The organism is Streptomyces dryopteridis, assembly GCF_049606955.1.
Classification (GTDB): domain Bacteria; phylum Actinomycetota; class Actinomycetes; order Streptomycetales; family Streptomycetaceae; genus Streptomyces.
Map to the genome: position 1 here is coordinate 4249837 of NZ_CP187113.1, position 113988 is coordinate 4363824.

Here is a 113988-nt window from a genome sequence, read left to right on the forward strand (position 1 = left end):
CGAGGGGAGAACGAACGTGGACACACCACCGGAATCGACGCCGGCCCCGCCGCCCGACGCCCCGCGCCCGCACCACGTGGTGGTCCTCGCCCTGCGCGGCGCCCTCCCGCTGGAGCTGGGCATCGCCCACCGCGTCTTCGGCCGGGCCCGCGACGCCGCCGGCCGACCGCTCTACACCGTCGAGACCTGCGGACTCGCGGCCGGCGAGGTCGAGACCGACGCGGACTTCACCATCGGCGTGCCCAGCGGCCCCGAGGCCCTGGCCCGCGCCGACACCGTGATCGTCCCGGCCTCCCGGGAGTCCGACCACCTCGCCCCCGACGGCACGCCCAGCGCGGAGCTCGCCGCCGCCCTCGCCCGCGTGCGCCCCGGCACCCGGTACGCCTCCATCTGCACCGGCGCCGCCGTCCTCGCCGCCGTCGGCCTCCTCGACGGCCGCCGCGCCACCACCCACTGGGCGCACGCCGAGGCATTCCGCGCCCGGTTCCCGGCCGTCCGGCTCGACGCCGACGTGCTCTACGTGGACGAGGGCGACGTGCTCACCTCGGCCGGGGTCGCCGCCGGCCTGGACCTGTGCCTGCACATGGTGCGCCGCGACCACGGGGCGGCCGTCGCCAACGACGTGGCCCGGCGCACCGTCGTGCCCCCGCACCGCGAGGGCGGGCAGGCCCAGTTCGCGCTCCGGCCGGTGGCGGGGGAGGGCCGGGTCGCCGGCACCGCCGCCGCCCGGGCCTGGGCCATGGACCGGATCGACCGGCCGCTGAGCCTGGCCGAGCTGGCCCGTCGCGAGGGGGTCTCGGTGCGGACCCTGACCCGCCGGTTCCGCGAGGAGGCCGGCACCAGCCCCGGGCAGTGGCTCACCGGACAGCGCGTGGACCGGGCCCGGCACCTGTTGGAGACCACCGACTGGCCCATGGAGCGGGTGGCCCGCGAAGCGGGCTTCGGCACGGCGCAGAGCCTGCGCAAGCACCTGACGGCGGTGCTCGGCGTGCCCCCGACCGCCTACCGGCGCACCTTCCGCGCGGGCGCCCCCACCCCGTCGACCCCTTGAACCGGCCCGCGTCGGCCCCGCTGCCGCCCCGCCCGGCGGCGGTCTGGTCGGCGGGCGGGGCGGCATCGGGGAGAATGGCCCACATGAGCGACCGTTCCCCCGAGCCCACCGCCGCGCACCGCGCGGGTTTCGCCTGCTTCGTCGGCCGACCCAACGCGGGCAAGTCGACCCTGACCAACGCACTCGTGGGCACGAAGGTCGCGATCACCTCGAACCGCCCGCAGACCACCCGGCACACCGTGCGCGGCATCGTGCACCGCGCGGACGCCCAGCTCGTCCTCGTGGACACGCCCGGTCTGCACAAGCCGCGCACCCTGCTCGGCGAGCGGCTCAACGACGTGGTCCGCACCACGTGGGCCGAGGTCGACGTGATCGGCTTCTGCCTGCCCGCCGACCAGAAGCTCGGCCCCGGTGACCGGTTCATCGCCAAGGAACTGGCGGAGATCAAGAAGACCCCGAAGATCGCGATCGTCACCAAGACGGACCTGGTCGACCCGACCACCCTCGCCGAGCAGCTCGTGGCCGTGCAGCAGCTCGGCGCGGAGCTGGGCATCGAGTGGGCGCAGATCGTGCCCGTCTCGGCCGTCGGCGACCAGCAGGTGTCGCTGCTGGCCGATCTGATCGCGCCGCTGCTGCCCGAGAGCCCGCCGCTCTACCCGGAGGGCGACCTCACGGACGAGCCGGAGATGGTGATGGTCGCCGAGCTGATCCGCGAGGCGGCGCTGGAGGGCGTGCGCGACGAGCTGCCGCACTCGATCGCGGTGGTCGTCGAGGAGATGCTGCCGCGCGAGAACCGGCCGGCGGACAAGCCGCTGCTGGACATCCACGCCAACGTGTACATCGAGCGGCCGAGCCAGAAGGGCATCATCATCGGCCCCAAGGGCTCCCGGCTGAAGGAGGTCGGGATGAAGTCGCGCAAGCAGATCGAGGCGCTGCTCGGCACCCCGGTCTTCCTGGACCTGCACGTGAAGGTGGCCAAGGACTGGCAGCGCGACCCCAAGCAGTTGCGCAAGCTCGGCTTCTGAGCCGCGCGTCCGCACGAGGACGACGGGCGGGACCGGCCACGTGGCCGATCCCGCCCGTTCTCGTGTTCCGGGCCGGTTCAGGCGGGCAGGCGGCGGACCCGGACCACGTTGTCGGTGCGGTGCGCGTGCTCGCCCTCGGGGGTGAGCTGCTCGCGGTCGGTCTCGGTGGCGGTCACGACCTCCCAGGCGCCCTCGGGCAGCTCCAGGGAGGCGACGACCTCCTCCGGGGTGGGGAAGAGGACCGTGTGGTCGGGGTCCGGGGTCCACGGGGCCCAGCCGGCGTGCCCGGCGATCAGCAGGGTGCCGCCGGGGGCCACGGCGCGGGCGGCGGCGCGCAGGATCTCCTCGCGCGGGAACTCGCCGCGGTTGTGCAGGAAGCACGCCGAGATCAGGTCCCACTCGCCGGCCGGGAAGCCGGTGGTCAGGTCGTGGGCCAGCCACCGGGTGCGGTCGGCGGTGCCGGTCTCCTCGGCGTGCCGGGCGGCCCGCTCCAGGGCGACGGCGGACACGTCGAGGCCGGTGACCCGCCAGCCGGCGCGGGCCAGCCAGACGGCGTCGGCGCCCTCGCCGCAGCCCAGGTCGAGGGCGGTGCCGGGGGTCAGGCCGGTGATCTCGCGGACCAGGACGGCGTTGGGCTCGCCGCTCCAGAAGCGCTCGTTCTCGCCGTAGCGGGCGTCCCAGTAGGCGGCGCCGTTGCCGGCCGGGCGGGCGGCCTCGGCGGCGGCGTGGGCCTCGGCGTCGTGGCCGTGGCCGTGGTCGTGCGCCTCGTGCGCGGGGGTCCGGGCGTCGGGAGTGGTGGTCATGGCGGGCCTCTCGTACGGGCGCGGGGCGCGGTGGCGGTACCCCTCGATGCTCCGCCCGGCCCCGGGCGGTCGGCAAAGATCCTTGCCGGAACGGCAAGAAGGCTTTCGGCCGGCCGGGTGGGCGCGCCCCCGGGGCCCCGGGCCCCCGGCCCGTGTCCCGCGCCCGGGGTCAGGCGCCTTCCTTGAGGGCCCTGGTGATGAGCAGCCGCTCGTGTTCGGTCAGGCCCGGTTCGCGGCGCACGAGGGTGCGGCCGTCGAGGACCAGCCGGTAGGCGAAGCCGTCGCGCACCGGGCCGGGGTCCGGGTCGGCGTCCTCGCCGCCGGCCTCCGTGAGCACCACGCGGGCCAGTTCCTCCCAGGCGGCGGCCTCGGCGGGTCCCAGTTCCCCGGTGTCCACCTCGGCCCGCCGCTCGATCCCGGCGAAGCCGCCGGTCCGTACCACCTCGATCCGCATGGCCCTGCCCCTACCCCGGGCGCCGGCCGCTACGCGTACGGGACGCCGACGTGCGTCCACGCCTTCTCCAGCGCCCGGTGCTCCACGTTGCCCTCGCCGTAGCGGGCCGCGGCGGCGGCCGTGGTGAGGCGGGCGAACTCGGCGAAGTCGGCGTCGGGGGTCAGCTCGCCGCCGGTGAGGGTGTCGTACCAGATCCGGCCGGCGCGCTCCCAGGCCGGGCCGCCGAGTTCGGTGGCGACGATGTGGAAGGCGTGGTTGGGGATGCCGGAGTTGATGTGCACGCCGCCGTTGTCGCGGGAGGTGCGCACGTAGTCGGCCATCCGGGCGGGCTGCGGGTCCTTGCCGAGGAGGTCGTCGTCGTAGGCGGTGCCGGGGGCCTTCATCGAGCGCAGGGCGACGCCGGTGACGTTCGGGCCGAGGAGTCCGGCGCCGATCAGCCAGTCGGCCTCGTCGGCGGTCTGGCCGAGGGAGTACTGCTTGATCAGGGAGCCGAACACGTCGGAGACGGATTCGTTGAGGGCCCCGGACTGGCCGTGGTACTCCAGGTTCGCGCTGTACTGGGTGACGCCGTGGGTGAGTTCGTGGCCGATCACGTCCACGGCGACGGTGAAGTCGAGGAAGAGGTCCCCGTCCCCGTCGCCGAAGACCATCCGCTCGCCGTCCCAGAACGCGTTGTCGTAGTCGCGGCCGTAGTGGACGGTGGCGTCGAGGGGCAGCCCGGCGTCGTCGATGGAGCGGCGCCCGTAGGCGGTGAGGAAGAGCTCGTGGGTGGCGCCCAGTCCCGCGTAGGCGCGGTTGACGGAGGCGTCGGCGGTGGGTTCGGCGCCCTCGCGGCGGACCACGCGGCCGGGCAGGGAGGTGGTGTGGCCGGCGTCGTGGAGGGTGCGGCGGGGGCGGTCCAGGGGGTGCTCGGGGTCGGCGTCCACCGGGGTCGGCGCCGCCAGGCTCAGGGCGCGCAGGGCGCCGAGGCGGCGGCGGGTGCGGTGCGCGGAGTCGTGTTCGAGGGTGCGCAGGGCGCTGTCGGCGTGGCCGGAGTGGTCACCCCGGGCCACCTTGTCGAGGAGGTGGGGCGGGACGATGGTGCAGAAGACGGGGTGCGGGCGCGTGTCCATGCCCGGCAATGTGGCACCGTGCGCCCGCGCTGTCACGGGCTGCGACGATGATTCATTCGGCCGTCTGAACGACGTCGTCCCTCGTTGACGAATCGTCCTGACCTGCCGGTACGGAATGCGGCATGGGTCACATCCCGGGCATTTCGGGCCGAGGGGTCTTGCATACTGAAACGGGTCCTCGCGCACGGCGCGGCTCGGCTAGGCTGCGGCATCATGCGTTTCGGGCTGCTTCGACTTGGCTGCCGCGGCGAGGGCCTGTAGTCGTAGGCCGACCCCCTCCCCGCGGTGTCCGGTGTTGCGATCAAGACCCGTCGGCCGTCCCACGAGTGACTCGCGGACACTGAGGAGCCCAACGCCATGACCCAGCACACCTTCGCCGGCAGCCCCACGCCGATCACCAGCGCCACCCACACCCAGGCCCCGTCCGGGATGCCGATCCACAAGTACGGCGTGTACGAGCAGGTGGACCTGCCCGACCGCACCTGGCCGAACGCCCGGATCACCAAGGCCCCGCGCTGGCTGTCCACCGACCTGCGCGACGGCAACCAGGCCCTGATCGACCCGATGAGCCCGGCCCGCAAGCGCGAGATGTTCGATCTGCTGGTACGCCTGGGCTACAAGGAGATCGAGGTCGGCTTCCCCTCCTCCGGCGAGACCGACTTCGCGTTCGTCCGCTCGATCATCGAAGAGGGCGCGATCCCGGACGACGTGACCATCTCCGTGCTGACCCAGGCCCGCGAGGACCTGATCGAGCGCACGGTGGAGTCCCTGGTCGGCGCCAAGCGCGCCACCGTCCACCTGTACAACGCCACCGCGCCCACCTTCCGCCGCGTGGTCTTCCGCGGCTCGAAGGAGCAGATCAAGCAGATCGCCGTCGACGGCACCCGCCTGGTCATGGAGTACGCGGACAAGCTGCTGGGCCCGGAGACCACCTTCGGCTACCAGTACAGCCCGGAGATCTTCACCGACACCGAGCTGGACTTCGCCCTGGAGGTCTGCGAGGCGGTCTGCGACGTGTGGCAGCCCGGCCCCGGCCGCGAGATCATCCTGAACCTGCCGGCCACCGTGGAGCGCTCCACCCCCTCCACCCACGCCGACCGCTTCGAGTGGATGGCCCGCAACCTGACCCGTCGCGAGCACGTCTGCCTGTCCGTGCACCCGCACAACGACCGCGGCACCGCCGTCGCCGCCGCCGAGCTGGCCCTGATGGCCGGCGCCGACCGGGTCGAGGGCTGCCTGTTCGGCCAGGGCGAGCGCACCGGCAACGTGGACCTGGTCACCCTGGGCATGAACCTGTTCTCCCAGGGCGTGGACCCGCAGATCGACTTCTCCCAGATCGACGAGATCCGCCGCACCAGCGAGTACTGCAACCAGATGGAGGTCCACCCGCGCCACCCCTACGCGGGCGACCTGGTCTACACCGCCTTCTCCGGCTCCCACCAGGACGCCATCAAGAAGGGCTTCGACGCCATGGAGGCCGACGCGGCCGCCCGGGGCAAGACCGTCGACGAGATCGAGTGGGCCGTGCCGTACCTGCCCATCGACCCCAAGGACGTGGGCCGCTCCTACGAGGCCGTGATCCGCGTCAACTCGCAGTCCGGCAAGGGCGGCATCGCCTACGTGCTGAAGAACGACCACAAGCTGGACCTGCCGCGCCGGATGCAGATCGAGTTCTCCCGCCTGATCCAGGCCAAGACCGACGCCGAGGGCGGCGAGGTCACCCCGGCGCAGATCTGGAACGTCTTCCGCGACGAGTACCTGCCCAACCCCGAGAACCCGTGGGGCCGGATCCAGCTGCGCTCGGGCTCGACCGCCACCGACAAGGACGGCACCGACACCCTGACCGTCGAGGCCGTGGTCGACGGTGCCGAGACGGCCCTCAACGGCACCGGCAACGGCCCGATCTCCGCGTTCTTCGACGCGCTGTCCGGGATCGGGGTCGACGCCCGCCTGCTGGACTACACCGAGCACACCATGAGCGAGGGCGCCTCCGCCCAGGCCGCCTCCTACATCGAGTGCGCCATCGACGGCCGGGTCCTGTGGGGCATCGGCATCGACGCCAACACCACCCGCGCCTCCCTGAAGGCCGTCATCTCGGCCGTCAACCGCGCGGCCCGCTGAGCCCGTTCGGTCCGTTCGGTTCCTTCGCGCCACAGCCCCGCGGCCCGCCGCCCCCGAGTGATCGGGAGGCCGGCGGGCCGCGGGGTTTTTCCGTGACCCCCCACCCGGGACGCCGGGGCCGGTTCCGGGCCGGCGCGGGCCGGATCCGGGCAGGTCGGGGGTGGTCCGGGGCGTTCGCGGGGCCGGGGCGGGTCTCGGCCGGCCGGGGACGGGCATCGGACGAATGCCGGCCGGTGGGCTGACGCGGCATCACGGATGTGGCTAACATCACGCCCAACCCCCGGCGATGTTGCCGGAACGTTACGGAGGTGGGACGTGCTGCCAGTGCGGGGCGGGAACGGCCGGAGACTGACGGCCTGGGGCGTCCGGACCACCTGGACCACCGTGGGGGACGGGGAGTTCTTCTGCCCCGACTGCGGCGGGGACCGCAACTACCGCCGGCGCACCGGCCGTCGCAGGTTCACCCTGCTCGGCGTGCCGGTGCTCGGACGCGGCGAGGTCGACCCCGTGGTCGAGTGCGCGGAGTGCCGCGCCCACCACGAGCCCGAGGTGCTGGAGCAGCCCACCACCACCCGCTTCTCCGCCCTGCTGCGCGAGGCCGCCCACACCGTCGCCCTCGCCGTGCTCGCCGTCGGCGGCGCCGGCTCCCCGGCGGCCCTGCGGGTGGCCGGGGAGGGCCTGCGGGCCGCCGGCCTGCCGGAGGCCGGCCCCGACGAACTCGCCGAACTGGCCGCGAACCTGGGCCGCGACCCGGGCACCGGGGACCCCCGGGCCGCCCTGCGCGTCGCCCTGCACGAGACCCTGGGCCCGCTCGCCCCGCACCTGGCCCCCGTCGGCCGCGAGGCCCTCTTCCTCCAGGGCGCCCGCACCGCGCTCGCCGACGGCCCGTACACGGCGCCCGAACGCGAGGTGCTGCGCACGATCGGCGAGGCGCTGGACCTGGACGCGGGCCGGGTCGCCGGACTCCTCACCGCCGGCCGTCGGGAGGCCGGCGCCTGAGGGCGCCGGCGGGAACGACGGCGCCGCGGGGCCCCGTTGGGGAACCCGCGGCGGGAGAGCGACGTTGAACGGTCGAGGGCCGGGCGGCGGAGCGAGGTCGGGGGTGGGCGGTGGGGGAGTGCTCGGGAGCGGTCAGGACGCCCTGACCTCGGCCTCGAACTCCACCCGGTCGTCGTACTCGGCGCGGGCCGCCTCGATCTCGTCCTGGTGCTCGTCGCTCCAGTCCACCAGGAACCGGAGCGTGTCGCGCAGGCTCTCGCCGAGCGGCGTCAGCTCGTAGTCCACCCGCGGCGGGACCACCGGATGGACCGTGCGGCGGACCAGACCGTCGCGTTCGAGTTGGCGGAGGGTGACGGTCAGCATCCGCTGGCTGATGCCCTCGATGCGTCGTCGCAGCTCGGAGAAGCGCATCGAGCCGCCCTCCAGGTACGAGATGACCAGGAGTGACCATTTGTCGGCGACCCGGTCGAGGACTTGACGGACGCCGCACCCCTCCCGGGTGTCCCATTGCAGAATGTTGTAATCCGCGGTGGTATCGCCGCAGTGCGTCGGTGACTTCAAAGTGCCTTCTTCCATGGGTCGTGAGCCTGCCGCAAGATGGCGGTGGTTACAAGCGGAAACCGCCGCTCTCACCCCCCTCCAAGGCGCTGGCTCCAGTCTCTCGACGATTCCTCCAGCTTTTCTCAAGGACATGGGTACAAAGTGGTTTCCACTCGATTTATTCCTCGTGTTCAAGGGAGTTTTCTGTGTCCACAGCACAAACGTCACCGGACAGCGGCACCGGCCGCATGAGCGGGCGCGCGTGGGGCGTGCTGTTCGTGCTGTGCGGCGCGATCTTCCTGGAGGGCATCGACGTCGCGATGTTCAACGTGGCGCTGCCGGCCATCCGCGAAGACCTCGGCCTCTCCACCAGCACGCTCCAGTGGGTGATGAGCTCGTACGTCCTCGGCTACGGCGGCTTCATGCTCTTCGGCGGCCGCGCCGCCGACCTCTTCGGACGCCGGCAGGTGTTCGTCCTCTGGCTCGCGATCTTCCTGCTCTTCTCCGGTCTCGGCGGTTTCGCGACCGAGGGCTGGATGCTCCTCGTGGCCCGCTTCGTCACCGGCATCGCCGCCGCGTTCATGACCCCCGCGGGTCTGTCGATCATCAACACCAGCTTCGAGGAGGGCGCCCAGCGCAACAAGGCCCTCCTGGTCTACTCGGGCACCGCGGCCGGCGGCTTCTCCATCGGTCTCGTCATCGGCGGTCTGCTGACCACCATCAGCTGGCGCATGGTCTTCTTCGCCCCGGTCGTGCTCTCCGCGATCATCCTGGTCCTGGCCCTGGCCCTGATCCCCAAGTCCGAGAAGCCGCAGCGCAACGGTGAGCCCCTCGACGTGGGCGGCGCCCTCAGCGTCACCGCCGGCATCCTGCTCCTGGTCTTCGCCGTGGAGCGCGCCCCGCACGTCAGCATCGCCTGGACCGTCGGCAGCGTCGCCGTGGCCCTCCTGCTCTTCGCGATCTTCGTCGGCATCGAGCGCAAGTCCCGCTCCCCGCTGGTCAGCATGAGCCTCTTCCGCGAGGGCTCGCTGGTCCGCTCCAACCTGACGGCGCTGCTCTTCTCCGGCGGCTTCTTCGGCTTCCAGTTCCTCGTCGTGCTCTACCTCCAGGACCTGCGCGACTGGTCCACGATGCAGACCAGCCTCGCGATGGTGGTCATCGGCATCGACGCGATCCTGTCGCCGACCCTGACCCCGAAGCTCGTCGAGAAGTTCGGCAACGGCAAGATCGTCTTCGGTGGTCTGGTGCTGGCCGCGATCTCCTACGCGATCTTCCTGAACGTGGGCGCCGACTGGAGCTACGCGCTCATGCTGCCCAGCCTGATCCTGCTCGGCCTGGCCTTCTCCATGGCCTACGGCCCGCTGACCATCGCGGGCACCGAGGGTGTCGCCGAGGAGGACCAGGGTGTCGCCGGCGGTCTCCTCTACACCTCCCTGCAGTTCGGCGCGGCCCTCGGCCTCTCCGCCGCGACCGGTGTCCTGGTCGCCACCACCGACGGCGCGTCCTCGACCCTGTCGGACTACCGGACGGCGTTCATCGTGCCGGTGGTCTTCGCCGCCGCCGGCGCCGTGATCAGCCTCTTCGGGGTCCGCAACAAGCCGACCGCCGAGGCCGCCCCGGTCGAGCCCGCCGCCACCACCAACGAGCCGGAGGCCGCCCTTCGCTGACCCCCGCGCCGCGCCCGCGGCCTTCTTCCTCAGATTCCCGCCCCCCGGCCGTCCTTCGGCCGGGGGGCGGGTTCTTTGCGTTTTCCGTCCGGAATCCGGGACACCGGTCCGGACGAAATCCATCGGGTTCGCACGGGAAATCGATCGGCGGGTGAGTTTGCGATTACCGGCCCATGAGGGAGCGGTCCGAGAATGAATGCAGGAAGTCGGCGCACCGAAGAATTCGGCAGTGATTTCCCGTGTGCGATCCTCCCCGCACTTTCGGTGGATCGTTCGTGACATGCGCCGAACTGTCCGATGCGACGACATCACCCATTTCGAGGAGACGGCAAACGATGAGCACCACTGACAACGCGATCGCGGCGGTCCTGGCGAAGGTCGACGAGCTGGCCCCGACCCTGCGCGAGAGCGGCGTGGCCAACGAGGAGCGCCGCTGGATCTCCGAGGACGACGTCAAGCGCCTCGACGAGGCCGGCGTCTTCCGCCTCTCCGTCCCCGCCCGATTCGGCGGCCTGGAGGCCCCGATCGCGAGCAAGACCGAGATCCTCAAGCGCATCGCCCGCGCCGAGACGGCCACCGGCTGGGTCTCGATGATCTGGGTGTCCAGCGCCTGGGCCCTCACCTTCTTCCCCGACCGCGCGCAGGAGGAGTTCTACGCCAACGGGTCGGTCCGGGTCTCCACCGGCTTCACCCCCTCCGGCACCCTCGCCCCGCAGGGCGAGGACTTCGTCCTGAACGGCTCCTGGAAGTGGATGACCGGCGTGCGCGGCGCCGACTGGGTCATCCTCGCGGCCATCCTCCCCGGCGCCGACGGCACCCCGGCCCCGTTCGCCGCCGTGGTCCCGGCCGCCGAGCTGTCCATCGCCGACGACTGGCACGCCAGCTCCGCCGCCGCCACCGGTTCCTCCACCGTCACCGTCGAGAACGTCACGGTCCCCGCCCACCGCGTGGTCAGCCTCATCGAGATCCTCGGCGGCAGCACCGGCGACCGGTCCAACACCGGCGCCAACGGCCGCAACTACGCCTTCATCCCCACCTTCACCTCGTTCGCCGTCGCCACCTACACGGGCATCGCCCAGGGCGCCCTGGGGCTGTTCCTCGACCGTCTGCCGGGCCGCGGCATCACCTACACCGCGTGGACCGACCAGAGCGCCTCCCCGGTCACCCAGATCCAGGTCGCCACCGCCGCGAACAAGATCGCCGCCGCCGAGGGCCTGGCCGCCGGGCAGCTCGCCGCCCTCCAGGCGCACGCCGACGCCGGCACCCTGCCCGAGTACCCCGAGCGCGCCGCCGCGCGCGGTCAGGGCGCCTACGCGATCCAGCTCGCGAAGGAGGCCGTGGACGTGCTCTTCGAGGCCAGCGGTGCCTCCGCGATCCAGCGCGACGTCCCGATCCAGCGCTACCACCGCGACATCACCGGCCTGTCCCTGCACGCCCTGTTCGCGTTCAACGCCAACCAGGAGGTGCACGGTCGCGCCCTGCTCGGCCTGACCCCCGACACCCCGTTCCTGTAAGCCGCACCGGCTTCTCGGACGCCCCCTCGTCGACCCGTCCCGCTCGGGCGGGTCGGCGAGGGGTCACGGAACGGGCCGGGTCGACGCCGCACCGCACGGCGGCGGCCGATCCGGCCCGTTCCCTTGTCCCGCTTCGCCCCGCTCCACCCTCGTCCCGCCCCGTTCCCCCCTCGCCCCACCCCCCGATTCGAGGAAGAGTGTCATGAGCCTGACAGAAGAATCCGTCGCCGTCCCCACCGTGCTCGTGCTCGGCGGCACCGGCAAGACCGGGCGCCGGGTCGCCGCCGCCCTCACCGAGCGCGGTGCCGAGGTCCGGGTCGCCGGCCGCACCGGCCCGGTCCGCTTCGACTGGGAGGACGCCGAGACCTGGGGACCGGCCCTCGCCGGCGCCGACGCCGCCTACATCGTCGACCTCCAGGACAAGCCCGGGGTCTGGGACGTCGACGCCCACATCAGAGCCCTGGCGGCCGCGGCCGCCGAGAACGGCGTCCGCCGCCTGGTGCTCCTCCAGGCCCGGGTCACCGACCTCGTCGGCGGAAAGTCCCTGGTCGCGGGCGAGCAGGCGCTCAAGGACTCCGGCCTCGAATGGACCGTGCTGCGCCCCAACTGGTTCCACCAGAACTTCGACGAGGGCGTCCTCCTCGACGCCGTCCTCGAAGGCCGCGTCGCCCTGCCCGCCGGTGACGGCCGCGAGCCCTTCGTGGACGCAGCGGACGTGGCCGCCGTCGCCGCCGCCGCACTCCTGGAGGACGGCCACTCCGGCCGCACCTACGAGCTGAGCGGTCCCCGCGCCCTCAGCCTCGCCGAGGCCGTCGCCGAGATCGCCGAGGTCACCGGCCGCGAGATCGTCTACGAGGCGGTCGAGCACGCCGACTACGTCGCCGAACTCGTCGGCTACGAGGTCCCCGAGGACTACGCGCTCTTCGTCGCCGACCTCGTCGCGCAGATCCGCGACAACCGCAACTCGGTGCCCACCGACACCGTCCGCGAGGTCCTGGGCCGCGAGCCCCGCGACTTCTCCGAGTTCGTCAAGGCCGCCGCGGCCGCCGGCGCCTGGGACTGACCGCACGCGCCGCGAAGCCGCGCGAGCGGCGGGGCCGGCCCCTCCTCCCGGCCCCGCCACACTCCTCCCGCCAGGGCTCAGGCCGCCCGGTAGGAGGCCCCCGAGCCCGCCCGGCGCGCCCCCGCCGGCGCGGGCAGGGTGATGGTCGAGGAACGCCGCAGCCCGCCGCCCCACCCGGCCGGGCGCTCCACGAGCTCCGGAAGGGCCGTGAGCACCACGAGCAGCGGCCCCGCGCCCGCCGCGTCCGCGAGCGCCCCCAGCCGGTCCAGGACCAGCGGATGGGCCCGGTGCACGTCGTCCACGATCAACAGCAGGGGCGCCGCGTCCGTCAGGGCGACCAGGAACTCCGCCCACAAGGAGACGAGTTCGCCGGCCTCCCGCCCCCGAAGCGCCCCCGGCCGGCCCAGCAGCGGCGCCAGGCCCTCGCGCAGACGCTCCCGCCGGGACCCCGCCGTGGGCAACGAGCCCACCAGCGCGGCCAGCCGTTCCAGGACCGGAGCCGGGGCCCCGCCCGGCTCCGCCCCGCACAACCGGGTCAGCACCTCGGCGGGCAGCGCCAGCGGACCGGCGTCCCGCCCGGCCCGCACCAGCACCGTGCGCACCGGCTCCGACAGCGCCGCGACCCGCTGCGCGAACTCCTCGACCAGGTGGGAACGCCCGGCGCCCGGTTCGCCGAGCACCGTCGCCACGTGCGCCACGGACCGCCGCCGCGACCACTCCAACAGGCCCATCAGCACATCGAGTTCGGGCGCGCTGTCGAGGGCCTCGGGGTCGGTGTCGGCGGCTGTGCGCAGGCCCGAGACCCGCCACGAGCCCGGGCCGTCGGGTGCGGGCCGGCAGGCCACGGCGTGCGCGGTCGCGGCCCGCGTCGCGTCGTCGATCCACACCTCGTCGTCCGGCACGTTGGCCAAGCGCACCCGCCCCTCGTCCAGCAGGGTGCCCGACACGGTCGACGGGGCGTCGGGGAGGTCCGTCCGGCGGCGGACCAGGGCCGTGCCGGTGGTCACCGCCGCCCGGACCAGCACCCCGGGTTCCCCCGCGAGCCGGTCGCGGACGGCCAGCGCGGCCCGTACCGCGCGCTCCGGATCGGCCTCGCAGGGCCCCTCCACCCCGAACAGGGCCAGGGTGACCGAGCCGATCGTGGCCGGCACGTGCCCGCCCCGCGACTCGACCTCGGCCCGGATCTCCGTGCACAACCGGTCCAGCACGTCGTCCGGGTCCACCCGCGCGGGATCGTCCGCCCCCGACACCGACCGGCCGCGGACGCCGATCAGCAGGGTGCTGACGATCGCCCGATGGGTGGTCGTGCCGACCGGGGGCGCGGGGGGCGCGACGGTCGCCGGGCGCGGCGCGGCCGGGGGCGCCGGCGGGGCGGGCGGGGCCGGTGGGGCGGGGGTCAGGCCGAACAGGGCCGGTTCGCCGTGCGGGGTCAGGGCCGGGTCGTGGGTGAGGATGGCGCGCTGGAGGCGCTGGAGGTCCCGGCCGGGTTCGAGGCCGAGGTGTTCCACGAGCTGGGAGCGGATCCGGTCGTAGACGGTCAGGGCGTCGGCCTGTCGGCCGCAGCGGTACAGGGCCAGCATGAGCTGCCGGCCGGTGCGGGCGCGGGAGGGGTCGGCCTCGAAGGCGAACTCGATCTCGCCGAGGATCGTGTGGTGGTTGCCCGCGGCGAGTTCGGCCTCGAACAGGTCCTCGGTGACGTCCGGGCGCAGCCGGTCGACGGCCCTCGCCTCGGACCAGGAGATGCCGGTCTCGGCCAGGTCGGAGAGGGCGGGGCCCCGCCACAGGGCCAGCCCGGCGCGGAGTGAGGCGGCGGCCTCGTGCGGGCGGTCCGCGGCGAGTTCGGCGCGGCCCTGCGAGACGAGCCGGCGGAACACGGAGAGGTCCACCGTCTCGGGGTCCACGCGCAGGACGTATCCGGGTGCCTGGGTGAGGAGTTCGGGCACCGACCGGCCGTCCGGCGGGGCGTTGGAGAGGACGCCGCGCAGTCCCCACACGGCGTTCTGGAGTATCTTCCGGGCGGTGGCCGGTGGTCTGTCCTCGGCGTCCCACAGCGCGCCCAGGAGTTGGCTGGTGGCCACGACGCGATTGGCGCGCAGCAGCAGGAATCCGAGCGTGGCGCGTTGTTTGGCGCCGCCCAGTGGTACGGGGTTCTCGTCGGACAGGGCCTCCAGTGGGCCCAGCAGTCGGAAGTGCACGATCCCTCCAGGGTGTCGGCGATGAGATCCGAGGGCGAATTCCGGACGCCATCCCACCATGAAAGTCTTGGGGGATTCTTGAAGTCGGCACCAGGCAGGGTCACGGCTGTGCGAGGATCCGTGCCGATTGCCCAACTGCCTTGGCAGGTATCCGGTTTGAGCAGGTGGGACATGGTATGCAAAAGGTTACTCGGGCACTTTGAAGTGCCTTCTGGCGGGAAACTCCGGATTCGCGCATCCTGGTTCTCGCGCGGGCAGCCCAGATTCACGTCCGCAGGCAGTCAAAAGTGGAGTGGAGGCACCCGTGGCGGCTCGTGTGGAGAAGTTCTCCGAAATCGAGGACAAGTTCTACGAATACATTCAGGACATCGTGTACTGCTCGATGATCACGGTGGACAAGAAGGGCCGTCCGCGCGCCCGGGTCCTGCTGCCGATCTGGGAGACGGTGGACGACCGGCCGGTCGGCTGGCTCGCGGCGTACAAGACCCCGGTCAAGGCGGCGCACCTGGCGAACAACCCGGCGACCACGTACTCGTACTGGAACCCGCGCCAGAACTCGGTGTTCGTGGACGCGAACTCCTTCTGGGTCGACGACCCGGAGACCAAGGAGTACGCCTGGAACCTGTACCGCAAGGGCAGCCCGGCGGGCGTGGGCTACAACCCGCGCAACTTCTGGCGCGACCCCACCGACCCCAAGTACGGCCTGATCAAGATCGACTCGTGGCGGGTGCAGGTGCTGCGCGGTTCGGACCTGAGCAGCCGGATCTGGACGGACGCGACCCAGCTCTGAGGACGCGTCGTCCGACATGAACCCCGGGCGCGGGCGGTGTGGGTGACACCGTTCGCGCCCGGTTCCCCGTGCCCGGGTCAGGACCCGTGCGCGGGCTGCGGCGGGGGAGTGCGGACGCCGCCGCGCGGCACGACGAACGGGCGGGGTCCCCGGCGGGGTCCCGTCATCGCGGTCACGGTCGCGCGCGGGGCGGACAGGGCCTCGCCGGACCGGCCCCGGGCGGGCAGCGGGCCGTTCCGCTGGGCGGGTACGGCCTCGGTGAGCCGCCCGGTCGCCGGGGTGGGCCCCGGGGCGGTGACGCGGCCCCCGGAGGCCAGGACCCGTTCGTGGGCGCGCTGGACCAGGGCGGAGGGTTCCAGGCCCAACTCCGCGCGGAGCACCCCGCGGGCGTGCCGGTATGCCTCCAGGGCCTCGGCCCGTCGACCGCTGAGGTGCAGGGCGGTGATCAGGTGGCCGTGGAAACCCTCGTGCAGCGGGTAGTCGTGCACCAGCACCCGCAGTTCCGGGACGGTGTCGCGGTGCTGCCCGAGCGCGGCGCGCGCCTCCAGGCTCATCTCCAGGACCTGGATGCGCCGGTCCTCCAGGTGGGCGACCCGGCTCTTGAGCACGGGCCCGGTGGTGGTGTTGGAGAGCGGGTGCCCGCGCCACAGTGTCCCGGCCGCGCCCAGGTGGGCGGCGGCGGCCTCGTGCTCCCCGGCCCGCAGGGCGGCGGCGCCGCGCAGCCGGTGGGCCTCGAAGACCTTGTGGTCCACGACCTCCTCGGACACGTGCAGCAGGTAGCCGCCGGGCCGGGTCGCGAGCGACGGGGCGCCGGCGCCCGGGACCCCGGGCTCGGAGGCCAGGAAGCGGCGCGCGTGGTGGATGTAGGTCTGGACGGTGTTGAGGGCCGAGCGGGGCGGGGCGGATCCCCACAGTTCCCGGATGAGGGTCTCGGAGGAGACGAACTCGTTGGCGTGGGTGAGGAGCAGGGCCAGGGTCTGGGCGACCTTGGGAGAGCCGACCGGTCGGATCGTGCCGTCGTCGGCCGTCACCTGGAAGTCGCCCAACAACTGGAATCGCAACATGTGGTTCCCCCTTCGCGTCCCTTCGAGACTAGGCCGCGCGGGCCCCGGGCCCCGGTGACGCCCCGGATTCCGGACGACACCGTCCGCTGTTCGGGTCGGTGCGCCGAACCGGTCCGGAACCGGCGGGACCGCCCCGGAACTGCGGAGACCAACGGCGTGTTACAGCAAGAGGATCGGCGCCCCTCACGGGCGGCTGGGGTTCCGCTCAAAGGGCTCGGAGGGGTCCCACAAGACCCGCGCGGGAACCTTGTCGGGTTCCCACGGCCCGGTCGGGAGGGTCAATCGGCCCGCGAGGCGAAGGCGCGAACGGCCAGGGCCAGCGCCTTCGGGTTGTCCCACGGCACCAGCGTGCGCGCTCCCGGCACCGTGACGAACTCCCCGCGCGGGCACAGGGCGGCCAACCGCCGGCCGGTGTCCGGGGGCATCATCCGATCCAGCGCCCCCCACGCGACCAGCACGGGGCGGGGGAAGGAACGCAGGCGCTCGCCCGCCTCGCGGTAGGTGTGGGCCTCGGTGGCGCGCAGGAACGCCCGCAGATCGGCCCGGACCGCCGGGTCCGTGAGCACCGGCCGGTACCAGCGCCGGATCAACCCGTCCGGCAGCGGGCGGCGGGTCATCCCGCCCAAGGCGAACGGCAGGCGGGCCAGGGCGGGCAGGCGGAAGCCCTGCAACAGGGCGAACAGCCCGCCCGGCATCCGCGCCGCCTCCACCAGGAGCCGGCCCTGGAGGCCGGGCGGGTGGTTGTCCAGGGCCTCGCACGAGGTGAGCACCAGCCGGCCGATCCGCTCCTCGTACGCGGTCCCCACCAGGAGTTGGGCGATCCCCACGTCGTTCTGCACGAGCGTGACGTCGTCGAGGTTCAACCGCTCCAGGAACTCGCCGAGCAGTCCCGCGACGGTGTGGGCCGAGAGGGGACGCCCCGGGACCGGCCGTACCGGGCGCCGGTGCGCGCCCAGCGGCAGGACGGGCACGAGCACCCGGAAGTCCTCCCGCAGGAGCGCCACGACCTCCGTCCACACCGCCTCGTCGAACAGCAGGCCGTGCACGAGCACCACCACCGGGCCGGGGCCGCCGGTGTCCACGTACTCCAAGGCGCCCGCCGACAGTTCGACGGTCCGCGTCGCGTTCTCCGCCATCCCGACCCCCCCGGTCCCCGCGACGTCCCCCGCGTGCTTCGGACGCGGCGGACGGTGCGGCGTGCGTGTCGGTCGATCGTACGCAGCGGCCGGCGGACCGTAACGATCCGGCCGCGTTCGCGTGTCGGGCCCCCGCCGGCACCCGCGGCGGGCGGGGGCCGGCCGGTCGAGCGGTCCGCGGAGCGGATCCCCGGACCGTTCCGCGCCGCTTTGCGCCCGTGCACCCCCGTGCTCGTCCCACACCCCTGTCGTGCCGCGATCCGATGCCCCGGCCCGCCGCCCCTGTTCGCGTTCGCGGGCACGGATCGGCCGATTCCGGAACCCTTCCGCCGTAACGGCACGGAATCGCCCGCGCCAGCGACGGTTCCTCCGAAATTCGTTCAGATACGCGACCACAGTTCGTGGATGTGACCGATATCTGTGGGCTCGCTCACAGGCGTTCAATTCCGGTCACACGACGAGCGATCGCACGTCACACACTTCGGCTTCACTGCCGACTCCCCGGACGAACCAACGGGTTCGCGACCCACTTCGTTCCGGAGCACCCCCGCCGGCCCCACCCGGTCCCGAACTCCGCACCACCACGCAGTCCTTCCCACTCCACCACCGCGAAGGGCAAGGCAGAAATGGCACGTGTCGCCGCCCGGCTCCCCGAGAACGGGGAGCGGAGCCAGCACCCGGTCGACGAGGTGCTCCCCCTCCCGAAACTGGCCCTCTACGGATTCCAGCACGTCCTCGCGTTCTACGCGGGGGCGGTGATCGTCCCGATCCTGGTCGGCAGCGCCCTGAAGCTCAGTCCCCAGGAGCTCGTCTACCTGATCAACGCCGACCTGTTCACCTGCGGCATTGCCTCCATCCTCCAGGCGTGGGGCATCGGGAAGGTCGGCGCGCGACTGCCGATCATCCAGGGCGTCACCTTCACCGCCGTCTCCCCGATGATCGCCATCGGCCTCGGCGCGGGCGGCGGCACGGCGGCCCTGCTGGTGATCTACGGCGCCACCATCACCGCCGGCCTCGCCACCTTCGCCTTCGCCTGGCTGCCCGCCAGGGTCTTCCGGGGCGTGATGCGCCTGTTCCCGCCGGTGGTCACCGGCACCGTCATCACCATCCTCGGCATCGCCCTGCTGCCGGTGGCCCTCAAGGACGCGTTCGGCGGCGCCGCCATCACCGACAAGGGTGGCGACCCCAGGCAACTCGCCTACGCCGTCGGCACGATGATCTTCGTCCTGGTGCTGATGCGACTCAAGCACGCCTTCCTGTCCACCATCGCCGTGCTGCTCGGCCTGGTCGGCGGCACCCTCGTGGCGATCCTCCTCGGCGACGTGGGCCTGAAGAACGTCGGCAGCTCCGAATGGATCGGGGTCACCACCCCCTTCCACTTCGGCGCCCCCAGCTTCCAGTGGTTCCCGATCCTCCTCATGCTCATCGTCATGGTCATCACCATGGTGGAGACCACCGGCGACACCTACGCCATCGGGGAGATCGTCGAGAAGGACATCGACAGCGAGACCGTGGCCCGCGCCCTGCGCGCCGACGGCGCCGCCACCGCCCTGGGCGGCCTGCTCAACTCCTTCCCCTACGTGGCCTTCGCCGAGAACGTGGGCCTGGTCCGGGTCACCAAGGTCAAGAGCCGATTCGTGGTCGTCGCCGCCGGCGTGTTCATGATCATCCTCGGGTTGCTGCCCAAGGCCGCCGCCGTCGTCGCCGCCATCCCGCCCGGGGTCCTCGGCGGCGCCGCCACCGTGATGTTCGGCATGGTCGCCATGGCCGGCATCCAGACCCTCTCCCGCGTCAACCTGAAGGACGAGAGGAACGCGCTGGTCATCGGCGTCTCCCTGGCCTTCGCCCTGGTCCCCGCGACCGTGCCCGCCTTCTTCTCCACCCACCTCAGCGTGGACGCCGCCTCGCTCCTCAACAGCGGCGTCACCCTCGGCGCCACCGCCGCCATCGTCCTCAACCTGATCTTCAACGGTCCGGCCAAGGGCGATCCGCACGCCGAGGCCAAGGCCGCGGCCGAGATCCCCGCGCCCACCGTGCCCGCCCAGGCCGCCCCCCTCGCGAACCCCGTGCCCGAGTCCGAGAGCCCCGCCCCGCACCCGCGCGACTGACCGCGCGATCCGATCGGGACCCCGGCCGGCCCGTCCGCCGCCGGGGTTCTCCCGCGGGTGCGGGAGAATGGACGAATGAGTCTGTTCCGCGACGACGGCATCGTGCTGCGCACCCAGAAGCTCGGTGAGGCGGACCGCATCATCACGATCCTCACCAGGGGGCACGGCCGGGTCCGGGCGGTGGCCCGCGGAGTGCGGCGCACGAAGTCCAAATTCGGCGCCGGCCTCGAACCCTTCTCCCACGCCGACGTGCAGTTCTTCGCCCGCGGCAACGAGCTGATCGGCCGCGGCCTGCCGCTGTGCACGCAGACCGAGATCATCGCCCCGTACGGCAACGGCATCGTCACCGACTACGCCCGCTATACCGCCGGCACGGTCATGCTGGAGACCGCCGAACGCTTCACCGAGAACGAGGGCGAGCCCGCCGTCCAGCAGTACCTGCTGCTCATCGGCGCCCTGCGCACCCTCTCGCGCGGCGAACACGCCCCGAACCTGATCCTCGACGCGTTCCTGCTGCGCTCCCTCGCCGTCAACGGCTACGCGCCCAGCTTCTCCGACTGCGCCCGCTGCGGCATCGACGGCCCCAACCGGCACTTCTCGGTGGCCGCCGGCGGAGTGGTCTGCGGGGACTGCCGGGTCGCCGGCAGCGTGGTCCCCTCGCGGGAGGCCGTCACCCTGCTCGGGGCACTGCTCAGCGGGGACTGGGCGTACGCCGACGCGTGCGAGGCCCGGTACGTGCGCGAGGGGGCCGGGCTGGTCTCCGCCTATGTGCACTGGCACCTCGAACGCGGGCTACGCTCCCTGAGATACGTCGAGAAATAGGAGCTTGGCACATGGCACGACGAGGGATTCTGGGGCGTTCCCGCCGCGAGTACAAGGTCCCCGAGCCGCACCCGTCGGGCGCGCGCCCGCCGAAGATCCCCGGCGAGCTGGTCCCCGAGCACGTCGCGATCGTGATGGACGGGAACGGGCGCTGGGCCAAGGAGCGGGGCCTGCCGCGCACCGAGGGCCACAAGGTCGGCGAGGGCGTCGTCCTCGACGTGCTCAAGGGCTGCCTGGAGATGGGCGTCAAGAACCTCTCGCTGTACGCCTTCTCGACGGAGAACTGGAAGCGCTCGCCCGACGAGGTGCGCTTCCTGATGAACTTCAACCGGGACGTGATCCGCCGCCGCCGCGACGAGATGAACGAGCTGGGCATCCGGATTCGCTGGGTGGGGCGGATGCCGAAGATGTGGAAGTCGGTGGTGCAGGAACTCCAGATCGCGCAGGAGCAGACCGTCGACAACGACGCGATGACCCTGTACTTCTGCGTGAACTACGGCGGCCGGGCCGAGATCGCGGACGCCGCGCAGGCCATCGCCCGGGACGTGGCGGCCGGCCGGCTGGACCCGTCGAAGGTGTCGGAGAAGACCTTCGCGAAGTACATGTACTACCCGGACATGCCGGACGTGGACCTGTTCGTGCGGCCCAGCGGCGAGCAGCGCACCTCGAACTACCTGATCTGGCAGAGCGCCTACGCGGAGATGGTCTTCCAGGACGTGCTGTGGCCCGATTTCGACCGCCGTGACCTGTGGCGGGCCTGCCTGGAGTACGCCCGGCGCGACCGGCGCTTCGGCGGGGCGGTCCCCAACCAGTCGGAGCCCCCGACGGCCGGCTGAGGCCGGGTACGGACAACGCGCGAACCCCGCGCGCGGCGCGGGGTTCGGGTGCCCGGCGTCCGGGCGGGGCGGGTGCGGGGGATCAGGCGGCGGCGCAGTCCGCGCAGGTGCCGAAGATCTCCACGGTGTGCGCGACGTTCACGAAGCCGTGCTCGGCGGCGATGGCCTCGGCCCACTTCTCCACCGCCGGGCCCTCCACCTCGACGGCCTTGCCGCAGGAGCGGCACACCAGGTGGTGGTGGTGATCGCCGGTGGAGCAGCGCCGGTAGACGGACTCGCCGTCGCTGGTGCGCAGCACGTCGACCTCGCCGGCGTCCGCGAGGGACTGGAGGGTGCGGTAGACGGTGGTCAGGCCCACGGAGTCGCCGCGGTGCTTGAGCATGTCGTGCAGTTCCTGGGCGCTGCGGAACTCGTCCACCTCGTCCAGTGCCGCCGCGACGGCGGCCCGCTGCCGGGTCGAGCGGCCTCGCACCGGCGCGGTGTTCATCTCGCCAGGGGCTGTCGCCACCGGGTCCTCCTCAGTTCGGGCCGTCGGGTCATTGTGCCGGCCCCCATCGGCCCCCCGCCCGATCCCGGGCGGGTTCGTCCCCCTCGCGGGCGTCCCCTCCCCTACACCTTCACATCCTGCGGCGCGGGGCGCTCGCATGCCTGCTCGGCGGCCCGGGCGGCGGCGGCCCGGCGCCGGGCCAGCGGGGTGGAGACGGCGGTGGTGACGACGAACACGGCGATGGCCAGCAGCACGATCGCGCCGCCCGAGGGGGCGTCCACGTAGTAGGTGGTGATCGTGCCGCTCAGCGAGACCACCACGCCGATGGTCATGGCGATGGCGAGGGTGGCGGTGAACCCGCGGGTCAGGCGCTGGGCGGCGGCGACCGGGATCACCATCATGGCGCTGACCAGCAGCAGGCCCACGATCCGCATGGCCACGGTGACGGTGATCGCGGCGGTGACCGCGATCAGCAGGTTCAGGGCCCGCACGGGCAGCCCGGTGACCTTCGCGAACTCCTCGTCCTGGCAGACGGCGAACAGCTGCCGGCGCAGGCCCAGGGTGGCGGCGAGGACCAGCGCGGCCAGGATCACGACGGCGGTCACGTCGGAGGCGGAGACCGTGGTGATCGAGCCGAAGAGGAAGCTGGTGAGGTTCGCGGTGGACCCGCCCGGCGCCAGGTTGATGATCATGACGCCGCCGGCGAGGCCGCCGTAGAAGAGCATGGCCAGCGCGATGTCACCGCTGGTGCGACCCCGGGAGCGGATCAGCTCCATGCCGACCGCGCCGGCCACGGCCACCAGGGTGGCCATCCAGACCGGGCTGGTGTTGAAGAGGAACCCGAGGGCCACACCGGTCATCGCCACGTGCCCGATGCCGTCGCCCATCACGGCCTGGCGGCGCTGCACCAGGTAGGTGCCGATGGCGGGGGCGGTCAGACCGACCAGCGCGGCGGCGATGAGCGCGCGCTGCATGAAAGCGTCCTGAAGGAAGTCCATCAGCTCAACAGTCCCGTCCGGAGCGGCTCGGCGTCGTGCGCCGCGTGGGGGTGTACGTGGTCGTGGCCGGGCAGCGCGTGCTGGCCCACGGCCTTGGGCGGCGGCCCGTCGTGGGTGACGCAGCCGTCGCGCAGCACGACGGCCCGGTCGATCAGCGGCTCCAGCGGGCCCAGCTCGTGCAGGACGAGCAGCACCGTCGTGCCGCGCTCCACCTGGGTGCGCAGCGCGGAGGCCAGCACCTCCTGGTTGGCGAGGTCCACGCCGGCCATCGGCTCGTCCATGATCAGCAGCTCGGGTTCCACGGCGAGCGCGCGGGCGATCAGCACCCGCTGGTGCTGGCCGCCGGAGAGGGCGTTGACGGAGGCGTCCGCGTACCCGTCCATGTCCACCAGGGCCAGGGCCCGGGTCACGGCCTCCTTGTCGGCCTTGCGCAGGAACCCGAAGCGGGACCGGGCCAGCCGGCCCGAGGTGACGACCTCGCGGACGGTGGCGGGGACACCGGCGGCGGCGGTGGTGCGCTGGGGCACGTAGCCGATGCGGTGCCAGGCGCGGAAGCGGCCCAGCTCGGTGCCGAACAGGGACAGCTCCCCGGAGGACAGCGGGACCTGGCCGACCACGCTGCGCACGGCCGTGGACTTGCCGGAGCCGTTGGCGCCGAGCAGGGCGACGACCTCGCCGCGTCGGACGGTGAGGTCGACGCCGCGCAGCACGGGGCGGGAGCCCAGCGAGGCGGTGGCGCCGCGCAGGGCGACCACGGGGGTCCCGCCGGGGTCGGCGGGGGCGCGTTCGTCCGTGTCCGGGCCTGGGCCCGGCCTGTTCTCCGTGGTGCTCCGCATGGTTCCCGCCTCCGTTGCCGCCGGTGTCGTCACGGTCACCGCGCTCCGAGCGCGGTCCGCAGGTTCTTGAGGTTGGACCGCATGACCTCGAAGTAGTCAGCGCCCTGGGACTTGTCGGAGATTCCCTCCAGCGGGTCCAGGACGTCCGTCTTCAGGCCGGTGTCGGCGGCCAGGGTCTTGGCGGTCTTGTCGCTGGCGAGGGTCTCGAAGAAGACGGTGGTGACGTGGTCCTGCTTGGCGATCTTCTGGAGCTCGCGCATCCGGGCCGGGCTGGGCTCGGACTCGGGGTCGACGCCGGAGATGCCCTCCTGGTCGAGGCCGTAGCGCTCGGCGAGGTAGCCGAAGGCGGAGTGCGTGGTGACGAAGGTCTTGGACGTGGTGTTCTTCAGGCCGTCCTTGAACTCGGTGTCCAGCGCGTTCAGCTTGGTCACGAGGCCGTCGACGTTCTTGCGGTAGTCGGTGGCGTGGTCGGGGTCGGCCTTCTCGAAGGCGGCGGCGACGCCCTTGGCGATCTCGGCGTACTTGGTGGGGTCGAGCCAGACGTGCGGGTCCTCGCCGGCCTCGCCGTGGGAGTGGTCGTGGCCCGCTTCCTCGCCGGCGTGGTCGTGGCCCTCCTCGGCGTGGTCGTGGTCCTCGTGCCCGGAGGTGCCGTGCACCTCCAGCTTGGTGAGGGTCGCGGCGTCCACGACGTTCTTCACGCCGGACTGGGCTATCGCCTTGTCGACGGCGGGCTGGAGGGACTTCAGGTAGAGGACGACGTCGGAGTCGTTCAGCTTCCCGGTCTGGCGCGGGGTGATCTCCAGGTCGTGCGGCTCGACGCCGGGCTTGGTCAGGGTGGTGACGGCGACGTGGTCCCCGCCGATCTGCTCGGCGAGGTACTGGAGGGGGTAGAACGACGCCGTGACGTCGAGCTTGCCGCCGCCCTTGCCGTCCGTGTCGCTCGCGTCGGCCGAGCCACCGCAGGCGGTGGCGCCGAGGGCGACGGTGGCGGTCAGGGCGGCGATGGGTATGAGGCGTCGTACGTTCATGACATCCATTTTCATCAAAGATGGAAACGATTGTCAAAAACCCAGGTGAGGGGGCCGGGGCGGGGGCCGGGGGAGGGGGAACCGATTTGAAGGAAGGGGAGGGGGCGCCGGTAACCTGAGGCATTCGCGTTCGTCCTCGTAATGAAGAGAGCATCGTGGCCGCCGACAAGATCGACACCATCGTCAGCCTGAGCAAGCGCCGTGGCTTCGTCTACCCGTGCAGCGAGATCTACGGCGGTCAGCGTGCCGCCTGGGACTACGGACCGCTCGGTGTCGAGCTGAAGGAGAACATCAAGCGTCAGTGGTGGCGCGCGATGGTGACCTCCCGTGAGGACATCGTGGGCCTCGACTCCTCCGTGATCCTCGCCCCCGAGGTGTGGGTCGCCTCCGGCCACGTGGCCACCTTCTCCGACCCGTTGACCGAGTGCACCGCCTGTCACAAGCGGCACCGCGCCGACCACTTGGAAGAGGCGTACGAGGCCAAGCACGGCCGCGTGCCCGCCAACGGCCTGGCCGACGTCAACTGCCCCAACTGCGGCACCAAGGGCCAGTTCACCGAGCCCAAGCAGTTCTCCGGCATGCTGGAGACCCACCTCGGCCCGACCCAGGACACCGGCTCCCGCGCCTACCTGCGGCCCGAGACCGCCCAGGGCATCTTCACCAACTACGCCCAGGTGCAGCTCACCTCGCGCAAGAAGCCCCCGTTCGGCATCGCGCAGATGGGCAAGTCCTTCCGCAACGAGATCACGCCCGGCAACTTCATCTTCCGCACCCGCGAGTTCGAGCAGATGGAGATGGAGTTCTTCGTCAAGCCGGGCGAGGACGAGCAGTGGCAGGAATACTGGATGAACGAGCGGTGGAACTGGTACCGCGACCTCGGCATCCGCGAGGAGAACATCCGCTGGTACGAGCACCCGAAGGAGAAGCTCTCCCACTACTCGAAGCGCACCGCCGACATCGAGTACCGCTTCAACTTCGGCGGCAACGAGTTCTCCGAGCTGGAGGGCGTGGCCAACCGCACCGACTACGACCTCAAGGCCCACTCGGCCGCCTCCGGCACCGACCTCAGCTTCTTCGACCAGGAGAACAACGAGCGCTGGACCCCGTACGTGATCGAGCCGGCGGCCGGCGTCAACCGCGCCATGCTCGCCTTCATGCTCGACGCGTACATCGAGGACGAGGCCCCCAACGCCAAGGGCGTCATGGAGAAGCGCACCGTCATGCGCCTCGACCCGCGCCTCGCGCCCGTCAAGGTCGCCGTGCTCCCGCTCTCGCGCAACGCCCAGCTCACCCCGAAGGCCAAGGGCCTCGCGGCGGACCTGCGCAAGAACTGGAACATCGAGTTCGACGACGCGGGCGCCATCGGCCGCCGCTACCGTCGCCAGGACGAGATCGGCACCCCGTTCTGCGTCACCGTCGACTTCGACACCCTCGACGACAACGCGGTGACCGTCCGCGAGCGCGACACCATGAAGCAGGAGCGCGTCTCCCTGGACCAGATCCAGGGCTACCTCGCCTCCCGCCTGCTCGGCTGCTGATCACCCGAGCCACCGGCACCACGCCCGAGGGCCGGGCGGAACGCGAACCCGCGTCCCGCCCGGCCCTCGGGCACATCGGGGCCGGCTCAGCCCGAGACCGGACCCGAGGCCGGGTTCGAGGTCGACGGGTCGCCGGCCCCGGCCCGGGACCGCGCCGCCTCCGCCGCCGCCTCCGCCGAACGACGCTCGCCCGCCGCCTGGGCCCGCTTGCTGTACAGCGCGGTCCACACCGCGAGCAGCCCCAGGGTCCCGTAGATCAGCACCGGGCTCAGCCACACCATCGTCGAGGTGTCCAGCACGAAGGCCAGGGCCACCCGCACCGCCGCCTCCAGTAGGTACCCCAGGCCCCACACCAGCGTGATCAGCGTCATCGTGCGCCGAAAGCCCTCGTAGCGCCACATCCCGTTCCACCACCGGGTGCTCTCTGGGGTGCCGTCGGTCGCGAACTTCCGGCCGAAGTAGAACATCAGCGGACGCGGCGCGAGCAGCGTGCCCAGGCAGAGCAGCCCGAACAGGCCCGTCACGCACGAGTCCTTGATCAGCAGCGCCCGGGCCGAGGGCGTGCCCACCAACGACACCACCGCGGTGATCACCAGGAACACCAGGGTGATCACGGCGAACTCGTCCGCCTTGCGGCGCCAGGCCACGACGATCGCCGTGTCCAGCACCGGCCACACCCCGCTGACCAGCAGGGCCGCGAACTCCGACCAGCCCCGCTCGGTCAGCGCGTTGTAGGTGAGGATCGGCGCCACCACGTTCAGCCCGATGGTCATGGCCCAGCCGAGCGCGGTGGCGAGCCCGGACCGCGCGGGTGGCGCCGGCCGATCGGTCGCGGTGAGGTTCTCGGTCATCCTGTTCCCCCTGTGAAGTGACTCAGGGGGAAGGTACGACCGCGCACCGTCGAGGACCGTCTCGCGGACGATCAAAACTCGGTCAAGTGTCCTGAACGAGCCCTCAGCTCCGCAGGCCCCGGATCACCAGCGAGGTCACGGCCTCGAACTCCGCCTCGATCGACGGGGACCGCCACTCGGGGGCGTACTGCGGATCGTGGAACCGGGAGGTCGCGTCGAACACCGCGCGCGCCGCCGCCGGCGCGTCCGGGGCGCTCAGCTCCCCGGTCGCCACCCCCGCCGAGACGATCCCCGTCAACTGGGCGATCAGATCCGCGAGATGCGTCTCCACCACCCCGCTGTTCTCGGCCAGCAGCACCGTGTACGTCGCGAACAACTCCGGGTCGTCCCCGGCCTTGTGCCGCTTCGCCTCGAACAGGGCCGACAACCAGGACTCCAACTTCCCCGGGGCCGTCCCCGTCGGCGCCTCCGCGATCTCCGCGAGCCGCAGCTCCGTCCGCTCCAGCCAGCGCGCCGTCACGGCCTCGCGCAACGCGGCCTTCGACGCGAAGTGCCGGTACACGCTCCCGTGGCTCACGCCCAGGGCGCGGGCCACGTCCACCACGGTGGCCTTGGTCGGCCCGAAGCGGCGCAGCACCTCCTCGGTGACTTCGAGGATGCGCTCGGGGGTCAGGGGCTCGGCGGCAGCGGGTGACATGCCTACGACCGTACCGTCGAATCAGTGCTCACTGTCGAGGTGGGCCATCTGGGCGGCCGGGTAGCGCTCGCCCGCCGCCGCGCCCTCCGGGACGGCCGCGGCGATCGCCGCCAGGTCCGCGTCCGTCAGCGTCACCTCCAGCGCCCCCAGGGCCTCCGCCAGCCGATCCCGACGCCGCGCGCCGATCAGTGGCACGATGTCCTCACCGCGCGAGAGCACCCACGCGATCGCCGTCTGCGCCACCGTGATCCCCCGCTCCTCGGCCACCGCCCGCAGCGCCTCCACCAGCGAGAGGTTCCGGGTCAGGTTCTCGCCCTGGAATCTGGGGCTCATGCCCCGGAAGTCACCGGCCGGCAGGCTGCGGTCGGCGCTGAAGTGCCCGCTGATCAGCCCCCGCGACAGCACCCCGTACGCCGTCACGCCGATGCCCAGCTCCCGGGCCGTCGGCAGGATCTCCGCCTCGATGCCCCGCGAGATCAGCGAGTACTCGATCTGGAGGTCGGCGATCGGGGCCACGGCGGCGGCCCGCCGCAGGGTGTCCGCGCCCACCTCGGACAGGCCGATGTACCGCACGTGCCCGGCCGTCACGGCCTCGGCGATGGCCCCCACGGTCTCCTCGATCGGCACGTTCTCGTCGACCCGCGCGATCCGGTACACGTCGATGTGGTCCCGCCCCAGGCGCTGGAGCGAATAGGCGAGGAAGTTGCGCACCGCGTCGGGGCGCCCGTCGTACCCCGCGAAACCGCCCTCCACGGTCCGCAGCGCGCCGAACTTCACGCTGGTCAGCGCCCGGTCCCGCAACGCGGCCGGCGCGGTGCGCAGGGCCTTGTTGATCAGCAGCTCGTTGTGCCCCATCCCGTAGAAATCGCCGGTGTCCAGCAGGGTCACCCCCGCGTCGAGGGCCGCGTGGATGGTGGCCAGCGACTCGGCGCGGTCGGCCTCGCCGTAGAGGGCCGACATGCCCATGCAGCCCAGCCCGAGGGGGAAGACCTCCGGCCCGTTCTTGCCCAGGGTGCGGGTCGGGTGGGTCGGGGGGACGGTGGTGTTCTGGTTCGTGTCCATGAGAAGACCATGGCATGACCGATGACAGATTTCAATATCTGTCACCCTTGCGCGTGCGAGAACCGCGGATCCCGTACGGGAGAAGGGGGTCGGCTCAGCGGGTCGGCGGGGGCGTCGGGCTCGTCGCGCCCGCCTTCGACGCGGCCCCCGCCGCCGGTTCGGGCGCTGGCTCCGCGAGCAGCCGCGCCGTGCGCTCCGCCGTGCCGCGCGCCCAGGCCCCGCTGGTCAGCAGCCCCAGCCCGAGCACCGCGAGCCCGCAGGCCGTCATGATCCACCAGGCGGGTCGGGCCGCGTCCGTGAACTCCTGCCCGTGCGCCAGCCCCGCCGCCAGCACCGCGCCGATCACGGCCACGCCCAGGGTGCCGCCGGTCTGCCGGCTGGTCGAGGCCACCGCCGCCGCGACCCCGGCCTGCGACCGGGGCATCCCCGACACGGCCGTGTTCGTGATCGGCGCGTTCACCATGCCGAAGCCCAGGCCGAAGAGCACGTACCCGGTGAACAGCAGGGGCGTGGACCGCTCGGCAGTGAAGGCCGCGAACAGCAGCCCGCTCGCGCTCATCGCCGTGCCCGCCACCACCAGCGGCAGACGGGGTCCCCGGGTGCCGACCAGCCGCCCCGAGAGGGGGGCCACGGCGAAGGTCAGGAAGGCCATCGGCAGCATGTGCACCCCGGCGGCCAGCGCGTCCAGGCCCAGCTGCTCCTGGAGGTAGAGGGTGTTCAGGAACAGGAACCCGGACAGGGCCGCGAACGCGCTCACCGCTATCCCGGTGGCCCCCGCGAAGGGCGCGCTGCGGAAGAACCGGGGGTCGATCAGGGGCTCCCGCCGACGCCGCTCGTACCCCACGAGCACCACCAGGCTCAGCACCGCCAGGGCCGCGCAGCCCAGGATCAGCGGGGAGAGGAGACCGGCCGCCGGGGCCTCGATGATCCCGTAGGTCAGCGAACCCAGCAGCAACACCACCAACACCTGCCCCACGGGGTCGGGGCGGCGCGGGTGCTCGGCCCGGGACTCGGGCACCTTCCGCAGGGTCAGCACCAGGGCCGCCAGGCCCACCGGCAGGTTGACCCAGAAGATCGAGCGCCAGCCCACCGAGTCCACCAGCAGCCCGCCCACCAGCGGCCCGGCCGCCATCGACACCCCGACCACCGCGCCCCAGACCCCGATGGCCCGGGCCCGTTCGCGCGGTTCGGTGAAGGTGTTCGTGATGATCGACATGGCCACGGGATTGAGCATCGACCCGCCCACCGCCTGCACCATCCGGAAGGCGATCAGCCACTCCAGGTCGGGGGCGAGGGAGCACAGCAGGGAACCGAGGGTGAAGAGCACCAGCCCGGTCGCGAACACCTTGCGCCGTCCGATCCGGTCGGCGGTGGAGCCGGCCAGCATCAGCAGCGAGGCCAGGGTGAGGGTGTACGCGTCGATCGTCCACTGCATCCCGGACACGGAGGCGCCGAGTTCGGCGCGCATCGAGGGCAGGGCGACGTTGAGGACGGTGTTGTCGAGGCTGACGATCAGCAGGCTGGTGCAGCAGATCGCCAGGATGACCAGACGCCGTCGGCGACTCGACTCGGGCATGCGTCGATAGTACGCCTAACTAACCTATCCGGGGACGGGGCCCGTGCGAACCTCCGTCCGGCCCGCCCGCGCGCCCAGGAACCTTCGCCCCGAGGGGGCTTCCGCGCGGGTGGGCGACAATGGGGGGATGACCACGCTCCCTTCCGCCCGCGCCGGCGAGGCCCTCGCGATCGGCCCGCACACCGTGCGCCCCCCGGTGGTGCTCGCGCCGATGGCCGGCATCACCAACGCCCCCTTCCGCACGCTCTGCCGCGAGTTCTCCGCGGGCAAGGGTCTGTACGTGAGCGAGATGATCACGACCCGCGCCCTGGTCGAGCGCAACGACAAGACCATGCAGCTGATCCGCTTCGACGCGTCGGAGACCCCGCGCTCGATCCAGCTGTACGGGGTGGATCCGGCCACCGTGGGCAAGGCGGTCCGGATGATCGTCGAGGAGGATCTCGCCGACCACATCGACCTGAACTTCGGCTGCCCGGTGCCCAAGGTGACCCGCAAGGGCGGCGGCTCGGCCCTGCCCTACAAGCGGAACCTGCTGCGCGCGATCCTGCGCGAGGCCGTCGCCGGGGCCGGGGACCTGCCGGTGACGATGAAGATGCGCAAGGGCATCGACGAGGACCACATCACCTACCTCGACGCGGGCCGGATCGCGGTCGAGGAGGGGGTCACGGCGATCGCGCTGCACGGCAGGACCACCGCCCAGCACTACGGCGGCACCGCCGACTGGGACGCGATCGCGCGGCTCAAGGAGCACGTGCCCGAGATCCCGGTGCTGGGCAACGGCGACATCTGGTGCGCGGACGACGCCCTGCGGATGGTGCGCGAGACCGGTTGTGACGGCGTGGTCGTGGGCCGGGGCTGCCTGGGCCGCCCGTGGCTCTTCAACGACCTGGTCGCGGCCTTCGAGGGCCGGCCGGAGGACTACTACGCGCCCTCCCTGCGCGAGGTCGCCCGGGTGATGGTGCGGCACGCGACCCTGCTGGGGGAGTGGCTGGGCGACGAGTCCCGGGGTGTCATCGACTTCCGCAAGCACGTGGCCTGGTACCTCAAGGGCTTCTCGGTGGGTTCCGAGATGCGCCGGAAGCTGGCCGTGACCTCCGGCCTGGCCGACCTGGACGCTCATCTGAGCGAGCTGGACCTGGACCAGCCCTGGCCCTCGGACGCGGACGGCCCGCGCGGCCGGACGTCCGGAAACAACCGTGTTGTCCTGCCCGAGGGGTGGTTGAAGGACCCGTACGACTGCGCCGGGGTGAGCGAGGAAGCCGAGTCGGATACGTCCGGCGGCTGAGGAAACCCTCCTGCGCGGGGCGTGAGATACGCCACGCATGGGAGGGGTTGCGCTCAGATGAGCGTCGAACAGGCGATTGTGATTCATGAAGGGTGGCACTGGGTGCCACCCTTCTTTCGTTCAAGTCTTGAAACCAAATGTATCGATGATCGCTCATCCGAGCGGGATCCGGCCCGTCGTCGCCGATGCGGCTTCGAGGGGTGAAGGCTCTCGGGAGGATTCGGTTACCGCGCGGTCACTTTGGATCCGGTGGCACACGGGTGGTTACGACCACGTGTCGGCCAAGTGGACGTACCGGAATGCCTTCGATCTGGGTATGTTCCTGGCCGTCAGGGAAGCCACCGGATCGTCGAGGGGTCGAGACCCGTGTCGGAAATCAAAGCTCAGAAGCTCGTCTACGACTTCACCGAGGGCAATCGCGAGCTCAAGGACCTGCTCGGCGGCAAGGGCGCGAACCTCGCCGAGATGACCCGACTGGGGCTGCCCGTGCCGCCCGGGTTCACGATCACCACCGACGCGTGCCGGGTCTACCTGGAGAGCGGCTCCGCCCCCGCCGCCCTGGACGCCGAGGTCGGCGACCACCTCGCGGCGCTGGAGGAGCGGATGGGCAAGAAGCTCGGCCAGGCGGACGACCCGCTGCTGGTCTCGGTCCGCTCCGGCGCCAAGTTCTCCATGCCCGGCATGATGGACACGGTCCTGAACATCGGCCTCTCCGACACCTCCGTGGTGGGCCTCGCCGCCCAGTCCGGCAACGAGCGCTTCGCCTGGGACTCCTACCGCCGGCTCATTCAGATGTTCGGCAAGACCGTCCTCGGCGTGGACGGCGAGCTGTTCGAAGAGGCACTGGATGCCGCGAAGGCCGCCAAGCAGGTCACCGTCGACACCGACCTCGACGCCGCCGACCTCAAGGCCCTTGTGGGGGAGTTCAAGGAGATCGTCGAGCGGCAGGCCGGCCGCGAGTTCCCGCAGGACCCGCGCGAGCAGATGGACCTCGCCGTGCACGCGGTCTTCGACTCGTGGAACGGCGACCGGGCCAAGCTCTACCGCCGCCAGGAGCGCATCCCGCACGACCTCGGCACCGCCGTCAACGTCTGCTCCATGGTCTTCGGCAACCTCGGCCCGGACTCGGGCACCGGCGTCGCCTTCACCCGCGACCCCGCGAGCGGCCAGCCCGGCGTCTACGGCGACTACCTCCAGAACGCCCAGGGCGAGGACGTGGTGGCGGGCATCCGCAACACCGTCCCCCTCGCCGAGCTGGAGGGCATCGACAAGGCGTCCTACGACGAGCTGATGCGCACGATGGAGACCCTGGAGACCCACTACAAGGACCTCTGCGACATCGAGTTCACCATCGAGCGCGGCAAGCTGTGGATGCTCCAGACCCGCGTCGGCAAGCGCACCGCCGGCGCAGCCTTCCGCATCGCCACCCAGCTCGTGGACCAGGGCCTGATCGACGAGGCCGAGGCCCTGCGCCGGGTCAACGGCGCCCAGCTCGCCCAGCTGATGTTCCCCCGTTTCGACGAGGGCGCCAAGAGCACCCTGCTCGGGCGCGGCATCGCCGCCTCCCCCGGCGCGGCCGTCGGCAAGGCCGTCTTCGACTCCTACACCGCGATCAAGTGGTCCCGCTCCGGCGAGAAGGTCATCCTGATCCGCCGCGAGACCAACCCCGACGACCTCGACGGCATGATCGCCGCCGAGGGCATCCTCACCTCGCGCGGCGGCAAGACCTCGCACGCGGCGGTCGTGGCCCGGGGCATGGGCAAGACCTGCGTGTGCGGGGCGGAGGAGCTGGAGGTGGACACCAAGCGCCGCCGGCTGACCACCGCCTCCGGGCAGGTCGTCGAGGAGGGCGACGTGGTCTCGGTCGACGGCTCCACCGGCAAGGTCTACCTCGGCGAGGTGCCCGTGGTGCCCTCCCCGGTCGTGGAGTTCTTCGAGGGCCGCACCCACGCGGGCGCCGACGACGCCGACGAACTGGTCCAGTCGGTGCACCGGATGATGGCCTACGCCGACCGCCGCCGCCGGCTGCGGGTGCGGGCCAACGCCGACAACGCCGAGGACGCGCTGCGCGCCCGCCGCTTCGGCGCCCAGGGCATCGGCCTGTGCCGCACCGAGCACATGTTCCTCGGCGAGCGCCGCGAGATGGTCGAGCGCCTGATCCTCGCCGACCACGAGGACGAGCGCGACGCCGCCCTCGCCGAGCTGCTGCCGCTCCAGAAGTCCGACTTCATCGAGCTGTTCGAGGCCATGGACGGGCTGCCCGTCACCGTGCGCCTGCTCGACCCGCCGCTGCACGAGTTCCTGCCCGACATCACCGAGCTGTCGGTGCGCGTGGCGCTGGCCGAGGCCCGCAAGGACTCCAACGAGAACGACCTGCGCCTGCTCCAGGCCGTGCACCGGCTGCACGAGCAGAACCCGATGCTGGGCCTGCGCGGGGTGCGCCTGGGCCTGGTGATCCCGGGCCTGTTCACCATGCAGGTACGGGCCATCGCCGAGGCCGCGGCCACCCGCAAGGACGCCAAGGGCGACCCGCGCGTGGAGATCATGATCCCGCTCGTGGGCACCGTGCAGGAGCTGGAGATCGTCCGCGAGGAGGCCGAGCAGGTCATCGCCGAGGTCGAGGCCGCCACCGGCGTCGAACTGAAGCTGGCGCTGGGCACGATGATCGAACTGCCCCGGGCCGCGCTCACCGCCGACCAGATCGCCGAGGCCGCCGAGTTCTTCTCCTTCGGCACCAACGACCTGACCCAGACGGTGTGGGGCTTCTCCCGCGACGACGTCGAGGCCAGCTTCTTCACCGCCTACCTGGAGAAGGGGATCTTCGGGGTCTCGCCCTTCGAGACCATCGACCGCGACGGCGTGGGCCGACTGGTCCGCGACGCCGCGATCGCCGGCCGCGCCACCCGCCCCGACCTCAAGCTCGGGGTCTGCGGCGAGCACGGCGGCGACCCGGAGTCCGTGCACTTCTTCCACGAGGTCGGCCTCGACTACGTCTCCTGCTCGCCGTTCCGGATCCCGGTGGCGCGCCTGGAGGCCGGTCGGGCCGCGGTGATGGCCGGGGCGGAGGGCTCCGACAGCCGCTGAGGCGGCCCTCGAACCCGTCGGGACCGGTTCGGGGTCACCCTCCACGCGGACGGCGCGCGAACGCCACCCCCGTGCGACCCCGAACGGACCTTCCCTGCCGCCGTCCGCCCCCGGGCTGTCCTCCCGGGCCGGACGCCGGTCCCGACACGCGCCCGTCGCCGAGTTCCCTGACCCCTCGGCGGCGGGCGCCTTCGCGCGTGCGCGCGGTAAAAGCGGAAGCGGAACGGGAGGGGTCCGGACACGCGTCGGCGGGCGGCGAACGGATCCCCACCCGTCCACCGCCCGCCGACATTGCGCCGGACACGTCGGCGCTTCCCGAGGCGACCGACCGCCAGGCCCCGCAAAGCCCCCCACGGCCTTCGCGGAGCGTTTCGGTCGCATCGGAGTGTGCCCGGCGGACCCCAGCATTTCGGTTGTGACCCGCCGGCGAAAGGGGGTTTCAACTGTGGCCGAAAGGGCGTGGTGACGTCGTGTGACGACGTGCATACTCATGGGGCGGGGATTGCGGTTGCACAGGTGGGGGTTGAGTGCTGCGTATCCATTTCACGGGAGTGGACCTGGCACGCGTGCGGATGGCCGGTCGTCCCGATGCGTTGTGGGAAACGATTCTCAGCTTTCATCGGCTAAGGGAACGGAGGGATGTCCGACTCTTCGGTGAATGGCGTACCGAAACGCGCGGCCGGTTGAATAGTGAAATACGGCTGCTGGGCGCGCTCATACCCTCCCGCGGATATTTCCCCGATTTCCTGACCCCGGCCGAGGGCCAGTACGGCTGGGAGGTGGGCCTCGACGCGCTCCGAGCCCTCGACGAGGACCGGTTGCGCCGCGAGGCCGCCCTCGTCGGCTCCCCGGCCGCCGGCCCGCCCCCCGCCCGCCTGCGCGACCTGCTCCAGGCCGGGACGGAGCGGCTGCCGCGGCTCCTCGGCGAGCTGCGCGGCTGGCACCGGGCGGCCGTGGAGCCGTACTGGACGCACATCCGCGCCCAGATCGAGGCCGAACGCGCGGCCCGGGGCCGGGCCCTGCTCGACGGGGGAGCCGACGAACTACTGGCCTCGCTGCCGCCCGCGCTGCGCTGGCGGGCCCCGGTGCTGGAGTGCGACTACCCCGTGGACCGGGACCTGCGCCTGGGCGGGCGCGGGCTGCTGCTCCAGCCCTCGTTCTTCTGCCGGCGCACCGCCGTCACCCTCCGGGACCCCGGGCTGCCGCCGGTGCTGGTCTACCCGGCCGCCTCCGGGCTCGGGGCCGCGCCCGCCGACCGGGAGACGCAGCCCGAGGAACAGCGCCGGCGCACCCTGGGCAAGCTCGTCGGGCACACCCGCTCGGTGGTGCTGCGGGCCATCGGCGACGGCGCCACCACCAGCGAGCTGGCCCGCCGGGCCGGGGTCTCGCTGGCCTCGGCCAGCCAGCACGCCGGGGTGATGCGGGAGGCGGGGCTGGTGACGACGCTGCGGCGCGGGAACGCCGTGCTGCACACCGTGACCCCGCTCGGCGAGGCCCTGCTCAAGGGCGCGCCCGCCGGCGGCTGACCGGGCGGCACCGGGGCCCGGACGCGCGAGGGGGCCGGCCGCGTGGGGGAGCGTCCCCGTGCGACCGGCCCCGGATCGGCCGGCGGTCAGGACCGGAACGGGCCCGTCACCTCGTAGGTGATGCCGCCCGAGGAGCTGCCGCTGGTGCCGCGCTGGCTGGAGAAGTACAGCCGCTTGCCGTCGGGGGAGAAGGCCGGGCCGGTGATCTCGGAGCCGGACTGGCCGGTGATCCGCAGGAAGGGCGCGACCACGTCGGTCGGGGTGATCACGCAGATGTCCATGGAGCCGCCGTCCTCGGCCACGTACAGGTCGCCCGAGGAGCTGCCGGTCACGTTGTCCACGCCGGTCAGCGGCGCGGCCCCGCCGGGGACGAGGGAGTCGTCGTAGGCCAGCTCGTAGGTCCCGGCGAGCAGGTTCAGGCGCCAGACGCGGTTGTCGCCCTTGGTGGTGAACCAGACGGTGTCGTTCGCGTAGTGGCAGCCCTCGCCGCCGTTGAAGCGCTTGGCGCCCGAGACCTGGTCGCGGGTGACGGTGGGGGAGCCGTCGGGGTCGGGGACGGTGACCCAGGTGAAGGAGCCGGAGGTGGCCGTGCCGGCCTTCAGCACCTGGAGCGTGCCCGAGGAAAGGTTTCCCCAGGTGGTCGGCAGGAAGCGGTAGAAACAGCCGTTGGTCTCGTCCTCGGTCAGGTAGACCGCCTTGCGGACCGGGTCCGCGGCCGCCGCCTCGTGCTTGAACCGGCCCAGCGCCGGCCGCTGCACCGCCGCGTTCACCCCGTACGGGTCGGCCTCGTAGACGAACCCGCGGGTGACCTCCTCGCACGAGAGCCAGGTGTTCCACGGGGTCTTGCCGCCCGCGCAGTTCTGCCGGGTGCCCGAGAGGATCCGGTAGGCGCCCGTGACGGCACCGCCGGCCGCGAAGCGCACCGCGCTCGCCCCGCCGCTCGGGTCGATCTCGGAGTTCGACACGTAGATCCAGCCCGTGCCGTCGGCGTAGCAGGCCCCGCCGTCGGGGGCGTTGTGCCAGGTGTACGAGGTGCCCGCGACCGTCTGGCCGGAGCGGGCGATCACCCGGCTGGTGAACCCGGCCGGGAGCTGGATGCCGTTGGCGTCGGCGGCCCCGAGGGCCCCGTAGGGTCCGGCGCCGGGCTGGGCGGGGGCCGCGTGGGCCGCGCCGCGGATCATGGTGCCGCCGAAGGCGGCCGCCGAGGAACCGATCACGGCGCCGCGCAGGAAGGTACGACGGTGCAACGGTCTCTCCTGTCGAGGAGTGGGCCCCGGATCCCGGTCGGGAAACGAGGTCGCGCGCCTGGGAACGTAGAACCGGTGCGTTGACGGGAAGTCAATTCCTCATGACGCCGGCGCGACCGGGGGGAGGTCAATCCCCGCGCCCGCCCCGGGCCCCGGACCGGACCACCCCGATTCGGGACTTTCTGCCCTGGGTGCTCCCCGCGCGCGGGAGGATGGTGGAGTGATGGACCGAGTGACCGCCGCCCCCGCCCCCGCCGCCCGTGACATCCGCGACCGCGCCGACCTCGACCTCCTGCTGCGCCGCTTCTACACGGCCGCCTTCGCCGACCCGCTGATCGGCCCCTTCTTCACCGAGATCGCCGGCACCAGCCTCGACACCCACATGCCGCGCATCACCGACTTCTGGGAGCGGGCCCTGTTCCGCACCGCCGAGTACCACCGCAACGCCTTCGCCCCGCACGCCGCCCTCCACCTCAGCCGCCCCATGACGGCCGAGGACTTCGGACGCTGGGTGCAGCTGTGGCGGGCCGCGATCGACGGCCTGCACGCCGGACCGAACGCCGAACGCGCCAAGGACACCGGCGAACGGATCGCGCTCACCCTGCACAAGCGGCTCGCGGGCGCCGACCCCGAACTGCTGCGCGGCGAGGGCCCCGGCTTCGTGCCGCTGTCCGCCCTGGGTCTGCGCTCCGCAGCCGCCTGACCTGCGGTTTCGCCTCACCGAAAAAAGATCCGGGAAAAATCCGGCGGGACCGATGAGTTCCGCCGGGACGCGTCGTCTACCCCTCGAAGCGACCGACACACGGCCGGCCGCCGCGCACCGAGGAGCCCCGCATGACCGCCGACGCCACCCCCACCATGATCTTCGTCAACCTGCCCGTGAAGGACCTGGAGGCCACCAAGACCTTCTGGGGCAAGCTCGGCTACTCCTTCAACGCCCAGTTCAGCGACGAGAACTGCGCCTCGATGCCGATCACCGACACCATCGTCGCGATGTTCCTCACCCACGGGCGCTTCAAGGACTTCACCACCAAGGAGATCGCCGACACCACCCGCACCGCCGCCGCCCTGCTCTGCCTCAGCTCCCCGAGCCGCGAGGCCGTGGACGCGACGGTGGACACCGCCCTCGCCGCCGGCGCCACCGAACCCCGCCCGGCCCAGGACTACGGCCAGATGTACGGCCGGGCCTTCGAGGACCTCGACGGGCAGACCTGGGAGATCATGTGGATGGACCCGGCCATGGTCCAGGGCTGAGACCGTACGCGAAACAGCAGGTCGGCGGGGTTGCTCAACGGGCCCTGAAGGCTTCCTCAAGGCGGCCTTAAGAGCCCCCGACCCGCCTCGGCCCGCCCCTACGGTGATCCCATGCGCGATGGGGTGGGCGGCCTGGGCGGCCGGGCGAGACGGGGCGGCGGCCGGGTGGACACGGGGTGGGGCGCGGACCCCGGGGACCGGCTGCGGGCCGCGATCCTCGGCGGCGGCGTCCTCGTGACGGCCCTGTGGGCCGTGCAGGTGCGGCCCTCGGCCCGGCTCGACGCGCTCTTCGCCACCGGCGCCCACCTGACCGGGCTGCTCGGGGGCTACGGGATCCTCGTCATGCTCTTCCTGATGGCCCGGGTCCCGGCCGTGGAGCACGGGGTGGGGGCCGACAGGTTGGCCCGGATGCACGCCCTCGGCGGCCGGCACGTGCTCACCCTCTGCCTCGCCCACGGCCTCCTCGCCCTGTGCGGATACGCCGTCCACGAACGACTCGACGTGCTCTCCGCCCTGCGCGGGCTGCTCGGCTACCCGGCCCTGGCCGCCGCGGCCCTGGCCGGCCTGCTCCTGCTGGCGGTCGGGGTGAGCTCCGCCCGCGCCGCCCGGCGCCGGCTGCCGCACGAGACCTGGCGCCGGATCCACCTGCTGGTGTACCTCGCCGCCGCCCTCGGGTTCGTGCACCAGCTCGCGGGGCCCGACCTCGGGCCCGTGGTGTGGTTCTGGGCCCTCGCGCACACCGTCGTCGCCGCGCTGCTGGTCTGGTACCGGGCCGTGGTCCCCGTCCGGCAGGCCCTGCGGCACGTCCTGCGGGTCACCGAGGTCCGGGCCGAGGGCCCCGGCGTGGTCTCGGTGCTGATGACCGGCGAACACCTCGCCGAACTGCGCGCCGAACCCGGCCAGTTCCTGCGCTGGCGGTTCCTGACCCGGCGGCTGTGGGGCACCGCCCTGCCCTTCTCCCTGTCCGCGCCCGTCGGCCCCGCCGGCCTGCGCATCACCGTCAAGGCCGTCGGCGGACACAGCCGCCGGATCCGCCGGCTGCGCCCCGGCACCCGGGTCGTGGCCACCGGCCCCTTCGGCGCGCTCACCGCCGCCCGCCGCACCCGCCCCAAGGTGCTGCTGCTCGCGGGCGGGGTCGGCATCACCCCCATGCGGGCCCTGTTCGAGACCCTGCCGGGCGGGCCCGGCGACCTCACCCTGCTCTACCGGGCCCGGTCCGAGGACGAACTCGTGCTGCGCGGCGAGCTGGAGGAGATCGCGGCCCGGCGCGGCGCCGCCCTGCACTACCTGCTCGGCTCCTCCGGCGCGGCCTGGGACCCGCTGGCCCCCGAGGCGCTGCGGGCCCTCGTGCCCGACCTCGCCGACCACGACGTGTACCTGTGCGGACCGCCCGGGATGACCGAGGCGGCCGAACGGGCCCTGGCCCGCGCCGGGGTGCCGGCCGGCCGGGTGCACTCGGAGTGCTTCACCTTCTGACCACCGCGCCACGCCGCGCCGCCGCCCGCCGCCCCCGTCCGACCCCCTCCCGTGAGGTCCCCGCCCGTGCGCCATCCCCTGCACGTCACCGTCGACGTCCCCGCCCTCGACCCCGCCGAACCGGGCCCCGACGAGCCCCGGGCCCGGCACCGCCGGCCCCGGGTCCGCACCGCCCGCGCCGCCTGGGCGGCGGTGCCCGCCGCCGGCCGGCTGGTCCTGGGCCTGGGCGCGGCCGGGATCTGCGCGGCCACCGCCCTCACCGCCCTCGTGGACCCGGCCGCGCCGGCCGCCCCGGACCGGGTCCCGACGGGCCGAAGCTCAAACCTCGCGCAAGTTTCCGGACTCTGACCCTCCGATCGGCGATCTCGTTCGTAGGGTCGGGGAGTGCCCGAGATATCCCTGACCACGCTCATCGTGCTCTGTGCGGCCGCCGCCGCGGCCGGTTGGATCGACGCCGTCGTGGGCGGCGGCGGCCTGCTGCTGTTGCCCGCCCTCCTCACCGGCCTGCCGCAGGCCCATCCCGCGACCGTCCTCGGCACGAACAAGGCCGTCGCGATCGTCGGGACCACCGGAGCCGCCGTCTCCTTCGCCCGCAAGGCACCCGTCAACGTCCGGCACGCCACCCGGATCGGCGGGGCGGCGATGCTCGGCGCGGCCGGCGGCGCCCTCCTCGCCGCCGGCATCGACAAGGACGCCCTGCGCCCGCTGATCATGGCCGTGCTCGTGCTGGTCGCCGGGTTCGTGGTCTTCCGACCCGGCTTCGGCGCGGTCGGGGCGGGCGGGCCGGTGACCCGGGCCCGGGTGCTGACCGCGATCGGCCTCGCCGGTCTCGGCATCGGCTTCTACGACGGCCTGATCGGGCCCGGCACCGGCACCTTCCTCGTCCTGGCCCTCACCGCCCTGCTCCACCTCGACCTGCTGACCGCCTCCGCCACCGCGAAGATCGTCAACGTGGGCACCAACCTCGGCGCCCTCGCGGTCTTCTCCGCACAGGGCCGGGTGCTGTGGCAACTCGCCGCCGTCCTGGCCGTCTTCAACCTCGCCGGCGGCATGATCGGGGCCCGGACGGCCGTCAAACAGGGCACGGGCTTCGTGCGCGGGGTGCTGCTGACCGTGGTCTGCGCCCTCGTGGTCAAACTCGGCCTCGACCAGTGGGCCTGAGCCCGGTCACGCCCCGCCCCGTCAACCCCCGTCCGGCGCGCGGCGCGGGGCGGGCAGCAGGCGGCCCACCGGGCCGCGCGTCCACCAGCCGCCCGGCCCGCCCCGGCGCACCGTCAACGACTCCACCTCCCACGAGATCTCCGAGACCCCCGGCTCCGGCACCGGATGCCAACGGCCCGCCGACACCGACAGGTTCACGATCAGGTACGCGTGCCAGTCCCTGCCCACCCCCGCCCGGTCCGCGAACACCCGGCGGCCGTTGACCCACCACACCACCGACCGGGCCCCGAACCGCACCTCCAGGTCCACCACCGCGCCCGGGCCCACCCCCGCCGTCCGCAGATACCGCGAACCACCGCCCGAGCGCACGTGGTTGGACAGCTCCAGGGTGTCCGGGTTGTCCGGGTGGTACTCGAAGACGTCCACCTCCCGGCCGCCGTCCCGCCAGGTCCAGATCGCGGGCCACGCCCCCCGTTCCCGGGGCAGCCGCACCCGCGCCGTCAGCACGTCCTCCGCCCGCAGCTCGAAGGCGTCGGAGCTGCCCTCCGTGGTCAACAGCCCGGTGTCCCAGTTCCCGTCCGAACGGCGGCGGGCCCGGAACACCCCGCCGCGCGAGAACTCCGGATCGGCCGTCAGATGGTCCAGTTTGTCGTCCCCCGGATTGACCGGGCCCCCGTTCGGATACGCCCACGATCTCCCCGCGACCCACTGGTCGGCGGAGGCGAAGTCGGCGTCGAGGACGAGGGGGCCGAGCCGGGATCGGCGGTACGCGGCGATGATCTCCGTGAGCACACCGCACCCCTTCCCGCCCGTCGGCCGCCGACGCCGGCGCGCGGGGGCTCCGGGCCCCGGCGGGCGCGCCCCGGCGCGCGAACGCCCGCACGCGGCCCTCAGTACGTGCCCGTCAAATGGGCGAACACCACCACGTTGCCCTGGTAGCCCACCCCCGGCGCGAAACTGCCGCCGCACGTGATCACCCGCAGCTCGGCCCGCTCCGAGGGCCCGTACACCCGGGCGTCCGGGAAGGACCGCGCGTCGAAGAACTCCACCGCGTGCACCGTGAACACCGCCGTCCGCCCGTCCCGCCGCCGCACCTCCACCGAGGCCCCGCGCCGCACCGCGCCCAGCCGGTGGAAGACCGCCGGCCCGCTCGCGTGGTCCACGTGCCCGGCCACCACCGCCGTGCCCGCGGACCCCGGCGGCGTGCCGTCCCGGTACCAGCCCGCGGGCGAGGTGCGGCCCGGCGGGGGACTGTCCACCCGCCCGTCCGGCGCCAACCCGAGCCCGATCAACGGGGTGTCCACGCCCACGGACGGGATCCGCACCCGCGTGGGCACCGCCCCCGGCAGCGGGGCGACCGTGTCGCTCCACACCCCCGGCCCGGCCGGGGCGCGTTCGGCGGCGGCCGGCAACGGCGGCCCGGCCGGCACCCCGTCGGAGGAGGGCGCGAGCAGCCACACCCCGACGCAGGCCAGCGCGGCCAGCACCCCCAGCCGGGTCCGCAGCAGGTGCGCGGCGCCGGGGTCCGCGGGCTCGGGACGAGAGGACATCGGCGGTCTCCCTTCCGCACGCGCCGAGGGGGAGGGAACGAGGGATTCGGGCGTCGCCCGGTCCGCGAACGGGGGGACCTCGCGGGCCGGGCGACGCCGGGACGGTACCGGTCGGACCGCGACCGTCACGGGTCGCGGGGGCGCCCGATCAGGGCTGCCGCACGCCGCTCGCCCGGCGACGCAGCAGCCAGGTACCGCCCACGACGGCCGCGGTCAACGTGACCGCCCCCGCCGCGACTCGGGCCGGACCCGGAGAGGCGGCGCCCATGGCGGCGGCCCCTCCGACCCCGGTGCGCACGTGCCCCTGGGGGCCGTGCGAGGTGACGACCAGGTCCCCGGTCGCGTACTTGCCGTCCGCGCAGGTCACGCCGATCGCGTGGGTACCCGGCCGGGCCTCGTGCCCCACCCGGAACTGTCCGACCAGGACCTCCTTGTGGGTGCCCGCGGTCAACCGGAACCGGCCCCCGCCCACGGCGGTCGCGTCCCCGTCCGCGCCGCCGCCCTTCTTCCCGCACGCGCTGGTGTTCACCGTCACCGTCGTGCCCGCCGTGGCCGTCGACGGCCACACCTCCAGGCGCGCGAAATCCCCCGGCGCCGCCATCGCCCCGGCGACCGGGACGGCGAACGCGGCGGAGGCCAACGCGCAGGCGGTGACGAGGTGGGCGGTGCGGCGGCGCATGAGGACTCCAGGGGACGGGCGCGGGCGGGCCGTTGACCCGAGCCAACACCGACCCCGCCGACCCCGCCCCCCGAACCCGGCCCGCCCACCCCCGCCCGCCCCTCGGGCCGCCCCGGAAAACAGCAGCTCAGAGGGGGTGCGGCAGGCCGAACGGGGGGTGTGGCCCCGATCCCCTCGTCCGGGTGAGCGGCCCCCTCAGCGCTCCGCCGGCGTCGGCAGCAGCACCTCCGCCAGGGCCCCGCCGGCCACCGAGTTCGCGAACGTCACCCGCGCCCCGATGACCTGCGCCTGCCCCAGCGCTATCGTCAGCCCCAGGCCCGTGCCCTGGCCCCGCGCCGCCGTGCCCGTCCAGAACCGGCGCGGGCCGTGCTCCAGCAGGTCGGCGGGGAAACCCGGACCCGCGTCCAGGACCGAGACCCGCCGCCCCGAGACCGACACCGTGATCGGCGCGCCCCCGTGCCGGACCGCGTTGGCCAGCAGGTTCGCCAGGATCCGGTCGAAGCGGCGGACGTCGGTGACCACCGCCGAGTCCTCCGCCCCGCCGAGCACCTCCGCCTCGACCCCCGACCGGGCCACGGCCGCCGTGACCAGGGGCCCGATCCGGTGCTCGGCGAGCACCGGCTCCTCCCGGTCCGAGTCCAGCCGCGCCACCTCCAACAGGTCCTCCGTCAACGTCCGCAGCGCCGCCACCCGGTCCCGCACCAACTCCGTGGGGCGGCCCGCGGGCAACAGCTCGGCCGCCGTCTGCAGACCCGTCAACGGGGTCCGCAACTCGTGCGCCACGTCCGCCGTGAACCGCTGCTCGGCCTGGATCCGACGCTGGAGGGTGCCCGCCATCGAGTCCACGGCCGCCGACAGCTCGGCCACCTCGTCCCGGGCCCGCGCCGGACCGGCCGCGTCCTCGTCCCCGCCCTCGGCCTCCGCCGGCTCCGTCCGGGACCCGATCCGCGCGTCGAGGTCACCCGCGCTGATCCGTCGCGCGATCTCGGCGGCCGTCCGCAGCTCCCGGCTCAAGCGGTTCGCCAGCAGCGCCCCGCCGATCGCCGCCAAGGCCACCACCACGGCGCCGTAGGCCACCAACTGCCGGTCCAGATCGGCCAGTTCACGGGCCTCCGCGTTCAGGGGCCGGCGCACCGAGAGCACCCGGTCCGAGCCCACCGGACGCGCCGCCCACACCGCCGGACTCGGGCCCGTCAGATCCAGGAAGGTGGTCCGGTACCCGGCCAGGGCCGCGTTCCGCAGGGACTTCGGCAGCTCCGGCGCGTCGAGCCGGGCATCGGTCTCCCCGACCTTCTCCGGGTCCAGCCGACCCGTCAGCTCGTACACCTGCCGCACCCGCGTCAACTGGTCCAGCGCGCCGGAACGGGCCGAGCGCGCGACCTGCTCGCCCCGCGCCTCGTGGATCAACAACCCGATGGTCACGGCGACCAGCGAACAGCCCACCGCCAACAGCACCGCGATCTTCGTCCGCAGCCCCAGGGCCCGCGAGGCCAGCCGCGCACGGCGCAGTGTCCCGGCCCACCGACAGCCGCTCACCACTCCTCCCCGTCGGGCACGTCCGACGCGTCGGGCACGGAGAGGGCCTCCGGGGCCGGGTCGAGGGGATCCGTCGGCGCCGGCAGCTCCGTCGCGTAGCGCTTGTCGTCCCGGACCGCCGTCATCCGCTCGCCGTCCCAGCGGTAGCGCACGACCTGCTCCGCCCCCGCGTCCGCCTCGGTCCGGATCAACAGGTCCTCTCCCATCGCCTCGACCTCCATGCGCCGCCCGAGGAAGAACAGGATCGGCACCACCTTGTGGTCGATCTCCGTGTACACGCTCAGCGCCGACCGCCCGGTCTCGGTGTCGGCCGCCAACAACAGCTCCTGCCGCCCGTCACCCGTCAGGTCCGCGTAGACCGGCGGACGCAGCCCCGGCAGCCCCGGCCTGGTGATCCACACCGGTCGCGCCGGCTTCTCCCCGGCCGTCGCCCCCTTGCCCTTGCCGGGCTCCTTGGGGGCCTTGGGGTTCTTGGGCGGGAACCCGTACCGGCGCAACTGCCAGTCCGCGATCACCACGTCGTCCGGATCCACCCCGCGCAGCCCCGTCGAGGGGACCGTCGGCCCGTCCTTGAGCGGGCGGGGCGGCGGCTGCCGGGTGCCCACCTCGGCGCCCGGCGCGTCCGGCCCCTCCTCCGTCCAGCGCGGCCACAACGAGGACGGGTGCGGCTGCGGGGACACCGGGTCCACCTTCTCGCCGGCCGCCAGGCCGCCCGGCCGCGAACACCCGGTCACCACGCCCGTGCCGAGCAGACCGGCGGCGAGCAGACAACCGGCGGCCACGAGGCAGCGGCGGGCACGGCGGAGCACAGGGCGCATGACAGAAAGGGAATCGACTCGCGGGAGGAGAGGGGAGGGGGAGGAGCCGACCGTAACCGACGCGGGTCACGACCTTCGGGCGGTTGTGTAACAGCGAGGCCCACATCCCCGCCGCCGGCCCCGAACCGGGACCTCGGGCCGGGACCTCGGGCCCGGACCTCGGCCCCGGGGTGCGGGCCCGGACCTCCGACCGCGCCCGGGGCGGGGCCGGCTCACAGCGCGGCGGCGCCCTGGGCCATCAACCGCTGCCGGTACTGCTGGAGCACCCACAGCTCCTCCTCCACGGCCGCCGCCCGCACCGGATCGCCCTGCCCGGCCAGCCGCCGCAGCGCGCCCTGGACCTCCTCCATCCGCCGGTCCACCGCCCGCAGCCGCACCTGCACCAGGTGCACGCCGGCGTACACCTCGTCCACCGTCCGCTTGTGCAGCGGCTCCACGGCCAGCTCCGTCACCATCGCCCGCACCGTGTCGTCGGGCGCCGCGTCCCGCACCCGGGCCACCAGCGACTCGCCGCCCGCCGCCGCGCCGCCCGCCTCCGCGATCGCCTGCCGCACCGCCGCGTACGGCGGCGCCGTGAACTCGTCCACCCCGTACGCGTCGAAGGTCGGCGAGACCAGCTCCGGCCGTTGCAGGGCCAGCTTCAACAACTCCCGCTCCGTGCGGTGCGCCGGACTGCGCAGGTTCAACGCCGGACCCGAGAACCCCGGACCGCCGCCGGCCGCGCCGCCGCCCGCCCGCTCCTCGGGGCCGCCGCCCTGCCCCGGCCCCTCGCCGGGACCCCGACGCGGGCCGCCGGGCCGCTCCGGACCGCCGCGCCCGGGCTGCTGCGGCCGGCCGCCGCGCTCCCGGGCCCAGCGCGCCACCTGCGCGACCCGCTTGACCACGAACTGCTCGTCGAGCACCCCGAGCATCCCGGCCAGCTGCACCGCCGACTCGTGCTGGATCGCGATGTTCTTGATGTTGGCGACCACCGGCGCCGCCTCGTCCAGCGCCGCCGCCCGGCCCGCCGGGTTCTCCAGGTTGTGCCGGGACACGATGTGCCGCAGCGCGAACTCGAACAGCGGGGTGCGGCTGGAGACCAGCTTGACCACCGCCTCGTCCCCGTCCGCGAGCCGCAGCTCGCACGGGTCCATGCCGCCCGGGGTGATCGCGATGGAGGTCTCGGCCGCGAACTTCTGGTCGTCCTCGAAGGCCCGCAGCGCGGCCTTCTGCCCGGCCGCGTCCCCGTCGAAGGTGAAGATCACCTCGGCGGTCGCGTTGTCCATCAGCAGACGCCGCAGGATCTTGATGTGCTCCCCGCCGAACGCGGTGCCACAGGTCGCGATCGCGGTGGTCACCCCGGCCTGGTGGCAGGCCATCACGTCGGTGTACCCCTCGACGACCACCGCCTGCGAGGTCTTCGCGATCTCCCGCTTGGCCAGGTCGATCCCGTACAGGACCTGCGACTTCTTGTAGATCGGGGTCTCGGGGGTGTTCAGGTACTTCGGCCCGTTGTCGTCCTCGCGGAGCTTGCGCGCGCCGAAGCCCACCACCTCGCCCGAGATGTCCTTGATCGGCCACATCAACCGGCCCCGGAACCGGTCGATGGGCTTGCCGCCCCGGCTCTCCTGGGCCAGCCCCGAGCTGATCAGCTCCCGGTCGGTGAAGCCCTTGCCGCGCAGGAAACGGGTCAGGTGGTCCCAGCCGGCCGGGCTGTAGCCCACCCGGAAGTGCGCCGCCGCCTCCTGGTCGAAACCGCGCTCGGCGAGGAACCGGCGGGCGATCTCCGCCTCCGGGCTCTCCAGCCGCTCGATGTAGAACAGCTCGGCCGCCTTGTGCGCCTCGACCAGCCGGATCCGCTCGCCGCGCCCGCTGGTGCCCGCCGTGTAGCCGCCCTGCTCGTAGCGCAGGGTGATGCCGGCCTGACCCGCGAGCCGCTCCACCGCCTCCGAGAACGACAGGTGGTCGATCTTCATCACGAAGTCGAGGGTGTCCCCACCGGCCTGGCAGCCGAAGCAGTGGTAGAGCCCCTTGGCCGGGCTGACCTGGAACGACGGCGACTTCTCGTCGTGGAACGGGCACAGCCCTTTGAGGTTCCCGCCCCCAGCGTTGCGCAACTGGAGGTAGTCACCCACCACGGCGTCGATCGGGACCGCGTCCCGCACCGCCTTCACGTCGTCGTCGTTGATCCGCCCAGCCACGCATGAATTCTACGGCGCCCGTCATACGAATCCCCCGGGCCCTCGCGGGTGAACCGTCGAGGACCCGGGGGAGCCGCCCGCGCGAAGGGCTCAGTCCCGGGCCGCGTCCGGCACCAGAGAGGCCAGGTCCACGCCCGGATCGGCCAGCGCGGCCTGGTCCACCGGGGCCGCCGAGCGGATCAGCGCCTGGATCGGCTCCGTGACGTCCCACACGTTGACGTTCATCCCGGCCAGCACCCTGCCCTCCGACAGCCAGAACGCCACGAACTCCCGCTTCGCCGCGTCCCCGCGGATCACCACCTGGTCGTAGGACCCGGGCGGGGCGTAGCCGGAGTACTCCAGGCCCACGTCGTACTGGTCCGAGAAGAAGTACGGCACCCGGTCGTAGGACACCTTCCGGCCCAGCATCGCGCGGGCCGCCGCCGGCCCGCCGTTCAACGCGTTCGCCCAGTGCTCCACCCGCAGCCGGGTGCCCAGCACGGGGTGGTGCGCGGCGGCCACGTCGCCGGCGGCGAACACGTCCGGGTCGGAGGTGCGCAGGCTCGCGTCCACCGCGATCCCGCCCCCGTGCTCCCGGTCCACCAGCGCCAGGCCCGCGCTCTCGGCCAGCGCCGTCCGCGGTACCGCCCCGATCGCGGCGAGCACCGCGTGCGCCGGGTGCTCCTCGCCGTCCTCCGTGCGCACCGCCAGCACCATGCCGTCCTGGCCGAGGATCTCCGTCGGCCGGGATCCGAAGTGGAAGCGGACCCCGTGCTCGGCGTGCAGGTCCGTGAACAGCCGGCCCAGCTCGGGGCCGAGCACCCCGTGCAGCGGGGTCGGGTCGGGTTCGACGACGGTGACCTCCGCCCCGTGCGCGCGGGCCGCCGCCGCGACCTCTAGACCGATCCAGCCGCCGCCCGCGATCACCAGGTGCCCGTTGTCGCGGCCCAGGGTGCGCAGCACCCCGCGCAGCCGCTCCGCGTGCGCGAGCCGGCGCAGGTGGTGCACCCCGGCCAGGCCGGTGCCCGGGATCTCCAGCCGGCGCGGCTCGGCGCCGGTGGCCAGCAGCAGCTTGTCGTAGCGCAGCAGCGCCCCGTCGCCCAGCCGGATCGTGTGCGCCTCCCGGTCCAGGTGCACGGCGGGCTGCCCGAGGTGCAGTTCCACGTCGCTGTGCGCGTACCAGCCCGGTTCGTGGACGAAGACGCTGGAGCGTTCCGCGGTGCCCGCCAGGTACGCCTTCGACAACGGCGGGCGCTCGTAGGGATGGTCCCGTTCGTCGCAGACCAGGATCACCCGGCCGGTGAAGCCCTCCTCCCGCAGCGTCTGCGCGGCTTTCGCGCCGGCCAGACCACCGCCGACGATCACGAACGTCCGGTCTGCGTCGACCACCTGATGCCTCCTCATGACCTGTGGGTCGCATGTGAGCACATGCGAGCGTCCCGCACCGAGCCTGCCGCGTGAAGAGGGGCCGGCCCGATCACCTCAGCTTCCGGCGCGTCGCGCGCGACGCGTGAGCCGCGCGTGCAGGGAGCGCGCGGAAGAGTCGGTCAGGCACGCGATCTGGTCGACCACGGCCCGTTTGCGCGCCCGGTCGTCCCCGGCCGCGTCGAACACGGCCCGGAACTGCGGATCCAGTCCCTCCGGCGCGCGGGCCAGCAGGGCCTCGGCCAATTCGGCCAGAACCACGCGCTGATCGGCGCGCACCCGGCCCTGCTCCGCGCGCTGCATCGTGTACAGGTCGGCGACCGCCTTGAGCACCGCGCACTCGTGTCGGGTCGCGCGCGGCACCACCAGCTCGGCCGCGTACCGGGTCAGCCGCCCGGTCCCGTACGCGGCGCGGGTCGCGGCCTCGGCGGCCAGGCAGAACCGGCCCACGAGCTGGGAGGTGGCGTCCTTCAACCGGGCCTGCGCGATGGCCGAACCGTCGTAGCCGTGCGGCCACCACGGGGCCTCCAGCAGCCGGTCCAGGGCCGCGTCCAGCTCGGCCGGATCGGTGTCGGCCGGCACGTACCGGCCGATCGCGACCTCGGCGACGGCCCGCCGCTCGGGGTCGGCGAGCAGCAGGTTCGGGTCCAGGTGCCCGGCGTGCAGCGCGTCCTCCACGTCGTGCACCGAGTAGGCCACGTCGTCGGCCCAGTCCATCACCTGCGCCTCGAAGCACTTGCGGTCCCCCGGCGCCCCGGCCCGCAGCCACGCGAACACCGGCAGGTCGTCCTCGTACGCGCCGAACTTCACCGACCCCGGGTCGGTGGGGTGTCCGCCGCGCGGCCACGGGTACTTCGTGGCCGCGTCCAGCGCCGCCCGGGTCAGGTTCAGGCCCACGGCCTGCGGCTCCCCGGTCTCCGGATCGGGCACGAACCGCTTCGGCTCCAGCCGCGTCAGCAGCCGCAGCGACTGGGCGTTGCCCTCGAACCCGCCGCAGTCCGAGGCGAACTCGTCCAGGACCTCCTCGCCGTTGTGCCCGAACGGCGGGTGCCCCATGTCGTGCGCCAGGCACGCCGTCTCCACGAGGTCCGGGTCACAGCCCAGCGCGGCGCCGAGCTCACGGCCGATCTGCGCGCACTCCAGCGAGTGCGTCAACCGGGTCCGCGGGCTCGCGTCCCACTCCCAGGACCGGCTGCCGGGCGTGACCACCTGGGTCTTGCCGGCCAGCCGGCGCAGCGCCGCCGAGTGCAGCACCCGCGCCCGGTCCCGTTGGAACGCGGTCCGCCCGGGCCGTTTGTCGGGCTCGGCGGCCCACCGCTCGGTGTCCGAGGGGTCGTACGGGGGGCGCGGATCGTGGCCCGCGATGTCACCTGTGCCGTGTGCGCTGCCTGCCATGCCCACGACGGTAACCGGAACCCGCCCCGAACCGGACGTCCCGTGCGCCGGCCCCCCGATTCACGAGCCCCCCGCGACGGCCCGGACCCGGGGCAGCAGCAGGCCGGTGACGAAGGTCGCGGCGATCCAGAGCCCGGCGGCCCAGCCGAGGGCGATCCAGACCCCGGTCCCGTTCCACGCGAGCAGCCCGGCGAGCAGCGCGGCGTTGAGCGCGCCGATCTGCATGGCCAGCTCCCCCTGCCAGGTGCCGCGCCCGGCGACCCGGCCGAGCGAGGCGACCGGAATGGCGAGGACCACGAGCACGAACAGCAGCCCCACGGCCGTGATCGGCACCGTCCACCACGGTGCCGGCGGCCAGAACCCGAGGAACACGGCGGTCGCCAGGGTGACGGCGAACATCATCCCGACCGTGGGCCCCTCCGGCGCCTTCGCGGGCGGCCGGAACCGGGGCGCGTCCTCCCGGGCGGTCAGCGACACCAGCCCGAAGGCGAGCGCGGCCGCCAGCCCGGCCCCGACGGCCGACCACCCCGCCACCAGCGTGGACTGCGCGAACACCCCGCCCGCGCCGAGCAGCGCGCCCCACGCGACGACCCCGCCCGCGCCCGGGGCCAGCGGACCGGCGGGCGCGGGGTCCCGGGGCCGGGCCGGGTCCGCCGCGGGGGCGGGCCGGGGTTCGGGGCGGGGTTCGGGGCGGGCCGGCGCGGAGCCGTCGTGCGGGTTGGTCGGACGGGTCGGGGCGGGGCGCTCGGCGGTCCCCGGGGCGAGGACGCGGCGCAGCCGTTCGGCGGTGGCCGCCGCGTCGGCCGGCCGACGCGCCGGTTCCTTCGCGAGCAGCTCCATGACCAGCGCCGACAGTTCGCGGGGCAGTTCCGGGCGCAGTTCGCGCAGCGGCCGGGGCGCGGTGTTGACGTGCTGGTGCACCACCGACCACGCCGCACCGGTGAACGGGGGAGTCCCGGCCAGCAGTTCGTAGAGCACGCAGCCCAGGGAGTACAGGTCGCTGCGCCCGTCGATGCCGCGCTCGCCCCGGACCTGCTCGGGGGACATGTACGCGGGGGTGCCGATGCCCATGCCGGTGGCGGTGAGCCCCGTGCCGGTCTCCTCGGCCAGCCGGGCGATGCCGAAGTCGCAGATCTTGACCTCGGTCTCGCCGGGCCCGTGGACCATGATGTTCGCGGGTTTCACGTCGCGGTGCACGACGCCGGCGGCGTGCGCGGCGGCCAGCGCCTGGCAGATCCGCACCGCCCAGTCGACCACGTCCGGCACGCTCTGCGGCCCCTTGGCCAGGACCGCGGCCAGCGACCGCCCCCGGACCAGCTCCATCACGAGGTACAGGGTCCGGCGGCCCCCGACGGTGCCCTCCCCGTGGTCGTGGACGGTCACGATGTGCGGGTGGGCGAGCCCGGCGGCGGTCCGGGCCTCCTTGCGGAACCGGGCCTCCAGCCGCGGGTCCTCGGCGACCTGCGTGGAGATGGTCTTGACGGCGACCTCGCGGCCGAGCCGGGTGTCGGTGGCCCGCCAGACCTCCCCCATGCCCCCGGCCCCCAGCCGCCGGTCCAGGCGGTACCGACCGTCCAGCAACGTCCCGTGCACCGAGCGCTCCCCTCGCCTGCCCGTCCGGTCGGGTGCGACCGGCCCCGGGGAGGAAGCCTACGGACCCCGGCGGCCGGTGTACCGCCCGCCCGCCGAAACCGTCGGGCGGAGCGGGGTCAGGGGGCGGGCGGCGCGGGCTCGGGTTCGCGGGGGTCGGGCGGGCGCAAAGCGCGGAGCTGGACGTCGAGTTGGCGGGTGACGCGGGCCAGGATCTCGGCCGCGCCCTCGAAGAGGGAGGTGTCCGGAAGCGGGGGTGCCGCGGGAGGGTGCGCTGCCTGCTCCGTCATGGGGCGATCCTCGCGCGGTCCGGTTGCCGGCCTGTTGCGGGCGGGTGACGGGCGGGCCATCTCCGGGGGACGGGTCCGGGCCCGCGCAACCGGCGGCGGTGTCGCCCGCGTCGTTTCCCATGATCCACCTGTTCGGGGGACGCGGTACGGCGAGCGACGAGGGCGGCACATGGGCGGGGGCGGGACGGGAGCGACGGGGCGGCGTCGGCGGCGGGCGCGGTGGGCGGTGTGGGCGGTGATGGTGGTGTGCGTGCTGGGGCTGGCGCCCTCGGCGTGGACGCACACGGTCGCGGGGGACCGGCTGCGCACGGTGGCGGACGTGGACCCGGCGCCGGTGGCGGTGGTCTTCGGCGCGGGGCTGCTCGGCGACCGGCCCACCCCGTACCTGGCCCGTCGGCTGGACGCGGCGGCCGAGCTGTACCGCGCCGGGCGGGTGAGGGTGGTGCTGGTGACGGGGGACAACGGGCGGGCCTCGTACGACGAGCCCTCCGCGATGCACCGCTACCTGACCGCGCGCGGGGTGCCGGCGGAGCGGATCGTGAGCGATTACGCGGGCTTCGACACCTGGGACAGCTGCTCCCGGGCCCGGCGGATCTTCGGGGTGGATCGGGCGGTGCTGATCAGCCAGGGCTTCCACGTCCGGCGGGCGGTGGCCCTGTGCGGGGCGGCCGGGATCGAGGCGCAGGGGGTCGGGGTGAGCGACGTGCACGACGCGACCTGGTACTGGGGCGAGGTGCGGGAGATCGCGGCGGCCGGGAAGGCGGCCCTGGACGCGACCTTCCGGCCCGATCCCCGGTTCCTGGGGCCGAGGGAGGAGGGGGTGTCGCGGGCGCTGGGGGCTCTGGCAGACTGACGAGGTCGCGCACATATGCCGAATAGGCATATGGCGGATTGAAGGGTTCCGTTCTTGTCCGGACCCGTACGGCCCGGGACGTCGAGACGCATGAGGTGTGCACCGTGATCGCAGTGGATCTGACCGACAAGGTGGTCGTCGTGACCGGCGGGGCCCGGGGCATGGGCGCCGCCATGGCCGAGGCGATCGTCGCCGGCGGGGGCAGGGTCGTCATCACCGACGTGCTCGCCGACGAGGGCGCCGAGACCGCCGCCAAGCTCGGCGAGAACGCCCGCTTCCGCCGCCACGACGTGACCAGCGAGGAGGACTGGCGCGAGGCCCTCGACTTCGCCGTCGCCGAGTTCGGCCGCCTCGACGGACTCGTCAACAACGCGGGCGTCGCCACCGGGCAGACCCTGGAGCACGAGAGCGTCGACTGGTTCCGCAAGGTCCTCGAGATCAACCTGGTCGGCGTGTTCATCGGCGTCAAGACCGCGATCCCGCTGCTGCGCGCCAACGGCGGCGGCTCCATCGTCAACATCTCCTCCGCCGCCGGCCTCACCGGCCTCGCCCTGACCGCCGGCTACGGCGCCTCCAAGTGGGGCGTGCGCGGCCTGTCGAAGATCGGCGCCGTCGAACTCGCCGAGGCCCGGATCCGGATGAACTCCGTCCACCCCGGCATGGTCCTCACCCCCATGACCGCCCCGGTCGGCATCCAGGCCGGCGAGGGCGGCTACCCGGGCGTCCCGATGGGCCGCGTCGGCCTGCCCGAGGAGGTCGCCGCCGCCGTCGCGTTCCTGCTGTCCGACGCCGCGAGCTACACCACCGGCGCCGAGATCGCCGTGGACGGCGGCTGGACCGCCGGCCCGACCCTCGCCCACCTCACCGGCCACTGAGCCCGCCGTGCCCGGCCCGCCGTACGCGGCCGGCCGGGCACCGCGCGCCCGCGCCCTCAGCCCGCGAGCATCGCCCCCAGCGCCGCCGCCAACCGCCGCCGACACTCCTGCTCCGGGCACGCCGCCGCCGGCCCCGGGTACTCCGCCTCGAAGTTCTCCCAGTCCAGGTAGCCCGCCAACTGGGCCTCCAGCCACGGCAGCACCTCCTCCCGCCGCAGCCGCCGGGTCTCCTCCCCGGCCGCCAACACCCGTGACAGCAGGGCCCAGTCCACCCGGAACCGCTCCGCCAGGAGCACCGCGTCGTACAGGTCCTTGCCCTGCGGGCAGGAGTCGTTGGTCAGCCACAGCACCTTCCACGCCAGCGACAGCGAGGGCGGAGCCGCCCACAGCACCCCCGCCCCGCCCGGCGCCCGCACCGGCTCCGGCGGACAGGCCAACTCCTCCCCGAACGCGAAGTCCAACTGCACCCGCCCGCCCGGCAGCCCCGGCACCCGCCACGGCACCGTCATCCGCCGCCCCGGCACCCGGTCGTAGGTCCAGATCTCGTCGTGCGCCACCCCCGCGGCCGTCAGCCCCGCCCGGCCCTCGGCCGCCGCCGCCAGCCCCGCCAGCATCCGCTCGGTCTCCGGCGCGTCCACCGCGTGCGGCCCGACCCGCACGATGAAGTCCAGGTCCCCCGGATGCCGGGCCCGCTCCCCGAACCACCGGGCCATCAGCGCACTGCCGCGCAGCACCAGCGACCCCGCCCACTCCGAGCCGGCCACCGCGTCCAACACCCCGTCCATCGCCGCCCGCCGGGCCGTCAGCCAGGCCGGGGAGCGCTCCGGCTCCGTCGCCCCGGCCGCCCACCGCCCGCCGGGCGCGAGCCCCCGACCCCGGGGCACCTCGAAGCCGTCACCCGACGGCGCCCGCCCCGCCTCGGGGCCGCCCGCTGCCTCGTACGTCTCGCTCATGTGGTCCTCCCCGCGGCCGCCGGCGCCGTCGCCGTCAGCACAAACGATCCCCCGTCCGGGCCCGCCGCGTGGTCGAACGCCACGAAATCACGCCCGACCCGTGACCGGACCCGGCACCCGGCCCCACCTCGTCGGACGTACGTGCGAGCCGCTTCGGGCACGCGGGCGTTGGGTAACCATGCGGTCACGCAGCGGACCAGAAAGTGCGCGCACGCCCCTCGTTTCGGCCGTGTGTCGTACCCCACACTGAGTCCCGGTGCCTCACGCCCTCTCCAGCCCTGGAGGTCGCCCCCGTGCAGACCCGGATCCCGACCGTGACCACCGACCACGCGGTGACCCGCGCCCCTCACGACCCCGAGGGCGAGGCCGAGGTCGAGGACGACCCCGGGACCGGGGCCGAGGCCGCGGCCGACGGCGAGCCCGACGAGCCGGACGAGGGCGCCGAGGACGCGCCCCGCGTACCCGTCCCGCGCCGCGCCGGCGAGGGCACCGCGAGCGGCCCCTCCGCCGACCTGTTCCGCCAGTACCTGCGCGAGATAGGCCGCATACCGCTGCTCACCGCGGCGGAAGAGGTCGAACTGGCCCGGCGCGTCGAGGCCGGCCTGTTCGCCGAGGAGAAACTCGCCTCCGCCCCCGACCTCGACACCCGCCTCGCCGGCGACCTCGACGCCCTCGTCGTCCTGGGTCGGCTCGCCAAACGCCGCCTCATCGAGGCCAACCTGCGGCTCGTGGTCTCCGTCGCCAAACGCTACGTCGGACGCGGCCTGACCATGCTCGACCTGGTGCAGGAGGGCAATCTGGGCCTGATCCGCGCCGTCGAGAAATTCGACTACGCCCGCGGCTACAAGTTCTCCACCTACGCCACGTGGTGGATCCGCCAGGCCATGTCCCGCGCCCTCGCCGACCAGGCCCGCACCATCCGGGTCCCCGTGCACGTGGTCGAACTCATCAACCGGGTGGTCCGGGTCCAGCGCCGGATGCTCCAGGAACGCGGCTACGAACCCACCCCCGAAGAGGTCGCCGCCACCCTCGACCTCACCCCCGAACGTGTCGGCGAGGTCCTCCGCCTGGCCCAGGAACCCGTCTCCCTGCACGCCCCCGTGGGCGAGGAGGACGACGTGGCCCTCGGCGACCTCATCGAGGACGGCGACGCCGCCTCGCCCGTCGAGTCCGCCGCCTTCTTCCTGCTCCGCGAACACCTCGAAGCGGTCCTCTCCACGCTCGGCGAACGCGAACGCAAGGTGGTCCAGCTCCGCTACGGGCTGATGGACGGCCGGCCGCGCACCCTGGAGGAGATCGGCCGGATCTTCGGCGTGACCCGCGAACGGATCCGCCAGATCGAGTCCAAGACCCTCAACAAGCTCCGCGACCACGCCTTCGCCGACCAGCTCCGCGGCTACCTCGACTGAGCCGGACGCACCACCGCACGCCGAACGGGGCGCCCCCCCAGGGGACGCCCCGTCCGTCGTGCCGTCGTGCCGTCGTCCGGCGCCGGCCGCCGCGTCAGTCGACCTCGGCCACGGCCTGCGCGAACTGCGCCGCGTACAGCCGGGCGTACGCGCCGCCCGCCGCCAGCAGCTCCCCGTGCGTACCCTGCTCCACGATCGCGCCGTTCTCCATCACCAGGATCACGTCCGCGTCCCGGATCGTGGAGAGCCGGTGCGCGATCACGAACGAGGTCCGCCCGGCCGCCAGCCGCGCCATCGCCTTCTGGATCAGCACCTCGGTCCGGGTGTCCACCGAACTCGTCGCCTCGTCCAGCACCAGGATCGTCGGGTCCGACAGGAAGGCCCGGGCGATCGTGATCAGCTGCTTCTCGCCCGCGCTGACCCCGCTGCCCTCGTCGTCCAGCACCGTGTCGTAGCCCTCCGGCAGGGTCCGCACGAACCGGTCGGCGTGCGCGGCCCGCGCCGCCTCCTCGATCTCCTCCCGGGTCACCTCGCGCGAGGCCCCGTAGGCGATGTTCTCCGCGATCGTGCCCCCGAACAGCCAGGTGTCCTGGAGCACCATCCCGATCGAGCCGCGCAGCTCCTCGCGGGTCATCTTCGCCACGTCCACGCCGTCCAGCGCGATCCGCCCGCCGGTCACCTCGTAGAACCGCATCAGCAGGTTGACCAGGGTGGTCTTGCCCGCCCCGGTCGGGCCCACGATCGCCACCGTGTGCCCCGGCTCCACCGTCAGCGACAGGTCCTCGATCAGCGGCTTGTCCCGCTCGTAGCGGAACGCGACCTTCTCCAGCGTGACCCGCCCGCGCAGCTCCTCGGGACGCTCCGGCACCTCCGGGTTCGGCTCCTGCTCCTCGGCGTCGAGCAGCTCGTACACCCGCTCCGCCGAGGCCACCCCGGACTGCACCAGGTTCGCCATCGAGGCCACCTGCGTCAGCGGCATCGAGAACTGCCGCGAATACTGTATGAACGCCTGCACGTCACCGATCGACAGCGTGCCCGAGGCCACCTTCAGCCCGCCGACCACCGCCACCAGCACGTAGTTCACGTTCGACACGAAGAACATCACCGGCTGCATCAGACCGCTGACGAACTGCGCCTTGAACGAGGCCCGGTACAGCGCCTCGTTCTGCTCCGCGAACAGCTCCGCCGACTCCTTCTGCCGACCGAAGACCTTCACCAGGGTGTGCCCCGAGTACATCTCCTCGATGTGCCCGTTCAGCGCCCCGGTGCTCTTCCACTGCGCCACGAACTGCGGCTGCGACCTCTTGCCGATCCGCGCCGCGATCACCACCGACAGCGGCACCGTCACCAGCGCCACCAGCGCCAGCACCCACGAGATCCAGAACATCATCGCCAGCACGCCCACGATGGTCAGCAGCGAGTTCAGCAACTGCCCCATCGTCTGCTGGAGGGTCTGCCCTATGTTGTCGATGTCGTTGGTGGCCCGGCTCAGCACCTCGCCGCGCTTCTGCCGGTCGTAGTACGACAGCGGCAGCCGCGACAGCTTCGCCTGCAACTCCTCGCGCAGCCGGAACACGGTCCCGTTCATCACGTGGTTCGACAGCCGGGTCGCCACCAGCATCAGCAGGCCCGCGCCCACGAACACCGTCAGCGCCAGCAGACACACCATGCCCACCGCGCCGAAGTCGATCCCCTGGCCCGGGGTGAACGCGGTGCCCGAGAGCATGTCGGCCATGCCGCCCTGCCCCTTGGCCCGCAGCCCCTCCAGCGCCTGCTCCTTGCTGATCCCCGCCGGCATCCGCCGGCCCACGATCCCCGCGAAGACCAGGTCCGTGGCCCGACCCAGGATCTTCGGGCCGACCACGCTGAGCGCCACGCTGCCGACCACGGCCGCGACCATGCCCCACACCCGGGCCCGGTCCGCCACGATCAGCCGCAGCAGCCGCTTGCCCGAGTTCTTGAAGTCCATGGACCGCTGGGCCGGCCCCATCATCATCCGTCCGCCGGGCCCGCTCACGCCGCCTCCGCCTCGGTCAGCTGGGAGAGCACGATCTCCCGGTAGGTCTCGTTCTCGGCCATCAGCTCGTGGTGCAGGCCCACGCCGACCACCCGACCCTCGTCCAGGACCACGATGCGGTCCGCGTCGCGAATGGTCGAGACCCGCTGGGCCACGATCACCACCGTCGCGTCCTGCGTCTCCCGCGACAAGGCCGCGCGCAGGGCCGCGTCCGTCGCGTAGTCCAGGGCCGAGAACGAGTCGTCGAACAGGTAGATCTCCGGCCGCTGCACCAGGGTCCGCGCGATCGCGAGCCGCTGGCGCTGACCGCCCGAGACGTTCGTGCCGCCCTGGGCGATCGGCGCGTTCAGGCCGCCCTCCAACGCGGACACGAACTCCTTGGCCTGCGCCACCTCCAGCGCGTGCCACAACTCCTCGTCGCTCGCGTCCGGCCGGCCGTACCGCAGGTTCGTGGCCACCGTCCCCGAGAACAGGTACGGCTTCTGCGGCACCATCCCCACCGTCCGCGCCAACAGCGCCGGATCCAGCCGGCGCACGTCCTCGCCGTCCACCAGCACCTCGCCGCCGGTCACGTCGAACAACCGGGGCACGAGCCCCAGCAGCGTGGACTTGCCCGCGCCCGTGGACCCGATCACCGCCGTGGTCTGCCCCGGCCGGGCCATCAGGTCCACCCCGCGGAGCACCGGAACCTCGGCCCCCGGGTACCGGAAATCGGCCCCGCGCAGCTCCAGCTCGCCCTTGCGCAGCAGCTTGCGCACCGGATCCGCCGGCGGCGCCACCGAGGACTCGGTGTCCAGCACCTCCTGGATCCGCTCCGCGCACACCTCCGCGCGCGGCACCATCATGAACATGAAGGTGGCCATCATCACGGACATCACGATCTGCATCAGATAGGCCAGGAAGGCCGTCAGCTGCCCGATCTCCATGCCGCCCGAGTCGATGCGGTGCGCACCGAACCAGATCACCGCCACGCTCGACAGGTTCACCGTGAGGATCACCGTCGGGAACATCAGCGCCAGCAGCTTGCCCGAGGCCAGGGACACCTCGGTCAGCTCCGTGTTGGCCCGCCGGAACCGGCCGCTCTCGTACTCGTCGCGCACGAAGGCCCGGATCACCCGGTTGCCGGTGATCTGCTCGCGCAGCACCCGGTTGACCGTGTCCAGCCGCGTCTGCATCAACCGGAACAACGGCCGGGTCCGCCACACGATGGCACCGACCGCGACGCCGAGCACCGGCACCACCGCCAGCAGCACCCCGGACAGCTTCACGTCCAGGGACAGCGCCATCGCGATGCCGCCCACGCACATGATCGGCGCGGACACCATCAGGGTGAACGTCATCAGGACCAGCATCTGGACCTGCTGCACGTCATTGGTGGTCCGGGTGATCAGCGAGGGCGCGCCGAAGTGCCCCAGCTCGCGGGCGGAGAAGCCCTGCACCCGGTCGAAGACGGCCGCCCGGACGTCCCGCCCGAGGGCCGCGGCCGTCCGCGCGCCGAAGTACACGGCGCCGATGTTGCACACGAGCTGGACCAGCGAGACCCCCAGCATCAGGGCGCCGAAGGTCAGGATGTAGCCGGTGTCCCCGTTGACGACACCGTTGTCGATGATGTCGGCGTTCAGGGTCGGCAGATAGAGGCTCGCACTGGTCTGGAGGAGCTGGAGCAGCACCAACAGGGCGATGGGTTTGCGATAGGGCCCGAGATGGGTCCGCAACAGTCGTATGAGCACGCGCAGGCTCCGGTGGACATGATCGGATCGACGGATTCACTCCATCTTCGGCCGGCCGCGTGGCCGGCCCCCACCGGTTTTGGCAAAGCCGGGTCCAAATGGGCGACGCGCCGCACGCCGCGCGCCCCTCGGCCGGCCGCGCCCCCACGGCCCGCGCCCCGTCTCGCACGGGAGTGCGGGCCGTCGCCCGAAAGGGGTCAGTGGGTGCGCGGGTCGCGGAACGCGCCGGGGTGGATCTCCTCGCGCGTGGCCACGTACTGCTGCCGCGCCGCCTGCCAGGCCGGGAACTCCTCGTCCGGCTCGAAGACCCGGGCGTGCGCCGCCGGCCACACCGGCGGGGTGTGCGCGGCCAGCGTGCCCCGCGCCACCCCCAGGGCCCACGCGGCCTGCCGGGCCGCGCCCAGCGCCGCGTAGTCGGCCGCCTCGGGCACGATCACCTGGGTGCCGAACAGTCCCGGCGCGGCCTGCTGCACGGCCGGCAGTTCGGCGGCGGCGCCGAGCAGGAACACCCGGCGGATGTTCACGCCCCGGGCGCGCAGCACGTCGAGGGCGTCGGCCAGGGAGCACAGCATCCCCTCGACGGCGGCGCGGGCCACGTGCTCGGGCTTCATGGAGTCCCGGCGCAGGCCGGTCAGGGTGCCGGCGCTGTGCGGGAGGTTGGGGGTCCGCTCGCCCTCCAGGTAGGGCAGCAGGACCAGGCCGTGGGCGCCGGGGGTGGACTTCAGGGCCAGCTCGCTCAGGCCGTCGAGGTCGGTGCCCAGCATCTCGGCGGTGCCGCGCAGGGCCCGCACGGCGTTGGAGACGTTCACCACCGGCAGGTGCAGGCCCGCGCCGTCGGCCAGGGCGGTGACCAGCCCGTCGGGCTCGATCACGGCCTCGTGGTGGACGGCCATGACGGAGCCGGAGGCGCCCAGGGAGACCACCGCGTCGCCGTGCCCCACGCCGAGCCCGAGGGCGGCGGCCATGGTCTCGCCGGTGCCGGCGGAGATCAGCAGCCCCTCGGGGGTGGTGCCGGCGGTGTCGGCGGGCCCCAGCACCTCGGGCAGCATCGCGCGGTGCCCGAGGGCGAGTTCCACGAGGTCGGGGCGCCAGGAGGCGGTGGCGGCCGACCAGTAGCCGGTGGCGGAGGCCCCGCCCCGGTCGGTGGTGCGCCGGGCGGGTCGGCCCAGCAGCTGCCACACCAGCCAGTCGTGCGGCTGCATCAGCATCGCGATCCGGCGGGCGGCCTCGGGCTCGTTGCGCGCGAGCCAGGCCAGCTTGGCCACCGGCTGGGAGGGCCGCGGCACGGAGCCGACGGCGGCGGCCCAGGCGTGCCGGCCGCCGAGGGCCTCGGTGAGCTGGGCCGCGGCGAGCTGGGGCCGCTTGTCGTTGCCGACCATCGCGGGGCGCACCGGCACCCCGTGGGTGTCGAGCGGCAGCAGGGCCTGGCCCTGCGCGGCCACGCCGATCGCCTCCACGCCCTCCAGCAGTCCGCCGCCGGCGGCCTCGCCGAGCGAGAGCAGCCAGCCCTGCGGGTCGGCGTCGTACGGATCGGCGTCGGGGGCCGGCTGCGGGTGCGCGGCATGGCCCTGCCGCAGCACGGCGCCCGTGTCCGTGTCGCAGACGACGATGCGAGTGAAGGCGGAAGAGCTGTCCAGCCCGGCGACTATCCCCATGGGGAGAATTCTGCCGCACCCCCCACCGGCCCCGGAGGGCCCATGGGCCCTGTCCGTTCGTGGTGTGGCCTGCCTCACGGCGGGCCGGTGGGCGGACCGGTGGGTCAGGTGTTGCTGGTGCCCCATTCGTCCTCGAAGCGTTCGCCGCCCCGGTCCCGCAGTCGGCGCACCTTCGCCGCGAGCCCGTCGGGCACCACGTCCTGGACCTTGGACCCGACCAGCGAGACGGCCCTGCCGGCCACCTGGCGTCCCGTCTGCCCGGCCGTCTCGGCCGCGTTGCGGACGGCGGGGTTGGCCGCGAAGTCCCGCGCGGACTTCCGCAGCCGCTCGTACCGCTCGCGCCCGGCCCGGGTCCCGAGCACGTACCCGAGGGCCAGTCCCGCCAGGAACGTGACCTTGTAACGCATCACTGCCACCCTTCGTCGCGCCTGCGTCGTGCCGTCGACCGGCCGGTGTCCGGGGGGCCCTCGGCCGCTCGTGGGAACCGATTGGCGGAGCACCCCCCAGCTTGCGCTAATCTATGTCTCGCAACGAACGACCGCCCCCCGGCCGAGCCGGAGGAGGGTCTGTTCGGTGCAACGCAGCAATCCCCTGTAGCTCAATTGGCAGAGCAGCCGGCTGTTAACCGGCAGGTTACTGGTTCGAGTCCAGTCGGGGGAGCGCGATCCCCTGTAGCTCAATTGGCAGAGCAGCCGGCTGTTAACCGGCAGGTTACTGGTTCGAGTCCAGTCGGGGGAGCTGTGAGACGACGAGGACCCCGTGTGGGTCCTCTTCTCTTTTCCGACCCTTCTCCGGGTCGTCTGCCCCGTCGGCCGCGTGAAATTCCCCGCCCCCGACGGGAACCGGACAGCCCTCGCAGCGGTCTCACCGGGCAGCGGCAGCCGATCATGCGGGGCAACCGAGGCAGGAGATCGTATGAGCGGCTATGCTGCGGCAGACGGCGCGCACATCTGTACGCGCCACGCCGCGAGGGGCGGTAGCTCAGCCGGTTAGAGCAGCGGACTCATAATCCGTCGGCCGTGGGTTCGAGTCCCACCCGCCCCACAGGCACAAGCCGCAGGTGAAGAAACGATCACACCTGCGGCTTCGGCGTTTTCCGGGGTTTTCCGGGTTTTCAGGCCGTCGGGGTGAAGTGGAGCGGGGTGCGGGTGGTGGCGGGGCCGTGGGCCCGGCTGCCGAAGGCGACCAGTTCGCAGGCCCGGGGCAGCCGGCAGTCGACCGCGCGGCCGTCGATGGCCGTGAAGGTCGCCGAGACCGTCAGGGTCTCGTCGATCCGGCCGGCGTCCGTGGTGGCCGGCGGGCGGCTGCGGGGGCGGCAGCCCGAGGTGTCGGCGGAACCGGTCGCGCAGAGCATCACCGACGGGTGGTAGCGGACCTCGTAGCCGCGGCCCGTCGCGTGCACGGACTGCCCGTCCGTCAGGTTCCGGTGCGGGCTCGCCTTGAGGGTCGGGGCCGGCTCCAGCGGGGCGTTCGGGCGGAAGCGCAGGGGGAGCCCGGTCAGCGGGGCGTCCGCGTTGTCCGTGAGGAGCAGGCGGCACGCGGCCGGGCCGGTGCGGCCCCGGCAGTCGTAGGGGCCGGCGCCGGTCTCCAGCACCGCGTACAGCTTCTTGGGGGAGGACGGCCAGGTGCCGTCGGGCAGGACCCGGAACTGCCGGCCGGTGGCGTCGTCGCAGGCGCCCGCGACCGAGGCCGGGGCGCACTGCACCACCCACACGTAGTCCTTCGGCGGTCCGCCCGCGATCGTGAAGTCCACGATGTCCCCGTCGGCGAGGCCGCTCGCGCGGTTCACGGTCAGCCGGGGGCCGCCCGGGTCGGTGGTCGGGGTCGCGGCGGATGCGGGCGCCGCGCCCGTCCACAGGGAGAGTGCCGCGAGCGCGCCCGCGAAGAGGGCGGCGGCGCGGCCGGTGCGTGGGCCAGGGCGAAGGAGTGACATCGCGTCCCCGTGTGTTCGGTGTGCCCGGTCTTCGGTCGGGAGCATCCTCGCGGGGGCGCGGGTTCTCGGTCCAGCATGCGTTCTCGGTCAGGGTTTCCGGCGGTTTTCGGCCGGCGGTGTGGGGGGTTGGCCCGCGGGGGTCAGCCGGCCTCGGTCCGGTCCGCGAGGTGGTGCAGGACGTCCAGGAGGTTCTCCCGGCGGGCGTGGGCGCGGCGTTGTTGGTGGGCGCCGGAGCCCTCGCGCAGGAGCCGGGCCACGGTCGTGGCCGCGTGTTCCAGGTCGTCGGCGTCGGCCAGGGCGGGGGCCACGTGGTCCAGCAGGGTCTCGGCCAGGCTCGCCGCCGGGGTCTCGGCGCCGGTGAACGGGTCGAGCCCGAAGCCCTCCAGTCCGTCGTGGGCGGCCCGCCAGCGTGCCAGCCGCAGCACGTCCTCGCGCACGACGGGTTCGGGCAGGCCCTGGGCGATCTCGACCAGGGCGGTGGCCACCAGGGCGCGGCTCAGCGCGGCCTGGAGCAGGGCGGTGTCCAGCGCCGGGGACATGTCCGGGGCTCGCACCTCCAACGTGGGCCAGTGGCCCGAGGGCCGCAGGTCCCAATAGACCATCTTGGTGTCCAGCGCGGCCCCCGAGCCGAGCAGGGTCTGGACCGAGGAGCGGTAGTGGGCGGTGCTCGGGAAGTTGGGCGGCAGCCCGGCCGAGGGCCACGAGGACCAGGCCATCGCCCGCCAGCTCGCGTGACCGGTGTCCCGCCCGTTCCAGAACGGGGAGTTCGCGGCGAGCGCGATCAGGGTGGGCAGCCAGGGCCGGAGGCGGTTGGAGACGGCGACGGCGGTGTCCACGTCGAGGGTGCCCACGTGGATGTGCCGGCCGCAGCCCACCAGGGTGTCGGTGAGCGCGCCGAAGCGCCGGTGCTGTTCGCGCTGGCGCGGTTCGTCGTCGGTCAGGTGCAGCGGCCCGGTCGGGGCCAGCACGGGGGAGGGGCTGGCCAGCAGCCGGCAGCCGTGCGCCCGGGCCGCCTCGGACAGGGACTGGCGCAGGGCGCTCAGTTCGGCCCGCAGCACGGGCGCGGAGTGGGCGACGGGGGTGGAGATCTCCACCTGGTACCGGGTGCCCTCCTGGTGCATCCGGTGCGGGTCCACGCCCGCCTCCGCCAGGACCAGGGGGGCCATCGGGGAGACCCGCAGGGTGCGGGCGTCCACGAGGAGGAACTCCTCCTCCACGCCGAGGGTCAGGGTGCCGGGCCGGGGCTGGGGGCGGACCGTGAGGGCCCCGACCCCGGCGGCGAGGGGTTGGGCGGGCATGGCGGGCAGGCCGCCGAAGGGGGCGAAGGGCGGGCCCTCGCCGAGGGCCGCCGCGTGCGCGAGGTGGTCGTGGGCGTCGTCGACGCGGGCCGTGCCGAAAGCGTCGTGGGTGGGCCGGTCCGGGATCCTCCCGGGGTCGTGGCCGGTGCTCGTCGTGCTGGTGCCAGGTTCGATCACTGCGCCTCCCTGGACATACGAGTCGTTTCATCATGAGCCGAACACCCGCGACCGGTGCACGTCGATTCGGTCAAATCTCCCGACGGCATGGCGGGTTCACGGTCGCGGACGACCGGATTCCGACAGCGTTGTGCCAGGTGGGGCGGGGAGCGTCCGACGGGGAGGGTGGGAACGCGGCCGGGGGCGGCCGAAACCGGCCGGTTATCATCCGCTGTGACATCGACCGCCAAGACCGGGACGCCCGGGAACTCCCCGGACAGCGTCCCCACCGAGCCCGCGGAGACCGCCAAGCGCCGGATATTCGCCGACCTGACGCCCCTGCGCACCTCCCCCGACTACCGTCGCCTGTGGATCGGCAACACCGTCTCCTGGGTCGGCCAGGCGATGACGGCGCTGACCGTCTCGCTCCAGGTCTACGACATCACCCGGTCCAGTTTCTCCGTGGGCCTCGTCGGCCTGTTCTCCTTCGTGCCGCTGGTCCTCTTCGGCCTGTACGGGGGCGCGATCGCCGACCGCGTGGACCGTCGCAAGCTCGGCCTGTACAGCGCGGTCGGCTCGATGCTGCTCTCCGTGGCCCTCGCGGCCGGGGCCCTGGCCGGGTACCACCACGTGTGGTTCCTGTACGCCGTGGTCGCCCTGCAGTCCCTGTGCGGCGCCCTCAACGGCCCGGCCCGCTCCTCGATGATCCCCCGTCTGCTGCCGCCCGAGCAGTTGCCCGCGGCCAACGCCCTGGGCTCCGTCACGATGACCTTCGGGGTGATGGTCGGCCCGATGCTCGGCGGGGTCATCGTCGGCCACTGGGGCTACCAGACCGCGTACCTGATCGACGTGGTCGCCTTCACCGCCGCGCTGTACGCGATGTGGCGCCTGCCCTCCATGCTGCCCGGCGCGGCCGAGGACGGGGCGCGGACCGAGGGCGACGGGGAGCGCAAGCGGGCCTCCGTGCTCGACGGCCTGCGCTTCCTGGCCACCCGCCCCAACGTCCGCATGACCTTCTTCACCGACCTCGCCGCCATGGTCCTGGCCCAACCCAAGGCCCTGTTCCCCGCCGTGGCCGGGCTCTGGTACGGCGGCGACGCCAAGACCGTCGGCCTGCTCGTCGCCGCCCCCGCCATCGGCGCCCTGCTCGGCGGCCTCTTCTCCGGCTGGACCGGCCGGATCCGCCGGCACGGCCTGGCCGTGCTGCTGTCGGTGGCCGGCTGGGGCCTGGCCATCGCCGTCTTCGGCCTCACCCGCGACCTGTGGCTCGGCCTGTTCTTCCTGGCCCTCGCCGGGTTCTCCGACACCGTCTCCATGGTGTTCCGCACGACGATCCTCCAGGCCGCCACCCCCGACGACATGCGCGGCCGGCTCCAGGGCGTGTTCATCGTCGTGGTCGCCGGCGGGCCCCGCCTGGGCGACTTCCTCGCCGGCTCCACCGCCGACCTCTTCTCGCCCACCGCCGCCGTCACCGGCGGCGGCCTGGCCTGCGTGCTCGTCCTCGTGCTGCTCGCCCTGCGGCGGCGCGGCTTCGCCCGCTACGACGCCCGCGACCCGCGCCCCTGACCGAAGGCCGGCACCGGCTCCCGGGTCCGGGAGCCGCCGGCCGAACCGGTGTTGACCGTCCCGGCCGCCTCGAACATCAGCAGCTCCACCTCCTCCTCGGCCACCGGGCAGTGCTCCACCCCGCGCGGCACGACGTACATCTGCCCCGGGCCCAGGGTCACCTCCCCGTCCGGCAGCCGGATGACGAGGGTGCCGGAGCGCACGAGGAACATCTCGTCCGTCTCGTGGTGGTGCCACACGAACTCCCCGAGCAGCTTGGCGGCCTTGACCTCGTGGTCGTCGACGCGGGCCACGAGCCGGGGCGCCCAGTGCTCGGTGAAACCGGCGAAGAGCCCGGCCAGGTCGACGCGTTCGAGGGTCGGGCGGGAATCGGTGTGCGTGCTGGTGTCCGTCATGTGGGAAAGCCTCTCGGACCGGCCCCCGGTGTTCTTGTACGTTCCTGACATGGGGGCGACAGGGGACGCGCGGGGGCCCGTCACGGCCTGGCGGCCGGCGGTGCCCGGGATCGCCGAGGTGCTGCACGCGCGCCTGCGCGACCACGCCTACCCCGCGCACGTCCACGACACCTGGACCGTGCTCCTCGTGGACGGCGGACGGGTGGACTTCGGCCTCGACCGCGCCCGGCACGGCGCCGACCCGACCGCCGGCGTCGTCCTGCTGCCGCCCGGGGTCGTGCACGACGGCCGCACCGTCACCCCCGCCGGCTTCCGCAAACGCGTGCTCTACCTCGACGCCCCCGCCCTGCCCACCGAACTCACCGGAAGCAGCGCCCGCACCCCGCTCATCCCCGACCTCCCCCTGCGCACCCGGCTCGCCGCCCTGCACACCCTCCTCGACCCCCCGAACAGCCCCGACTCCCCGGGCAGCCCCGACTCCCCGGGCGCCGTCGCCGTGCCGGAGGCCCTGGAGGCCGAGTCCCGCCTCGCGTTCCTCGTCGAACGGATCCGCGAGCGGTACGCCGCCCTGCCCGCCGACCGCCCCGATCCGCGCCGGCTCGACCCCCTCGCCGACCGGCTGCGCGAACTCCTCGACGCCCGCCTCGCCGACGGGCTGCCGCTGGCCGAGGCCGCCACCCTGCTCGCCGGGGACACCGGCCGTCCCCTCCACCCCACCCACCTCATCCGCGCCTTCCGACGGATTCACGGCATGCCCCCGCACCAATGGCTCACCGGCCGCCGGATCGAAGCCGCCCGTCGCCTGCTGCTCGCCGGCCGACCCCCGGCGCAGGTCGCGGCCGAGGTCGGCTTCCACGACCAGGCCCACCTCACCCGCCACTTCCGGATCCGCGTCGGCACCACCCCCGCCCGCTACGCCCGCTCCCACGCGCGCGCCCGAGGGTGAACGTTTCGTTTCCGTTCGCCCCCGCGCCCTTCCGTCTTCCTACGAACCGGCATATGACTGTTCGAAGGCCGCCGCCCCCGCCCCGCCCACCCCACGCGAGGCGCGCCGGACGCGGAGCCGCCCCCCCATGAACCGTTCGGAAGGACCCCCGTGCGCCCTCGCGCCCGTCTCGCCCTGCTCGCCGCCCTCGCCGGCGCCGCCCTCCTGGCCCCGCCCGCCCAGGCCGCCCCCGGCCCGCGGCCGAGCCCCGACCCCGGCCGCTGCTCCGCCTCCGCCCGCGTCGCCGGGTACTCCGACAGCCTCGACAAGACCCTCCTCGACGGCTCCCTCGTCGGCGGCCTCTCCGGCCTCGCCGCCGACCGCGGCCACACCTGGACGGCCGTCTCCGACCGCTCCGCCCTCTACCGCCTCGCCGTCGCCCCCGGCCCCGTCCCCACCGCCCGCGCCGCCGCCCGGATCCCCCTCGCCGACGAGAACGGCCGCCCCGTGGACGCCGAGGGCGTGACCGTGGACCGCGACGGCAGCTACCTGGTCACCGACGAGTACGCCCCCGTGATCCGCCGGTACTCCCGCACCGGCGCGATCCTCGAACGTCTCCCCGTGCCCGCCGAGTTCCGGCTCCGGGCCGACGGCGGCCGGGCCACCCCCAACCAGACCTTCGAGTCCCTCACCCTGCTGCCCGACGGCCGCACCCTCGTGGCCGCCCTCGAAGGCCCCCTCGACGGAGACGGCGCCGACGCCGCCGGCCGCCCCCTGCACCGCGTGCAGACCTGGGAACGCCGCGCCGGCCACTGGGTCCTGGGCCGCCAGTTCGCCCACCCCGTCGACCCCGGCCACGGCCTGGTCGAACTCGCCCCCACCGACGACGGCCGGCTCCTCGTCCTCGAACGCGGCTTCACCCCGCAGTTCGCGATCACCGTCCGGATCTCCGTCACCGACCCCCGGGCCGCCACCGACACCCGACGCGTCCCCCGGCTCGCCGCCGACACCCCCCGACTGCGGCCCGCCGTCAAGACCGCCCTCGTGGACCTGAACGACTGCCCCACCCTCGGCGCCCCCTCCAAGCTCCCGCAGAACCACCCCCTCGTCGACAACGTCGAGGGCATGGCCGTCGAGCACCTCACCCCGGGACGCCGGGGCGCCGGGCCCACCGCGCGGCTGCTCCTGGTCAGCGACGACAACGAACTCCCGCAGCAGATCACCCGCCTGTACCGGCTCGACCTCACCCTGCCCCCGGCCCGCGGCCGCTCCTAGGCCGTCTCTTCCGGATCTTGCCTGACCCGCGCCGCCTGGCACCGCACCTCGCCGCGTTGTCGGGAACACCCACGTACCCCAGTACGAGGGCGCCCCTCCGCCTTGCGATGCACGGCACCAGACGACGCGGGCTTAACCGGCAAGATCCAAAAGAGACGACCTAGCCGCCCAACACCCCCCGGGCCAGCCCCAGGTCCACCAGATCGCAGGGACGCAGCCCCAGTTGATCGGCCGTGCACGGCACGTCCGAGGGCTCCCGCTTGAGGATCGCGGCGGCCAACTCCGGCGCGATCACCGAGAAGTACGAGTCCGCCGCCATCCACGTCCGCCCCGGCGCGGCCAACGCCAGCGCCCCGCCCGAACCGCCCTCGCCGACCACCACCGTGGTCACCGGGACCCGGGCCGAGGCCACCGCCCCGAAGGTCTCCGCGATCGCCGGCCCGGCCCCGGCCCGTTCGGCCGCCGCGTCGTTGGCCGCGCCCGGGGTGTCCACCAGGGTCAGCACGGGCACCCCGAGCCGGTCGGCCAGCCGGATCAGCCGGGTCACGGTCCGGAAGCCCGCCGGTCGGGTCGCCGTGCCGAGCTGCGCGGCGTACGCCACCGGCCGGCCCTCGCGCAGCCCGAAACCGCAGGCCACCCCCGGGTCCCGGCCGCCGGTCCGGTCGCCGTTCAGCTCCACCCGGTCCGTCAGGTTCGCCGCCAGCCAAGCCTCCGCCCGGGCCCGCTCCGGGCGCCGCGTGCGCAGCACCACGCCCCAGCCGGAGGCGTCCGGGTCGGCCGGGACCGCCCGCCCCGCCGGGGGAGTCAGCGGGGGCTCCGGCTCCGGCACGCTGTCGGGGCCGGTGCCCGGGCGGGGGCTCAGGACGCGCACCCAGGCGGCGAGCGTTTCCGGCAGCCGGTCTGCCGGCAGCACGACGTCCACGTGCCCTGCCTCCCACTGCCCCTCGGCGGTGTAGGCGTACGGATCGGCGTCCGCCGGGCGCACCCGGGAGCCCGCGAACCCGACCTGCGCGCCGGGCAGCGCCAGCACCACGTCGGCGCCGGCGCCCAGGGTGGCCCAGCCGCCGCCGGTGGTGGGGTCGCGGACCACGGCGAGCTGCGGCAGCCCGGCCGCCCGGGTCAGCGCCGACTGCCGTGCCACCCGCTGGAGTTGGGTCAGGGCGATCATGCCCTCCTGCATCCGCGAGCCGCCCGTGGCGATCAGGGACACCAGTGGCAGGCGGTGTTCGCGCGCGTGCGCGTACCCGGCCTCGATCAGGTCGCCCGCCGCCGCGCTCAACGAGCCGCCCAGGAAGCCGAACTCGAAGGCCAGCAGGACCGCCGGCAGGCCGCCGACCCGGCCGGTGCCGACCACCACCGACTCGCTCTCGCCGGTCCGCTCCCGGGCCCGCTCGCGGGAGGCGTCGTAGCCCTCCCAGCCCAGCGGGCCGTCGGCCTTGCCGGCCGCGGCGGGGCCGGTGGGGGAGGGGAGTTCGGTGAACTCGGCGGGGTCGTCGAGGACGAGGGCGAGGGCGGCGCGGGCGGGAAGTCGGGTCACGGGGCCCAGGGTAGGGCGGGCCACTCGCGCGGGGGTCGAACGCGTGGTGATCGTCCGTCAGAACGGCAGCGGGTGCGCGAGGACCAGGGCGTAGCCCGCGACCAGCCCGTGGCCGAGGCGGAAGCTCCACGTCCGCACGCGCGCGGAGAGCCGGCCGCCCGCGAGGGAGCCCGCCGCGACCAGGGTCTGCTGCCACAGTCCGGAGGCCAGGGCCACCCCGCACACGAAGGCCAGACCGGCCGCCCCGGCGCGCAACCGGTCGCCCTGGGCGGTGGTGAGGGCCGCGAAGTAGAGGGCCGTGGTGGGGTTCACGGCGGTCAGGGCCGCGTAGCGGGCGAAGACGGCGAGGGGGCGGGCGGGGCGCGGGGCCCCGGCGGCGGGGTCGGCGGCGGCCGAGGGGCGGGAGGCGTACAGGCCGTGCGCGGCGATCAGCAGCAGCACCAGGGCCGCGCCGAGTCGGACCCAGCCCTCGATCGGGCCGACCCGGGCCGCGACCCAGGGGCCGAGGAGCACGGCGAGGGCCGCGTAGCCGACGTCGGTGGTGGCGACCCCGGCCGCCGCCGCGACCGCCGATCGGCGTGAGGTCAGGGCCTCCCGCAGCAGCAGCACGCTCATCGCGCCCATGGGCATGGCCACCCCGATGCCGGCGGCGGCGCCGGCCAGGGCCGGACTCGTCAGTTCGTTCATGGGGGGAGGGTGTGGGGCGGGTCGGGCGGAGCGGCGGCGGATTACGGGGCCGACTGCGAGAATCGCGGCATGGACGCACTGGACCGCGAGATCCTCGGTGAACTGCGGCGGGACGCGCGGATCTCCTACCGGGACCTGGGGACGCGGGTCGGCCTGAGCGCGAACGCCGCCGCCGACCGGGTGCGGCGGATGGTGCGCGAGGGCGTGATCCTCGGGTTCACCACCCTCGTGGACCCGGCGGCGGAGGCCCGGGGCGGGCTGGTGGTGTTCGTGGACATCACCCTGCGCCCCGGGGTGACGAACGAGGAGTTCGAACGGGTCGTGCTCGACCTGCCGGGGATCACCGAGGTCGTGCACGTCACCGGGGCACACGACTACCTGGTGCGGGCCCGGGTCGCCGATCCGGCGACGCTGGACGGGCTGCTGCGCCGGTTGAAGACGGAGGCCGGGGTGGCCCAGTCGAACACGCGGATCGCGCTGCGGGCGGCCCGGCGGCCCGGCGGCCGGCCGCCGGGCCCTGCCGGCGGGGTCAGGGCAGCGGGGCCCGCCACGTGAACACGGTCCGGCCGGCCGGGTCGAGCGGTCCGGGGCCGGGGGCGCCGTCGTCGGTGACGGAGAGCCGGGCCAGGCCGGCGGCCGGGTCGACGGAGACCTCCACGACCACCTCCGTGACCCCGCCGCGCCGGTGGGCGGCGGCCAGTGCCCCGCGCAGGGCGCCGAGCAGGGCCGGGCCGGGCGGGCCCTCGCCGAGCAGGGCGTCCACGGGGCCGGAGAAGCGGACCGAGGGGCGGCAGTCGAGGAGGACCCCGGCGCCGTCGGTCTCGCGCAGCACCCGGCCGCGGAAGGTGGTGGGCGCGTCGGAGGGGGGTTGTTGCAGGGCGAAGATCGCGGTGCGGACCTCCTGGATGGTGGAGTCGAGTTCGTCGACGGCCCGGCCGAGGTCGGCCTCGACGGCCGGGTCGTCCGGGGCGCCGCCGGTCTTCGCGGCGGCCAGGGAGCGCCGGCGGGCGCTCTCCAGCATCATCTCGGTGGCGAAGAGGCGTTGGACGACGAGGTCGTGGAGGTCGCGGGCGATGCGGTCGCGGTCCTCGTAGAGGTTGAGCAGCTCGCGGTCGTGTCGGGCGTCGGCGAGGACCAGGGCGAGGGCCGCCTGAGAGGCGAACTGGGAGGCCAGGAGCCGGTCGACGGCGTCGTACGGGCGTCCGCCGGGGGCCCGGGGCAGGGCCAGGGTGCCGATCAGCCGGCCGCCGCTCTGGAGCGGCAGGAGCATGCTGGGGCCGAAGCGCGCGCGGACCAGGGTGGTCATGCGCGGGTCGGTGGCCGAGTCGTCGACGAACACGGGCTCGCCGCCGAGCAGCTGGTCGAGCACGTCGGAGCCGGGGGCGATGGTGGTGCCCACGAGCCCCTCGGCGTCGGCGGCGGAGGCGGAGACGATCTCCATGCCGCCCTCGGGGGTGGGCTGGAGGATCACGCCGGCGGCGGCGTCGGCGAGGAGGCGGGCCTGTTCGGCGACGGTCAGCAGGGCGTCGGCTGGGGGCCGGTCGGTGAGCAGGGTGGTGGTGACGGCGGCGGCGCCCTCGATCCAGCGTTCCCGGCGGCGGGCGGACTCGTACAGCCGGGCGTTGGCGACGGCGATGCCGGCCTGGGCGGCCAGGACCCGCAGCAGCGCGAGGTCGTCGGCGCCGAAGCCGTCGGGGCCGGGCGGGCCGATCAGGTGCAGCCGGCCCGGGGGGCCGCCGCGCAGCGGCACGGGCAGCACCAGCGGCGGGGCGTCGGCGCCGGTCAGCTCGGCGAGGGCGGCGTCGAGCCGGTCCGGGGGGAGGGCGGCGAGCCGGTCGCGTTCGGCCTCGGGCAGCCCGCCGGCGAGGAGGGGGCCGAGGCCGTCGAGGACGGCGCAGCGGGCCCCGCACAGTTCGCGCGCCGCGTCGAGGAGGTGCCGCAGGGTGGCGTGTTGGTCGAGGTCGGAGCCCACGCTGAGGACGGCCTCCAGCAGCATGGGCAGGCGGGGACGCCCCTGATCGGGGGTCCCCGCCGGCTGTTCGGTGGGCTCTTCGTCGGTCATTCGGCCAAGGGGTTGAGGACCATCGGGGCGATTTTCCCTTCGAGCATCGCGCCGAGACCCATCACGGCGCACACGTCGGGTCGTTCCGCGATGTGTACGGGCATGCCGGTGGCCACCCGCAACATCTGGTCCAACCCGGGCAGCAGGGCACTGCCGCCCACCATCATGATCCCCCGATCGGTGAGGTCGGCGACGAGGTCGGGCGGGCATTCGCGCAGGACCTTGCCGATTCCGTCGAGGACGGCGGTCAGCGGGGTGTGGATGGCGTCGCGGACGGCGGCGGTGTCGACCTGCACGGAGCGGGCCAGGCCGGTGGCCACGTCCCGGCCGTGGATGGTGGTGGAGCTGGGGCCCTCGCCGGTCAGGCCGGTGCCGTGCAGGGCGAGCTGGAGGGGGCGGACGGCCTGGCTGGGGAGCATGAGCTCGTGGGCGTGGCGCAGGTGCTGGACCACGGCGTGGTCGACGGCGTCGCCGCCGACGGGGACGCGTTCGGCGGTGACGATGGCGCCGAGGGAGAGCACGGCGACCTGGGTGGCGGCGGCCCCGCACACCATGATCATGGTCGCGGTGGGCTGTTCCACGGGGAGTCCGCAGCCCACCGCGGCCGCGATCAGGGTGTCGACGAGTTCCACCCGGCGGGCGCCGAGGCCGACGAGGGTCTCGACGGCGGCGCGCTGGGCCAGCGGGTCGGCGTCGTGCGGGGTGCAGGCGGCGGCCCGCAGCCGGGGCTTGCGGCGCAGGGTGCGGCGCAGCTTCTCGCCGAGCAGGTGACGCAGCATCCGCTGCGCCATCTCGATGTCGACGACGGTGCCGCCGGAGACGGGGCGGACCACGCGGATGTAGTCGGGGGTGCGGCCGGTCATCCGTTCGGCGAAGGAGCCGACCGCGATGAGGGCTCCGGTGCGGGTGTTGACCGCGGCGACGCTGGGCTCGTCGACGACGAGGCCGACGCCCTTGACGTACACGCGGGTGCGGGCTGCCCCGAGGTCGACGGCGACGTGGCACCGGCGCAACTGCTCAAGACTGACGGTCACGGCTGGTCCTCCCGAGAGGCGAAAAACCGAAGCGCAAGGACCGGCGGGCACCGGTCACATCTGGATCTTCGGGGGCGTTCCGGGCGTGTCGCCTGTTGGGTTGGTCCGCACGGGGCGGCGGTCGAGTGCTGCACGAGGGTGGTTTTTCGCGACGCGGGACGCCACCATGCCGTGACCGTCCGGGCTACCGGCCCGTAACAAGCTAGGGGAGGGCCGATGGTGGGGCTCCGGAACCTGTGGGTGTGGCTGCTCGCGGTGGGTTTGTGCGTTTCCGCATCGGTGGTGCCGGCCGCGGCGGCGGGCCCGACGGGGGCTTCGGCGGGGGCTGTCGCCGGCGCGCGCAATCCCGTGGTGCTCGTGCACGGCTACAACGCGGACCCGGGGGTGTGGGGGTCGCTGCGGAGCGAGCTGCGGGCGGCGGGGTACGCGGACGACGAGGTGTACGCGTGGGGCTACGACACGCACCAGTCGGTCAACGAGGTGCTGTCGGGTCGGCTCGCCCAGTACGTGGCGGAGGTGCGGGCGCGGACCGGGGCGGCGCGGGTGGACCTGGTGGCGCACTCGTTCGGCTCGCTGGTGACGCGGTGGTACGTGAAGTACGGGGGCGGCGAGTCGGTGGTGGGCCGCTGGGTCTCGCTGGCGGGCCCGAACCGGGGCACGTCCACGGCCTGGGCCTGCGCGCTGTGGGACCAGGCGTGTCGGGACATGACCCCGGGTTCGTACGTGGTGAAGAACCTGGCGGCGGGGGACGAGACGCCGGGGGCGGTGGCGTACGCGACGTTCTGGTCGAACTGCGACGAGGTGATCAACCCGGATTCGAGCGTGCCGCTGACGGGTGCGACGAACACGGGCGTGGGCTGCCTGAAGCACAACGACCTGTTGGGGGACCCGGCGACGCTGGCCGGGGTGCGGGCCTTCCTGGGCTCCTGAGCGGGCGGCCCGCTCAGGGGGCGGGGGCGGGTCCGAGGTCGGTGACGCGCTGGAGCAGGCCGTGGGTGAACTCCGCGAGCCAGGAGCGGCCGCCGTGCACGAGGGCCAGCCGGTCGCGGGTGGGGGCGTCGCCGGGCAGGACGCGGGCCCCGGGGTGGGCGCGGGCCACCTCGTCGAGGGTGGCGGACCAGGGGGCGAGCGCGGCGGGCGGGCCGGGCGGGGGGCCCGGTTCGCCGGGGGCGCGCACGAGCCACGCGTTCCAGATCACCCCGCCGGGGCCGGCGGTGACCTCCCAGCGCAGGGTGGGCCACAGGGGCACGGGCCAGGTGGAGACCTCGCAGTCGAGGTCACCGACGCGACGGGTCGTGACGCTCTCGGGCGGGCCGAGGACGGAGCGCAGCCGGCTCAGCGCCCCGCGTGAACGGGGGGAGCGGACCATGGCCTGCCAGTGCTTGTTCGCGGCGCGGGAGCGGGCGGCGTCGGCGCCGAGCGCGCGGCGGGCCTCGTCCACCCGCTCGGGGTGGAAGTCGGCCATGCGGCGGAGCAGGACGAGTTGGAAGTCGAGCGGTCCGAAGGGCGCGGCGGTCATGGGCCCAGGGTGGCACGCGGTCCGGCGGACGGGCCGGATCGGGTGCGGGCGCGGGCCGGTGCGGCGCGGGCCGGTGGGGCTCACTCCACCATGCGGCGCAGCAGGTCGCGCAGGAGGGTGCGTTCGACCTCGGTGAGGCCCGAGAGGGGTTCGCGGGCGAAGTCCAGGGACTCCCGCAGGTGGGCCGCCGTGGCCATGCCCTCGGGGGTGGGGGCGGCGAGTTTCACGCGCCGGTCGGCGGGGTCGGGGCGACGTTCGACCAGGCCCCGGCTCTCCAGGCGGTCGACGATGCCGGTGATGTTGGACGGTTCGCAGTTGACGCGCTGGGCGATGCGTCTCATGGGCAGGGGGTCGGCGGCCAGCAGGTTCAGCACCTTGGCCTGGGCGCCGGTGAGGTGGTGGCGGGCGGCGGCCTCCTCGTACTCGGCGTGGTAGCGGGCGACCACGGTGCCGATCAGGTCGACGACCTCGACGGACACGGGGTCCAGGGGAGCGCTCATGGGGTCCAGTCTAGCGAGTTGCTTGACATCATGAAATATCCAGGGCAATGATTGTTTCACCAGCTGAAACTTTTGGAGCCTGCAATGTCTGAGCGTGCCGTGTCCGTGAACCCGGAGATCCCCGCTGTCGGTCGCGAGTGGCACCTGGTCAGCCGCCCGGACGGCTGGCCGGTGGCCTCCGACTTCGCGCTCCGCGAGGTCGAGCTGACCGCGCCCGCGCCGGGCCGCGTGCTCGTGCGCAACCTGTACATGTCGGTGGACCCGTACATGCGCGGCCGCATGAGCGACGCCAAGTCCTACGCCGAGCCCTTCGCGCTGAACGCCGCGATGTACGGCGGCGCGGTCGGCGTGGTCGTGGCCTCGGCCGCCGACGGCGTCGCGGTCGGCGACCACGTGGTGCACTTCCTCGGCTGGCGCGAGTACGCGGACCTGCCCGCCGACCAGGCGTACGTGGTCGACCCCGAGGTCGCCCCGCTGACCTCCTGGCTCGGCGTGCTCGGCATGCCCGGCCTGACCGCCTACGCGGGCCTGCTGGAGGTCGGCTCCTTCCGCGAGGGCGACGCCGTGTTCGTCTCCGGCGCGGCCGGGGCCGTGGGCAGCGTGGTCGGCCAGATCGCCCGCCTCAAGGGCGCCTCCCGCGTGATCGGCTCGGCCGGTTCCGCCGAGAAGGTCGCCGCCCTGACCGAGAAGTACGGCTTCGACGCCGCGTTCAACTACAAGGACGGCCCCGTCGCCGAGCAGCTCGCGGCCGCCGCGCCCGAGGGCGTCGACGTGTACTTCGACAACGTCGGCGGCGAGCACCTCGAAGCGGCCATCGGCGCCCTGAACCTGCACGGCCGGGCCGTGCTGTGCGGCGCGATCTCCGGCTACAACGACACCGAGCCGGCCCCCGGCCCGCGCAACCTGATGAGCGTGATCGGCAAGCGCCTGCGCCTGGAGGGGATCCTCGTCTCCGACCACGAGGCGCTGCGCCCGAAGTTCGTCGAGGAGGTCGGCGCCTGGCTGCGTTCCGGAGAGCTCGTCGTGGACGAGACGGTGGTCGACGGGGTCGAGAACGCGACCGAGGCGTTCCTGGGAATGCTGCGCGGAGCCAACACCGGAAAGATGATCGTTTCCTTCACCCGTTAGGCTCTGACCACACCGTCGCGAGCGTGGGCGCGAGTCGCGACGAATACCAGGAGGATCTTCTTACATGTCCATCCAGCAGTCCGACGTTCTCTACACCGCCGTCGCCACCGCCGAGAACGGCCGTGACGGTCGCGTCTCCACCGACGACAAGCAGCTCGACGTCGTCGTGAACCCCCCGAAGGCCATGGGCGGCTCCGGCGCCGGCACCAACCCCGAGCAGCTCTTCGCCGCCGGCTACAGCGCCTGCTTCCAGGGTGCCCTGGGTGTCGTCGCGCGCAACGAGAACGCCGACATCACCGGCTCGACCGTCACCGCCGAGGTCGGCATCGGCAAGAACGACGACGGCTTCGGCATCATCGTCAAGATCGTCGCCTCCATCCCGACCGTGGACGCCGAGCGCGCCCTGGACCTGGTCGAGAAGGCCCACCAGGTGTGCCCCTACTCCAAGGCCACCCGCGGCAACATCACCGTCGAACTGTCCGTCGCCTGATCACGGCCGACACCGTTCGCACCGGCCCGCACCCCGATTCCGGGGTGCGGGCCGGCCCCGTTCCGTCCCCCGCCCCGTTGGCTACGCTGACCGCATGAACGATCTCGCGGGGGGATTCCGCCATCTTCTGGCCGGTCAGCGCTGGGTGCTCGCCCACCCCAGGTGGCTCGGGCTCGGGCTGCTGCCCGCCCTGATCGCCGCCGCGCTCTACCTCGGCGCCCTCGTGGCCCTGTTCACCGGCGCCGACGACGCCGTCGCCTGGCTCACGCCCTTCGCCGAGGACTGGTCCGGCGGATGGCTCGGCCTGTTCCGGGGCTCCCTGACGGTGGTCCTCATCGGGTTCGGGCTCTTCCTGGCCGTGGTCACCTTCACCGCCGTCACCCTCCTCATCGGCCAGCCCTTCTACGAGGCCCTCTCCGAGGCCGTCGAGAAGGACCGGTACGGCGGCGTGCCCGAATCCGGGCTGCCACTCTGGCGCGAACTGTGGATCTCCGGCCGGGACAGCCTGCGGATCCTGCTGCGGGTCGCCCTGTGCGGGCTCGGGCTCTTCGCCCTCGGCTTCGTGCCCGTGCTCGGCCAGACGGTGGTGCCGGTGCTCGGCTTCGCCGTCTCCGGCTGGTTCCTCACCCAGGAGCTCACCGCCGTCGCCCTCCAGCGCCGCAAGATCGAACTGCCCGCCCACCTCGACCTGATGCGCGGCCGGCGCGCCCTCGTCCTCGGCTTCGGGGTGCCGCTCGTGCTCAGCTTCCTGCTGCCCGTGGTCGCCGTGCTCCTGATGCCCGGGGCCGTGGCCGGGGCCACCCTCCTCGCCCGCGACCTGCTCGCCCCGCCCGGCACGGAGCCGGGGACGGACACGCCCGCGCCGGCCGTGTCCGCCCCCGGCCCCCACCGGGACTGAGACCGCCCGCTCAGAGCAGCGGGGACAGGTCCGCGACCACCGCCGACGGGGTCCGCGCGTCGCCCTCCGCGAGGACCCGCCCGTCCGGACCCCACACCGCCGCCCCGCCACAGCCCGTCCACGCCCCCGCCGGGCCCACGTGATTGGCCAGGGCCACCACCAGCCCCGTGCGCCGCGCCGCCCCAGGGTGCACGGAGACCCGCTCGGCCTCGCCCGACACCAACCCGTACAGCGAACTCGCCAGGTGCACCCGCGCCCCGTCGGCCGCCGCCCGGTCCGTCACCCCGGCGTGGTGGTTGTCGAAGCAGGTGCCGAGCGAGAACGGCACCCCGTCCAGGGTGAACCGCCCGTCGTGCCCACCCGGCACGAACACCTCCCGCTCCGCCTCGTACAGGTGCCGCTTGGCGTACGAGGTGATCAGGGAGCCGTCCGCGCCGAAGACGAACGAGGCGAGCAGCGGCCGGTCGTCGGCGTCCCGCCGCGCGAGGTTCACGACCGAGGCGATCCCCGCCGAGCGGACCGGGTCCAGCCGGGGATCGTCCGCGTCGCGCACCCACAACGCGGGGTCGGCGGCGAGGGCGGCCAGTTCGTAGCCGGTGAGGACGAGTTCGGGGAAGACCACCAGGGCGGCCCCCTCGGACCGGGCCCGTCCGGCCAGGTCGGCCATCGTGGCGGCGTTCTCGGCCGGTCGGGCCGGAACGCAGGTCAATTGGGTCACGGCGATGCGCATCCGGACATGATCACAAACCGGCCGGCCCGCCCCGCCCCGGGGGTCAGGAGCCCCCCGCGCCCCCGTGCCCCGCCGCCGGCCCGGAGCCCAGCAGCCGCAGGAAGTCCCGGAAGGCCCCGGGCATGTCCACCGCCTCCGGCGCCAGCAGCCACTGGTACTGCAAGCCGTCCATCACGGCCGTCAGCAGCGGCGCAGCCCGCTCCGGGCTCAGCCCCGAGGGCAGCCGCTCCCCGTACTCCGCCCGCAGCACCGCCGCCATCTCCTCGCGGACCTGCGCGTACCGCTCGGTGAAGAACTCCCGCGCCGGATGCCCCTCGGTGACGGACTCGCCGAGCAGGGCCGAGAAGGTCTGCACCACCCCGGGCCGCATCGCGTTGTAGTCCACGAGCGCGGCCAGCAGCTCCGGCCGCCAGGCCCCGCCGCCCGCCCGCGCCGCCCCGCCCCCGGTGTCCCAGCGGTCCCGTTCCTCCAGCACCGCCACCAGCAGCGCCTCCTTGGTCGGGAAGTGGTGCATCAGCCCCTGCTGGGTCAGTCCCACCCGCTCCGCGACCGCCGCCAGCGACGCGCCCCGGTAACCGCGCTCGGCGATCACCTCCAACGCCGCCCGGACGATCTCCTCCCGCCGCTCCTCGCTGCGTGCCCTGACCATCTCCGTGCCGCCCTTCCCCTGCGTTCTGCCGGTGCGACGACGGTAGCCCACCCCGTGAAAATAACGAAACCGTCACGACACCTACCGTTCACCAGGGAACGGGTCCACGATGGCAGCACCACCCGCACTCGACGAGGAGGACCGGCCGTGGCAGCCGACCGCACCCCCACCACCCCCGGCGACACCACCCCCGACGCCCTGCGCGAACAGGCCGTCGAGGCCGCGCTCGGCAAGCTGGACCTCGACACCAAGGCACGACTGCTCGGCGGCCAGGACATGTGGTCCCTGCCCGCGATCCCCGAGATCGGCCTGGCCTCCCTGGTCTTCTCCGACGGCCCCATCGGCGTCCGAGGCGTCCGCTGGACCGCCGACGACCCCTCCGTGGCCCTCCCCTCGCCCACCGCGCTCGCCGCGTCCTGGGACCCCGAACTCGCCCGCCGCGCCGGCCGGCTCCTCGCCCAGGAGGCCCGCCGCAAGGGCGTCCACGTCCTCCTCGCCCCCACCGTCAACCTGCACCGCAGCCCGCTGGGCGGCCGACACTTCGAGTGCTTCTCCGAGGATCCCCACCTCACCGGCGAGATCGGCAGCGGCTACGTCAACGGCGTCCAGGACGGCGGCGTCGGCACCACCGTCAAGCACTTCGTCGGCAACGACGCCGAGACCGACCGCTTCACCGTCGACAGCCGCATCGCCCCCCGCCCCCTGCGCGAGCTGTACCTGGCCCCCTTCGAGGCCATCGTCGCCAACGCCCACCCGTGGGGCATCATGACCGCCTACAACCGCGTCAACGGCGTGTTCATGAGCGAGAACGCCCACCTCGTCAACGACGTGCTGCGCGCCGAATGGGGCTTCGACGGCGCCAACGTCTCCGACTGGATGGCCGCCCGCTCCACCGTCGGCGACATCACCGGCGGCCTCGACGTGGCCATGCCCGGCCCGCAGACCGTCTACGGCCCCCCGCTCGCCGCCGCCGTCCGCGCCGGCGAGGTCGAGGAGAGCGCCGTCGACGCCGCCGTCCGCAACGTGCTCCGCCTCGCCGCCCGCGTCGGCGTCCTCGACGGGGCCCCGCCCGTGGTCGCCGACCCGCCCGCCGGCATCGACGGCCCCGCCGTGGCCCGCGAGATCGCCGCCCGCTCCTTCGTCCTCGCCCGCAACGCCGACGCCATCCTCCCCCTGGACCCCGGCACCGCCGACGCCCCACGCACCGTCGCCCTCCTCGGCGCCGCCGCCCGCGACGCCCGCGTCCTCGGCGGCGGCTCCGCCACCGTCTTCCCCGAACACGTGGTCTCCCCCCTCGACGGCCTCACCGCCGCCCTCCCCGCCGGCTCCCTCACCTACGCCGTCGGCGCCGACCCCAGCGAGGAGCCCGTCCCGGCCGGCCCCGCCTTCACCCTGCGCGCCGTCTGCCGCGACGCCGCCGGCGCCGTCCTCGGCGAGGGCTCCCTGCCCAGCGGCCAGGTCCAGTGGATCGGCGACGACCTCCCCGCCGGCGTGAGCTGGGAGACCATGGCCTCCGTCGAGGTCATCGGCGCCTTCACCCCCCGCGAGAGCGGCGAACACGTCCTCGGCACCCGGGGCCTGGGCGCCTTCGCCCTCCGGGTCGACGGCGAACTCCTCTGGGAGGGCGTCCAGCTCCCCGGCAGCGAGGCCGACCCCTTCGAGGCGTTCTTCGGCGCCCCCACCGAACGCGCCCGCCCCCACCTCACCGCCGGCGAGACCGTCGAGGTCTCCCTCACCTACCAGGTGCCCGACGTGGCCGAGCTGCCGCTCAAGGCCCTGATGTTCTCCCTGCTCCACCTCGGCCCCCGCACCGACCCCGACACCCTCATCGCCGAGGCCGTCGAAGCGGCCCGCGCCGCCGACACCGCCGTGGTCGTCGTGGCCACCACCGAACGCGTCGAATCCGAGGGCTTCGACCGCACCGACCTGCGCCTGCCCGGCCGCCAGGACGACCTCGTGCGCGCCGTGGCCGCCGCCAACCCCCGCACCGTCGTCGTCGTCAACGCCGGCTCCCCCGTGGAACTGCCCTGGCGCGAGGAGGTCGCGGCCGTCCTCCTCACCTGGTTCCCCGGCCAAGAGGGCGGCGACGCCCTCGCCGACGTGCTCCTCGGCGCCGCCGAACCCGGCGGACGTCTCCCCACCACCTGGCCCGCCACCCTGGAGCAGGCCCCCGTCACCGAGACCGTCCCCACCGACGGCCGGCTCGACTACACCGAGGGCGTCCACATCGGCCACCGCGCCCACGAGAAGGCCGGCACCACCCCCGCCTACGCCTTCGGCCACGGCCTCGGCTACACCACCTGGCGCTACGAGAGCCTCGAAGCCGACGCCGAACGCGCCGTCGTCCGCCTCACCAACACCGGCGAGCGCCCCGGCCGCGAGGTCGTCCAGATCTACCTCGCCGCCGACCCCGCCGACGCCGAGGGCTTCGACCGCCCCGCCTCCCACCTCGCCGGCTTCGCCTCCGTCGCCGCCGACCCCGGCGAGACCGTCGAGATCACCGTCGCCCTCCCCGCCCGCGCCTTCGAGGTCTGGGACGAGGAGACGAACGCCTGGCGCCGCATCGGCGGCCGCTACGAGGTCCGCGCGAGCCACGCCCACGACGACACCCGCCTGAGCGCCGACCTGGCGCTCTGACCCCGGCGGCCCCGAACCCGGGCCGGGGGCGGTCCCTGACAACCGCCCCCGGCCCGCTCCGCACCCCGCCCCCTTCGAACCCGAGGGCCGCGCCGATCAGGCCGGCGGCCGGCTCGACGTTATGTGCCGGTGCGCCAGCTCGGCCAACCGCGCCTGCCCGTCCTTGCTCGGATGGAACCAGTCCCACCGGCTCAACTGCCCGGTCGAGAACGGGTACTGGAACACCGCCCCGCCGTCGTACCGGCACCGCGAGTCCGTCGCGCACACCGCCCGCAGCGCCTCGTTGTACTCCACCACCCGCGCCCGGACCTTCTCCCGACGCTCCACCGCCGCCGGCGTCGACGCCTGCGAGTCCGCCAGCATCGACGGACAGATCCCCAGCTTCCACACCTGCCGACCCACCGGACTGTCCTTGCCCTGCTCCCACAACCGCAGCAGATCGGGCACCGAGGACACGTACACCTGAGTCTTCGGCGACACCTTCCGCAACTCCGCCAGCGCGCGCTCGAACGTGGCCCGGAAGTCCTTCGCCGGCGTCATCGCCGCCGCCGTCGCCCGACACGCGTCGTTCGACCCGACCATCACCGTGACCAGTTCCGGCTCGTGCGCCGCCGCCGCCGACAGCTGCCCCGGCAGGTCCGCCATCCGGGCCCCGGTCACCGCGTAGTTCCAACTCCGCGTCGCCGCCCGCGGCCCGAGCAAGCGCTCCGCGAGGCTGCGCACCGTCGGGTCCACCCCGGTCGCCCACGACACGTCCGGACAGTCCGCCAGCACCGAACAGGCGTCGAAACCGCGGGTGATGGAGTCGCCCACGGCCGCCAGGGACCCCGGCGACGTGTTCCACAGCGGCTCTTTCCGGTGCACCGCCTGGGCCCCGCCGTCCCCGCTCGGCCCGCCGTCGGGCCCGCCCGAGCAACCCGTGAGGACGAGCGTCCCGGCGGCCGCGACGCCGAGCAGCGCGCGGATCCGGGCGCGCGCCCCGGGGCCCTTGGTCGGTCTCACGTCGCTCCTCGTCGTGCTCGTGCCCACCCCTCGCGAGGGGAGTGCGGTGGGCCCCGCGGTCGGGGGGCGTACGCCGGTTCCATCCGATCGGCGGGACACCCCTCGGGAGCGACCGTACGTCACTCCGGGACCCTCCCCGCACGGTAGCTTTTTCCCGTGGCCTCCTCGCCACAGGTCCCGTGGCGCAATGTCAGATCTTTTCCGCTAAATTACATCACGTCACATAGTGTCCGTTTTCAGGAGATTCATTCCGACCTCGTCCCACCTTGGAGGTCCCCGGTGACGACACGTGGAGTTCTGTACGTGCACTCCGCTCCCCGCGCGCTCTGCCCGCACGTGGAATGGGCGGTTGCGGGCGTGCTGGGAACGCGGGTCAACCTCGACTGGATCAGGCAGCCCGCCTCCCCCGGGACCTGGAGATCCGAGTTCTCCTGGCAGGCCGAGGCCGGCACCGCCGCCCGGCTCGCCTCCGCCCTGCGAGGCTGGCACCTGCTCCGCTTCGAGGTCACGGCCGATCCCTGCGCCGGGGCCGAGGGCGAGCGCTACAGCTCCACCCCCGAACTGGGCATCTTCCACGCCGTCACCGGCGTCCACGGGGACATCCTGATCCCCGAGGACCGGCTGCGCGCCGCCCTCCTGCGGGCCCGCGCCGGCGAGACCGACCTGGCCGCCGAGGTCTCCCGACTCCTCGGCAAGCCCTGGGACGACGAACTGGAGACCTTCCGCCACGCCGGTGAGGGCGCCCCCGTCCGCTGGCTCCACCAGGTGGTCTGAACCCGCCCGCGCCGCCCGCGACACGCCGGGCCGCACCCCCGACACGCCGAAGGGCCCGACCGGAAATCCGGTCGGGCCCTCGCGGGTCGCGCGCGGGGCGCGGATCAGATCGTGCGGAAGGCCAGCGACACGTTGTGCCCGCCGAACCCGAACGAGTTGTTGATCGCGGACAGCGGGCCCTCGGCGGGCAGCTTCCGCGGCTCGCCGATCACGATGTCCGCGTCGATGTCCTCGTCCAGCTCGTCCACGTTGATCGTGGGCGGCGCGATCCGGTGGTACAGCGCCAGGACGGTCGCGACGGTCTCGATGCCGCCGGCGCCGCCGAGCAGGTGACCGGTCATCGACTTGGTCGCGGAGATCGCGATGTGGTCCAGGTCGTCGCCCAGGACCTTGCGCAGCGCCTTGATCTCGGCGGTGTCGCCCTGCGGGGTCGAGGTCGCGTGAGCGTTCAGGTGGACCAGCTCGGCCGGGTCCAGACCGGTGTTGTCCAGCAGGTTCTGCAGGGCCGCGGCCACACCGCGGCCGGTGGGCTCGGGCTGCGCGATGTGGTGCGAGTCGGCCGACAGGCCCTGACCCAGCACCTCGCAGTAGACCCGGGCACCGCGCGCGGCGGCGTGCTCGGCGGACTCCAGGATCACGACGCCCGCGCCCTCGCCGAGGACGAAGCCGTCACGGGCCTTGTCGTACGGGCGGGAGGCCGTCGTGGGGGTCTCGTTGTTCTTGGACATCGCCATCATGTTGGCGAACGCGGCGATCGGCAGCGGGTGGATCGCCGCCTCGGTGCCGCCCGCGACGACCACGTCGGCGCGGCCGGTGCGGATCATCTCGACGGCGTACCCGATGGCCTCGGCGCCGGAGGCGCAGGCGCTGACCGGGGTGTGCACGCCGGCCTGCGCGTTGACCTCCAGGCCCACGTTCGCGGAGGGGCCGTTGGGCATGAGCATCGGGACGGTGTGCGGGGAGACCCGGCGCACACCCTTCTCCTTCAGCACGTCGTACTGGTCGAGCAGGGTGGTCACGCCGCCGATGCCGGAGGCGATGACGGTGCCCAGGCGCTCGGGGGAGACCGCCGGGTCCTCACCGGCGGGACCGGTGTAACCGGCGTCGGCCCACGCCTCGCGCGCCGCGATGATCGCGAACTGCGCGGAGCGGTCGAGCCGCCGGGCCAGGGGCCGGGGCAGGACGTCGCCCGGGTCCACGGCCGCCTGGGCGGCGATGCGGACCGGCAGCTCCTGGAAGCGCTCGCCCTCCAGGGGCGAGACGCCGGAACGGCCGGCGAGCAGACCTTCCCAGGTCGAAGCGCTGTCGCCACCCAGCGGAGTGGTTGCGCCGATACCGGTGACGACCACGGTGCGATTGGTCGAGCTCACAGGAATTCTTTCTCCACGTGTCAGGGGGTGCGGAATTGTCCCGACGCCACCGCGGGGTGGCGACAGACGCTCGTCAGGCTCAGGCCTGGTGCTTGAGGATGTAGTCCGCGGCGTCGCCGACGGTCTTGAGGTTCTTGACGTCCTCGTCCGGGATCTTCACGTCGAAGCGCTCTTCGGCGGCGACGACGACCTCGACCATGGACAGCGAGTCGACATCCAGGTCGTCGGTGAAGGACTTGCCGAGCTCGACGTCCTCGACGGGGATGCCGGCGATCTCGTTGACGATCTCGGCGAGGCCCTCGACGATCTCTTCCTGGGTGGCGGCCATGTTGGCGCTCCTTCTGTAGCTGTTCGGGTGGTACGGGAGACGGGTGGGACCCGGTCCCTAGGGGAGGGTAACGACCGTCGCGGCGTAGACGAGTCCCGCCCCGAAGCCGATGACGAGCGCGGTGTCACCGCTCTTCGCCGCACCGGTCGCCAAGAGCCGCTCCATCGCGAGCGGGATCGAGGCGGCCGAGGTGTTGCCGGTGGTCTCCACGTCACGGGCGACCGTGACGTGCTCCGGCAGCTTCAAGGTCTTCACCATCGAGTCGATGATCCGCATGTTCGCCTGGTGCGGGATGAAGACGTCCAGGTCGTCCGCGGTGATCCCGGCGGCGTCGAGCGCCTGCTGGGCCACCTTGGCCATCTCGAAGACGGCCCAGCGGAAGACCGCCTGACCCTCCTGCGTGATGGCCGGGAACTTGTTGCCGTCGCCGGGGCCCTGGTACTCGGTCCACGGCACGGTCTGCTTGATCGTCTCGGACTTGTCGCCCTCCGAACCCCACACGGTGGGGCCGATGGCCGGCACGTCGGACGGTCCCACGACCACGGCGCCCGCGCCGTCGCCGAACAGGAACGCGGTCGCGCGGTCCTCCAGGTCCGTCAGGTCCGAGAGCCGCTCCACGCCGATGACCAGCACGTATTCGGCGGAACCCTCGACGACCATGCCCTTGGCCAGGGTCAGCGCGTAGCCGAACCCGGCGCAACCGGCGGAGATGTCGAAGGCGGCCGGCTTGATCGCGCCGACCCGGTCGGCGATCTCGGTGGCCACGGCGGGGGTCTGCTTGAAGTGCGAGACCGTCGAGACGATCACCGCGCCGATCCGCTCGGCGGGGATGCCGGCGTCCGCGAGCGCCTTGCCCGAGGCTTCGACCGACATCATCGTGACGGTCTCCTCGGGGGAGGCCCAGTGACGCGTGGCGATCCCGGACCGGGACCGGATCCACTCGTCGGAGGAGTCGATCTTCTCCAGGATCACCTCGTTGGGCACCACCCGGGTCGGGCGGTAGCCGCCGACCCCGAGGATGCGCGCGTACGGGGCGCCCTGCGAAGGCTTGATCTTGGTCATGGGTGAGGGCACTCCTTGTCTCACGCGGACGCGTGCGCGGAGACCAGCTCCGCGGCGGCGGCGAGATCGTCCGGGGTCTTCAGGGCCACGCTCGGCACGCCCTTGAGGACGCGCTTGGCCAGACCCGTGAGGGTCCCACCCGGGCAGAGTTCGATGATCCCGGTGACCCCGCGGGACCCGAAGGTCTCCATGCAGAGGTCCCAGCGGACCGGGTTGGCGACCTGGCCGACCAGACGCGCGAGCACCTCGGCGCCCGAGTCCACGACCAGACCGTCCTTGTTCGACACGTACGTCACGGTCGGGTCGGCGGGGCTCAGCGTCCGCGCCGCCTCCGCGAGCCGCTCCACGGCCGGGGCCATGTGCGCCGTGTGGAACGCGCCCGCCACCTTCAGCGGGACCACCTTCATGGCGCCCTCGGGCTTGTCCTGCGCGAGCGCGGCGAGCTGCTCGGCGGTGCCGGCGGCCACGATCTGCTTGGCGCCGTTGATGTTGGCCGGGGTCAGCCCCAGCTTCTCCAGGTGCGCCACCACGACGTCCTGGTCACCACCGAGCACGGCCGACATGCCGGTCTCGGCGACGGCCGCGGCCTCGGCCATGGCCAGACCGCGCTTGCGCACCAGGGACAGTGCCTCGACCTCGCTCAGCACACCGGCGTACGCGGCGGCGGTGAACTCGCCGACGCTGTGGCCGGCGACGACGTCGACACGACCGGCCGCGTCCAGCGCGGACGCGGACAGCAGACCGGCGGCCACCAGCAGCGGCTGGGCCACGGCGGTGTCACGGATCTCGTCCGCGTCGGCCTTCGTGCCGAAGTGGACCAGGTCGAGCTCGATCACCTCGGACCACGCGGCGAGGCGGTCGGCCACACCGGGAAGGTCGAGCCAGGGGGTCAGGAAGCCGGGCGTCTGAGCGCCTTGGCCGGGAGCGACGAGTACGAGCACCCTCACACTCTCTCTTGTGTTCGGTTCACCGCGCCCGTGGGGACAGGGACGAAGAACCACCGGGGGAATTGTTGATGTCCGACAAAAGTCTAGGGCCGGGCCTCACCGTCGACCAGGCGCCCCAGGATCAGCGCGATCCTCAGCGTGAAGGCCGAGCGGACGTCGGAGGGTGACCAGCCGGTGACGTCTGTCACACGACGGAGCCGGTAGCGAACCGTGTTGGGGTGCACGAAGAGCATGCGAGCGGCCCCCTCCAGGCTACTCGCCTGTTCGAGGTACACGCTCAACGTCTCCAGCAGCGCCGAGCCCGCCTCCTCCAACGGTCTGTAGATCTCCTCCACCAGCTGGTCCCGAGCGGAGGGGTCTCCGGCGATCGCCCGCTCCGGCAGCAGATCGTCCGCCGCCACCGGCCGCGGCGCGTCCTGCCAGGCCGAACACGCCTTCAGACCGGCCGCCGCCGCCTGCGCCGACCGGGTCGCCGTCAACAGGTCCGGAACCACCGGCCCGGCCACCACCGGCCCCGCCGCGAACGGCCCGATCAGGCCCTTCGCCACCTGCACCGGGTTGTCGTTGCCGCCCGCGATGACCACCAGCCGGTCCCCGAGCACCCCCGTCAGCACCTGCACCTTCGCGTGCCGCGCCGCCCGCCGGATCGCCTCCACCGTCAGCTCGCTGTCACCGTCGGGCGCCGTCCCCAACACCACGCACACGTGGTCGGGCGAGTTCCAGCCCAGCGCCGCCGCCCTTGACAGCGCGCCCTCGTCCGCCTCCCCCGACAGCACCGCGTTCACCACGAGGGACTCCAGCCGGGCGTCCCACGCGCCGCGCGCCTCGGCGGCCTGCGCGTACACCTGCGCCGTCGCGAACGCGATCTCCCGGGCGTACACCAGCAGCGCCTCGCGCAGCGTGGACTCGTCCCCGGGGGCCGCGACCTCTTCGATCGCCGCCTCCATCACCTCGATCGTGGTGCGGACCATCTCCACCGTCTGCCGCAGGGTGATCGCCCGCGTCAGCTCGCGCGGGGCGGTCCCGAACACGTCCGTAGAGATCGCCTGCGGGGTGTCCGGATGCCGGAACCACTCCGTGAACGCCGCGATGCCCGCCTGCGCCACCAGACCGATCCACGACCGGTTCTCCGGGGGCATCGCCCGGTACCACGACAGGGTCTCGTCCATGCGGGCGATGGCGTGCGCGGCCAGGCGACCGGAGGACTTCTCCAACCGGCGCAGGGTCGCGGCGTGCGGATGGGCGGCGGCGGACGGCGCGGCCTGCGGCTGCGTCGAGCGCACGGCGGAGAGATGGCGTTCGGCTTCGGGCACGGGACAAGCCTGCCCTATCGGCGCGCCGGCCCCGAAGCCCCGAGCTCCCGCGCGGCTACCGTGACCCCCATGACGGACGCACGACTCGACGTACGACGCGCAGCCGAGCGGCACCCCGGCGGGGACCCGGCGGCGGGCATCGCGACCCTGCACGCCTTCTCCTTCGGGTCCTGGTACGACCCCGACAACCTCCGCTTCGGCCCCGTGATCGCCTGCAACGAAGAGGCCCTGGCCCCCGGAGCCGGCTTCGCCGAACACCCCCACGGCAATGTGGAGATCGTCAGCTGGGTGGTCGAGGGGGCCCTCGGACACGCCGACTCCACCGGCCGCGAAGGGGTGCTGCGCCCCGGCGACGTGCAGGTGCTGGACGCCGGGAGTGGGGTTCGACACACCGAGCGCAACGCCGGCCCCGAACCCCTGCGTTTCGTGCAGTTCTGGCTCGCCCAGGCGGATCCGACGGCGCTGGGCGAGGCCCCCTCGTACCGGCTCGTGGCGGACATCGGGGACGGCGAGGAGGTGGACCTGCCGCGCTCGGGGGCCCGGCTCTCGGTCCGCCGCCCGGGCGCCGGCGAGAAGGTCGCGGTCACGGCCGGCCCGCGGGCCTACGTGCACGTGGTCCGCGGCGACCTGCGGATCGGCGGGGCCGACGCGGGCACCGAACTCGGGCCGGGGGACGCGCTGCGGATCACCGGCGGGGCGGACGCCGACCCGGTGGAACTCGTGGCCGGCTCGCCCGCCGAACTGCTCGTGCTGACCCTGCCCTGATCCGTCAGCTCGCGCGCAGGTCCGCCAGCACGGCGTCGGTGAAGGCCGGCCACACCTCGACCGCCCACGGCCCGAAGGCCCGGTCGGTCAGCGCCACGCACGCGGCGCGGGCCCCCGGGTCCACCCACAGGAAGGTCCCGGACTGCCCGAAGTGCCCGAAGGTCCGGGGCGAGGAGGCCGAGCCGGTCCAGTGCGGGCTCTTGCCGTCGCGGATCTCGAAGCCCAGGCCCCAGTCGTTCGGGGTCTGCCGGCCGTACCCCGGCAGCAGCCCCGCGAGCCCGGGGTGGACCACGGCGGTGGCGGCGGCCACCGTGCGCGGGTCGAGCAGGCGCGGCAGCTGCAGTTCGGCGGCGAAGCGGGACAGGTCGGCGGCGGTGGACACGCCGTCCTTGGCGGGCGAGCCCTCCAGGGAGCTGTTGGCCATGCCCAGCGGCTCGAACACGGCCTGGCGCAGGTACTCGGCGAAGGGGATCCCGGTGGCCTTCGCGATGTGGTCGCCCAGCACCTCGAAGCCCGCGTTCGAGTACACCCGGCGGGTGCCGGGCGCGGCCGTCGCGCGGTGCTCGTCGAAGGCGAGGCCGCTGGTGTGGGCGAGCAGGTGACGGACGGTGGACCCCTCGGGCCCGGCCGGCTCGTCCAGTTCGATCGCCCCCTCCTCGTACGCGACGAGGGCGGCGTACGCGGCCAGCGGCTTGGTCACCGAGGCCAGCGGGAAACGGTGGTCGGTCGGGCCGTACGCGGCGTGCGTCGTGCCGTCGGCACGGACGACGACGGCGGCCGCGGTGGGCACCGGCCAGGACTCGATCAGCTCTCGCGGGGTGGGCAGGCTCTCCATGCCGGCGAGCCTACTTGCTTGGAGTGCGCTCAAGGGTTCTAGCGTGGTGGTCATGACGAGCCTGACGGAGACGCGGTACACCATCAGCGAGGTCGAGGCCCGCACCGGTCTGTCCCAGCACACGCTGCGCTGGTACGAGCGGATCGGGCTGATGCCGCAGGTGGACCGTTCGCACTCCGGCCAGCGCAGGTTCACCGACCGGGACCTGGAGTGGTTGGACTTCGTCGGCAAGCTGCGGGCGACCGGCATGTCGGTGGCGGACATGGTCCGCTACGCCGAGCTGGTCCGCGCGGGCGGGCACACGGTCGACGAGCGGCGGGAGCTGCTGGAACGGACGCGCCGCGAGGTGCGGGCCCGCCTGGCCGAGCTCACGGACGCGCTCGCCGTCCTGGACTTCAAGATCGACTCGTACGCGGGGAAGGAACGATCGTGACCGACATCATCGAGCGTGTGGAGCTGGGCAAGGGCGGACCCCTGGTGGGTGCGCAGGGCCTGGGCTGCATGGGCATCAGCGAGTTCTACGGGGACACCGACGAGGCCGCGGCCCGCGACACCCTGGACGCGGCCCTGGAACACGGGGTCACCCTGTTCGACACCGCCGACATCTACGGCCGCGGCCGCAACGAGGAGTTCCTGGCCCCCTTCCTCGCCGCGCACCGCGACGAGGTGGTGCTGGCCACCAAGTTCGCCATCGAGCGCACCGACGACCCGCAGTACCGGGGCATCCGCAACGACCGCCCGTACATCCGGCAGGCCGTCGAGGACAGCCTGCGCCGGCTCGGCGTCGACCGCATTGACCTGTACTACATGCACCGGCGGGATCCGGCCGTGCCGTTCGCCGAGTCGGTGGGGGCGATGGCCGAGCTGGTCGCCGAGGGCAAGGTCGGGGCCCTGGGGCTGAGCGAGGTGACCGGGGCGGAGCTGCGCGAGGCGCACGCCGTGCACCCGATCACGGCCCTGCAGTCGGAGTGGTCCCTGTTCAGCCGGGACGTGGAGCGCAGCGCGGTGGGCGCGGCGGCCGAGCTGGGCGTGGCCTTCGTGCCCTATTCGCCGCTCGGGCGCGGCTTCCTGACCGGCTCGTTCGCCGACGCAGGGCAGGAGCTGTCGGAGGGCGACTTCCGGCGCTACCAGCCCCGGTTCTCGGGGGAGAACGCGAAGGCCAACGCCGAGCTGCTGGAGCCGATCCGCGCCGTGGCCGCGGCGCACGGGGCCACGCCGGCGCAGATCGCGCTGGCGTGGGTGCAGCAGCGGGCCTCGGTGCACGGGCTGACCGTGGTGCCGATCCCGGGCACCCGCAAGCGTTCGCGGCTCGCGGAGAACGCGGCGGCGACCCGGATCCGGCTGTCGGAGGCGGAGCTGGCCGCGCTGGAGCCGATCGCGGGCCGGGTGGCCGGCGACCGCTACCCGGACATGAGCTCCACCTCGGCGGCGCGCGAGGGCTGAGGGCCCTGTCGTGGGCGGGCGTTCCCGGAGGGTTCCGGGGGCGCCCGCCCTCGCGTGCGGTCGGGTGGGCTCAGGGGCGCACGGCGAAGCGGTCGCGCAGGGCCGCGTACTCCTCGTCCGTGAGCAGTCCGGCGCTGTGCAGTTCGCCGAGGTGGCGCACGCGGTCCTCGTAGGGCGCGGCTTCCGTGTCGGGGGCGTCGGGCCCCTCGGGGCCGCCGGTGAGGTCGACGGCCGGTCCGCTCGCGGGGCCCCCGCGCCCGACGAGCGTCTCGGGTACGTCGTAGTCGCCGACCCGGCGGCGGGCCGGGCGCGGCACGGCCGGGTTCGTGTCGGGGAGGCGGGCCCGTTCGCGGACGGCGTGCAGGAGGGCGGCCGCGAAGGGCAGCGACTCGTGCACGGCCCCGCGTCCGAGGAGGACGGAGTCGAGGTCGTGGTCGGGGCGGGGGTCGGCGGCCCGGTCGTCGGCGCGCGGGATCAGGCGCAGGTGTCCGTCGGGGAGCTCGGGGGAGCGCCAGGAGATCCCGCCGAGTTCGGACAGGGCCCGGACCTGGTCGCCGGCGCGCCATTTGGTGCCGCTGGCGCCGGTCCGGGACCAGCGCAGGGTCACCTGCGAGCCGTCGAAGCGGATCCGGGCGTCGGAGCCCTTGAGCTCGCCGCTGCTCGGCGGCGGGTCCACGAGGAAGCGCGCGGCGGGTTCCCCGGCCTCGGGGCCGAGCCGGGCCCGCAGGTCCTCGGCGAAGACCCGGGCGAGGTCGGCCCGGTCGGCGGGCACGGTGAGGCGGTGCGGATCGGTGTCCTCGCGCAGTTGTCCGGCGGCGACCTCGGTGAGGGGGTCGGCGCCGGGGCGGGGCAGGAGCCGCAGCGTCAGCGCGTCGCGCTTGCCGCCCGGGCCCTGTGCCACGTGCACGTCGGCGAGGGCGGAGACGGGAATGCGTCGCGGGCCCAGCGCGTGCCAAAGTCGGGGCCCGCGCAGTGCGGGGAGTCTGGGAGTGCGTTCGAAGCGGATGAGCACCGAGTTCGTCTCAGAATCGAACTCCCAGACGGCATGATTTCCGGCCAGTACGTCACCCATGCGGGCCATCGTAAAGGGCGCGACCCGCGTGCGTCCCCCTTGTGGCGGGGGCCGTTTTTCCGGACTCTACGAGGCTGCATCCGCATTTGTCCCGGAAATCCCCTGACGGCACTCGGGATCCGACGGGGCGCAGACGAGGGAACCGAATGCGCCGGTTCCGATTTTGGCGAAGTTGTCCAGAGAGCCGGTGTGTGGCTCGAAATAGCCGGTGTGGCTGTGGGCGCCGGTGGTGTCGAGGCGACGGGCCCCGAACGCCGGGTCCATCGGGTCGGGGCCGTGTCCGAGCCCGCCGAACTCCAGGTGCGGCACGTCGGCGATCCAGTCCCCGGCGTCGCGCAGGGCCCAGACCCGGGCCCGGCCGCCCAACTCGGCCGCGTCGTCCACGCGCATGCCGGGGCTGCCGGCGACGACCAGGTCCGTGACCCGGTCGCCGAGGCCCGGGGCGGCCGATCCGCACACCACCGTGCCGTAGCTGTGGCAGTACAGGGCCACCGTGCCGGTTCCGGGCAGGGCCGTGACCAGGGCCTTCAGTCGGGCCGCGCCCGCGATGGCCAGCCGGCCGGCGGCCGCGTCGACGCCGAGGCCGACCGGGCTCGTGTAGTCGGCCCAGGCGATCACGGCCACCGGCAGCCGGGGGTCGGCGGCGCGTTCGGCGTCGTAGAGGGAGCGGGCCATGCCGACGGGCGCGGTGTAGCGGCGGCTGGTGCGCTCGAAGGTGAGCACGTCGGTGTCCACGCCGGGGACCACGACGGAGATCCGGGCCGCCGTGCCGAGGTCGCCGAAGACCTCGGCGGCCCGGCCGCCGCCGGTCGGGTCGAAGGAGAGGATCTGCCGGCCGGGTTCGCGCAGGGAGTCGAAGCGGTGGGCGCGGCGTCCGGCCTGCTCGCGGTCGGCGGGGGAGAGCCGCACGTCGCGGGCGCGGGCCTCCTCGATGCCCTCGGCGACGGCGAGGGCCGCGCGGTTCGCGCGGTAGCGCAGGGCCACGGGGGCGCCGTCGAGACCGCCGACGACCAGGGGGTGGGTGTCGGTGAGGCGGGTGCGGGCGGCGGGGGAGAGGCGGGCGAAGAACTCGGAGACCACCCGGGCCGGGGCGCCCGCGGCGGGCACCGGGCGGCCGTCGATCCGGGCCGAGGCCCAGGCGGCCAGGGCGGCGGCGCGGGGGGAGGGCTCGGGCATCGGGCGGTGCACGGCGGTCCAGCCGGTGGTCGTGAGCAGCACGAACACGACGGCGAGGGCGAGCAGCACCCGGACGGCGGCCGGTCGGCGCGGTTCGGCGTGCGCGGGGCCCGGCATCCGGCGGACCAGGCGGACGGAGCGGCCCGGCAGGTGGGCGGTCCGGGGAAGCGGCGGCGCGGCGAGGGGCGTGAGGGTGCTGGTGGGGCCGGGCACGCGCGACTTCCTTGCTGTCCGTGACGGGGCGGGCGGTGTGCTCGGGCCGGGCGGGGTGGGCGCGGCCGGGGGACACGGCGGAACGTGGGCCCGGCACGGAACGGGTACGGGCACGAACAACCAGCCTAGGAGACGATTTCGGCTGTTCGGGAGCGGGGTGGCCGGTGTCACGGGGCGGGTCCGCCCGGGCGGCGCAGGCCGGGGGCCGGCCGGTGGATCTCGGGGCGCCCGGTCCGAACTGCGGATTCGCCGCGCCGGCGGGGCCCGGGCGCGGGTGCGCGGGCGGGCCGGCACGGTGTCCGAGGTCACGTTTCGGCCGGGCGTGCGCGGGGCGCCGGGCGTAAGGGGTGGATCAGGGCCGGGGCGGGGCCGGTGTCGGGGTCTGGGTCGGGGCCGGTGTCGGGGCGAGGGGGGCGCCGACGGGGCGCCAGGCCATCGCGAGGGCCGGGCCGATGCCGTCGACGTGCCGCAGGGTCATGGCGCGGATCGCGGCCACGCTGATGTCGTCGCCCTGCCCCCACAGCCGGCCGGTCACCCGCATCACCCCGCAGAACGCGGCGACCAGCACTCGGGGGCGCGGGTCGACGTCCACGTCCAGGCCCTCGCGGCGGGCGATCAGCGCGGCGAGTTCGGCCTCCAGCTCGGTGGAGCGCCGCAGGTGCACGGCGAGCAGGGCGGGGGTGGACTCGATCAGCCGGTAGGAGCGCAGGTAGAGGTCCACGGGGACCACGTCCGCGATGGCCTCCTCCACCGTGTCCCAGGCCGTGAGCACCGCGTTCCGCATGGCCTCCAGCGGGGCCTCGCCGGGCGGGCGGGCGGTAAGCGCGACCAGGAAGTGGCCCTCCACCACGTCCTGCACCGCGAAGGCCACCTGCTCCTTGTTGGCGAAGTAGCGGAAGAAGGTGCGCTGGGAGACCTCGACGGCCTCGGCGATCTCGTCGACGGTGGTCCGCTCGTAGCCCTTCGAGGTGAACAGCAGCAGCGCCGCCCGCAGCAGCGCGTCCCGGGTGCGGCGCTTCTTGCGCTCGCGCAGGCCGGGGCCGGGCGGCAGCGGGACGGGCGGCAGCGGGACGGGCGCGGCCGGGACGGGCGCGGGGGAGGGCCGTCGGTCGGGCGTCACGGCGGTGTCCTCGTCCTCTCTGGTGCGACGGCGCGGCCCGGGTCGGTGCGGCGCCGCCGCGGTTCACACGGGTGCGCGCGGCCGGGACGGCCCCGGGGGACCGGAGGGGGTGCGCGGGCGGGCGGGAGGCCCGCGGCGGTCGCGGACGTCCGCGAGCTGAGCCGTCAGCCTACCGGTGCGGGCCGGGACGGCTGAAGGGTTCGGCACGGCCCGGAAGGAGCCCGCACGGGGGATCTTCGAGGCGCGGGGAGCGGGACGGGGCGCCGCGCGCGCTCCCCGCGTCCGCCGGGCCGCCCCGGTCGGGCCGGCGCGGCGGGGCGCGGGCACCGGCAGGTCAGGGGCGCGATACGCGATGGTTCCCGGCCGGCAACAGAACTGTCAGCCGCTGCCACTACCCTGATCACATGACTAGTCAGATCACCGTCGCCGACCGAGAGGCCGTCAAGGGGCCCGGATCGGGACAGAGTTCGGGACTGCGCGGACACCCTTGGCTCACCCTCTGTGCCGTGGCGATCGGTGTCATGGTCGTCACCCTGGACGGCACGATCGTCGCCGTGGCGAATCCGGCCATCCAGAAGGACCTCGGAGCGAGCCTCTCCGCCGTCCAGTGGATAACCAACGGCTACCTGCTGGCCCTCGCCGTCTCCCTGATCACCGCCGGCAAGATCGGCGACCGCTTCGGGCACCGCCAGACCTTCCTCATCGGCATCGCCGGCTTCGCCCTCTCCTCCGCCGCCATCGGCCTCTCCGACGGCGTCGGCCTGGTCATCGGCTTCCGCGTCGCCCAGGGCCTGTTCGGGGCCCTGCTGATGCCGGCCGCGCTCGGCCTGCTCCGGGCCACGTTCCCCGCCGAGCGCCTCAACATGGCCATCGGCATCTGGGGCATGGTCATCGGCGCGTCCACCGCCGCCGGTCCCATCGTCGGCGGCCTGCTCGTGGAACACGTCAACTGGCAGTCCGTGTTCTTCATCAACGTGCCCGTCGGCGCGCTCGCCCTCGGCTTCGGCCTGGTCATCCTCGTGGACCACCGCGCCGCCAAGGCCCCGCGCTCCTTCGACCTGCCCGGCATCGTGCTCCTGTCGGGCTCGATGTTCGCCCTGATCTGGGCCCTCATCAAGGCATCCGAATGGGGCTGGGGCGACCTCAAGACGGTGTTGTTCCTCGGCGGATCGGTGCTCGGCTTCGTGGCCTTCGCGATCTGGGAGACCAAGACCCGCGAACCGCTCATCCCGCTGGGCATGTTCCGCTCGCTGCCGCTGTCGGCGGGCACCGTGCTGATGGTGCTGATGGCCTTCTCCTTCATGGGCGGCCTCTTCTTCGTCACCTTCTACCTGCAGAACGTGCACGGCATGAGCCCCGTGGACAGCGGCCTGCACCTGCTGCCGCTCACCGGCATGATGATCGTCGGCTCGCCGCTGGCCGGCGCCGCCATCACCAAGGTCGGCCCGCGGATCCCGCTCGTGCTCGGCATGCTCGCGACGGCCGTCGCCTGCGCCGGCATGTCCCGGCTGACCCCCGAGACCGGCACCGTCACCATGTCCGTGTGGTTCGCCCTCCTGGGCCTGGGCCTGGCCCCGGTCATGGTCGGCGCCACCGAGGTCATCGTCGGCAACGCGCCCCTGGAGCTGTCCGGCGTCGCCGGCGGCCTCCAGCAGGCCGCCATGCAGGTAGGCGGCAGCCTGGGCACGGCCGTCCTCGGCTCGGTGATGGCCTCCACCGTCGGCTCCGAACTCGCCGACAACTGGACCGGAGCCAAGCTCCCGCCCATCCCCGCCGAGCAGCTGCCGCTCGCCGAGCAGGCCGTCTCGGTGGGCGTCGCTCCGGTCGCGCCCGGAATGCCCGCGCCGGTGGTCGAGACGATCACGAACGTCGCGCACGAGACCTTCGTCTCCGGCATGAGCACCGCGTTCACCGTCTCCGCGGTGGTCGCGCTGGTGGCCGCGTGCGTCGCGGCGCTCACCAAGCGCGGCGAGAACGCGCCGGCGGGCGGCGGCGCCGCGCACATCTGACCCGACGCGCAACCGCACGAAACCCGGGCCGGCGCTCACCCCTTGGGGGTGGGCGCCGGCCCGCGTGCGAGGGGATGGAGGGAAGCGGAAACGCGGCGGGCAGGGTGTTCAAGGGCCCCTGTAAATCCGTCACCAACCGTTACCACACCCGCGCCTATTCCCGCACGCCGAGCATGTCGCCTATCAGGGTGAAAGCCGCGCGGGCCCCTTCCGTCGGGACGTTCTCGCAGGTCACCGTGGATCCAGCAGCCCGGAAGCGTACTGGGGTGCGAATCGACAGGAGTGATCCACATGCGCGTGCACACAGTGACGACCCCCGCCCAGACCCCGACCCCCGCCCCCCTCCGTGAACCCTCGCCCGACGCCTCGGTCCACACCCCGATCCACCCCGGTGAGCGCGTCCCCCACCGCCCCACGCGGCCGATGCCGCCGACGCCCCCGGCGCCGGGAGCCCCGACCCCCACCGACGGCGCCGCGGCGAGCCCCCCGACCCCGCGCGCCCCACACCCGGACACCGCCGCCACGACCGTGATCACGCGCTCCACCCGAGCCGCACGGCCCGACGCGAGTCCGACGACCCTGCCCACCACCACCCGTCCCGAGAAGCAGACGCCGGCCCGCGCTGCTTCCATCACCACGACGCTGAGCGCGCGGCCGGACGCGAGTCCGACGGACCTGTCCACCGCCACCCAGCCCGAGGAGCCGGCGCCGGCTCGCGCGGCACAGGCTGCTTCCGCCACCACGAGGGTGAGCGCGCGGCCGGACGCGGCGGTGACTGACCTGCCCACCAGCACTCGGCCCGAGGAGCAGACGCCGGCCCGCGCGGCACACGCCGCTTCCCCCACCACGATGGTGAGCGCGCGGCCGGACGTGGGGGCGGCCGGGGGCGGATCCGGTACCGTCCCGGCCTCCGGCCCCAACACGGCCGCGCGGGCCGACGGTGATCCGGGGGTTCGTGGGACCGGCGCCGAGTCCTCCGGGCCCGAGAGGGCCGAGCGCGGGGCGGTCGCGGCGTCCGGGTGCTCGGGCTCTCGGCGGCAGCGCCGACGGGTGGGGCGGACCGGAAACGGACACGGGCCGGGCGCGATCGGGGCCGCCGGCGGGCCGGGGCGCGGGCCTCGGGCCGGGCGTCGACTGGCGGCGTTGTCGGCGCTGGTCGCGGGTGTGCTCCGGCCGCGACCGCTCACGGCCAGGCCGGCGGCCTCCCCGTTCGGACCGGCGGCGGCGCCCGCGCCGAACGCCGGGGCCTGCCCGACCAGCGCGGCGCTCCGCCCCCGGATCCCGAGCCCGACGCGGATCCCGTACCCGGTCCCGACCCGCGCGGACGGCCGCGCCGTCGACGGCCCGCCGGCCGGCGGGTACGGCGTCGCCGGATCCACCGGGGTGCCCGGCGATCCGGGGGAGCCGGGAGGCGCGGGCGGGGCGTCCGGCGGGGTGCCGCGCCGGCCCCGGGGCCCCGGCGGTCCCCGGTCGGGGGCCGCGGACCGGTTCTCCGGCCGGGCCGGGGCCGCGGCCCTCGTGCTCGCCCTCACCGCCGTCCTCCCGGCCGGCACCGCGCCCCTGGCGCACGCCGCCCCGCCCGCGCCCGCCCTCGGGGCCTGCGCCACGGGACAGTTCTGCCTGTGGGCGAAACCGGAGTTCAAGGGCACCCGGCAGACCCACGAGCTCAGCTCGGTGGGCGTGGAGAGCTGCGTGGCCCTCCCGGCGGGCCGCACCGCCCAGTCCCTCGCCAACCGCACCGGCCGGCCGATCACCACGTACCAGTCGGCGGAGTGCGAGGAGACGGGCGAGTTCCAGACCTACCCGGGCGACGGGGTCTGGCTCCCGGCCTCCCCCTACCAGGTCCGAGCCTTCAAGGTCTGGGAAAACTGACCCCACCCCCCATCCCCACCCCACCCCGTCTCCTCGGGGACGCGATCGGGCGCCCGGCAACCCGTCCGGGGTGACGCGGCCACCTCGGTGCCGCGTGGCCCGGGCCCCCGCCACCGGCGACGCACCTCGACGGGGACCCTGTCGCACGGCGCCGCGGCCCCGTAACGCGGAGGTACGCGGTGGGCCGGGCTCCCGCCACCGGCGACGCACCTCGACGGGGACCCTGTCGCACGGCGCCGCGGTCTCGTGCCGCGGAGGTACGCGCACATGAGGGCCCCCGAGCTCTCCCTCACCTGGGTCACCGCCCGCGCGGGCGCGCGGCGTCCCGTTCGGGTGGCGGAACGCCGACGGCCCCGGCGGGGGGCCGGGGCCATCGGGTGGTGCGGGGTGGCCCTGGGGGCCGGGGTGGGTCAGGCGTCGCCGCCGGCCGCGCCGGGGTCGGCCGCCGCGACGTCGAGCAGCTGGTAACGATCGATCGCCTGCTTCAGCACCGAGCGGTCGATCTTCCCCTCCTTGGCCAGCTCCGTGAGCACGGCCAGGACCACCGACTGGGAGTCGATGTGGAAGAAGCGACGCGCCGCTCCACGGGTGTCGGCGAAGCCGAAACCGTCCGCGCCGAGCGAGGTGTAGGTGCCCGGGATCCAGCGCGAGATCTGGTCCGGGACCGAACGCATCCAGTCCGAGACGGCCACGAACGGGCCCTCCGAGCCGGAGAGCTTGCGGGTCACGTACGGGACCCGCTGGTCCTCCTCCGGGTGGAGCAGGTTGTGCCGCTCCACGTCCACGGCCTCGCGACGCAGCTCGTTCCACGAGGTCGCCGACCACACGTCCGCCCGGACGTTCCACTCCTCGGCGAGGATCCGCTGCGCCTCCAGCGCCCACGGCACCGCCACGCCCGAGGCCATGATCTGCGCCGGGACGGAGCCCGCCGTGCCCGCGGCCACCTTGTGGATGCCGTTCAGGATGCCGTCCACGTCCACGTCCGCCGGCTCCGCCGGGTGCTGGATCGGCTCGTTGTAGACGGTCAGGTAGTAGAACACGTCCTCGGCATCCGGGCCGTACATGCGGCGCAGACCGTCCTTGACGATGTGCGCGATCTCGTAGCCGTAGGCCGGGTCGTACGCCACGCAGCCCGGGTTCGTGGACGCCAGCAACTGGGAGTGGCCGTCCGCGTGCTGCAGGCCCTCGCCCGTCAGGGTGGTCCGGCCCGCCGTCGCGCCGAGCACGAAGCCCCGGCTGAGCTGGTCGGCCATCTGCCAGAACTGGTCGCCGGTGCGCTGGAACCCGAACATCGAGTAGAAGACGTACACCGGGATCAGCGGCTCGCCGTGGGTGGCGTACGCCGAGCCCGCCGCGATCAGCGAGGCCGTGCAGCCGGCCTCCGAGATGCCGTCGTGCAGCATCTGACCGGTCGGGGACTCCTTGTAGGCCAGGAGCAGTTCCCGGTCCACGGCCTCGTACTGCTGGCCCAGCGGGTTGTAGATCTTGGCGCTCGGGAAGAACGCGTCCATGCCGAAGGTGCGGTACTCGTCCGGCGCGATCAGCACGAACCGCTTGCCGATCTCCTTGTCCCGCATCAGGTCCTTGAGGATCCGGACGAAGGCCATGGTGGTGGCGATGGACTGCTGCCCGGAGCCCTTCTTGGCGGCCGCGTACGCCTTGTCGTCCGGCAGGTTCAGCGGCTTGGCGCGCACCACGCGGGTGGGCACGTAGCCGCCGAGACCGCTGCGCCGGTCGTGCATGTACTGGATCTCCTCCGAGTTCCGACCCGGGTGGTAGTAGGGCGGCAGGCCCGACTCCAGCTGCTGGTCGGTCACGGGGATGTGCAGGCGGTCGCGGAAGCGCTTGAGGTCGTCGACCGTCAGCTTCTTCATCTGGTGGGTCGCGTTGCGGCCCTCGAAGTTCGGGCCCAGGGTCCAGCCCTTGACCGTGTGCGCCAGGATGACCGTGGGCTGGCCCTTGTGCGCCTTGGCCGCCGCGTACGCCGCGTAGATCTTCTTGTGGTCGTGACCACCGCGCCCGAGGTGCAGGAGCTGGTCGTCGGTCATGCCCTCGACCATGCCGCGCAGGCGGTGGTCGTCGCCGAAGAAGTGGTCCCGGATGTAGCCGCCGGTCTCGGTGGCGTAGGTCTGGAACTGCCCGTCGGGCGTGGTGTTCATCTTGTTGACCAGGATGCCGTCGCGGTCCTGGGCCAGCAGCGGGTCCCAGGAGCGGTCCCAGATCAGCTTGATGACGTTCCAGCCGGCGCCCCGGAACTGGGACTCCAGCTCCTGGATGATCTTGCCGTTGCCGCGCACCGGGCCGTCGAGGCGCTGGAGGTTGCAGTTGACGACGAAGGTCAGGTTGTCCAGGCCCTCGCGCGCCGCGAGGGAGAGCTGGCCGAGCGACTCCGGCTCGTCCATCTCGCCGTCGCCGAGGTACGCCCAAACGTGGGACTTGGAGGTGTCCGCGATGCCGCGCGCCTCCATGTACCGGTTCATCCGGGCCTGGTAGATCGCCCCGAGGGGGCCCAGGCCCATCGAGACGGTCGGGAACTCCCAGAAGTCCGGCATCAGGCGCGGGTGCGGGTAGCTCGACAGGCCGTACGGGGCCTTGGACTTCTCCTGCCGGAAGCTGTCGAGCTGCTGCTCGGACAGGCGGTCGAGGAGGTAGGCGCGGGCGTAGATGCCGGGGGAGGCGTGTCCCTGGAAGAAGATCTGGTCGCCGCCGTCGCCCTCGTCCTTGCCCCGGAAGAAGTGGTTGAAGCCCACGTCGTACAGGGAGGCGGAGGAGGCGAAGGTCGCGATGTGACCGCCGACGCCGATGCCGGGGCGCTGGGCGCGCGAGACCATGACGGCCGCGTTCCAGCGGGTCGCGTTGAGGACCTTGCGCTCGATCTCCTCGTTGCCCGGGAAGAACGGCTCGTCCCGGGTGGCGATGGTGTTCACGTAGTCCGTGCTGCGCATCTCGGGGACGGCCACGCGCTTCTCGCGCGCGCGCTCGATCAGCCGGAGCATCAGGTAGCGGGCGCGCTCGCGGCCCCGCTCGTCGACGGCCGCGTCAAGGGAGTCGAGCCACTCCCGGGTTTCCTCCGGATCGAAGTCCGGGACCTGGCTCGGAAGGCCGCCAATGATGATCGGATTGCGATCGGATGCGGAAGCCACGCTGTTCCTTCGCTGTCGGGGGAGTCGTGTCCTGGGTCACACCGCCTCCCATCGTGTACCGCGGAGAGCCAATCGTCACCTTTACCGGTAGGTAATCCGTGGAGGTTCGGTAGGGAGCGCGGGCGCCCAAACCGCAACCTTACGCCCAAGTCGTTCAGCCGGTTCGTAAGGCCGTTCGGCCCTCAAACAGGTATGAAGGTCCCCAAGGGCCGCCGAATGCGGTCCAATGGTGTGTGATGCGTCACCCGGTGTTCACTCGTGAACGCGGTGGCAGTGGGTCCCCGGTCGTGCCGAGACGGCCGCAATCGTCACCGTTTCGGCGGTCTCGCCCCCCGGGTACTTGCGCGATCCGCCGCGTCCGTGTGGACTACGCCCAATGCTGCGCGTACGCGCGCGGCGCCGAAGACATTCATCGAAAACGAGCAGGAGGCACCCCGTGAGCGCGACCGCGGACCACGCGGAGACCAACCTGGTAGCCCGACTGGGTTTCCAGTCCGGCCAGGTGGTCCAGGAGATCGGCTACGACGACGACGTCGATCAGGATTTCCGTGAGGCCATCGAGGAACACATCGGCACGGACCTCGTGGACGAGGACTACGACGATGTGGCCGATGCCGTCGTGCTGTGGTTCCGCGACGACGACGGCGACCTGACCGATGCGCTGGTCGACGCCCTGGAGCTGGTCGAGGACAACGCCCTCGTGCTGCTGCTGACCCCGAAGACCGGCCGCCCCGGTTACGTGGAGGCCAGCGACATCAGCGAGGCCGCCCAGACGGCCGGTCTCTCGCAGACCAAGAGCGTCAGCATCGGCAAGGAGTGGGCGGCGAGCCGCCTGGTCACCCCGAAGGCGGCCAAGGCCAAGCGCTGAGCCCCCGCCGGGCGTCGTCCCGGCCCCGCAGGGCAGGAGCACGCCCCCGTCACCGTCCCCGCCGGGCCGGTGCCGGGGGCGTGCGCGTTTCCCGCCGTGCTTCGCGCCCGTTCCGCGTCGGGTCCGCCCGTTCCGCCCGTTCCGGCGGGTGCGGTCGGAGCCTGGCCGGAGCCCCGGCGCACCCCCTAGGCTGGGACCGCGCGTGCGTCCCACCTGCGCGCGCCGGAGCCCCGTCCGGGCCGTGCCCCGTGCCCCCGGTCGTCGGCGCCGCCGGCAGGACGGCGAAGGGAATGCGCGAGATGACGGTCGCGGTCGGCGACAAGGCCCCCGACTTCGAGCTCAAGGACAACCACGGGGCGACCGTGCGGCTGTCCGACTTCCGCGGCGAGAAGGCCGTGGTGTTGTTCTTCTACCCCTTCGCGTTCACGGGGGTGTGCACCGCCGAGCTGTGCGAGCTGCGCGACGCGCTGCCCCGGTTCCAGAACGACGAGGTGCAGCTCCTGGCCGTCTCCAACGATTCGGTGCCCACCCTGCGGGTGTTCGGCGAGCAGGAGGGCCTGGAGTACCCGCTGCTGTCCGATTTCTGGCCGCACGGGGAGGTCTCCCGGGCCTACGGGGTCTTCGCCGAGGACAAGGGCTGCGCGGTCCGCGGCACCTTCGTGATCGACGTGGAGGGCGTGGTGCGCTGGAAGGTCGTCAACGGCCTGCCGGACGCCCGGGACGCGGGCGAGTACCTGGCCGCGCTCGAAGCCCTCTGAGTTCCGCGTTCGACTCAACCTGTTCGGCCCCGGAGGCGTCTCACATGGCGCGAAGGGGAAAAGCCCGACAGGGTGGGAACCCGTCACTAGGATCGAAACGTTGATCCGAACAGCAACCGCACGACGGGGCACCGCCCCACACCGAGAACCTATGGAGGACCTGTGGGAGTCAGCCTCAGCAAGGGCGGCAACGTCTCGCTGACCAAGGCCGCGCCGAACCTGACGGCGGTCATCGTCGGTCTGGGCTGGGACGCCCGCACCACCACCGGGGTCGACTTCGACCTCGACGCCAGCGCGCTGCTCACCAACGACCAGGGCAAGGTCGCCAACGACTCGAACTTCGTGTTCTTCAACAACCTGAAGAGCCCGGACGGTTCCGTCGAGCACACCGGCGACAACCTCACCGGTGAGGGCGAGGGCGACGACGAGGCGATCAAGGTCAACCTGGCCGGGGTCCCCGCCGACGTCCACAAGATCGTGTTCCCGGTCTCGATCTACGAGGCCGAGTCCCGCCAGCAGAGCTTCGGGCAGGTCCGCAACGCGTACATCCGCGTCGTGAACCAGGCCGACAACAGCGAACTGGCCCGCTACGACCTGTCGGAGGACGCCTCGACCGAGACCGCCATGGTCTTCGGCGAGCTGTACCGCAACGGTGCCGAGTGGAAGTTCCGGGCCATCGGCCAGGGTTACGCCTCCGGCCTGCGCGGCATCGCGCAGGACTTCGGCGTGAACGTCTGAGTCGGGCACGCCCGCACGTCGAGCCCCGCGGGGGCTCCACGAACACCGTCCGGCGCCGCGCACTCCCGTGTGCGGCGCCGGACGTGCTTGGCCGTACGGCCCCCGGCGACGACGGCCGGGGTCGGTCCGGCCGGGCGCCATCCACACCACGTCGTCCGGGGAGGACCACAGCATGGGCGTCACACTCGCCAAGGGGGGCAATGTTTCCCTGTCCAAGGTCGCGCCGAACCTGACCCGGGTTCTGGTGGGCCTGGGCTGGGACGCCCGCACCACCACCGGGGTCGACTTCGACCTCGACGCCAGCGCGCTCCTGTGCAGCGCCGGCCGGGTGCTGGGGGACCAGTACTTCGTCTTCTACAACAACCTCAAGAGCCCCGAGGGTTCCGTCGAGCACACCGGGGACAACCTGACGGGCGACGGTGACGGGGACGACGAGTCCATCATCATCGACCTCACCAAGGTGCCCGCCGAGGTCGACAAGATCGTCTTCCCGGTCTCCATCCACGAGGCGGACGCGCGTCGGCAGAGCTTCGGCCAGGTCACCAACGCGTTCATCCGGATCGTGAACCAGGCCGACGGCCAGGAGCTCGCGCGCTACGACCTCACCGAGGACGCCTCCAGCGAGACCGCGATGATCTTCGGCGAGGTCTACCGGTACGGCGGCGAATGGAAGTTCAGGGCCGTGGGTCAGGGCTACGCGTCGGGCCTGCGGGGCATCGCTCTAGACTTCGGGGTCAACGTTTCGTAAACCGGTTCCAGACGATGGGGTGCCTGTGGTTCTGAAAACCTTCGGCTGGTCGTTCGCAGTGACTGCGCTCGGCCTGGTCGCAGCGGTGTTCTACGGGGGGTGGACCGCGTTCGGGATCGTGGCGATCCTGTCCGTCCTGGAGATCTCGCTGTCCTTCGACAACGCGGTGGTCAACGCCGGGATCCTGAAGAAGATGAACGCCTTCTGGCAGAAGATCTTCCTCACGGTCGGCGTGCTGATCGCGGTCTTCGGCATGCGGCTGGTCTTCCCCGTCGTCATCGTCGCCATCAGCGCGCAGCTCGGCCCGATCGAGGCCGTGAAGCTCGCGATCAACGACAAGCCGATGTACCAGCAGCTCGTCACGGACGCCCACCCGTCCATCGCCGCCTTCGGCGGCATGTTCCTCCTCATGATCTTCCTGGACTTCATCTTCGAGGACCGGGACATCAAGTGGCTGGGCTGGCTGGAACGCCCGTTGGCCAAGCTCGGCAAGATCGACATGCTCTCGGTGTGCATCGCGCTGATCGTGCTGCTCGTCGCCGCGCTGTGGTTCGGCGTCGAGGCCCACCAGCACGGCGGGACGCACGTGGACAAGGCGCAGACGGTGCTGGTCTCCGGCATCGCCGGCCTGATCACGTACCTCATCGTCGGCGGTCTCTCCGGCTTCTTCGAGAACAAGCTGGAGGAGGAAGAGGAGCGCGAGCACGAGGCCGAGGAAGAGGCCAAGCGCTCCGGCAAGCCGGTCTCGGCCGTGGTCCTCGCCGGCAAGGCCGCGTTCTTCATGTTCCTCTACCTGGAGGTCCTGGACGCGTCCTTCTCCTTCGACGGGGTCATCGGCGCCTTCGCCATCACCAACGACATCGTCCTGATGGCGCTGGGCCTGGGCATCGGCGCCATGTACGTCCGGTCGCTCACGGTCTACCTGGTCCGCCAGGGCACCCTGGACGACTACGTGTACCTGGAGCACGGCGCGCACTACGCGATCGGCGCGCTGGCCGCCCTCCTGCTCATCACCATCCGGTACGAGATCAACGAGATCATCACCGGCCTGATCGGCGTGGTCCTGATCGCCTGGTCCTTCTGGTCCTCGGTGCGCCGCAACAAGCGCCTGGCCCTCGAAGGCGGCGAGAACGGCGGCGAGGCCAAGGACTCGGAACCGGCCGGCGTCAAGGCCTGAAGCACGTGACCGGACCCGTCGAGGCATGACGGGCCCGAAAACGCGGAACGCTCCACAGCGGGGCGGTCGCACACGGTCCCACCGCGGACCGGGCGACCGCCCCGTCCGGCTGTCCGGCGGCCCCGCGGGGGCCCGCGCGGGCGGCCGACGCACACGGGGGCCGGGGGCCGGTTCCCGCCACACGAGGGGGCAGGGGGCGACACATGGGGTTCTTCGACGGGCTCTTCGACGGACTGCGCGGCGGACGCGCGGCGCAGTTCCAGACCGGCGGCACCTCGTCCAACACGATCGAACTCACCAAACGGCGCCCCACGGTCTCCCTGACCGAACAGGGCGCCGTCTCCGGCAACCTGCGGGTCAACCTGTCGTGGCGGATGCGCCCCTCCGACCTCGGCGGACCGCGCGGCGACGGGGTCTCCCTGCTGCGCCACCCCGGCCGGCTGTTCAAACCCGAGATGGTCCAGGGACACACCCAGGGCATGGTCAACGTGGACCTCGACCTGGGCTGTCTGTGGGAGCTGACCGACGGCAGCCGGGGCGCCGTGCAGCCGCTCGGCAACCTGCTCGGCGAGATCAACGGTCCGCCGTACGTGAAGCTCAGCGGCGACGACCGGTTCGGCGCGGCCTCCGGCGAGACCCTGTTCGTCAACCTCGACCACGCCGAGGAGATCAAGCGGCTGCTGGTTTTCGTCTACATCTACGACCAGACCCCGGCCTTCGACCGCACGCACGCGGAGGTCACCCTCTACCCGAGCAACGGCCCCCGGATCGTGATCCCCCTCGACGAACGCCAACCGCAGGCCCGCTCCTGCGCCGTGGTCTCGCTGGAGCACGTCAAGGGTCAGCTGCTCGTGCGCCGCGAGGTGCGGTTCGTGTACGGCTTCCAGGCCGAACTGGACCGGCTCTACGGCTGGGGCCTCCAATGGGGGCCCGGCACCAAGCAGAAGAGCGGCACCCGCCGCTGACCCGACCGGGTCAGCGGCGGACGAACTGCGGGCCCTGGAGCGGCAGCCGGAACGAAGGGTCGCCCACCGGCGCCGGCAACGGCGCCGGGGCCGCCGGTTCCGCCCGCCGGTGTCCCGGGGAGCCGGTGGGCGGGGCCATCGCGGTGGTGGCCGCCCCGGCGTCCGCCTCGGCGCCGGCCGCCGAGGCCGTCGCGCCCTCCGCCTCGCCGGCCGTGCCCTCGTCCACCGAGATCCCGTGGTCGGTGGCCAGGCCGACGAGCCCGTCCGAATAGCCCTCGCCCAGCGCCCGGAACTTCCACGTCTCCCCGCGCCGGTACAGCTCACCGCAGATCAGGGCCGTCTCGGCACCCGTCTCGGGCCGCACGTCGAAATGGGCCAGCGGCTCGTGGGAGGCGCCGGCGCCCGCGTCGTACAGCAGGATCCGCAGGTCCGAGACCCGCTCGAAGGGCACGTCCTCGGCCGAGGCCACGACCAGGATCCGGTGCACGACGGCCGGTACCGCCGGCAGGTCCGCCTGCACGGCGTCCGTGACCGCCTCGCCGATCCGTTTCTTGCCCAGCCGCCACACCGAACCCGAGGGGTGCCGGGGTTGGTTGTAGAAGACGAAGTCCTCGTCCGAACGCACCCGACCGTCGGAGCCGACGAGGAGCGCGGAGGCGTCCACGTCGGGGACCCGGGTGCCGTCGGTCCACCGCAGCACCGCCCGGACCGCCGTGGCGGACACCGGGATGTTCGAGCCCTTCTGCATCGCGTGCGTCATGCCGAACATCCTGCCCTCCCGGCGGGGGCCCGGACAATGCGGCCCCCCGAAGGGTCCGCGTCCGTTTCGTTGGCCGACGCCCCCCTTGTCCCGGGACGCCCGGTCCGGCAAGGTGCCCCGGGGGTTACCCGGATGTCATCTTCTCGGGGAACTCCGGAAACCCGTTCCTACGTACTATTACCGGCCACGCGTTCGCGAGGACACCACGGCACGACGGGGGCAACACATGCGTCATTTCGGGCACCTTCCGCCCCAAGTCCGCGAGGAGCTGTTCCACCGGCCCCCCGCGGCCTTCGACCAGGACTCCCCCTCCGCTCTCCTCGCCGCGGCCCTCGGCGGCACCCTCTACAGCCCCGCCACCCGCCCCCGACTGGCCGAGGACGCCCTCAAGCAGGCCGGCCGGGGGGTCGTCTCCGTCGTGTTCTGCCTGGAGGACTCCATCGCGGACGCCGAGGTCGGCGACGCCGAGACCAACCTCGTGCACCAGTTCACCCGACTGGCCGAGGCCGCCGGGGAAGGCGTCGAACTCCCGCTGATCTTCGTGCGGGTCCGCGAACCCGAACAGCTCCTCGACCTCGCGCGCCGCTTCGGCCCCGCCCTGCGCCATCTGGCCGGATTCGTACTTCCCAAATTCACCGAGAAGCGCGGCGAGGGCTTCCTCCAGGCCCTCGCCGAGGCCGAGACCCTCCTGCACGCCCTCCCCGGCGTCCCCGCCGACCGCCCGCTGTACGCGATGCCCGTCCTCGAATCCCCCGAACTCCTCCACCTGGAGACCCGGGCCGAGTCCCTCGCCGGCATCGCCCGCACCGTCGACCACCACCGGACCCGGATCCTCGCCCTGCGCCTGGGCGTCACCGACTTCTGCTCCGCCTACGGCCTGCGCCGCACCCCCGACATGACCGCCTACGACCTCCAGATCGTCGCCGGGGTCATCGCCGACGTGGTCAACGTCCTCGGCCGCGCCGACGGCAGCGGCTTCACCGTCACCGGCCCCGTCTGGGAGTACTTCCGCCGCCAGCAGCGCCTCTTCAAACCCCAACTGCGCCGCAGCCCCTTCCTCCAGGAAGGCGCCGACACCCTCCGCGACGCCCTCATCGAGCACGACCTCGACGGACTGCTCCGCGAGATCGAACTCGACCGCGCCAACGGACTCCTCGGCAAGACCTGCATCCACCCCTCGCACGTCATCCCCGTGCACGCCCTCACCGTCGTCTCCCACGAGGAGTACTGCGACGCCGGCGACATCCTGCGCCCCGACCGCGACGGCGGCGGAGTCATGCGCTCCGCCTACACCAACAAGATGAACGAGGTGAAGCCGCACCGCGCCTGGGCCGAACGCGTCATGCTCCGGGCCGAGGCATTCGGGGTCGCCCGCGAGGACGTCGGCTTCGTCGACCTCCTCGCCGCCGGACTGCACCGGTGACCCCCACCCGCCCCGAGCCCGCACCCGCACCCGCACCCGCACCCGCACCCCACGGCACCACCACGGAAGGCACCACCATCAGCGAGCACGGCACCACCCCCGAGCGTCCCGCGCCCGACCGCCCCTGGACCGGCCGCTGGGTCGCCGACCGCCTCGACGTCCGCCTCCACGACGCCGAGCCCGACACCACACCCCGCCTCGCCGACCTCCTCGGCCTCGCCCTGCGCCGCAACCCCAAGCGCGCCCACCTCCTGGTCTCCACCGTCCTCGGCAAGCACGTCCCGCGCGCCCCGCGCGTGGTCCACGAGGCCGGAGCCGGCCTCGGCCGCCGCGTCGCCGCCCTCCTCGGCCCCGCCGACACCGCCCGCGCCGTGGTCCTCGGCTACGCCGAGACCGCCACCGGCCTCGGCCACAGCGTCGCCGACGGCCTCGGCGGCGCCCCCTACCTGCACTCCACCCGCCGCCCCGTCCCCGGCCTCGGCCCCGTCGGCGGCTTCGAGGAGTCCCACTCCCACGCCACCTCCCACCTGCTGCTCCCCGAGGACCCCGGGTTCCTCGCCGGCCCCGGCCCCCTCGTCCTGGTCGACGACGAGTTCTCCACCGGCAACACCGTCGTCAACACCCTGCGGGTCCTGCACGCCCTCCACCCGCGCGAGCGCTACGTGGTCGTCGCCCTCGTGGACATGCGCTCCGCCGCCGACCGGGCCCGCCTCGACGCCTTCGCCGCCGAACTCGGCGCCCGCGTGGACCTCGTCGCCCTCGCCGCCGGCACCGTCGACCTCCCCGAGGACGTCCTCGCCCGGGGCACCGCCCTGGTGGCCGCCCACGAGGGCGCCGCCGGCCCCGCGCCCCGCCCCGAGCCCGCCCCGCCCGCCGCCCGGATCCCCCTGCCCTGGCCGGCGGCCCTGCCCGACGGCGGCCGGCACGGCTTCACCCGCGCCCACCACGCGGCCCTGGGCGCCGCCCTGCCCGCCCTCGTCGACGCCCTCGCCGACGGCCTCGGCCCACACCCCGGCCGCGTCCTCGTCCTGGGCACCGAGGAGCTCATGTACGCCCCGCTGCGGCTCGCCGAGGGGCTGGAGGCCGCCGGACTCGACGTCCGCTACTCCACCACCACCCGCTCCCCGGTCCTCGCCGTCGACGACCCCGGCTACGCCATCCGCAGCCGCCTGGTCTTCCCCGCCCACGACGAGCCCGCCGACGGCCCCGGCGAGCGCTACGTCCACAACGTGGCCGGCGGCGGCTTCGACACCGTCCTCCTCGTCCTGGACTCCGCCGGCGACACCCCGGCCCTGCACTCCCCCGACGGGCTCCTGGCCCGGCTGCGCGAGCACACCGGCCGGGTCGGGTACGCCGTGCTGCCCGCGTACCGCCCGACCCCGCCCCTCGCCCCGACGCGTCCGGAGCCTGCCGTGCCGCTGCCCGAGCCGCTGCGCGGCCCCGCCTTCTCCTCCTACCTCCCCGAGGACGTGGCCTGGCTGCTCCAGGACCTCTCCGAGGTGCCCCTGGAGGCACCCACCGAGGAACGCGAGGAGGCCGTGCAGAGCGGCGGCGCCCACTACGCCGAGTCCCTGCCCGTCGAATACCAGCCCAGCCCCGCCTACCAGGCCCTGTACGAGGAGGCGCTGGCCGCCTCCGCCGACCGGATCGCGCACGCCGTCGGCGTGGTCACCGAGACCGTCCTCGCCGAACGCGCCGCCCGCCCCGTGCTGGTCTCCCTGGCCCGCGCCGGCACCCCCGTCGGCGTCCTGATGCGCCGCTGGGCGCTGCGCCGGCACGGCCTGGACCTGCCGCACTACGCCGTGTCCATCGTGCGCGGACGCGGCATCGACGCCAACGCCCTGCGCCGGCTGGCCGCCGACCACGACCCGGCCGAGGTGGTGTTCGTGGACGGCTGGACCGGCAAGGGGGCCATCACCCGCGAACTCGCCGCCGCCCTCACCGCCTTCGAGGCCGAGACCGGCATCACCGGCTTCGACCCCGAGATCGTCGTCCTCGCCGACCCCGGCGGCTGCGTGCGCACGTACGGCACCCGCGAGGACTACCTGATCCCCTCCGCCTGCCTGAACTCCACCGTCTCCGGCCTGATCTCGCGCACCGTGCTGCGCGCCGACCTCGTCGGCCCGCACGACTACCACGGCGCCAAGCACTACCGCGAGCTGGCCGCCGCCGACGTCTCCCGCGCCTTCGTCGACGCGATCGAGGCCCGCTTCGACGCCGTGGCCGAGGCCGCCGGTGCCGCCGCGAAGGAACTCGTGGCCGCCGCCGACCGGGCCCCCACCTGGGAGGGGTGGCGGGCCGTCGAGCGGATCAGCGAGGAGTACGGCATCGGCGACGTGAACCTCGTC

Annotated in this window: 100 protein-coding genes and 3 tRNA genes (1 of these 103 only partly in view); 49 read left to right on the plus strand and 54 right to left on the minus strand. The window is 73.5% G+C overall.

The window, feature by feature from the left end; genetic code table 11:
* Nucleotides 1–16 precede the first annotated feature (16 nt).
* Nucleotides 17–1051 carry a GlxA family transcriptional regulator gene (locus tag ACN20G_RS18180; RefSeq protein ID WP_424213844.1) on the plus strand — a complete coding sequence of 345 codons (1035 nt, stop codon included), beginning with the start codon at nucleotides 17–19 and terminating at the stop codon, nucleotides 1049–1051.
* A 74-nt stretch (nucleotides 1052–1125) separates the two neighbouring features.
* A complete protein-coding gene (gene era, locus ACN20G_RS18185; RefSeq protein ID WP_424213845.1) occupies nucleotides 1126–2076 on the plus strand; it encodes a GTPase Era in 951 nt (316 codons plus the stop codon).
* A 77-nt stretch (nucleotides 2077–2153) separates the two neighbouring features.
* On the opposite strand, the gene ACN20G_RS18190 is transcribed toward era, so the two are convergent.
* The 3 genes from ACN20G_RS18190 to ACN20G_RS18200 form a co-directional block, all read right to left on the minus strand.
* The gene (locus ACN20G_RS18190) at nucleotides 2154–2879 is read right to left on the minus strand and encodes a class I SAM-dependent methyltransferase (RefSeq protein ID WP_424213846.1); all 726 of its coding nucleotides are present in this window, start codon (nucleotides 2877–2879) and stop codon (nucleotides 2154–2156) included.
* Between the two features lie 169 nt (nucleotides 2880–3048).
* The gene (locus ACN20G_RS18195; protein WP_424213847.1) at nucleotides 3049–3333 is read right to left on the minus strand and encodes a protealysin inhibitor emfourin; all 285 of its coding nucleotides are present in this window, start codon (nucleotides 3331–3333) and stop codon (nucleotides 3049–3051) included.
* Nucleotides 3334–3362: 29 nt separating this feature from the next.
* On the minus strand, nucleotides 3363–4445 hold the full coding sequence (locus tag ACN20G_RS18200; RefSeq protein ID WP_424213848.1) for a M4 family metallopeptidase: 1083 nt from the start codon (nucleotides 4443–4445) through the stop codon (nucleotides 3363–3365).
* Nucleotides 4446–4802: 357 nt separating this feature from the next.
* On the opposite strand from ACN20G_RS18200, the gene leuA reads away from it, so the two are divergent.
* Complete coding sequence (gene leuA, locus ACN20G_RS18205) at nucleotides 4803–6566, plus strand: 2-isopropylmalate synthase (protein ID WP_424213849.1); 1764 nt, start codon at nucleotides 4803–4805, stop codon at nucleotides 6564–6566.
* A gap of 315 nt (nucleotides 6567–6881) precedes the next feature.
* Complete coding sequence (locus ACN20G_RS18210) at nucleotides 6882–7565, plus strand: TerB family tellurite resistance protein (protein ID WP_424213850.1); 684 nt, start codon at nucleotides 6882–6884, stop codon at nucleotides 7563–7565.
* 132 nt (nucleotides 7566–7697) lie between these two features.
* Here the strand turns inward: ACN20G_RS18210 and ACN20G_RS18215 are convergent, their stop codons facing one another.
* On the minus strand, nucleotides 7698–8141 hold the full coding sequence (locus tag ACN20G_RS18215; protein ID WP_424213851.1) for a winged helix-turn-helix transcriptional regulator: 444 nt from the start codon (nucleotides 8139–8141) through the stop codon (nucleotides 7698–7700).
* A gap of 140 nt (nucleotides 8142–8281) precedes the next feature.
* Between ACN20G_RS18215 and ACN20G_RS18220 the strand changes: the two genes are divergently transcribed.
* The 3 genes from ACN20G_RS18220 to ACN20G_RS18230 all read left to right on the plus strand — a co-directional run bounded on the left by ACN20G_RS18220 (nucleotide 8282) and on the right by ACN20G_RS18230 (nucleotide 12349).
* On the plus strand, nucleotides 8282–9772 hold the full coding sequence (locus ACN20G_RS18220; protein ID WP_424215564.1) for an MFS transporter: 1491 nt from the start codon (nucleotides 8282–8284) through the stop codon (nucleotides 9770–9772).
* 335 nt (nucleotides 9773–10107) lie between these two features.
* Nucleotides 10108–11286, plus strand: a complete 1179-nt coding sequence (locus tag ACN20G_RS18225) for an acyl-CoA dehydrogenase family protein (protein WP_424213852.1) — start codon at nucleotides 10108–10110, stop codon at nucleotides 11284–11286.
* Between the two features lie 202 nt (nucleotides 11287–11488).
* Nucleotides 11489–12349 (plus strand): NAD(P)H-binding protein, encoded by an 861-nt coding sequence (locus ACN20G_RS18230; protein WP_424213853.1) that lies wholly within the window; start codon nucleotides 11489–11491, stop codon nucleotides 12347–12349.
* A gap of 77 nt (nucleotides 12350–12426) precedes the next feature.
* Here ACN20G_RS18230 and ACN20G_RS18235 read toward each other — a convergent pair whose 3' ends face one another.
* The gene (locus ACN20G_RS18235) at nucleotides 12427–14544 is read right to left on the minus strand and encodes a BTAD domain-containing putative transcriptional regulator (RefSeq protein WP_424213854.1); all 2118 of its coding nucleotides are present in this window, start codon (nucleotides 14542–14544) and stop codon (nucleotides 12427–12429) included.
* Nucleotides 14545–14848: 304 nt separating this feature from the next.
* On the opposite strand from ACN20G_RS18235, the gene ACN20G_RS18240 reads away from it, so the two are divergent.
* Nucleotides 14849–15334, plus strand: coding sequence for a pyridoxamine 5'-phosphate oxidase family protein (locus ACN20G_RS18240; RefSeq protein ID WP_424213855.1), 486 nt, complete (start codon nucleotides 14849–14851; stop codon nucleotides 15332–15334).
* A gap of 77 nt (nucleotides 15335–15411) precedes the next feature.
* On the opposite strand, the gene ACN20G_RS18245 is transcribed toward ACN20G_RS18240, so the two are convergent.
* Nucleotides 15412–16398, minus strand: coding sequence for an AfsR/SARP family transcriptional regulator (locus tag ACN20G_RS18245; RefSeq protein WP_424213856.1), 987 nt, complete (start codon nucleotides 16396–16398; stop codon nucleotides 15412–15414).
* 278 nt (nucleotides 16399–16676) lie between these two features.
* A complete protein-coding gene (locus ACN20G_RS18250) occupies nucleotides 16677–17534 on the minus strand; it encodes an alpha/beta fold hydrolase (RefSeq protein ID WP_424213857.1) in 858 nt (285 codons plus the stop codon).
* A gap of 626 nt (nucleotides 17535–18160) precedes the next feature.
* Between ACN20G_RS18250 and ACN20G_RS18255 the strand changes: the two genes are divergently transcribed.
* From ACN20G_RS18255 to ACN20G_RS18265, 3 genes are all read left to right on the plus strand, one after another.
* A complete protein-coding gene (locus tag ACN20G_RS18255) occupies nucleotides 18161–19642 on the plus strand; it encodes a nucleobase:cation symporter-2 family protein (protein ID WP_424213858.1) in 1482 nt (493 codons plus the stop codon).
* A gap of 75 nt (nucleotides 19643–19717) precedes the next feature.
* Nucleotides 19718–20464, plus strand: coding sequence for a DNA repair protein RecO (gene recO, locus ACN20G_RS18260; protein ID WP_424213859.1), 747 nt, complete (start codon nucleotides 19718–19720; stop codon nucleotides 20462–20464).
* Nucleotides 20465–20475: 11 nt separating this feature from the next.
* Nucleotides 20476–21300 carry an isoprenyl transferase gene (locus ACN20G_RS18265; protein WP_424213860.1) on the plus strand — a complete coding sequence of 275 codons (825 nt, stop codon included), beginning with the start codon at nucleotides 20476–20478 and terminating at the stop codon, nucleotides 21298–21300.
* An 82-nt stretch (nucleotides 21301–21382) separates the two neighbouring features.
* Here ACN20G_RS18265 and ACN20G_RS18270 read toward each other — a convergent pair whose 3' ends face one another.
* From ACN20G_RS18270 to ACN20G_RS18285, 4 genes are all read right to left on the minus strand, one after another.
* Entirely contained in the window at nucleotides 21383–21808 is a 426-nt protein-coding gene (locus ACN20G_RS18270) for a Fur family transcriptional regulator (RefSeq protein ID WP_424213861.1), read from the minus strand.
* A 101-nt stretch (nucleotides 21809–21909) separates the two neighbouring features.
* Nucleotides 21910–22785, minus strand: coding sequence for a metal ABC transporter permease (locus ACN20G_RS18275; RefSeq protein WP_424213862.1), 876 nt, complete (start codon nucleotides 22783–22785; stop codon nucleotides 21910–21912).
* Entirely contained in the window at nucleotides 22785–23621 is an 837-nt protein-coding gene (locus tag ACN20G_RS18280) for a metal ABC transporter ATP-binding protein (protein ID WP_424213863.1), read from the minus strand. Before ACN20G_RS18280 ends, ACN20G_RS18275 begins: the two co-directional genes overlap by 1 nt.
* A gap of 35 nt (nucleotides 23622–23656) precedes the next feature.
* Nucleotides 23657–24649, minus strand: coding sequence for a metal ABC transporter substrate-binding protein (locus tag ACN20G_RS18285; protein WP_424213864.1), 993 nt, complete (start codon nucleotides 24647–24649; stop codon nucleotides 23657–23659).
* Between the two features lie 155 nt (nucleotides 24650–24804).
* Here ACN20G_RS18285 and ACN20G_RS18290 point away from each other — a divergent pair, with 155 nt between their 5' ends.
* Nucleotides 24805–26187 carry a glycine--tRNA ligase gene (locus ACN20G_RS18290; protein ID WP_424213865.1) on the plus strand — a complete coding sequence of 461 codons (1383 nt, stop codon included), beginning with the start codon at nucleotides 24805–24807 and terminating at the stop codon, nucleotides 26185–26187.
* An 86-nt stretch (nucleotides 26188–26273) separates the two neighbouring features.
* Here the strand turns inward: ACN20G_RS18290 and ACN20G_RS18295 are convergent, their stop codons facing one another.
* The 4 genes from ACN20G_RS18295 to ACN20G_RS18310 form a co-directional block, all read right to left on the minus strand.
* Nucleotides 26274–27038: a VC0807 family protein gene (locus ACN20G_RS18295; RefSeq protein WP_424213866.1), complete on the minus strand. Its 765-nt coding sequence runs from the start codon at nucleotides 27036–27038 to the stop codon at nucleotides 26274–26276.
* A 103-nt stretch (nucleotides 27039–27141) separates the two neighbouring features.
* A complete protein-coding gene (locus tag ACN20G_RS18300) occupies nucleotides 27142–27735 on the minus strand; it encodes a TetR family transcriptional regulator (protein ID WP_424213867.1) in 594 nt (197 codons plus the stop codon).
* Nucleotides 27736–27756: 21 nt separating this feature from the next.
* Nucleotides 27757–28797, minus strand: a complete 1041-nt coding sequence (locus tag ACN20G_RS18305) for an aldo/keto reductase (RefSeq protein WP_424213868.1) — start codon at nucleotides 28795–28797, stop codon at nucleotides 27757–27759.
* A 94-nt stretch (nucleotides 28798–28891) separates the two neighbouring features.
* Nucleotides 28892–30373, minus strand: a complete 1482-nt coding sequence (locus ACN20G_RS18310) for an MFS transporter (protein ID WP_424213869.1) — start codon at nucleotides 30371–30373, stop codon at nucleotides 28892–28894.
* Between the two features lie 127 nt (nucleotides 30374–30500).
* On the opposite strand from ACN20G_RS18310, the gene dusB reads away from it, so the two are divergent.
* The 3 genes from dusB to ACN20G_RS18325 all read left to right on the plus strand — a co-directional run bounded on the left by dusB (nucleotide 30501) and on the right by ACN20G_RS18325 (nucleotide 36268).
* The gene (gene dusB / locus ACN20G_RS18315; RefSeq protein WP_424213870.1) at nucleotides 30501–31658 is read left to right on the plus strand and encodes a tRNA dihydrouridine synthase DusB; all 1158 of its coding nucleotides are present in this window, start codon (nucleotides 30501–30503) and stop codon (nucleotides 31656–31658) included.
* 366 nt (nucleotides 31659–32024) lie between these two features.
* Nucleotides 32025–34742, plus strand: coding sequence for a pyruvate, phosphate dikinase (gene ppdK / locus ACN20G_RS18320; protein ID WP_424213871.1), 2718 nt, complete (start codon nucleotides 32025–32027; stop codon nucleotides 34740–34742).
* Between the two features lie 527 nt (nucleotides 34743–35269).
* Nucleotides 35270–36268 carry an ArsR/SmtB family transcription factor gene (locus tag ACN20G_RS18325; protein WP_424213872.1) on the plus strand — a complete coding sequence of 333 codons (999 nt, stop codon included), beginning with the start codon at nucleotides 35270–35272 and terminating at the stop codon, nucleotides 36266–36268.
* 86 nt (nucleotides 36269–36354) lie between these two features.
* On the opposite strand, the gene ACN20G_RS18330 is transcribed toward ACN20G_RS18325, so the two are convergent.
* Nucleotides 36355–37515, minus strand: a complete 1161-nt coding sequence (locus tag ACN20G_RS18330; protein WP_424213873.1) for a PhoX family protein — start codon at nucleotides 37513–37515, stop codon at nucleotides 36355–36357.
* Nucleotides 37516–37738: 223 nt separating this feature from the next.
* On the opposite strand from ACN20G_RS18330, the gene ACN20G_RS18335 reads away from it, so the two are divergent.
* The 5 genes from ACN20G_RS18335 to ACN20G_RS18355 all read left to right on the plus strand — a co-directional run bounded on the left by ACN20G_RS18335 (nucleotide 37739) and on the right by ACN20G_RS18355 (nucleotide 41406).
* A complete protein-coding gene (locus ACN20G_RS18335; protein WP_424213874.1) occupies nucleotides 37739–38218 on the plus strand; it encodes a group III truncated hemoglobin in 480 nt (159 codons plus the stop codon).
* A 131-nt stretch (nucleotides 38219–38349) separates the two neighbouring features.
* Nucleotides 38350–38769, plus strand: coding sequence for a VOC family protein (locus ACN20G_RS18340; protein ID WP_424213875.1), 420 nt, complete (start codon nucleotides 38350–38352; stop codon nucleotides 38767–38769).
* Nucleotides 38770–38880: 111 nt separating this feature from the next.
* Nucleotides 38881–40245, plus strand: coding sequence for a ferredoxin reductase family protein (locus ACN20G_RS18345; protein WP_424213876.1), 1365 nt, complete (start codon nucleotides 38881–38883; stop codon nucleotides 40243–40245).
* Between the two features lie 66 nt (nucleotides 40246–40311).
* A complete protein-coding gene (locus ACN20G_RS18350) occupies nucleotides 40312–40593 on the plus strand; it encodes a hypothetical protein (protein ID WP_424213877.1) in 282 nt (93 codons plus the stop codon).
* A 36-nt stretch (nucleotides 40594–40629) separates the two neighbouring features.
* On the plus strand, nucleotides 40630–41406 hold the full coding sequence (locus tag ACN20G_RS18355; protein ID WP_424213878.1) for a sulfite exporter TauE/SafE family protein: 777 nt from the start codon (nucleotides 40630–40632) through the stop codon (nucleotides 41404–41406).
* 21 nt (nucleotides 41407–41427) lie between these two features.
* Here the strand turns inward: ACN20G_RS18355 and ACN20G_RS18360 are convergent, their stop codons facing one another.
* From ACN20G_RS18360 to ACN20G_RS18405, 10 genes are all read right to left on the minus strand, one after another.
* On the minus strand, nucleotides 41428–42198 hold the full coding sequence (locus tag ACN20G_RS18360; RefSeq protein WP_424213879.1) for a beta-glucanase: 771 nt from the start codon (nucleotides 42196–42198) through the stop codon (nucleotides 41428–41430).
* Nucleotides 42199–42296: 98 nt separating this feature from the next.
* The gene (locus ACN20G_RS18365; RefSeq protein WP_424213880.1) at nucleotides 42297–42956 is read right to left on the minus strand and encodes a class F sortase; all 660 of its coding nucleotides are present in this window, start codon (nucleotides 42954–42956) and stop codon (nucleotides 42297–42299) included.
* 148 nt (nucleotides 42957–43104) lie between these two features.
* Nucleotides 43105–43635, minus strand: coding sequence for a hypothetical protein (locus ACN20G_RS18370; RefSeq protein WP_424213881.1), 531 nt, complete (start codon nucleotides 43633–43635; stop codon nucleotides 43105–43107).
* A gap of 195 nt (nucleotides 43636–43830) precedes the next feature.
* Entirely contained in the window at nucleotides 43831–45171 is a 1341-nt protein-coding gene (locus ACN20G_RS18375) for an ATP-binding protein (RefSeq protein WP_424213882.1), read from the minus strand.
* Complete coding sequence (locus tag ACN20G_RS18380) at nucleotides 45168–45989, minus strand: hypothetical protein (protein WP_424213883.1); 822 nt, start codon at nucleotides 45987–45989, stop codon at nucleotides 45168–45170. Before ACN20G_RS18380 ends, ACN20G_RS18375 begins: the two co-directional genes overlap by 4 nt.
* Nucleotides 45990–46201: 212 nt before the next feature.
* Entirely contained in the window at nucleotides 46202–48169 is a 1968-nt protein-coding gene (gene dnaG, locus ACN20G_RS18385) for a DNA primase (RefSeq protein WP_424213884.1), read from the minus strand.
* Between the two features lie 90 nt (nucleotides 48170–48259).
* Nucleotides 48260–49537, minus strand: coding sequence for an NAD(P)/FAD-dependent oxidoreductase (locus tag ACN20G_RS18390; RefSeq protein ID WP_424213885.1), 1278 nt, complete (start codon nucleotides 49535–49537; stop codon nucleotides 48260–48262).
* Between the two features lie 93 nt (nucleotides 49538–49630).
* Nucleotides 49631–50968 (minus strand): deoxyguanosinetriphosphate triphosphohydrolase, encoded by a 1338-nt coding sequence (locus tag ACN20G_RS18395; RefSeq protein ID WP_424213886.1) that lies wholly within the window; start codon nucleotides 50966–50968, stop codon nucleotides 49631–49633.
* 60 nt (nucleotides 50969–51028) lie between these two features.
* Nucleotides 51029–52561 carry a serine/threonine-protein kinase gene (locus ACN20G_RS18400; RefSeq protein ID WP_424213887.1) on the minus strand — a complete coding sequence of 511 codons (1533 nt, stop codon included), beginning with the start codon at nucleotides 52559–52561 and terminating at the stop codon, nucleotides 51029–51031.
* A gap of 116 nt (nucleotides 52562–52677) precedes the next feature.
* The gene (locus tag ACN20G_RS18405; protein WP_424213888.1) at nucleotides 52678–52848 is read right to left on the minus strand and encodes a hypothetical protein; all 171 of its coding nucleotides are present in this window, start codon (nucleotides 52846–52848) and stop codon (nucleotides 52678–52680) included.
* 169 nt (nucleotides 52849–53017) lie between these two features.
* Here ACN20G_RS18405 and ACN20G_RS18410 point away from each other — a divergent pair, with 169 nt between their 5' ends.
* Nucleotides 53018–53701, plus strand: coding sequence for a SanA/YdcF family protein (locus ACN20G_RS18410; protein WP_424213889.1), 684 nt, complete (start codon nucleotides 53018–53020; stop codon nucleotides 53699–53701).
* 104 nt (nucleotides 53702–53805) lie between these two features.
* Entirely contained in the window at nucleotides 53806–54576 is a 771-nt protein-coding gene (locus ACN20G_RS18415; RefSeq protein WP_424213890.1) for a glucose 1-dehydrogenase, read from the plus strand.
* Between the two features lie 56 nt (nucleotides 54577–54632).
* Here the strand turns inward: ACN20G_RS18415 and ACN20G_RS18420 are convergent, their stop codons facing one another.
* Nucleotides 54633–55529: a nucleotidyl transferase AbiEii/AbiGii toxin family protein gene (locus ACN20G_RS18420; RefSeq protein WP_424213891.1), complete on the minus strand. Its 897-nt coding sequence runs from the start codon at nucleotides 55527–55529 to the stop codon at nucleotides 54633–54635.
* A gap of 278 nt (nucleotides 55530–55807) precedes the next feature.
* On the opposite strand from ACN20G_RS18420, the gene ACN20G_RS18425 reads away from it, so the two are divergent.
* Nucleotides 55808–56938: an RNA polymerase sigma factor gene (locus tag ACN20G_RS18425; protein WP_424215565.1), complete on the plus strand. Its 1131-nt coding sequence runs from the start codon at nucleotides 55808–55810 to the stop codon at nucleotides 56936–56938.
* 94 nt (nucleotides 56939–57032) lie between these two features.
* On the opposite strand, the gene ACN20G_RS18430 is transcribed toward ACN20G_RS18425, so the two are convergent.
* The 4 genes from ACN20G_RS18430 to ACN20G_RS18445 all read right to left on the minus strand — a co-directional run bounded on the left by ACN20G_RS18430 (nucleotide 57033) and on the right by ACN20G_RS18445 (nucleotide 62747).
* Nucleotides 57033–58955, minus strand: a complete 1923-nt coding sequence (locus ACN20G_RS18430) for an ABC transporter ATP-binding protein (RefSeq protein ID WP_424213892.1) — start codon at nucleotides 58953–58955, stop codon at nucleotides 57033–57035.
* Entirely contained in the window at nucleotides 58952–60685 is a 1734-nt protein-coding gene (locus tag ACN20G_RS18435) for an ABC transporter ATP-binding protein (RefSeq protein ID WP_424213893.1), read from the minus strand. The genes ACN20G_RS18430 and ACN20G_RS18435 overlap by 4 nt, the downstream gene beginning before the upstream one ends.
* 197 nt (nucleotides 60686–60882) lie before the next feature.
* Nucleotides 60883–62340 (minus strand): FGGY family carbohydrate kinase, encoded by a 1458-nt coding sequence (locus ACN20G_RS18440; RefSeq protein WP_424213894.1) that lies wholly within the window; start codon nucleotides 62338–62340, stop codon nucleotides 60883–60885.
* Nucleotides 62341–62444: 104 nt separating this feature from the next.
* Nucleotides 62445–62747 (minus strand): YtxH domain-containing protein, encoded by a 303-nt coding sequence (locus ACN20G_RS18445; protein ID WP_424213895.1) that lies wholly within the window; start codon nucleotides 62745–62747, stop codon nucleotides 62445–62447.
* A gap of 180 nt (nucleotides 62748–62927) precedes the next feature.
* Between ACN20G_RS18445 and ACN20G_RS18450 the strand changes: the two genes are divergently transcribed.
* The 3 genes from ACN20G_RS18450 to ACN20G_RS18460 all read left to right on the plus strand — a co-directional run bounded on the left by ACN20G_RS18450 (nucleotide 62928) and on the right by ACN20G_RS18460 (nucleotide 63384).
* Nucleotides 62928–63000 (plus strand) — tRNA-Asn (locus ACN20G_RS18450).
* A 5-nt stretch (nucleotides 63001–63005) separates the two neighbouring features.
* Nucleotides 63006–63078 (plus strand) — tRNA-Asn (locus tag ACN20G_RS18455).
* 232 nt (nucleotides 63079–63310) lie between these two features.
* Nucleotides 63311–63384 (plus strand) — tRNA-Ile (locus ACN20G_RS18460).
* Nucleotides 63385–63454: 70 nt separating this feature from the next.
* Here the strand turns inward: ACN20G_RS18460 and ACN20G_RS18465 are convergent.
* Entirely contained in the window at nucleotides 63455–64273 is an 819-nt protein-coding gene (locus ACN20G_RS18465; RefSeq protein ID WP_424213896.1) for a neocarzinostatin apoprotein domain-containing protein, read from the minus strand.
* Between the two features lie 140 nt (nucleotides 64274–64413).
* Nucleotides 64414–65748, minus strand: a complete 1335-nt coding sequence (locus tag ACN20G_RS18470) for a carboxylate-amine ligase (RefSeq protein WP_424213897.1) — start codon at nucleotides 65746–65748, stop codon at nucleotides 64414–64416.
* 297 nt (nucleotides 65749–66045) lie between these two features.
* On the opposite strand from ACN20G_RS18470, the gene ACN20G_RS18475 reads away from it, so the two are divergent.
* Nucleotides 66046–67293: an MFS transporter gene (locus ACN20G_RS18475; protein WP_424215566.1), complete on the plus strand. Its 1248-nt coding sequence runs from the start codon at nucleotides 66046–66048 to the stop codon at nucleotides 67291–67293.
* On the opposite strand, the gene ACN20G_RS18480 is transcribed toward ACN20G_RS18475, so the two are convergent.
* Nucleotides 67266–67688 carry a cupin domain-containing protein gene (locus ACN20G_RS18480; RefSeq protein ID WP_424213898.1) on the minus strand — a complete coding sequence of 141 codons (423 nt, stop codon included), beginning with the start codon at nucleotides 67686–67688 and terminating at the stop codon, nucleotides 67266–67268. The genes ACN20G_RS18475 and ACN20G_RS18480 overlap by 28 nt on opposite strands.
* A gap of 49 nt (nucleotides 67689–67737) precedes the next feature.
* On the opposite strand from ACN20G_RS18480, the gene ACN20G_RS18485 reads away from it, so the two are divergent.
* The gene (locus tag ACN20G_RS18485) at nucleotides 67738–68634 is read left to right on the plus strand and encodes a helix-turn-helix domain-containing protein (protein ID WP_424213899.1); all 897 of its coding nucleotides are present in this window, start codon (nucleotides 67738–67740) and stop codon (nucleotides 68632–68634) included.
* 150 nt (nucleotides 68635–68784) lie between these two features.
* A complete protein-coding gene (locus ACN20G_RS18490; RefSeq protein WP_424213900.1) occupies nucleotides 68785–69888 on the plus strand; it encodes an esterase-like activity of phytase family protein in 1104 nt (367 codons plus the stop codon).
* Between the two features lie 160 nt (nucleotides 69889–70048).
* Here ACN20G_RS18490 and ACN20G_RS18495 read toward each other — a convergent pair whose 3' ends face one another.
* Entirely contained in the window at nucleotides 70049–71425 is a 1377-nt protein-coding gene (locus ACN20G_RS18495; protein ID WP_424213901.1) for a carboxyl transferase domain-containing protein, read from the minus strand.
* A 57-nt stretch (nucleotides 71426–71482) separates the two neighbouring features.
* Nucleotides 71483–72112: a LysE family transporter gene (locus ACN20G_RS18500; RefSeq protein ID WP_424213902.1), complete on the minus strand. Its 630-nt coding sequence runs from the start codon at nucleotides 72110–72112 to the stop codon at nucleotides 71483–71485.
* Between the two features lie 69 nt (nucleotides 72113–72181).
* Here ACN20G_RS18500 and ACN20G_RS18505 point away from each other — a divergent pair, with 69 nt between their 5' ends.
* Complete coding sequence (locus ACN20G_RS18505) at nucleotides 72182–72667, plus strand: Lrp/AsnC family transcriptional regulator (protein WP_424213903.1); 486 nt, start codon at nucleotides 72182–72184, stop codon at nucleotides 72665–72667.
* Here ACN20G_RS18505 and ACN20G_RS18510 read toward each other — a convergent pair.
* Both ACN20G_RS18510 and ACN20G_RS18515 read right to left on the minus strand, forming a co-directional pair.
* Nucleotides 72642–74174, minus strand: coding sequence for a GAF domain-containing protein (locus ACN20G_RS18510; protein WP_424213904.1), 1533 nt, complete (start codon nucleotides 74172–74174; stop codon nucleotides 72642–72644). The genes ACN20G_RS18505 and ACN20G_RS18510 overlap by 26 nt on opposite strands.
* Nucleotides 74171–75208, minus strand: coding sequence for a rod shape-determining protein (locus tag ACN20G_RS18515; RefSeq protein ID WP_424213905.1), 1038 nt, complete (start codon nucleotides 75206–75208; stop codon nucleotides 74171–74173). Before ACN20G_RS18515 ends, ACN20G_RS18510 begins: the two co-directional genes overlap by 4 nt.
* Before the next feature lie 216 nt (nucleotides 75209–75424).
* Between ACN20G_RS18515 and ACN20G_RS18520 the strand changes: the two genes are divergently transcribed.
* On the plus strand, nucleotides 75425–76138 hold the full coding sequence (locus ACN20G_RS18520) for an esterase/lipase family protein (RefSeq protein ID WP_424213906.1): 714 nt from the start codon (nucleotides 75425–75427) through the stop codon (nucleotides 76136–76138).
* A 13-nt stretch (nucleotides 76139–76151) separates the two neighbouring features.
* Here the strand turns inward: ACN20G_RS18520 and ACN20G_RS18525 are convergent, their stop codons facing one another.
* Complete coding sequence (locus ACN20G_RS18525; RefSeq protein ID WP_424213907.1) at nucleotides 76152–76727, minus strand: hypothetical protein; 576 nt, start codon at nucleotides 76725–76727, stop codon at nucleotides 76152–76154.
* Nucleotides 76728–76807: 80 nt separating this feature from the next.
* On the minus strand, nucleotides 76808–77227 hold the full coding sequence (locus ACN20G_RS18530) for a MarR family winged helix-turn-helix transcriptional regulator (RefSeq protein ID WP_424213908.1): 420 nt from the start codon (nucleotides 77225–77227) through the stop codon (nucleotides 76808–76810).
* An 84-nt stretch (nucleotides 77228–77311) separates the two neighbouring features.
* Between ACN20G_RS18530 and ACN20G_RS18535 the strand changes: the two genes are divergently transcribed.
* From ACN20G_RS18535 to ACN20G_RS18545, 3 genes are all read left to right on the plus strand, one after another.
* Entirely contained in the window at nucleotides 77312–78355 is a 1044-nt protein-coding gene (locus ACN20G_RS18535) for an NADP-dependent oxidoreductase (RefSeq protein WP_424213909.1), read from the plus strand.
* Nucleotides 78356–78419: 64 nt separating this feature from the next.
* A complete protein-coding gene (locus ACN20G_RS18540) occupies nucleotides 78420–78845 on the plus strand; it encodes an organic hydroperoxide resistance protein (protein WP_424213910.1) in 426 nt (141 codons plus the stop codon).
* 94 nt (nucleotides 78846–78939) lie between these two features.
* Complete coding sequence (locus tag ACN20G_RS18545) at nucleotides 78940–79743, plus strand: EI24 domain-containing protein (protein WP_424213911.1); 804 nt, start codon at nucleotides 78940–78942, stop codon at nucleotides 79741–79743.
* Between the two features lie 10 nt (nucleotides 79744–79753).
* Here the strand turns inward: ACN20G_RS18545 and ACN20G_RS18550 are convergent, their stop codons facing one another.
* On the minus strand, nucleotides 79754–80473 hold the full coding sequence (locus ACN20G_RS18550; protein ID WP_424213912.1) for a carbon-nitrogen hydrolase family protein: 720 nt from the start codon (nucleotides 80471–80473) through the stop codon (nucleotides 79754–79756).
* Nucleotides 80474–80516: 43 nt separating this feature from the next.
* Nucleotides 80517–81122 carry a TetR/AcrR family transcriptional regulator gene (locus ACN20G_RS18555; RefSeq protein ID WP_424213913.1) on the minus strand — a complete coding sequence of 202 codons (606 nt, stop codon included), beginning with the start codon at nucleotides 81120–81122 and terminating at the stop codon, nucleotides 80517–80519.
* 147 nt (nucleotides 81123–81269) lie between these two features.
* Between ACN20G_RS18555 and ACN20G_RS18560 the strand changes: the two genes are divergently transcribed.
* A complete protein-coding gene (locus ACN20G_RS18560; protein ID WP_424213914.1) occupies nucleotides 81270–83759 on the plus strand; it encodes a beta-glucosidase family protein in 2490 nt (829 codons plus the stop codon).
* A gap of 96 nt (nucleotides 83760–83855) precedes the next feature.
* Here ACN20G_RS18560 and ACN20G_RS18565 read toward each other — a convergent pair whose 3' ends face one another.
* On the minus strand, nucleotides 83856–84761 hold the full coding sequence (locus tag ACN20G_RS18565) for an SGNH/GDSL hydrolase family protein (RefSeq protein ID WP_424213915.1): 906 nt from the start codon (nucleotides 84759–84761) through the stop codon (nucleotides 83856–83858).
* A 279-nt stretch (nucleotides 84762–85040) separates the two neighbouring features.
* On the opposite strand from ACN20G_RS18565, the gene ACN20G_RS18570 reads away from it, so the two are divergent.
* Nucleotides 85041–85535 (plus strand): DUF3145 domain-containing protein, encoded by a 495-nt coding sequence (locus ACN20G_RS18570; RefSeq protein WP_424213916.1) that lies wholly within the window; start codon nucleotides 85041–85043, stop codon nucleotides 85533–85535.
* A 104-nt stretch (nucleotides 85536–85639) separates the two neighbouring features.
* Here the strand turns inward: ACN20G_RS18570 and fabF are convergent, their stop codons facing one another.
* From fabF to ACN20G_RS18595, 5 genes are all read right to left on the minus strand, one after another.
* Nucleotides 85640–86905 (minus strand): beta-ketoacyl-ACP synthase II, encoded by a 1266-nt coding sequence (gene fabF, locus ACN20G_RS18575; RefSeq protein ID WP_424213917.1) that lies wholly within the window; start codon nucleotides 86903–86905, stop codon nucleotides 85640–85642.
* A 79-nt stretch (nucleotides 86906–86984) separates the two neighbouring features.
* Nucleotides 86985–87233, minus strand: coding sequence for an acyl carrier protein (locus ACN20G_RS18580; RefSeq protein WP_424213918.1), 249 nt, complete (start codon nucleotides 87231–87233; stop codon nucleotides 86985–86987).
* A 57-nt stretch (nucleotides 87234–87290) separates the two neighbouring features.
* Nucleotides 87291–88295 carry a ketoacyl-ACP synthase III gene (locus tag ACN20G_RS18585; protein ID WP_424213919.1) on the minus strand — a complete coding sequence of 335 codons (1005 nt, stop codon included), beginning with the start codon at nucleotides 88293–88295 and terminating at the stop codon, nucleotides 87291–87293.
* Nucleotides 88296–88315: 20 nt separating this feature from the next.
* Nucleotides 88316–89236: an ACP S-malonyltransferase gene (locus tag ACN20G_RS18590; RefSeq protein ID WP_424213920.1), complete on the minus strand. Its 921-nt coding sequence runs from the start codon at nucleotides 89234–89236 to the stop codon at nucleotides 88316–88318.
* Between the two features lie 89 nt (nucleotides 89237–89325).
* Nucleotides 89326–90555, minus strand: a complete 1230-nt coding sequence (locus ACN20G_RS18595) for a PucR family transcriptional regulator (RefSeq protein ID WP_424213921.1) — start codon at nucleotides 90553–90555, stop codon at nucleotides 89326–89328.
* Nucleotides 90556–90624: 69 nt separating this feature from the next.
* On the opposite strand from ACN20G_RS18595, the gene ACN20G_RS18600 reads away from it, so the two are divergent.
* Nucleotides 90625–91320, plus strand: coding sequence for a pirin family protein (locus tag ACN20G_RS18600; protein WP_424213922.1), 696 nt, complete (start codon nucleotides 90625–90627; stop codon nucleotides 91318–91320).
* Between the two features lie 4 nt (nucleotides 91321–91324).
* On the opposite strand, the gene ACN20G_RS18605 is transcribed toward ACN20G_RS18600, so the two are convergent.
* The gene (locus tag ACN20G_RS18605) at nucleotides 91325–92155 is read right to left on the minus strand and encodes a serine hydrolase domain-containing protein (protein ID WP_424213923.1); all 831 of its coding nucleotides are present in this window, start codon (nucleotides 92153–92155) and stop codon (nucleotides 91325–91327) included.
* A 52-nt stretch (nucleotides 92156–92207) separates the two neighbouring features.
* On the opposite strand from ACN20G_RS18605, the gene ACN20G_RS18610 reads away from it, so the two are divergent.
* Both ACN20G_RS18610 and ACN20G_RS18615 read left to right on the plus strand, forming a co-directional pair.
* A complete protein-coding gene (locus ACN20G_RS18610; protein ID WP_424213924.1) occupies nucleotides 92208–92588 on the plus strand; it encodes a MerR family transcriptional regulator in 381 nt (126 codons plus the stop codon).
* A complete protein-coding gene (locus tag ACN20G_RS18615; protein WP_424213925.1) occupies nucleotides 92585–93598 on the plus strand; it encodes an aldo/keto reductase in 1014 nt (337 codons plus the stop codon). The genes ACN20G_RS18610 and ACN20G_RS18615 overlap by 4 nt, the downstream gene beginning before the upstream one ends.
* A 70-nt stretch (nucleotides 93599–93668) precedes the next feature.
* Here ACN20G_RS18615 and ACN20G_RS18620 read toward each other — a convergent pair whose 3' ends face one another.
* The 3 genes from ACN20G_RS18620 to ACN20G_RS18630 form a co-directional block, all read right to left on the minus strand.
* Nucleotides 93669–94670 (minus strand): DUF4429 domain-containing protein, encoded by a 1002-nt coding sequence (locus ACN20G_RS18620; RefSeq protein WP_424213926.1) that lies wholly within the window; start codon nucleotides 94668–94670, stop codon nucleotides 93669–93671.
* 66 nt (nucleotides 94671–94736) lie between these two features.
* Nucleotides 94737–95963 carry an alpha/beta hydrolase gene (locus ACN20G_RS18625; protein ID WP_424215567.1) on the minus strand — a complete coding sequence of 409 codons (1227 nt, stop codon included), beginning with the start codon at nucleotides 95961–95963 and terminating at the stop codon, nucleotides 94737–94739.
* 448 nt (nucleotides 95964–96411) lie between these two features.
* Nucleotides 96412–97179 carry a TetR family transcriptional regulator gene (locus ACN20G_RS18630; RefSeq protein WP_424213927.1) on the minus strand — a complete coding sequence of 256 codons (768 nt, stop codon included), beginning with the start codon at nucleotides 97177–97179 and terminating at the stop codon, nucleotides 96412–96414.
* Between the two features lie 416 nt (nucleotides 97180–97595).
* Between ACN20G_RS18630 and ACN20G_RS18635 the strand changes: the two genes are divergently transcribed.
* Both ACN20G_RS18635 and ACN20G_RS18640 read left to right on the plus strand, forming a co-directional pair.
* Nucleotides 97596–99188 (plus strand): MFS transporter, encoded by a 1593-nt coding sequence (locus ACN20G_RS18635; protein WP_424215568.1) that lies wholly within the window; start codon nucleotides 97596–97598, stop codon nucleotides 99186–99188.
* Nucleotides 99189–100706: 1518 nt separating this feature from the next.
* Nucleotides 100707–101060 carry a peptidase inhibitor family I36 protein gene (locus ACN20G_RS18640; protein WP_424215569.1) on the plus strand — a complete coding sequence of 118 codons (354 nt, stop codon included), beginning with the start codon at nucleotides 100707–100709 and terminating at the stop codon, nucleotides 101058–101060.
* 410 nt (nucleotides 101061–101470) lie between these two features.
* On the opposite strand, the gene aceE is transcribed toward ACN20G_RS18640, so the two are convergent.
* Complete coding sequence (gene aceE, locus ACN20G_RS18645; protein ID WP_424213928.1) at nucleotides 101471–104203, minus strand: pyruvate dehydrogenase (acetyl-transferring), homodimeric type; 2733 nt, start codon at nucleotides 104201–104203, stop codon at nucleotides 101471–101473.
* Nucleotides 104204–104639: 436 nt separating this feature from the next.
* Between aceE and ACN20G_RS18650 the strand changes: the two genes are divergently transcribed.
* From ACN20G_RS18650 to ACN20G_RS18675, 6 genes are all read left to right on the plus strand, one after another.
* The gene (locus tag ACN20G_RS18650) at nucleotides 104640–105071 is read left to right on the plus strand and encodes a DUF3052 domain-containing protein (protein ID WP_424213929.1); all 432 of its coding nucleotides are present in this window, start codon (nucleotides 104640–104642) and stop codon (nucleotides 105069–105071) included.
* Nucleotides 105072–105370: 299 nt separating this feature from the next.
* Nucleotides 105371–105829, plus strand: a complete 459-nt coding sequence (locus ACN20G_RS18655; RefSeq protein ID WP_424215570.1) for a peroxiredoxin — start codon at nucleotides 105371–105373, stop codon at nucleotides 105827–105829.
* 162 nt (nucleotides 105830–105991) lie between these two features.
* Entirely contained in the window at nucleotides 105992–106567 is a 576-nt protein-coding gene (locus ACN20G_RS18660) for a TerD family protein (RefSeq protein WP_424213930.1), read from the plus strand.
* 172 nt (nucleotides 106568–106739) lie between these two features.
* On the plus strand, nucleotides 106740–107315 hold the full coding sequence (locus ACN20G_RS18665) for a TerD family protein (protein WP_424213931.1): 576 nt from the start codon (nucleotides 106740–106742) through the stop codon (nucleotides 107313–107315).
* A gap of 25 nt (nucleotides 107316–107340) precedes the next feature.
* On the plus strand, nucleotides 107341–108492 hold the full coding sequence (locus ACN20G_RS18670) for a DUF475 domain-containing protein (RefSeq protein WP_424213932.1): 1152 nt from the start codon (nucleotides 107341–107343) through the stop codon (nucleotides 108490–108492).
* Nucleotides 108493–108695: 203 nt separating this feature from the next.
* Entirely contained in the window at nucleotides 108696–109457 is a 762-nt protein-coding gene (locus tag ACN20G_RS18675; RefSeq protein ID WP_424213933.1) for a TerD family protein, read from the plus strand.
* Nucleotides 109458–109467: 10 nt separating this feature from the next.
* Here the strand turns inward: ACN20G_RS18675 and ACN20G_RS18680 are convergent, their stop codons facing one another.
* The gene (locus tag ACN20G_RS18680) at nucleotides 109468–110217 is read right to left on the minus strand and encodes a TerD family protein (protein WP_424213934.1); all 750 of its coding nucleotides are present in this window, start codon (nucleotides 110215–110217) and stop codon (nucleotides 109468–109470) included.
* 226 nt (nucleotides 110218–110443) lie between these two features.
* Between ACN20G_RS18680 and ACN20G_RS18685 the strand changes: the two genes are divergently transcribed.
* Nucleotides 110444–111640 (plus strand): HpcH/HpaI aldolase/citrate lyase family protein, encoded by a 1197-nt coding sequence (locus tag ACN20G_RS18685; protein ID WP_424213935.1) that lies wholly within the window; start codon nucleotides 110444–110446, stop codon nucleotides 111638–111640.
* Nucleotides 111641–111717: 77 nt separating this feature from the next.
* On the plus strand, nucleotides 111718–113988 hold the 5' portion of the coding sequence (locus ACN20G_RS18690; RefSeq protein ID WP_424215571.1) for a phosphoribosyltransferase. 231 nt of this gene lie beyond the right edge of the window; 2271 of the gene's 2502 nt are visible here — the first part of the coding sequence; its start codon is at nucleotides 111718–111720; its stop codon lies off the right edge, out of view.

What these genes read in the sequence shown, in the direction of transcription:
- ACN20G_RS18395 (WP_424213886.1), bottom strand. Translation starts at nt 50,968, where the DNA reads ATGGCAGGCAGCGCACACGGCACAGGTGACATCGCGGGCCACGATCCG.
- ACN20G_RS18200 (WP_424213848.1), bottom strand. Translation starts at nt 4,445, where the DNA reads ATGGACACGCGCCCGCACCCCGTCTTCTGCACCATCGTCCCGCCCCAC.
- ACN20G_RS18655 (WP_424215570.1), top strand. Translation starts at nt 105,371, where the DNA reads ATGACGGTCGCGGTCGGCGACAAGGCCCCCGACTTCGAGCTCAAGGAC.
- ACN20G_RS18500 (WP_424213902.1), bottom strand. Translation starts at nt 72,112, where the DNA reads ATGAACGAACTGACGAGTCCGGCCCTGGCCGGCGCCGCCGCCGGCATC.
- ACN20G_RS18300 (WP_424213867.1), bottom strand. Translation starts at nt 27,735, where the DNA reads ATGTCACCCGCTGCCGCCGAGCCCCTGACCCCCGAGCGCATCCTCGAA.
- ACN20G_RS18340 (WP_424213875.1), top strand. Translation starts at nt 38,350, where the DNA reads ATGACCGCCGACGCCACCCCCACCATGATCTTCGTCAACCTGCCCGTG.
- ACN20G_RS18190 (WP_424213846.1), bottom strand. Translation starts at nt 2,879, where the DNA reads ATGACCACCACTCCCGACGCCCGGACCCCCGCGCACGAGGCGCACGAC.
- ACN20G_RS18445 (WP_424213895.1), bottom strand. Translation starts at nt 62,747, where the DNA reads ATGCGTTACAAGGTCACGTTCCTGGCGGGACTGGCCCTCGGGTACGTG.
- ACN20G_RS18505 (WP_424213903.1), top strand. Translation starts at nt 72,182, where the DNA reads ATGGACGCACTGGACCGCGAGATCCTCGGTGAACTGCGGCGGGACGCG.
- ACN20G_RS18275 (WP_424213862.1), bottom strand. Translation starts at nt 22,785, where the DNA reads ATGGACTTCCTTCAGGACGCTTTCATGCAGCGCGCGCTCATCGCCGCC.
- ACN20G_RS18485 (WP_424213899.1), top strand. Translation starts at nt 67,738, where the DNA reads ATGGGGGCGACAGGGGACGCGCGGGGGCCCGTCACGGCCTGGCGGCCG.
- leuA (WP_424213849.1), top strand. Translation starts at nt 4,803, where the DNA reads ATGACCCAGCACACCTTCGCCGGCAGCCCCACGCCGATCACCAGCGCC.
- ACN20G_RS18525 (WP_424213907.1), bottom strand. Translation starts at nt 76,727, where the DNA reads ATGACCGCCGCGCCCTTCGGACCGCTCGACTTCCAACTCGTCCTGCTC.
- ACN20G_RS18520 (WP_424213906.1), top strand. Translation starts at nt 75,425, where the DNA reads ATGGTGGGGCTCCGGAACCTGTGGGTGTGGCTGCTCGCGGTGGGTTTG.
- ACN20G_RS18410 (WP_424213889.1), top strand. Translation starts at nt 53,018, where the DNA reads ATGGGCGGGGGCGGGACGGGAGCGACGGGGCGGCGTCGGCGGCGGGCG.
- ACN20G_RS18600 (WP_424213922.1), top strand. Translation starts at nt 90,625, where the DNA reads ATGACGGACGCACGACTCGACGTACGACGCGCAGCCGAGCGGCACCCC.
- ACN20G_RS18195 (WP_424213847.1), bottom strand. Translation starts at nt 3,333, where the DNA reads ATGCGGATCGAGGTGGTACGGACCGGCGGCTTCGCCGGGATCGAGCGG.
- ACN20G_RS18480 (WP_424213898.1), bottom strand. Translation starts at nt 67,688, where the DNA reads ATGACGGACACCAGCACGCACACCGATTCCCGCCCGACCCTCGAACGC.
- ACN20G_RS18605 (WP_424213923.1), bottom strand. Translation starts at nt 92,155, where the DNA reads ATGGAGAGCCTGCCCACCCCGCGAGAGCTGATCGAGTCCTGGCCGGTG.
- ACN20G_RS18510 (WP_424213904.1), bottom strand. Translation starts at nt 74,174, where the DNA reads ATGACCGACGAAGAGCCCACCGAACAGCCGGCGGGGACCCCCGATCAG.
- ACN20G_RS18250 (WP_424213857.1), bottom strand. Translation starts at nt 17,534, where the DNA reads ATGGCGGAGAACGCGACGCGGACCGTCGAACTGTCGGCGGGCGCCTTG.
- ACN20G_RS18465 (WP_424213896.1), bottom strand. Translation starts at nt 64,273, where the DNA reads ATGTCACTCCTTCGCCCTGGCCCACGCACCGGCCGCGCCGCCGCCCTC.
- ACN20G_RS18545 (WP_424213911.1), top strand. Translation starts at nt 78,940, where the DNA reads ATGAACGATCTCGCGGGGGGATTCCGCCATCTTCTGGCCGGTCAGCGC.
- ACN20G_RS18675 (WP_424213933.1), top strand. Translation starts at nt 108,696, where the DNA reads ATGGGGTTCTTCGACGGGCTCTTCGACGGACTGCGCGGCGGACGCGCG.
- ACN20G_RS18345 (WP_424213876.1), top strand. Translation starts at nt 38,881, where the DNA reads ATGCGCGATGGGGTGGGCGGCCTGGGCGGCCGGGCGAGACGGGGCGGC.
- ACN20G_RS18555 (WP_424213913.1), bottom strand. Translation starts at nt 81,122, where the DNA reads ATGGTCAGGGCACGCAGCGAGGAGCGGCGGGAGGAGATCGTCCGGGCG.
- ACN20G_RS18405 (WP_424213888.1), bottom strand. Translation starts at nt 52,848, where the DNA reads ATGACGGAGCAGGCAGCGCACCCTCCCGCGGCACCCCCGCTTCCGGAC.
- era (WP_424213845.1), top strand. Translation starts at nt 1,126, where the DNA reads ATGGCCCACATGAGCGACCGTTCCCCCGAGCCCACCGCCGCGCACCGC.
- ACN20G_RS18420 (WP_424213891.1), bottom strand. Translation starts at nt 55,529, where the DNA reads ATGAGCGAGACGTACGAGGCAGCGGGCGGCCCCGAGGCGGGGCGGGCG.
- ACN20G_RS18245 (WP_424213856.1), bottom strand. Translation starts at nt 16,398, where the DNA reads ATGTTGCGATTCCAGTTGTTGGGCGACTTCCAGGTGACGGCCGACGAC.
- recO (WP_424213859.1), top strand. Translation starts at nt 19,718, where the DNA reads ATGAGTCTGTTCCGCGACGACGGCATCGTGCTGCGCACCCAGAAGCTC.
- ACN20G_RS18295 (WP_424213866.1), bottom strand. Translation starts at nt 27,038, where the DNA reads ATGACCGAGAACCTCACCGCGACCGATCGGCCGGCGCCACCCGCGCGG.
- ACN20G_RS18365 (WP_424213880.1), bottom strand. Translation starts at nt 42,956, where the DNA reads ATGTCCTCTCGTCCCGAGCCCGCGGACCCCGGCGCCGCGCACCTGCTG.
- ACN20G_RS18280 (WP_424213863.1), bottom strand. Translation starts at nt 23,621, where the DNA reads ATGCGGAGCACCACGGAGAACAGGCCGGGCCCAGGCCCGGACACGGAC.
- ACN20G_RS18665 (WP_424213931.1), top strand. Translation starts at nt 106,740, where the DNA reads ATGGGCGTCACACTCGCCAAGGGGGGCAATGTTTCCCTGTCCAAGGTC.
- ACN20G_RS18310 (WP_424213869.1), bottom strand. Translation starts at nt 30,373, where the DNA reads ATGCCCGAGTCGAGTCGCCGACGGCGTCTGGTCATCCTGGCGATCTGC.
- ACN20G_RS18215 (WP_424213851.1), bottom strand. Translation starts at nt 8,141, where the DNA reads ATGGAAGAAGGCACTTTGAAGTCACCGACGCACTGCGGCGATACCACC.
- ACN20G_RS18625 (WP_424215567.1), bottom strand. Translation starts at nt 95,963, where the DNA reads ATGCCGGGCCCCGCGCACGCCGAACCGCGCCGACCGGCCGCCGTCCGG.
- ACN20G_RS18540 (WP_424213910.1), top strand. Translation starts at nt 78,420, where the DNA reads ATGTCCATCCAGCAGTCCGACGTTCTCTACACCGCCGTCGCCACCGCC.
- ACN20G_RS18265 (WP_424213860.1), top strand. Translation starts at nt 20,476, where the DNA reads ATGGCACGACGAGGGATTCTGGGGCGTTCCCGCCGCGAGTACAAGGTC.
- ACN20G_RS18305 (WP_424213868.1), bottom strand. Translation starts at nt 28,797, where the DNA reads ATGGACACGAACCAGAACACCACCGTCCCCCCGACCCACCCGACCCGC.
- ACN20G_RS18255 (WP_424213858.1), top strand. Translation starts at nt 18,161, where the DNA reads ATGGCACGTGTCGCCGCCCGGCTCCCCGAGAACGGGGAGCGGAGCCAG.
- ACN20G_RS18580 (WP_424213918.1), bottom strand. Translation starts at nt 87,233, where the DNA reads ATGGCCGCCACCCAGGAAGAGATCGTCGAGGGCCTCGCCGAGATCGTC.
- ACN20G_RS18610 (WP_424213924.1), top strand. Translation starts at nt 92,208, where the DNA reads ATGACGAGCCTGACGGAGACGCGGTACACCATCAGCGAGGTCGAGGCC.
- ACN20G_RS18620 (WP_424213926.1), bottom strand. Translation starts at nt 94,670, where the DNA reads ATGGGTGACGTACTGGCCGGAAATCATGCCGTCTGGGAGTTCGATTCT.
- ACN20G_RS18370 (WP_424213881.1), bottom strand. Translation starts at nt 43,635, where the DNA reads ATGCGCCGCCGCACCGCCCACCTCGTCACCGCCTGCGCGTTGGCCTCC.
- ACN20G_RS18530 (WP_424213908.1), bottom strand. Translation starts at nt 77,227, where the DNA reads ATGAGCGCTCCCCTGGACCCCGTGTCCGTCGAGGTCGTCGACCTGATC.
- ACN20G_RS18230 (WP_424213853.1), top strand. Translation starts at nt 11,489, where the DNA reads ATGAGCCTGACAGAAGAATCCGTCGCCGTCCCCACCGTGCTCGTGCTC.
- ACN20G_RS18225 (WP_424213852.1), top strand. Translation starts at nt 10,108, where the DNA reads ATGAGCACCACTGACAACGCGATCGCGGCGGTCCTGGCGAAGGTCGAC.
- ACN20G_RS18685 (WP_424213935.1), top strand. Translation starts at nt 110,444, where the DNA reads ATGCGTCATTTCGGGCACCTTCCGCCCCAAGTCCGCGAGGAGCTGTTC.
- ACN20G_RS18440 (WP_424213894.1), bottom strand. Translation starts at nt 62,340, where the DNA reads ATGGGGATAGTCGCCGGGCTGGACAGCTCTTCCGCCTTCACTCGCATC.
- ACN20G_RS18285 (WP_424213864.1), bottom strand. Translation starts at nt 24,649, where the DNA reads ATGAACGTACGACGCCTCATACCCATCGCCGCCCTGACCGCCACCGTC.
- ACN20G_RS18550 (WP_424213912.1), bottom strand. Translation starts at nt 80,473, where the DNA reads ATGCGCATCGCCGTGACCCAATTGACCTGCGTTCCGGCCCGACCGGCC.
- ACN20G_RS18535 (WP_424213909.1), top strand. Translation starts at nt 77,312, where the DNA reads ATGTCTGAGCGTGCCGTGTCCGTGAACCCGGAGATCCCCGCTGTCGGT.
- dusB (WP_424213870.1), top strand. Translation starts at nt 30,501, where the DNA reads ATGACCACGCTCCCTTCCGCCCGCGCCGGCGAGGCCCTCGCGATCGGC.
- ACN20G_RS18380 (WP_424213883.1), bottom strand. Translation starts at nt 45,989, where the DNA reads ATGCGCCCTGTGCTCCGCCGTGCCCGCCGCTGCCTCGTGGCCGCCGGT.
- ACN20G_RS18680 (WP_424213934.1), bottom strand. Translation starts at nt 110,217, where the DNA reads ATGACGCACGCGATGCAGAAGGGCTCGAACATCCCGGTGTCCGCCACG.
- ACN20G_RS18335 (WP_424213874.1), top strand. Translation starts at nt 37,739, where the DNA reads ATGGACCGAGTGACCGCCGCCCCCGCCCCCGCCGCCCGTGACATCCGC.
- ACN20G_RS18585 (WP_424213919.1), bottom strand. Translation starts at nt 88,295, where the DNA reads ATGACCAAGATCAAGCCTTCGCAGGGCGCCCCGTACGCGCGCATCCTC.